This is a genomic window from Bradyrhizobium cosmicum, assembly GCF_032290525.1.
Taxonomy (GTDB): Bacteria; Pseudomonadota; Alphaproteobacteria; order Rhizobiales; family Xanthobacteraceae; genus Bradyrhizobium; species Bradyrhizobium cosmicum_A.
Genome location: NZ_JASXTA010000014.1, coordinates 1 through 113,814, shown reverse-complemented (window position 1 = coordinate 113,814; position 113,814 = coordinate 1). Strand labels below are relative to the sequence as shown.

At 61.8% G+C, this 113,814-nt stretch carries 102 protein-coding genes, 1 tRNA gene and 3 pseudogenes (1 of these 106 only partly in view); 57 read left to right on the top strand and 49 right to left on the bottom strand.

All coding sequences use genetic code 11. The features are described 5' to 3' along the window. The 7 genes from QSV46_RS24345 to QSV46_RS24315 all read left to right on the top strand — a co-directional run. Positions 1 to 33, top strand: partial view of a hypothetical protein gene (locus tag QSV46_RS24345; RefSeq protein ID WP_314957654.1) — the 3' portion only. The gene continues 168 nt to the left of window position 1, outside the view; 33 of the gene's 201 nt are visible here — the last part of the coding sequence; its start codon lies beyond the left edge, outside the window; the stop codon is at positions 31 to 33. Next, a complete protein-coding gene (locus QSV46_RS24340) occupies positions 21 to 953 on the top strand; it encodes a cytochrome c oxidase assembly protein (RefSeq protein ID WP_314957651.1) in 933 nt (310 codons plus the stop codon). Before QSV46_RS24345 ends, QSV46_RS24340 begins: the two co-directional genes overlap by 13 nt. Positions 954 to 1,020: 67 nt before the next feature. Next, positions 1,021 to 1,812 carry a heme-binding protein gene (locus tag QSV46_RS24335; protein WP_409997206.1) on the top strand — a complete coding sequence of 264 codons (792 nt, stop codon included), beginning with the start codon at positions 1,021 to 1,023 and terminating at the stop codon, positions 1,810 to 1,812. A 109-nt stretch (positions 1,813 to 1,921) separates the two neighbouring features. Further along, positions 1,922 to 3,769: a methanol/ethanol family PQQ-dependent dehydrogenase gene (locus QSV46_RS24330; protein WP_409997205.1), complete on the top strand. Its 1,848-nt coding sequence runs from the start codon at positions 1,922 to 1,924 to the stop codon at positions 3,767 to 3,769. Continuing rightward, positions 3,753 to 4,589 carry a substrate-binding domain-containing protein gene (locus QSV46_RS24325; RefSeq protein WP_314957647.1) on the top strand — a complete coding sequence of 279 codons (837 nt, stop codon included), beginning with the start codon at positions 3,753 to 3,755 and terminating at the stop codon, positions 4,587 to 4,589. The genes QSV46_RS24330 and QSV46_RS24325 overlap by 17 nt, the downstream gene beginning before the upstream one ends. After that, the gene (locus tag QSV46_RS24320; protein WP_314957646.1) at positions 4,590 to 5,219 is read left to right on the top strand and encodes a cytochrome c; all 630 of its coding nucleotides are present in this window, start codon (positions 4,590 to 4,592) and stop codon (positions 5,217 to 5,219) included. Further along, complete coding sequence (locus QSV46_RS24315; protein ID WP_314957645.1) at positions 5,216 to 5,626, top strand: c-type cytochrome; 411 nt, start codon at positions 5,216 to 5,218, stop codon at positions 5,624 to 5,626. Before QSV46_RS24320 ends, QSV46_RS24315 begins: the two co-directional genes overlap by 4 nt. 56 nt (positions 5,627 to 5,682) lie before the next feature. Here the strand turns inward: QSV46_RS24315 and QSV46_RS24310 are convergent, their stop codons facing one another. Beyond that, positions 5,683 to 6,540, bottom strand: a complete 858-nt coding sequence (locus QSV46_RS24310) for an SDR family oxidoreductase (protein WP_314957642.1) — start codon at positions 6,538 to 6,540, stop codon at positions 5,683 to 5,685. 214 nt (positions 6,541 to 6,754) lie between these two features. Here QSV46_RS24310 and QSV46_RS24305 point away from each other — a divergent pair, with 214 nt between their 5' ends. Together QSV46_RS24305 and QSV46_RS24300 are read left to right on the top strand one after the other, a co-directional pair. Beyond that, positions 6,755 to 7,486: a Crp/Fnr family transcriptional regulator gene (locus tag QSV46_RS24305; protein ID WP_314957639.1), complete on the top strand. Its 732-nt coding sequence runs from the start codon at positions 6,755 to 6,757 to the stop codon at positions 7,484 to 7,486. Between the two features lie 3 nt (positions 7,487 to 7,489). Next, positions 7,490 to 7,729, top strand: a complete 240-nt coding sequence (locus QSV46_RS24300; protein WP_314957635.1) for a DUF6894 family protein — start codon at positions 7,490 to 7,492, stop codon at positions 7,727 to 7,729. Between the two features lie 111 nt (positions 7,730 to 7,840). Here QSV46_RS24300 and QSV46_RS24295 read toward each other — a convergent pair whose 3' ends face one another. Next, the gene (locus tag QSV46_RS24295) at positions 7,841 to 8,023 is read right to left on the bottom strand and encodes a hypothetical protein (RefSeq protein WP_314957633.1); all 183 of its coding nucleotides are present in this window, start codon (positions 8,021 to 8,023) and stop codon (positions 7,841 to 7,843) included. A 179-nt stretch (positions 8,024 to 8,202) separates the two neighbouring features. Beyond that, a complete protein-coding gene (locus QSV46_RS24290) occupies positions 8,203 to 8,451 on the bottom strand; it encodes a DUF6894 family protein (RefSeq protein ID WP_314957631.1) in 249 nt (82 codons plus the stop codon). 216 nt (positions 8,452 to 8,667) lie between these two features. On the opposite strand from QSV46_RS24290, the gene QSV46_RS24285 reads away from it, so the two are divergent. Next, positions 8,668 to 9,234, top strand: a complete 567-nt coding sequence (locus QSV46_RS24285; RefSeq protein ID WP_314957629.1) for a DUF1003 domain-containing protein — start codon at positions 8,668 to 8,670, stop codon at positions 9,232 to 9,234. Between the two features lie 2 nt (positions 9,235 to 9,236). On the opposite strand, the gene QSV46_RS24280 is transcribed toward QSV46_RS24285, so the two are convergent. Then, positions 9,237 to 9,452 (bottom strand): hypothetical protein, encoded by a 216-nt coding sequence (locus QSV46_RS24280; protein WP_314957627.1) that lies wholly within the window; start codon positions 9,450 to 9,452, stop codon positions 9,237 to 9,239. Positions 9,453 to 9,622: 170 nt separating this feature from the next. Between QSV46_RS24280 and QSV46_RS24275 the strand changes: the two genes are divergently transcribed. Continuing rightward, a complete protein-coding gene (locus QSV46_RS24275) occupies positions 9,623 to 9,892 on the top strand; it encodes a hypothetical protein (protein ID WP_314957626.1) in 270 nt (89 codons plus the stop codon). Positions 9,893 to 10,048: 156 nt separating this feature from the next. On the opposite strand, the gene QSV46_RS24270 is transcribed toward QSV46_RS24275, so the two are convergent. Beyond that, on the bottom strand, positions 10,049 to 10,660 hold the full coding sequence (locus QSV46_RS24270) for a TetR/AcrR family transcriptional regulator (RefSeq protein ID WP_314957624.1): 612 nt from the start codon (positions 10,658 to 10,660) through the stop codon (positions 10,049 to 10,051). A 97-nt stretch (positions 10,661 to 10,757) separates the two neighbouring features. Here QSV46_RS24270 and QSV46_RS24265 point away from each other — a divergent pair, with 97 nt between their 5' ends. The 5 genes from QSV46_RS24265 (at position 10,758) to QSV46_RS24245 (ending at position 15,155) form a co-directional block, all read left to right on the top strand. After that, entirely contained in the window at positions 10,758 to 12,173 is a 1,416-nt protein-coding gene (locus QSV46_RS24265) for a coniferyl aldehyde dehydrogenase (protein WP_314957622.1), read from the top strand. Between the two features lie 53 nt (positions 12,174 to 12,226). Beyond that, entirely contained in the window at positions 12,227 to 12,688 is a 462-nt protein-coding gene (locus tag QSV46_RS24260; RefSeq protein ID WP_314957619.1) for a GFA family protein, read from the top strand. 337 nt (positions 12,689 to 13,025) lie between these two features. Next, complete coding sequence (locus QSV46_RS24255) at positions 13,026 to 13,910, top strand: SDR family oxidoreductase (protein WP_314957833.1); 885 nt, start codon at positions 13,026 to 13,028, stop codon at positions 13,908 to 13,910. An 86-nt stretch (positions 13,911 to 13,996) separates the two neighbouring features. Next, positions 13,997 to 14,434 carry a nuclear transport factor 2 family protein gene (locus QSV46_RS24250; protein WP_314957616.1) on the top strand — a complete coding sequence of 146 codons (438 nt, stop codon included), beginning with the start codon at positions 13,997 to 13,999 and terminating at the stop codon, positions 14,432 to 14,434. Position 14,435: 1 nt separating this feature from the next. Then, on the top strand, positions 14,436 to 15,155 hold the full coding sequence (locus QSV46_RS24245; protein ID WP_314957614.1) for an NAD(P)H-dependent oxidoreductase: 720 nt from the start codon (positions 14,436 to 14,438) through the stop codon (positions 15,153 to 15,155). A 23-nt stretch (positions 15,156 to 15,178) separates the two neighbouring features. On the opposite strand, the gene QSV46_RS24240 is transcribed toward QSV46_RS24245, so the two are convergent. From QSV46_RS24240 to QSV46_RS24215, 6 genes are all read right to left on the bottom strand, one after another. Further along, entirely contained in the window at positions 15,179 to 15,709 is a 531-nt protein-coding gene (locus QSV46_RS24240; protein WP_314957612.1) for a PadR family transcriptional regulator, read from the bottom strand. Between the two features lie 185 nt (positions 15,710 to 15,894). Then, positions 15,895 to 16,905: a nitronate monooxygenase family protein gene (locus tag QSV46_RS24235; RefSeq protein WP_314957610.1), complete on the bottom strand. Its 1,011-nt coding sequence runs from the start codon at positions 16,903 to 16,905 to the stop codon at positions 15,895 to 15,897. A gap of 21 nt (positions 16,906 to 16,926) precedes the next feature. After that, entirely contained in the window at positions 16,927 to 18,114 is a 1,188-nt protein-coding gene (locus QSV46_RS24230) for an acetyl-CoA C-acyltransferase (RefSeq protein ID WP_314957607.1), read from the bottom strand. Between the two features lie 14 nt (positions 18,115 to 18,128). Then, on the bottom strand, positions 18,129 to 19,259 hold the full coding sequence (locus QSV46_RS24225) for an acyl-CoA dehydrogenase family protein (RefSeq protein WP_314957604.1): 1,131 nt from the start codon (positions 19,257 to 19,259) through the stop codon (positions 18,129 to 18,131). 23 nt (positions 19,260 to 19,282) lie between these two features. Then, complete coding sequence (locus QSV46_RS24220) at positions 19,283 to 20,464, bottom strand: acyl-CoA dehydrogenase family protein (protein ID WP_314957601.1); 1,182 nt, start codon at positions 20,462 to 20,464, stop codon at positions 19,283 to 19,285. Positions 20,465 to 20,474: 10 nt separating this feature from the next. After that, positions 20,475 to 21,212, bottom strand: a complete 738-nt coding sequence (locus QSV46_RS24215) for an SDR family oxidoreductase (RefSeq protein WP_314957600.1) — start codon at positions 21,210 to 21,212, stop codon at positions 20,475 to 20,477. A 498-nt stretch (positions 21,213 to 21,710) separates the two neighbouring features. Between QSV46_RS24215 and QSV46_RS24210 the strand changes: the two genes are divergently transcribed. Continuing rightward, positions 21,711 to 22,454 carry an SDR family NAD(P)-dependent oxidoreductase gene (locus QSV46_RS24210; RefSeq protein ID WP_314957832.1) on the top strand — a complete coding sequence of 248 codons (744 nt, stop codon included), beginning with the start codon at positions 21,711 to 21,713 and terminating at the stop codon, positions 22,452 to 22,454. A gap of 1 nt (position 22,455) precedes the next feature. Then, positions 22,456 to 23,133, top strand: coding sequence for a glutathione S-transferase family protein (locus tag QSV46_RS24205; RefSeq protein ID WP_314957598.1), 678 nt, complete (start codon positions 22,456 to 22,458; stop codon positions 23,131 to 23,133). 26 nt (positions 23,134 to 23,159) lie between these two features. Here the strand turns inward: QSV46_RS24205 and QSV46_RS24200 are convergent, their stop codons facing one another. Both QSV46_RS24200 and QSV46_RS24195 read right to left on the bottom strand, forming a co-directional pair. Beyond that, a complete protein-coding gene (locus QSV46_RS24200; RefSeq protein ID WP_314957595.1) occupies positions 23,160 to 24,359 on the bottom strand; it encodes a CaiB/BaiF CoA-transferase family protein in 1,200 nt (399 codons plus the stop codon). Positions 24,360 to 24,458: 99 nt separating this feature from the next. After that, positions 24,459 to 25,091 (bottom strand): 2-hydroxychromene-2-carboxylate isomerase, encoded by a 633-nt coding sequence (locus QSV46_RS24195; RefSeq protein ID WP_314957592.1) that lies wholly within the window; start codon positions 25,089 to 25,091, stop codon positions 24,459 to 24,461. 239 nt (positions 25,092 to 25,330) lie between these two features. On the opposite strand from QSV46_RS24195, the gene QSV46_RS24190 reads away from it, so the two are divergent. Beyond that, the gene (locus tag QSV46_RS24190; protein ID WP_314957589.1) at positions 25,331 to 25,843 is read left to right on the top strand and encodes a helix-turn-helix domain-containing protein; all 513 of its coding nucleotides are present in this window, start codon (positions 25,331 to 25,333) and stop codon (positions 25,841 to 25,843) included. 33 nt (positions 25,844 to 25,876) lie between these two features. On the opposite strand, the gene QSV46_RS24185 is transcribed toward QSV46_RS24190, so the two are convergent. From QSV46_RS24185 to QSV46_RS24175, 3 genes are all read right to left on the bottom strand, one after another. Beyond that, positions 25,877 to 27,679 (bottom strand): AMP-binding protein, encoded by a 1,803-nt coding sequence (locus tag QSV46_RS24185; protein ID WP_314957587.1) that lies wholly within the window; start codon positions 27,677 to 27,679, stop codon positions 25,877 to 25,879. A gap of 56 nt (positions 27,680 to 27,735) precedes the next feature. Beyond that, on the bottom strand, positions 27,736 to 28,935 hold the full coding sequence (locus QSV46_RS24180; RefSeq protein ID WP_314957584.1) for an ABC transporter substrate-binding protein: 1,200 nt from the start codon (positions 28,933 to 28,935) through the stop codon (positions 27,736 to 27,738). Positions 28,936 to 29,504: 569 nt separating this feature from the next. Then, positions 29,505 to 29,963, bottom strand: a complete 459-nt coding sequence (locus QSV46_RS24175) for a nuclear transport factor 2 family protein (RefSeq protein ID WP_314957582.1) — start codon at positions 29,961 to 29,963, stop codon at positions 29,505 to 29,507. Between the two features lie 220 nt (positions 29,964 to 30,183). Here QSV46_RS24175 and QSV46_RS24170 point away from each other — a divergent pair, with 220 nt between their 5' ends. Further along, the gene (locus QSV46_RS24170; protein WP_314957579.1) at positions 30,184 to 30,762 is read left to right on the top strand and encodes a TetR/AcrR family transcriptional regulator; all 579 of its coding nucleotides are present in this window, start codon (positions 30,184 to 30,186) and stop codon (positions 30,760 to 30,762) included. Between the two features lie 34 nt (positions 30,763 to 30,796). Further along, positions 30,797 to 31,957: an iron-containing alcohol dehydrogenase gene (locus QSV46_RS24165; RefSeq protein ID WP_314957577.1), complete on the top strand. Its 1,161-nt coding sequence runs from the start codon at positions 30,797 to 30,799 to the stop codon at positions 31,955 to 31,957. 842 nt (positions 31,958 to 32,799) lie between these two features. Here the strand turns inward: QSV46_RS24165 and QSV46_RS24160 are convergent. The 3 genes and pseudogenes from QSV46_RS24160 to QSV46_RS24150 all read right to left on the bottom strand — a co-directional run. Then, positions 32,800 to 33,009, bottom strand: a pseudogene (locus QSV46_RS24160) (IS481 family transposase); the annotation flags it as partial. 280 nt (positions 33,010 to 33,289) lie between these two features. Next, positions 33,290 to 33,502, bottom strand: a pseudogene (locus QSV46_RS24155) (glutamine--fructose-6-phosphate aminotransferase); the annotation flags it as partial. Positions 33,503 to 33,589: 87 nt separating this feature from the next. Further along, a complete protein-coding gene (locus QSV46_RS24150) occupies positions 33,590 to 34,591 on the bottom strand; it encodes an aldo/keto reductase (RefSeq protein ID WP_314957574.1) in 1,002 nt (333 codons plus the stop codon). 355 nt (positions 34,592 to 34,946) lie between these two features. Between QSV46_RS24150 and QSV46_RS24145 the strand changes: the two genes are divergently transcribed. Both QSV46_RS24145 and QSV46_RS24140 read left to right on the top strand, forming a co-directional pair. Continuing rightward, positions 34,947 to 35,954: an SDR family NAD(P)-dependent oxidoreductase gene (locus tag QSV46_RS24145; RefSeq protein WP_314957572.1), complete on the top strand. Its 1,008-nt coding sequence runs from the start codon at positions 34,947 to 34,949 to the stop codon at positions 35,952 to 35,954. 405 nt (positions 35,955 to 36,359) lie between these two features. Then, positions 36,360 to 36,596, top strand: coding sequence for a DUF6894 family protein (locus tag QSV46_RS24140; RefSeq protein WP_314957570.1), 237 nt, complete (start codon positions 36,360 to 36,362; stop codon positions 36,594 to 36,596). A 105-nt stretch (positions 36,597 to 36,701) separates the two neighbouring features. On the opposite strand, the gene QSV46_RS24135 is transcribed toward QSV46_RS24140, so the two are convergent. Continuing rightward, positions 36,702 to 37,460: a response regulator transcription factor gene (locus QSV46_RS24135; RefSeq protein WP_314957831.1), complete on the bottom strand. Its 759-nt coding sequence runs from the start codon at positions 37,458 to 37,460 to the stop codon at positions 36,702 to 36,704. 499 nt (positions 37,461 to 37,959) lie between these two features. Between QSV46_RS24135 and QSV46_RS24130 the strand changes: the two genes are divergently transcribed. Next, a complete protein-coding gene (locus tag QSV46_RS24130; RefSeq protein WP_314957567.1) occupies positions 37,960 to 38,763 on the top strand; it encodes a response regulator transcription factor in 804 nt (267 codons plus the stop codon). Between the two features lie 251 nt (positions 38,764 to 39,014). Then, entirely contained in the window at positions 39,015 to 40,265 is a 1,251-nt protein-coding gene (locus tag QSV46_RS24125; protein ID WP_314957565.1) for a hypothetical protein, read from the top strand. Positions 40,266 to 40,299: 34 nt separating this feature from the next. On the opposite strand, the gene QSV46_RS24120 is transcribed toward QSV46_RS24125, so the two are convergent. Next, on the bottom strand, positions 40,300 to 41,283 hold the full coding sequence (locus QSV46_RS24120) for a glycosyltransferase family 2 protein (RefSeq protein ID WP_314957562.1): 984 nt from the start codon (positions 41,281 to 41,283) through the stop codon (positions 40,300 to 40,302). A 526-nt stretch (positions 41,284 to 41,809) separates the two neighbouring features. Between QSV46_RS24120 and QSV46_RS24115 the strand changes: the two genes are divergently transcribed. From QSV46_RS24115 to QSV46_RS24030, 18 genes are all read left to right on the top strand, one after another. Further along, complete coding sequence (locus QSV46_RS24115; protein WP_314957560.1) at positions 41,810 to 42,583, top strand: FkbM family methyltransferase; 774 nt, start codon at positions 41,810 to 41,812, stop codon at positions 42,581 to 42,583. Positions 42,584 to 42,848: 265 nt separating this feature from the next. Next, entirely contained in the window at positions 42,849 to 44,162 is a 1,314-nt protein-coding gene (locus QSV46_RS24110) for a lipopolysaccharide biosynthesis protein (protein ID WP_314957558.1), read from the top strand. 183 nt (positions 44,163 to 44,345) lie between these two features. Continuing rightward, positions 44,346 to 45,221 (top strand): thioesterase domain-containing protein, encoded by an 876-nt coding sequence (locus QSV46_RS24105; RefSeq protein ID WP_314957556.1) that lies wholly within the window; start codon positions 44,346 to 44,348, stop codon positions 45,219 to 45,221. Next, positions 45,218 to 46,228 (top strand): NAD(+) synthase, encoded by a 1,011-nt coding sequence (nadE, locus tag QSV46_RS24100; RefSeq protein WP_314957554.1) that lies wholly within the window; start codon positions 45,218 to 45,220, stop codon positions 46,226 to 46,228. Before QSV46_RS24105 ends, nadE begins: the two co-directional genes overlap by 4 nt. A gap of 5 nt (positions 46,229 to 46,233) precedes the next feature. Then, entirely contained in the window at positions 46,234 to 48,261 is a 2,028-nt protein-coding gene (gene asnB / locus QSV46_RS24095; RefSeq protein WP_314957552.1) for an asparagine synthase (glutamine-hydrolyzing), read from the top strand. Beyond that, the gene (locus QSV46_RS24090) at positions 48,261 to 49,820 is read left to right on the top strand and encodes a class I adenylate-forming enzyme family protein (protein WP_314957550.1); all 1,560 of its coding nucleotides are present in this window, start codon (positions 48,261 to 48,263) and stop codon (positions 49,818 to 49,820) included. The genes asnB (QSV46_RS24095) and QSV46_RS24090 overlap by 1 nt, the downstream gene beginning before the upstream one ends. Before the next feature lie 51 nt (positions 49,821 to 49,871). Then, on the top strand, positions 49,872 to 50,150 hold the full coding sequence (locus QSV46_RS24085) for an acyl carrier protein (protein WP_314957547.1): 279 nt from the start codon (positions 49,872 to 49,874) through the stop codon (positions 50,148 to 50,150). Between the two features lie 352 nt (positions 50,151 to 50,502). Beyond that, positions 50,503 to 51,219, top strand: coding sequence for an NDP-sugar synthase (locus QSV46_RS24080; RefSeq protein ID WP_314957544.1), 717 nt, complete (start codon positions 50,503 to 50,505; stop codon positions 51,217 to 51,219). Positions 51,220 to 51,259: 40 nt separating this feature from the next. Further along, entirely contained in the window at positions 51,260 to 52,399 is a 1,140-nt protein-coding gene (locus QSV46_RS24075) for a DegT/DnrJ/EryC1/StrS aminotransferase family protein (protein ID WP_314957542.1), read from the top strand. Beyond that, entirely contained in the window at positions 52,396 to 53,133 is a 738-nt protein-coding gene (locus QSV46_RS24070; RefSeq protein WP_314957541.1) for a sugar transferase, read from the top strand. The genes QSV46_RS24075 and QSV46_RS24070 overlap by 4 nt, the downstream gene beginning before the upstream one ends. A 12-nt stretch (positions 53,134 to 53,145) precedes the next feature. Continuing rightward, a complete protein-coding gene (locus tag QSV46_RS24065) occupies positions 53,146 to 54,186 on the top strand; it encodes an NAD(P)-dependent oxidoreductase (RefSeq protein ID WP_314957539.1) in 1,041 nt (346 codons plus the stop codon). Positions 54,187 to 54,251: 65 nt separating this feature from the next. Next, positions 54,252 to 55,526, top strand: coding sequence for a polysaccharide biosynthesis/export family protein (locus tag QSV46_RS24060; protein WP_314957537.1), 1,275 nt, complete (start codon positions 54,252 to 54,254; stop codon positions 55,524 to 55,526). Between the two features lie 200 nt (positions 55,527 to 55,726). After that, positions 55,727 to 56,383 (top strand): helix-turn-helix transcriptional regulator, encoded by a 657-nt coding sequence (locus QSV46_RS24055; protein ID WP_314957534.1) that lies wholly within the window; start codon positions 55,727 to 55,729, stop codon positions 56,381 to 56,383. A gap of 268 nt (positions 56,384 to 56,651) precedes the next feature. Next, positions 56,652 to 57,836, top strand: coding sequence for a glycosyltransferase (locus QSV46_RS24050; RefSeq protein WP_314957530.1), 1,185 nt, complete (start codon positions 56,652 to 56,654; stop codon positions 57,834 to 57,836). Further along, complete coding sequence (locus tag QSV46_RS24045; RefSeq protein WP_314957525.1) at positions 57,833 to 59,089, top strand: O-antigen ligase family protein; 1,257 nt, start codon at positions 57,833 to 57,835, stop codon at positions 59,087 to 59,089. The genes QSV46_RS24050 and QSV46_RS24045 overlap by 4 nt, the downstream gene beginning before the upstream one ends. 3 nt (positions 59,090 to 59,092) lie before the next feature. Then, positions 59,093 to 61,081: an asparagine synthase (glutamine-hydrolyzing) gene (gene asnB / locus QSV46_RS24040; RefSeq protein ID WP_314957523.1), complete on the top strand. Its 1,989-nt coding sequence runs from the start codon at positions 59,093 to 59,095 to the stop codon at positions 61,079 to 61,081. Between the two features lie 11 nt (positions 61,082 to 61,092). Beyond that, on the top strand, positions 61,093 to 62,970 hold the full coding sequence (locus QSV46_RS24035) for a hypothetical protein (protein ID WP_314957522.1): 1,878 nt from the start codon (positions 61,093 to 61,095) through the stop codon (positions 62,968 to 62,970). Positions 62,971 to 63,173: 203 nt separating this feature from the next. Continuing rightward, positions 63,174 to 65,912 carry an AMP-binding protein gene (locus QSV46_RS24030; protein ID WP_314957521.1) on the top strand — a complete coding sequence of 913 codons (2,739 nt, stop codon included), beginning with the start codon at positions 63,174 to 63,176 and terminating at the stop codon, positions 65,910 to 65,912. A gap of 130 nt (positions 65,913 to 66,042) precedes the next feature. Here the strand turns inward: QSV46_RS24030 and QSV46_RS24025 are convergent, their stop codons facing one another. Further along, positions 66,043 to 66,582 (bottom strand): DsrE family protein, encoded by a 540-nt coding sequence (locus tag QSV46_RS24025; RefSeq protein WP_314957519.1) that lies wholly within the window; start codon positions 66,580 to 66,582, stop codon positions 66,043 to 66,045. Between the two features lie 384 nt (positions 66,583 to 66,966). On the opposite strand from QSV46_RS24025, the gene QSV46_RS24020 reads away from it, so the two are divergent. The 4 genes from QSV46_RS24020 (at position 66,967) to QSV46_RS24005 (ending at position 71,155) form a co-directional block, all read left to right on the top strand. After that, positions 66,967 to 68,724, top strand: coding sequence for a hypothetical protein (locus tag QSV46_RS24020; RefSeq protein ID WP_314957517.1), 1,758 nt, complete (start codon positions 66,967 to 66,969; stop codon positions 68,722 to 68,724). 43 nt (positions 68,725 to 68,767) lie between these two features. After that, complete coding sequence (locus tag QSV46_RS24015; RefSeq protein ID WP_314957514.1) at positions 68,768 to 69,790, top strand: TAXI family TRAP transporter solute-binding subunit; 1,023 nt, start codon at positions 68,768 to 68,770, stop codon at positions 69,788 to 69,790. Continuing rightward, positions 69,787 to 70,407: a hypothetical protein gene (locus QSV46_RS24010; RefSeq protein WP_314957512.1), complete on the top strand. Its 621-nt coding sequence runs from the start codon at positions 69,787 to 69,789 to the stop codon at positions 70,405 to 70,407. The genes QSV46_RS24015 and QSV46_RS24010 overlap by 4 nt, the downstream gene beginning before the upstream one ends. A gap of 61 nt (positions 70,408 to 70,468) precedes the next feature. Further along, positions 70,469 to 71,155 carry a class I SAM-dependent methyltransferase gene (locus tag QSV46_RS24005; RefSeq protein WP_314957510.1) on the top strand — a complete coding sequence of 229 codons (687 nt, stop codon included), beginning with the start codon at positions 70,469 to 70,471 and terminating at the stop codon, positions 71,153 to 71,155. Between the two features lie 92 nt (positions 71,156 to 71,247). Here the strand turns inward: QSV46_RS24005 and QSV46_RS24000 are convergent, their stop codons facing one another. The 8 genes from QSV46_RS24000 to QSV46_RS23965 form a co-directional block, all read right to left on the bottom strand. Next, complete coding sequence (locus QSV46_RS24000; RefSeq protein WP_314957507.1) at positions 71,248 to 72,750, bottom strand: HlyD family type I secretion periplasmic adaptor subunit; 1,503 nt, start codon at positions 72,748 to 72,750, stop codon at positions 71,248 to 71,250. Further along, on the bottom strand, positions 72,750 to 74,591 hold the full coding sequence (locus tag QSV46_RS23995; RefSeq protein ID WP_314957505.1) for a type I secretion system permease/ATPase: 1,842 nt from the start codon (positions 74,589 to 74,591) through the stop codon (positions 72,750 to 72,752). Before QSV46_RS23995 ends, QSV46_RS24000 begins: the two co-directional genes overlap by 1 nt. A 206-nt stretch (positions 74,592 to 74,797) precedes the next feature. Further along, complete coding sequence (locus QSV46_RS23990; protein WP_314957502.1) at positions 74,798 to 76,099, bottom strand: calcium-binding protein; 1,302 nt, start codon at positions 76,097 to 76,099, stop codon at positions 74,798 to 74,800. 3,006 nt (positions 76,100 to 79,105) lie between these two features. Next, a tRNA-Lys gene (locus QSV46_RS23985) sits at positions 79,106 to 79,181 on the bottom strand. 169 nt (positions 79,182 to 79,350) lie between these two features. Continuing rightward, complete coding sequence (locus tag QSV46_RS23980; RefSeq protein ID WP_314957500.1) at positions 79,351 to 79,959, bottom strand: Spy/CpxP family protein refolding chaperone; 609 nt, start codon at positions 79,957 to 79,959, stop codon at positions 79,351 to 79,353. Positions 79,960 to 80,156: 197 nt separating this feature from the next. Continuing rightward, on the bottom strand, positions 80,157 to 81,173 hold the full coding sequence (locus QSV46_RS23975) for a TRAP transporter substrate-binding protein (protein ID WP_314957497.1): 1,017 nt from the start codon (positions 81,171 to 81,173) through the stop codon (positions 80,157 to 80,159). A gap of 296 nt (positions 81,174 to 81,469) precedes the next feature. Beyond that, positions 81,470 to 83,032 (bottom strand): 2-isopropylmalate synthase, encoded by a 1,563-nt coding sequence (locus QSV46_RS23970; RefSeq protein WP_314957495.1) that lies wholly within the window; start codon positions 83,030 to 83,032, stop codon positions 81,470 to 81,472. 399 nt (positions 83,033 to 83,431) lie between these two features. Beyond that, positions 83,432 to 83,737 (bottom strand): hypothetical protein, encoded by a 306-nt coding sequence (locus tag QSV46_RS23965; protein WP_314957830.1) that lies wholly within the window; start codon positions 83,735 to 83,737, stop codon positions 83,432 to 83,434. A gap of 240 nt (positions 83,738 to 83,977) precedes the next feature. On the opposite strand from QSV46_RS23965, the gene QSV46_RS23960 reads away from it, so the two are divergent. Further along, positions 83,978 to 85,210 (top strand): SMP-30/gluconolactonase/LRE family protein, encoded by a 1,233-nt coding sequence (locus tag QSV46_RS23960; protein ID WP_314957493.1) that lies wholly within the window; start codon positions 83,978 to 83,980, stop codon positions 85,208 to 85,210. A gap of 339 nt (positions 85,211 to 85,549) precedes the next feature. Beyond that, entirely contained in the window at positions 85,550 to 86,860 is a 1,311-nt protein-coding gene (locus QSV46_RS23955; RefSeq protein WP_314957490.1) for an ABC transporter substrate-binding protein, read from the top strand. 59 nt (positions 86,861 to 86,919) lie between these two features. Here QSV46_RS23955 and QSV46_RS23950 read toward each other — a convergent pair whose 3' ends face one another. From QSV46_RS23950 to QSV46_RS23910, 9 genes are all read right to left on the bottom strand, one after another. Next, a complete protein-coding gene (locus QSV46_RS23950; protein ID WP_314957488.1) occupies positions 86,920 to 88,089 on the bottom strand; it encodes a Gfo/Idh/MocA family oxidoreductase in 1,170 nt (389 codons plus the stop codon). A gap of 43 nt (positions 88,090 to 88,132) precedes the next feature. Further along, entirely contained in the window at positions 88,133 to 88,447 is a 315-nt protein-coding gene (locus QSV46_RS23945) for a septal ring lytic transglycosylase RlpA family protein (protein ID WP_314957485.1), read from the bottom strand. Between the two features lie 95 nt (positions 88,448 to 88,542). Beyond that, entirely contained in the window at positions 88,543 to 89,388 is an 846-nt protein-coding gene (locus tag QSV46_RS23940; RefSeq protein ID WP_314957482.1) for a CmcJ/NvfI family oxidoreductase, read from the bottom strand. A 327-nt stretch (positions 89,389 to 89,715) separates the two neighbouring features. Next, a complete protein-coding gene (locus tag QSV46_RS23935; protein ID WP_314957479.1) occupies positions 89,716 to 90,654 on the bottom strand; it encodes an ABC transporter substrate-binding protein in 939 nt (312 codons plus the stop codon). After that, complete coding sequence (locus tag QSV46_RS23930; protein ID WP_314957475.1) at positions 90,651 to 91,745, bottom strand: LLM class flavin-dependent oxidoreductase; 1,095 nt, start codon at positions 91,743 to 91,745, stop codon at positions 90,651 to 90,653. The genes QSV46_RS23935 and QSV46_RS23930 overlap by 4 nt, the downstream gene beginning before the upstream one ends. Positions 91,746 to 91,775: 30 nt before the next feature. Continuing rightward, positions 91,776 to 92,948, bottom strand: coding sequence for an acyl-CoA dehydrogenase family protein (locus QSV46_RS23925; RefSeq protein ID WP_314957473.1), 1,173 nt, complete (start codon positions 92,946 to 92,948; stop codon positions 91,776 to 91,778). After that, positions 92,942 to 93,742 carry an ABC transporter ATP-binding protein gene (locus QSV46_RS23920; RefSeq protein WP_314957471.1) on the bottom strand — a complete coding sequence of 267 codons (801 nt, stop codon included), beginning with the start codon at positions 93,740 to 93,742 and terminating at the stop codon, positions 92,942 to 92,944. Before QSV46_RS23920 ends, QSV46_RS23925 begins: the two co-directional genes overlap by 7 nt. Continuing rightward, positions 93,736 to 94,758 carry an ABC transporter permease gene (locus QSV46_RS23915; protein ID WP_314957468.1) on the bottom strand — a complete coding sequence of 341 codons (1,023 nt, stop codon included), beginning with the start codon at positions 94,756 to 94,758 and terminating at the stop codon, positions 93,736 to 93,738. The genes QSV46_RS23920 and QSV46_RS23915 overlap by 7 nt, the downstream gene beginning before the upstream one ends. Next, a complete protein-coding gene (locus tag QSV46_RS23910) occupies positions 94,736 to 95,839 on the bottom strand; it encodes an ABC transporter substrate-binding protein (protein WP_314957465.1) in 1,104 nt (367 codons plus the stop codon). The genes QSV46_RS23915 and QSV46_RS23910 overlap by 23 nt, the downstream gene beginning before the upstream one ends. Before the next feature lie 476 nt (positions 95,840 to 96,315). Between QSV46_RS23910 and QSV46_RS23905 the strand changes: the two genes are divergently transcribed. Further along, positions 96,316 to 97,296 (top strand): ABC transporter substrate-binding protein, encoded by a 981-nt coding sequence (locus tag QSV46_RS23905; RefSeq protein ID WP_314957463.1) that lies wholly within the window; start codon positions 96,316 to 96,318, stop codon positions 97,294 to 97,296. A 119-nt stretch (positions 97,297 to 97,415) separates the two neighbouring features. On the opposite strand, the gene QSV46_RS23900 is transcribed toward QSV46_RS23905, so the two are convergent. Further along, positions 97,416 to 97,847: a hypothetical protein gene (locus tag QSV46_RS23900; RefSeq protein WP_314957461.1), complete on the bottom strand. Its 432-nt coding sequence runs from the start codon at positions 97,845 to 97,847 to the stop codon at positions 97,416 to 97,418. A 329-nt stretch (positions 97,848 to 98,176) separates the two neighbouring features. On the opposite strand from QSV46_RS23900, the gene glgC reads away from it, so the two are divergent. Genes glgC through QSV46_RS23885 form a run of 3 tightly spaced genes read left to right on the top strand, consistent with a single transcriptional unit; the run spans position 98,177 to position 101,188 of the window. Further along, a complete protein-coding gene (gene glgC / locus QSV46_RS23895) occupies positions 98,177 to 99,439 on the top strand; it encodes a glucose-1-phosphate adenylyltransferase (RefSeq protein WP_314957458.1) in 1,263 nt (420 codons plus the stop codon). Continuing rightward, the gene (gene glgA, locus QSV46_RS23890; protein WP_314957457.1) at positions 99,436 to 100,890 is read left to right on the top strand and encodes a glycogen synthase GlgA; all 1,455 of its coding nucleotides are present in this window, start codon (positions 99,436 to 99,438) and stop codon (positions 100,888 to 100,890) included. Before glgC ends, glgA begins: the two co-directional genes overlap by 4 nt. A 37-nt stretch (positions 100,891 to 100,927) precedes the next feature. Then, complete coding sequence (locus QSV46_RS23885) at positions 100,928 to 101,188, top strand: SemiSWEET transporter (protein WP_314957455.1); 261 nt, start codon at positions 100,928 to 100,930, stop codon at positions 101,186 to 101,188. Positions 101,189 to 101,200: 12 nt separating this feature from the next. Here the strand turns inward: QSV46_RS23885 and QSV46_RS23880 are convergent, their stop codons facing one another. Next, positions 101,201 to 101,998 (bottom strand): class III extradiol ring-cleavage dioxygenase, encoded by a 798-nt coding sequence (locus tag QSV46_RS23880; RefSeq protein WP_314957453.1) that lies wholly within the window; start codon positions 101,996 to 101,998, stop codon positions 101,201 to 101,203. Between the two features lie 159 nt (positions 101,999 to 102,157). Here QSV46_RS23880 and QSV46_RS23875 point away from each other — a divergent pair, with 159 nt between their 5' ends. Further along, on the top strand, positions 102,158 to 102,337 hold the full coding sequence (locus QSV46_RS23875) for a hypothetical protein (protein WP_247500857.1): 180 nt from the start codon (positions 102,158 to 102,160) through the stop codon (positions 102,335 to 102,337). Between the two features lie 7 nt (positions 102,338 to 102,344). Here the strand turns inward: QSV46_RS23875 and QSV46_RS23870 are convergent, their stop codons facing one another. Together QSV46_RS23870 and QSV46_RS23865 are read right to left on the bottom strand one after the other, a co-directional pair. Continuing rightward, positions 102,345 to 103,817: a carboxylesterase/lipase family protein gene (locus QSV46_RS23870; RefSeq protein ID WP_314957450.1), complete on the bottom strand. Its 1,473-nt coding sequence runs from the start codon at positions 103,815 to 103,817 to the stop codon at positions 102,345 to 102,347. Positions 103,818 to 103,899: 82 nt separating this feature from the next. Next, a complete protein-coding gene (locus QSV46_RS23865) occupies positions 103,900 to 104,076 on the bottom strand; it encodes a hypothetical protein (RefSeq protein ID WP_314957447.1) in 177 nt (58 codons plus the stop codon). Positions 104,077 to 104,336: 260 nt separating this feature from the next. Here QSV46_RS23865 and QSV46_RS23860 point away from each other — a divergent pair, with 260 nt between their 5' ends. The 3 genes from QSV46_RS23860 to QSV46_RS23850 all read left to right on the top strand — a co-directional run bounded on the left by QSV46_RS23860 (position 104,337) and on the right by QSV46_RS23850 (position 107,835). Further along, positions 104,337 to 107,027, top strand: coding sequence for a flavin-containing monooxygenase (locus QSV46_RS23860; protein ID WP_314957446.1), 2,691 nt, complete (start codon positions 104,337 to 104,339; stop codon positions 107,025 to 107,027). A gap of 130 nt (positions 107,028 to 107,157) precedes the next feature. Continuing rightward, positions 107,158 to 107,430 carry a hypothetical protein gene (locus QSV46_RS23855; protein WP_314957444.1) on the top strand — a complete coding sequence of 91 codons (273 nt, stop codon included), beginning with the start codon at positions 107,158 to 107,160 and terminating at the stop codon, positions 107,428 to 107,430. Between the two features lie 99 nt (positions 107,431 to 107,529). Further along, positions 107,530 to 107,835, top strand: a complete 306-nt coding sequence (locus QSV46_RS23850; protein ID WP_314957441.1) for a hypothetical protein — start codon at positions 107,530 to 107,532, stop codon at positions 107,833 to 107,835. Here QSV46_RS23850 and QSV46_RS23845 read toward each other — a convergent pair whose 3' ends face one another. The 6 genes and pseudogenes from QSV46_RS23845 to QSV46_RS23820 form a co-directional block, all read right to left on the bottom strand. After that, the gene (locus QSV46_RS23845; RefSeq protein ID WP_314957439.1) at positions 107,836 to 107,991 is read right to left on the bottom strand and encodes a hypothetical protein; all 156 of its coding nucleotides are present in this window, start codon (positions 107,989 to 107,991) and stop codon (positions 107,836 to 107,838) included. Between the two features lie 107 nt (positions 107,992 to 108,098). After that, positions 108,099 to 108,617: a septal ring lytic transglycosylase RlpA family protein gene (locus QSV46_RS23840; RefSeq protein ID WP_314957436.1), complete on the bottom strand. Its 519-nt coding sequence runs from the start codon at positions 108,615 to 108,617 to the stop codon at positions 108,099 to 108,101. Between the two features lie 146 nt (positions 108,618 to 108,763). Then, entirely contained in the window at positions 108,764 to 110,416 is a 1,653-nt protein-coding gene (locus QSV46_RS23835) for an NAD-dependent malic enzyme (protein WP_314957435.1), read from the bottom strand. 282 nt (positions 110,417 to 110,698) lie between these two features. Then, a pseudogene (locus tag QSV46_RS23830) lies at positions 110,699 to 111,696 on the bottom strand (Bug family tripartite tricarboxylate transporter substrate binding protein). Between the two features lie 237 nt (positions 111,697 to 111,933). Next, positions 111,934 to 112,914, bottom strand: a complete 981-nt coding sequence (locus QSV46_RS23825) for an ABC transporter substrate-binding protein (protein WP_314957434.1) — start codon at positions 112,912 to 112,914, stop codon at positions 111,934 to 111,936. A gap of 240 nt (positions 112,915 to 113,154) precedes the next feature. Then, the coding region (locus QSV46_RS23820) for a methyltransferase (protein WP_314957432.1) at positions 113,155 to 113,814 on the bottom strand (660 nt) is incomplete at its 5' end.

Sequence of the window (113,814 nt, the reverse complement as noted above, 5' to 3'; positions counted from 1 at the left end):
GCCGCGTCCATGGTCAATTCATGCCTGCGCTGATTGCGCTTCTGCTGTTCGTCGCGTCGCTGCCGTCTTCTGCCGGCGCGCACGGGGTATCCGACGTCATCGATTCCTCGTCCTTATGGAGCTACGATCCTTGGTTGCTCATCCCGCTTTATGCCGTTGGCATCGCCTTTTACGTCGGGACACAACGGCTCTGGCGTAGCGCCGGCGGCGGTCGTGGGGTGAGCTACAATCGGGTTGCCGCCTTCTGGACCGGATGGCTGGTCGTTGCGCTCGCGGTCACATCGCCGCTTCACTGGATCGGCGAGCGCCTGTTCACCGCGCACATGGTCGAACATGAATTGCTGATGCTGGTCGCTGCCCCGCTGATGGCCTTGGCCAGGATTAACGGTCCGATGCTGTGGAGTCTGCCTTCAAAGCTGCGCGCCCCCGTCGGTCGCGTCCTCAGCACGGGGCCCTTGGCGACCGCCTGGAGCTTCGTCAGCCACCCCATCAGCGCGACTGCGCTACACGGGCTTGCCCTCTGGATCTGGCACGCACCGCCTCTCTACGCGTGGGCCGTGGAGAACGCCGCCGTCCATCGGCTCCAGCATGTCAGCTTCTTTGCTACGGCGCTTCTGTTCTGGTGGGTGCTTTTCTATGGCCGCGGTCCGGGACGCAGCGCGCGGCTCCGCGATGGGATCGGCATCGCCTGTCTCTTTGTAACCGTCCTGCATTCCGGCGTGCTCGGGGCTCTCTTGACGTTGTCGACACGGGTCTGGATCCCAGGCCAAGGCGTTCTGGCGGCGGATTTCGGTCTTTCAAAGCTGGAAGACCAGCAGCTTGCAGGCATCCTGATGTGGGTGCCGATGGGAGCCCTCTACACCGGCGTGGCGCTGGTCTTCGCCTATCGCTGGCTCGGCATGAACGAAAGGTCTTCTTCTCAGCCCTCCTATCGAATGCCCGGCATCGGCTAGGAACCGCCGCTTTCGCTCGGCGTTCGTCGCGCAGTGGTCAACGTCAGCACCGGTTATTGGAGGATGCATGAGCAGCCGACGCGCGATGGCAGGACTTGCGATTCTGATGATCTCGGGACTGGGTCCGACCGCAATGCAAGCGCAGGATCAGCCGAGTCCCCCAATGTCCTGTCCGGTCGATCACAATCAATTGGCCGATATCCTCAAGAAGAGCGTCAAGCCGTCGGGAGGTCCAAGCAACGGGGGATTCGACAACAATGAGTGGGCGGCTGTCGTGAACCGCCAAGGCATCGTCTGCGCCGTCGCTTACAGCGGCGACAAGGTGGACGACCAATGGCTCGGCAGCCGTGCCATCGCAGCAGAGAAGGCAAACACCGCCAACGCGTTCAGCCTGAAGGACAAGGCCATGGCAAGCGCAAACCTGTATGCGGGCTCCCAACCCGGCGGAATCCTGTTCGGTGCTGCGCTCAGCAATCCGCCATCGCCGGACGTCATCTATTCCGGCCGACCGGAAGACTTCGGCACCGCGCATGATCCGATGGTCGGCAAGCCTGTGGGCGGCGTGATCGTGTTCGGCGGCGGCCTTGCACTCTATGACGATCACGGCATCGCCGGCGCGATCGGGGTCAGCGGCGACAGCTCATGTGCGGATCACAATGTCGCCTGGCGCACGCGCCACTATCTCGGGCTCGACCACGTACCGGCAGGCGTCAGTCCCAATATGAAAGACGCCATCATCTACGATATCGGACCCGACGGCAAAAGCCCATCGGGGTTCGGGCACCCCAAATGCAACGGCCGGGAAGACCAGATCGCAATCGATCTCGGCGCGGGGATCTCGGGAAACGTGGTGAGATGAGCTTCTCAGGGTGTGTGGGTTAGGAACCAACAGCTGCGGCAACCTTTGTACGTTCGCAGTTGGCCCGCGGCACGGCGCGGACCACAGCCCGCCGTGGGGATACTTACATATGTTAGCTCGGGCCTCGAGACGTTTGCTGCTGGGAGTGCTGGGCGCCGTCTTGATCATTGCAATGTGGCTGTCCGCCGCTTCAGCTCAAACCGATCTGATCAGCCGCATGAAGGATCCCGCACAATGGCCGATGGCGGCGCGGGACTATGCAAATACCCGCTACAGCGAACTCGATCAGATCAATGCAGGCAACGTATCTCGCCTCCAGCTTGCCTGGACGTTCTCGCTTGGAGCCGATCGAGGACAGGAAGCGGCTCCAATCGTCGTCGATGGCACGATGTACGTGGTCGGCCCATATGCAGGCCCGTACCCCAACCGCGTGTTCGCGCTCGACGCGACGACGGGCGAGCTGAAATGGTCTTATGCGCCAAAGCCAGAGCCCGCTGCGGCCGGAGTCGCCTGCTGTGACGTGGTCAACCGGGGCCTCGCCTTCGACAACGGCAAGGTTTTTCTCAACACGCTCGACAACCACGCGGTTGCGATCGATGCCGGCAGCGGCAAGGAGCTCTGGCACACGAAGCTTGGAGAGATCAACAAGGGCGAAACCATCACCATGGCGCCGGTGATCGTGAACGGCAAGATCCTGGTCGGCAACAGCGGTGGCGAGATGGGCGTTCGCGGTTGGGTGACCGCGCTCGACGAAAACACCGGCGCTATTGTCTGGCGCGCCTATGCGACGGGGCCGGACAAGGACGTTCTGATTGGAGACGATTTCAAGCCTTTCTACGAGAATCTTAGGGGCCAAGACCTCGGCGTCAAGAGCTGGCCGGCCGACCGCTGGCAGGTTGGCGGCGGCACGGCGTGGGGCTGGATTTCATATGATCCGGAATTGAACCTGATCTACTACGGCACCGCGAACCCAAGTCCGTGGAACGCCAACCAGCGCAGCGGCGACAATCTCTGGAGCACCACGATCTTCGCGAGGGACCCCGACAGCGGTCGGGCCAAATGGGCTTATCAGGTCAATCCGCACGATCTGTTCGACCATGACGAGATCAACGAAAACGTTCTTGTCGAACTCGAAATCAACGGGCAGCCGCGCAAGGTCCTGATCCATCCCGGGCGCAACGGGTATATGTACGTGATGGATCGCGCGACCGGCGAGGTGATTTCGGCGGACGCCTACGAGTTCGTCAACGTTTACAAGGGCGTCGATCTCAAGACGGGGAAGATCATTCCCAACGATGAAAAGACGCCTCTGCTCGGCAAGACCATCGAAAACATCTGTCCCTCCGCGCCTGGTGCCAAGGATTGGCAGCCGAGCGCATGGTCTCCCCGGACCAAGCTGCTCTACGTCCCGCACCAGCATCTGTGCATGAACTTCAAGGCCTCTCAGGCCGGCTATATCGCCGGCACCCCGTATATCGGCGCTGACGTCGACATGTTTGCCGGCCCGGGCGGCTACCGTGGCGAGTTCATGGCGTGGGATCCGGTCGCGCGAAAAAAGGTATGGGAGCTTCACGAGAAGCTTCCGGTCTGGAGCGGTGCCCTGGTCACGGCGGGAGACGTTGCGTTCTACGGCACGATGGATCGCCTGTTCAAAGCCGTCGATGCCAAGGACGGACATCTGCTCTGGCAGTTCAGGGCGGGCTCCGGATTTATCGGCCAGCCCGTGTCGTATCGCGGCTCGGACGGCCAGCAATACGTCGCCATACTTTCAGGCGTCGGCGGTTGGCCGGGCGTGGTCGCAAATGCCGAGATCGATCCCCGCGTGCGTAATGGCGCGCTTGGATTCACAGGCGCTACCCAGGACTTGCCGTTCTATACCGCGGGCGGCAGCGAGCTGCTCGTCTTCAGGTTGGGCACGCCGGCGGCGCAGGACAACAATCATGCGCCGGCTCGGTAGCGGGGGGATTGTGGCCGTCGCAACCACGGTCGCGTTGACCAGCCATATCATGGCTGCGCCTGCTTCCGAGCTTCGGGTTTGCGCCGACCCAAACAACATGCCTTTTTCCAACAGCGCGCAGCTCGGATTTGAGAACCGGCTTGCGACCCTGATCGCGGACCATCTGGGCAAGCAGGTCTCCTACACCTGGTGGGCGCAGCGCCGGGGATTCATCCGAAACACCTTGAAGGCCGGCAAATGCGACGTCGTGATGGGCGTGTCCTCGACCTACGATCTGGTCGAGGCGACAATTCCCTATTATCGGTCGACTTACGTTTTCCTGTCGCGTCAGGATCAGCATCTTGACGTTACTTCCCTGCTCGATCCGAGGCTACGCAAGTTGAGGATCGGCGTGCACCTGATCGGCGATGACGGCAACAATACGCCACCCGCGCAGGCACTCGGCGAGCAGGGTATCGTCGACAACGTGCGTGGCTACTCGATCTATGGCGACTATCGCGAGGCAAATCCGCCGGCGCGTTTGCTCGAGGCGGTCGAAAGCCGCGAGATCGAACTTGCCGCTGCTTGGGGTCCCCTCGCCGGCTACTTCGCCAAGCTTTCGCCGGTTTCTCTGACGGTCACTCCGATCCAGGACGGAGACCGGTTTGCACCCCAGCAATTCCAGTTCTCCATCTCGATGGGCGTGCGCAAGGGCGATCACGATCTGCGCGATCAGCTCAACGCCTTCATCATCGGGCATCGGGCTGAAATCGCAACGCTCCTGCGTGACTACGGCGTTCCCGTGGTGGAGACATCGGAAACCGATTCCGGAGGACACTAGATGCTCCGACGTTCCTTCTGGATTGCCATCGCTCTGGTTATGGTCAGCGCCCGCGGACCATCGCTCGGCCAGCAAAGCCTGCCACAATCGCAGGAAGCCCAGGCACCAACGCTCGCGTCCCGCCCCGATTTTGGCGGGAGTGTAGGTAACGGCAGACCCGGCGTTTTCATGCGGGTGCCGGTCACCCACCTCTTCCCGGGCGCACAGCCCAGCAGCCCGATCATCAAGAACCCCGCTCAGGGAGACCCGAACGCACTCCAGCGAGGCATGACGTACTACATCAATTTCAATTGCGTCGGCTGTCATGCGCCGAATGGCGGCGGCGGCATGGGGCCCGCACTCAGCAATGGCCTTTTCACTTACGGCTCACAGCCGGAGAACATCTATCTCTCAATTTACCAAGGCCGCCCGAATGGTATGCCGGCTTGGGGCGCCGTGCTGCCAGATTCCGTGATCTGGGATCTCGTGACCTATATCGGCAAGATCAGCAACGAGCCAAGCCGTCAATGGGGCCGAACGTTCTCCGCGGCGCCATTGTCGCCGAATATCGAGCAGGTCCCGTCGGAGCAGGTTTCGACCAGCGATCCCTGGTCGAGTACGAAAGGGTTCAGCTCCGGCCAGCGACCATGAGCTCAATGGAGTGCCCGATGATTTGTCCATTTGCGCTCGCCAATTCTCGCCCGCCGAGCGTCCTGCTGCTCGGCTTCCTTCTCACGGCATGCGGCCAGGGCGAAGCTGCCGGCCCGGTCAATTTCGCCGGAGACGTCCGACGCGGCGCTCAGCTGATCGGGCAATACGGCTGCGGCGGTTGTCATGACATCCCCGGCATAGCGGGCGCAGATGGAAATGTCGGCCCGCCGCTGCACCGTATCGGCACGCGCACCTATATCGCAGGGTTCGTGCGAAATTCTCCGGAGAACATGACGTTCTGGCTCCGCGAGCCACAGAAGGTCTTGCCGGGTAATGCCATGCCGAGCATGGGCATTCCTCAGAACGATGCACAAGATATCACGGCCTACCTGTATACGCTGAAATAGCCGCTCCAGGCATGAGGGCGATCTTTCTCTCGATGCAGCGCCTCAGATGCAGGACCTCAGATGAACGGCTTCCCGCCGGTCACGGCGATCGTCGTGCCTGAGGTGTAGCTTGAAAGAGGGTCGGCCAGCATGACGTATGCGGTTGCGAGCTCGGCCGGCTGACCGGCGCGTTTCATTGGCACTTGTTGACCGAAATTCTTGACCGTCTCCTCCGGCATCGTGGATGGAATGAGAGGAGTCCAGATCGGACCCGGCGCAACCGCATTGGCGCGAATGCCTTTCTCCGCCAACATCTGGGCCAGTCCCCCAGTGAAGTTCTGGATCGCGCCCTTGGTCGTGGCATAGGCAAGCAAGGTAGGGTTCGGCATGTCGGAATTGACCGAAGCCGTGTTGATGATGGCGCTTCCCGGTTTCATGCAAGCCACGGCCGCCTTGGTCAAATAGAACATGGCGTGGATGTTCGTTTCGAAGGTCCGTTGCCATTCTTCGTCGCTGATGTCGCCGATGTCTTTGAAGGTGGCCTGATGCGCGGCATTGTTGACCAGGATATCGAGCCCGCCAAGCTCCTCTACAGTCCGGCGAATGATGCTGCGGCAATGTTCGGCGTTGCGAATGTCGCCCGGGATCAGAACGGCCTTGCGCCCCTCCCGCTCGACCAGAGCTTTGACCTCAGCGGCGTCCTCGTGCTCGTTCAGGTAGGCGATGACGACATCCGCCCCCTCGCGCGCATAGGCAATCGCAACCGCCCGCCCGATACCGCTGTCCCCGCCCGTGATGATGGCCTTCTTGCCGGCGAGACGGCCGGCGCCCTTGTACGTCGTCTCACCATGGTCGGGCCGAGGGTTCATCGCTTTGGTCGAACCCGGCATCGATTGCTTTTGCGGCGGGTATGGCGGCTCGGGGTAGTTGGGCATGTCAGTCTCCGACTATTCAGTCCGCTAACAGAAACGGTCCGGGAGACGTTCCTTCACTCTGACGTCGAATCTGCAGGAACGCTGGTCCGTCGCGGCTGCCGCAACAGGAAGGAGCCCCGCCTATCAGCCAATTGCCGGCAGTGAGGCGGTTGCTCGCGGCAAGTGCGCTGGAACTTTTTTCCCGAGATCTTGTTTTCGCGTTCGGGAGCGAGAGATGACCAAAGCGGATATTACCGGGTCTTTTTTAACAAGGTTAAGGGTCAGCACCGAGATCGACGAGGAGGACGAACGTGCGATTAAAAGTCTTCCGATATCGGTCAAACAGTTGGCCGGCGGCGAACCGATCGTATCCTTCGGGGACCGGCCGTCGGCATGTTGCCTGGTAATCGACGGCTTTGTTCTGCGGTCGAAGATCGTCGGGACCGGGCATCGTCAGGTGCTCGCATTTCATCAGCCAGGCGACATCCCCGATCTCCAGAGCCTGTTTCTTCACGTGATGGACCACGATGTCAGCGCGCTCGGCAATTCCGTCCTGGGCTTTATCCCCCATGCCCCGCTCCGCGAGCTCATCAAGCGCCGGCCGAGTGTTGCGCAGGCGCTTTGGCGCGATACCCTCACTGACGCTTCGGTATTTCGCGAGTGGATCTGCAACGTCGGCCAGCGGGATGCAACGAGCCGCGTGGCGCACCTCGTGCTCGAACTCTACACCAGACTGAAAGCGATCGGACGCACGGACGGCCTGTCCTTCAGCTTTCCGGCAACTCAAGCACTATTTGCCGATGCGGTGGGGACGAGCGTGGTCCATATGAACCGCGTGGTCCAGGACTTGCGCAGCAGGGGGCTGCTCGACTTTGACAGGGGGCGCATTTCCATACTGGACGAAGCCGGATTGAGAGAGATAGCCGATTTCGACGCGCTCTACCTTCATCTCGATCCCTCGCTCTGAACCATGCGCTATTATTTCGACATTCAGGATGACTTTCTTGCCGTTTCTGATGGCGAGGGAACCGAATATGCCAGCCTCGAGGCAGCGAGGAAGGAGGCCATCGTCACGGTGACCTCGGTAGCCAGGGACGTGTTCACTTCAAGAGGATCGCAGGTGACTGTGACCGTAAGAAGCGAGGACGGGCCATTATTTGAAATCACCGTAACGCTCGGCCGGAAAGAGTTTGGTCGAAGCCACCGGTGAAAAACGGAGGCCAGGTCGCTGCCGAACGAACATCAACGATGGCGCGCGCAGGGCACAACGACATGGGTGCGCCGGGGGCACCTTTCCCTGGACCAGAGAGCGAGAAGGCGATCAGGCCTCGATGGTCAGCTGCCGTTCGAAGTTCGCCGCCGTATCGGCGAAGCGGAGTCTCCTGAGGAGCTCTTCCTTCTCTTTCTCATCGGTCGCCGCATCTGCCTGTTTACGAACCTTCTCGGAAAATTCAGCGATTCGCTCTTGGAGAGAGGTCGTCTGCTTGAAGCGTCGTCGTTTCATCGCAGTTGTTCTCATGCTTACTACCACCGCAAAGCTACAACCCGATATTCTGGACGGCACCTACATAGGTTAATGCGTCAGCTATCGAGACTCTGCGGCGATGGCCTGAAGAGCTTATTCACAAAGGTTAAGCTACGGACGATCGACACAGGTCGGTCTATCCAAATGCTTGCAGCTGACTAGTGAGTCCGGGTTTCGACGTCGAAGGAAAACCTGACCTGCATCACCGGCCCGGCCTCGTCCCGGACTTCGATCGCCATGCGACGCCCGCCCCCAAGCAGAGGAGCGCCATGCACGGCGTCGCGGGCCATGTCGGCCAGGGATATCGCGGCCTCCGCTTGCACGGCACCAACGTTGGGCAATTCCAGTCCTTCTTCATCGATGGCGAGGTCGTCGCCGTCGCGCAGATCGAAATAGAAGCGCGGCATCACCGGGCATCTCCTCGCTCATCCGGTGAGCATAAGCGATGCCGGGGCATTCGTTCCTATGTCCGGTGCGAATATCGGACGCCCTGAAGGTACCAGCGCCAATTCTGAGGAGCGACGACGCTCGACAGCCGACCCCACGTCCTCCATTGGCAGGCCGGCTCAAGGCGCCCGGTCGAGTTCACAGGAACCTCTTATCAGCGCTTTCGTTGGCGCCCCATGCGAGACGACCTGACCTACAGAACGCCGCCGCCCGAAGGAATGAGCCCTGTTCTGGAGCGGAATATTCAGGCGCTTGTCGAGCGGCGCCGGCGCCAGCAGGAACAGGCAACGGCCGAGCAGAGGCTCGCCGATGCCATCACCGCCTTTGCGGGAAGCATGACGTTCGTCTATCTGCACCTGGCGGCATTCGGGTTCTGGATCGTGGCCAACCTCCGGTGGATTCCCGGGTTGACGGCATGGGATCCAAGTTTCGTGGTGCTTGCCATGGTCGCGTCCGTCGAAGCGATCTTCCTGTCGACGTTCGTGCTGATTTCTCAGAATCGAATGGCGCGCGAGGCCGACAAGAGAGCAGATCTCGATCTACAGATCAGCCTGTTGGCCGAGCACGAACTCACAAAGGTCGCGGACGTGCTCAATCAAATCGCCCACCACCTTCAAATCGAACCCAAGTCGCAGGCAGATCTCGACGAGGCGGCGCGCAGCATCGCTCCAGAGCGCGTGTTGGACAAGATCGAGGAAACGAGCAGACGTGGAAGCGGCGCAGCAACTTCGATGGCGCCCTGATACTACCGCCACATTGTCGGGGCATCCGAGAGTGCCTTTCGGGCGACGGCCTTCAGGCTTTCGACCGAGGCTTCGCCGCGGTTGGCGGATTCGAAGAGCTTCGAGGCCACATGGGCTCTGGTAGCATGGGCTCTGGTAGCGGCTTCGTTGCCGGAGATGGCTCCGCAAACCTCGTCGAGGATCGTCCGCAACAAGGCGGCCGTTTGGGCATCGAACATGGTGCACTCCCCCTATCGTCCGGCCGATTATGCACGAAACGGCAAGTTCCGGATTCGCACCCGGCCGAAAGCGGCGCCGGCTGCTCGAGCTGCTGCGAGGAACGGCCGCTATATCTGTCCGTTGCCATCGTTCAGTTGCGAAGATCGCAAAATCAGAAGGATGAGCCCACATGAGCAAGTCGACAGACGGCATCGCCGGAATCACGAAAGAGCTCGTTGGAGAAATCCTGGGCGATGGCCGCCTTGCCGCGGAAGGCGCCCACCAGAGAAACCAGCGAGCAGACCAAACGACGACTTCACCACCCGATCAGGGCATCACGCGAGCCGGACGCGGCGAGGAACAGCCGAAAGACAAGGAGCGCGCCCAATCTGCAAAGACACCGCCAGGTCACATGCCGCCCCAACCTATTCAGGAGGATGGTGAGGACGGCAAGAGGTGATGGGCAAGTTCTTTCTGGCGATCTTAGCTGGCAACGCAGCAACGACGGTCGGCGATACATGATGTTTGCCGTCTGACAGCATCCAACGAATAGATACACCGCGCGACTCGGCAGCGGCGAACTTGCCGGCTGCGGACCTGAGCGGGAGGTGACGCCTCAACGCGTGCCATTCCCCAACCCTTCCACCAGGTTGCTCAAGGCCGCATCCAACGGGGCCGATCCGACCTTCTCGGACACCAAGAGGCCATCGATCGCAAGCATGGTCATGCCGTGGATGAGCCCCCATCCGGCTGCGGCCTGACCTTCTATCGGCCGCTTGCGAATGCTCCCCGCGGCTTGGCCGCGCCGGAGGATTTCCAGGAGAACCTCGAATACCGCCAGCGCCCGCTCATTGAGATGTAGTCCCACCGCTTTCCCCTCCTCTGCGCTATACATCAGGCGGTAGAGAGCCGGGTTGTCCGTTCCGAACGCGACGTACGCACGAGCTATTGCCGTAATTTCGTCGCGCAGAGATTTGGGCGCCTTGGGCTTTGCGGCCGATAGCTGCTCCCGCAGCCGGTCGAAGCCAATCATGGCAAGTTCTGCAAGCAGCGCGGCTTTGTCGGGGAAGTGTTTGTAGGGTGCGCCGTGGCTTACGCCAGCCCGGCGAGCGACTTCCCGCAGCGTGAACTGCCAGCCCTTCTCCTCCCGAAGCATATCCAATGCCGTCTCGATCACCGCCCGACGGAGATCACCGTGATGATAGGGCCGGTTGGGTGCGTCCTGCATGGTACCTCAAAGTTTCTTATGTATACATTGTTGACAGTGACTACTTACGCGCCTATGTCAGGGGCGCAAGTTTCTCCTGTCTACATCGGAGTGAACCATGAACGCCACTGCAAAAGTCGTCGAGGCTGATCGGCTTGGCCATCTTCTCGCCCGCCAGCGTGCTGCCTTCCTGCGCGACGGAGCGCCTTCGCTGGCACAGCGACGCGCTGATCTGGCGAAGTTCAGGGCCACGATCATCGGGCACCGCAAAGCGATCGAGGATGCCATCAACGCCGATTTCGGGCATCGCTCGAAGTATGAGACGGCAATCATGGAGGTTGGCGGCGTCGCCGAAGGTATCAAATATCTGATCCGCAATCTTCGCAAATTCATGGCGCCGACCCGCCGCCACGTCGCGTTGCACATGCGGATGGGCAGCGCCCGCATCGAATACCAGCCGCTTGGCGTCGTCGGCGTCATGTCGCCGTGGAACTACCCGGTCAATCTGTCACTGATGCCGGTTGTCACGGCGATGGCCGCCGGAAACCGGGTCATGCTGAAGCCCTCAGAGTTCACGCCCGTCACCAATTCACTCCTCGCGCGGATGCTCGGCGAAGTTTTCCCCGAGGATCAGTTCGCGATGGTGACCGGTGATGCGGCAGCAGGGGCGGCGTTCTCAGCCTTGCCGTTCGACCACCTGGTCTTTACCGGCAGTACTTCGGTGGGGCGCGCCGTGATGAAAGCAGCCAGCGACAATCTCGTTCCGGTTACCCTTGAACTCGGGGGTAAGTCACCAAGCATCGTTGCCAAGGGCTATGGCCTCGACCAAGCGGCGGCCTCCATCGCTTTCGGCAAGCTGCTCAACGCGGGCCAGACCTGCATCGCTCCCGATTACGCACTCGTCCACGAAAGCGACGTCGACTCGTTCGTGGCAGCGTATGACCGGAAAGTGGCGTCCTTCTATGCGGACGGGCCAACGAGCGAACATTATACGTCCATCATCAACGAGCGGCACCACGCCCGCCTTCAGGGCCTGATCGAGGACGCCAGTGCCAAGGGAGCGCGGATCATCGAGGTCGGCAACCGGCCCGGCGATGCATTCCGACGTCCCAATACCCTTGCGCCAGCCGTGGTACTTGGCGTCACAGACACGATGCGCGTCGCTCAAGAGGAGATCTTCGGCCCGGTGCTGCCGATCTTTCCCTACCGCGACATCGTCGATGCGATTGCCTATGTGAACGCCCGGCCCCGCCCGCTCGCGCTGTACTATTTCGGTGCCGACGATGACGACCGACGCAGCGTGCTGAGCCGAACAATCTCAGGCAACGTCACCATCAACGGGACGATCATGCATATCGCCCAGGATGACTTGCCTTTCGGCGGCGTCGGTCCCAGCGGCATGGGCGCTTACCATGGCGTCGAGGGCTTCCGTACCTTCAGTCATGCCAAGGGGATCTATGAGCAGGGGCGTTGGAATCTCGCCAGCCTGCTCCACGCCCGTTCAGACAGCCGATCGATGCCATCCTCAACATGATGCTTCGGTGATCTGAATTCCGCTTCCCAATGCAACCCGAGGAGTATCAGCCTATGACCGCCGAGACATTGTTGCCACTGCGCGGCTCCTGCGACTGCGGCGCTTGCTCGTTCGAGCTGCATACGTCGCCGAAAGCCAGGTTCCGGTGCCACTGTCTGATCTGTCAGGCGTTCAACGGCAAACCGTTCGCGGATGTGGTCGCCGTTCGCGCCAAGCAAGTCGTGCTGAAGGACGCCGGCAACATCGTATTTCGGAAATACCGACCGCCGCCGAACTTCAATCGCGGGGCCTGCCGGACTTGCGGCAAGCCCGTTGTGGAGGTTGCGGGCGTTTGGCCGTTCAAGGTGATGTTCATCCCGGTCAGCACTTTCGAGCCCGAGGCCCGGCTGCCGCCGGTTCGGATGGATATATTCCATCACCGTCGTGTGCTGGACATGCCCGGCAGCTTACCCAGATACAGCGGGTATTTCCCGAGCTTGTTGGCGGTCGGGAAACTGATCATGAGCGGCCTGTGAATGGCGAGTCGACCTTCCGGCAAAGCGTAAACCGAAGATATCGATAGCGAGGAGACTCGTCCTTCAAGCTCGCGACGGCGTCGCAGGACGTAAAGGCGTATTGGTGCGGACCCTGACGTAGGGCTGACGCTTCCGTAGCGAGCCCCGTTCAGTCAGCCCATATTTATTTTGCAACTTGTTGCAAATGGCAAATTCCTGCGCTATCTTATTTTGCAACTGGTTGCGTAAAATCGCTACGGGTTTTTGGCTATCCCGAATTATCGCGCCTCTCGAATCCGGCTTCGCCGCGCCGAAACCCAGTTCTCACGTCAAACCGCAAATCGGCGAGGACTGCATCATGTTCAGAGACGGGCTTCTCACAGGGCGCAATATCCTGGTGACCGGCGGTGGCACCGGGCTTGGCAAGGCCATGGCAGCGAAATTTCTCAGCCTCGGCGCAGACATTCACATTTGCGGACGCCGCCAAGGCGTTTGCGAGGAGACCGCCGCCGAGTTGATGACACTTCATGGCGGCAAAGTGACCGCCCACAGCGTGGACATCCGCGACGCCGCGGCCGTCGAGGCCATGGTCGAATCCGCATTCAAGGACCGTCCCCTCACCGATCTCATCAACAACGCGGCCGGCAATTTCATTTCCCGCACGCAGGATGTCTCCCCGCGCGGGTTCGATGCCATCGCCAACATCGTGATGCACGGCACGTTCTACGTGACCCACGCCGTCGGCAAACGTTGGATCGCCAACGGACATCGCGGCAACGTCGTCTCCATTACCGTGACGTGGGTACGCAATGGCGGTCCGTACGTGGTGCCGTCGACCATGAGCAAATCCGCCATTCACGCCATGACCATGTCGTTGGCGACGGAATGGGGTCGGTACGGCATCCGCCTCAACACCATCGCGCCAGGAGAAATCCCGACCGAAGGCATGAGCAAGCGTATCAAGCCCGGCGACGAGGCCGGTGCGAGAACCGTCGCTGCGAATCCGATGGGCCGCCTTGGGGAAATGAGCGAGCTGCAAAATCTCGCGACGTTTCTGATCTCCGGCGGCTGCGACTGGATCAACGGCGAGACCATCGTGATGGACGGTGCCCAGGCGCTGGCGATGGGCGGTAACTTCTACGACGTGCGCGACTGGACGGATTCGGATTGGGCCGCAGCGCGCGGAGCCATCATGGCTCAGAACGAGAAGGACAAGGCGAAGCGTGGCGATCGGTCGAGTTGAACGCCGAGCGCGCCATCAAGCAGCGAACACGGCTGGCCGCATCCCCCTGAGCACGCGACCTGGAATTCCAAGGCGAGGAAATCACCATGACTGAACTCCCAAACCTTCATCCGGCCGCCGCAGCATCTCTGGAGAAGTGGCACGCCATGATCGCAGGCAAAGATCTTGGCGACCTCCCCTCGATCACGCATCCGGAAGTCGTCTTCCACATGCCGACCGCAATCAATCCCTACCATGGCATCGAACCTCTGGTTCTCACCATGAGCAACGCGGTTCAGATCTTCGAGGAATTCAGCTACCATCGTCAGGCCGCCACCGCCGATGGCAGGAATGTCGTTCTCGAATTCAGCGCCAAGGTTGGCGGCAAGATGGCCAAGGGAGTCGATTTCATTCGTTTTGACGGCGCCGGCAAGATCGTCGAGCTTGAAGTCATGATGCGGCCGCTCAGCGGCGCGCAGGCGCTTGCAACGGAAATGGCAAAGCGCATCTCCGGCGCACTCCCTGCTGAAAGCGAGGTGAAATGAGATGCGCGTTCATTTGGTCCATGCTCACCCTGAGCCGAACTCTTTTGTGAGCGCGATGCGCGATGTCGTCATCGACGAACTGAAGGCCGCAAGTGCGGTTATCACTATTTGCGATCTTTACCGCGACGATTTCAACCCTGTTCTCTCTGGAAATGATTTCATTTCACGAAGCCGACCCGATTACCTCGTATACACGCTCGAACAACGCCACGGCTACACGAACGCAACGCTGGCTTCCGATGTCGCCCGCGAAGCGGAAAATGTGCTGGCGGCGGACCTCATCGTCTTCACCTTCCCGATATTCTGGTTCAGCGTTCCGGCAATTCTCAAAGGCTGGATCGACCGCGTCTTGCTGTGCGGCCCGATGCATAGCGGCAACCGCGGATTCTACGATTTGGGCGGTCTCAGCGGCAGGAGAACATTTACGGCAATGGCTCTCGGTGGGCGCCGAAATATGTTCGGACCAGACTCCCTCCACGGAGAGCTCGAGACCGGGATGATGCGTCATTTCTTTCAGGGGACGCTGGGCTACGTCGGACTAACCGTACACAAGCCATTTGTCGCCTATCATGTTCCGTATATTACCGACCACGAGAGGCAGGAGCAGTTGCAGGATCTGCGGATCCATCTGCGTGACCTCGACCGCCAACCCACGCTCAAGTTTCCCGAGCTTGGAAATTTCGGCGATGTGCTTACACCAAAGCGCGACCGTGCTCGTTAGCAGCAAGTCCGGCCGATCGAGGCTCAGGATACTTTCAGGATCGAAATTGCCTGCTCGCAAACGGCGATACGCTGGGTCTCGAAGTCGATTCCGGCCATGAGCACAAGACGACGAAGCTTTTCATCCCGCGTCATCTTCTTGCGCGAGAAATCCCTGGCCTCGATTTCACGATAGACCTTGAGCTTGTCGCGGTGTTGTCCGGCAAGTCGCTCCAGCTCTTCGATCATGCGGGTGGGACCGATGACGGCTTCGGCCCGAAGCCGAACCATCAACTCATCGCGAATCGGAGACGGGGCCTGCCTCTCCGCAAGCCAGCGTCGCAGTTCCTTGAGTCCGGCGGGCAGCACAAGATAAGCCTTCTTGCCGCCTCGCGCGCCATCGACGAGAGAGCCTTGAACGAAGCCGGCGGCTTCGAGACGGGCAAGCTCCCGGTAAATCTGCTGATGAGTCGCCTGCCAAAAATGGCCGATGGAACGGTCGAAGCGTTCGGCCAGTTCGGATCCGGAACAGGGCCGTTCAATCAATGCGGTCAACAATGCGTGGGGCAAGGACATCGACGACAGAGTCTCAACATGGTTGTCGAGCTTGTCGCATCAGCGATGGACGAATTCAATGGCGAAGTGACCGCACTTCTCTGCAGTGATTGACCACCGCGCAGATCGATAGCTGGCCGATTGTTGACCAAGGCAGGCGACGAAAGCGGCGGGCGACTGCCGCTCTCGCCCTTAAGCGTTGTTCGTCAAGCAACAGCGCGCGCGGTCGCATTCGCGACAGCGCCGTCAAGGAATCCGGTCAACCGCTGCCGGATGATCTGCTCGGCTTCCGTCATGATGCGGTCGATCAGCTCCTTCACCGTCGGGATATCGTGGATCAGCCCGACCACCATGCCGCAACTCCAGGCGCCGGCGTCCATCTCGCCGTCGACCATCACCTTGGGATAGACGCCGGCCACCTGCTCGTGGATGTCCTCGATCTTGAGGCTCGCCCCCTTCTCGCGCTCGACTTCGAGCAGCTGATCGACACCCTTGTTCTTCAGCACGCGCTCGGTGTTTCGCAGCGCACGCATCACCAGCACGGTCTCGAGCTCGGTGGCGTGGACCAGGGCCTGCTTTACGTTGGCATGGACGGGAGCTTCCTTGGTTGCGATGAAGCGGGTGCCCATGTTCATGCCGGCAGCGCCCATCGCCAGCGCGGCGACGAGGCTGCGCGCGTCCGCCATGCCACCCGAGGCCACGAATGGAATCTTCAGCTCGTCCGCCGCGCGCGGCAGCAGGATCATGTTCGGGATGTCGTCCTCGCCGGGATGGCCGCCGCATTCGAAGCCATCGACGCTGACGGCGTCGCACCCGATCCTCTCGGCCTTCAGCGAATGCCGCACCGAGGTGCATTTGTGGATTACCTTGATGCCGGCCGCCTTCAGCGCGGGCATGTACGCTTCCGGGCTGCGGCCGGCGGTCTCCACCGCCTTGACGCCGCCTTCCCTGATGGCGGCGATATATTCCGGATAGGGCGGCGCGGTGAAGCTCGGCAGGAAGGTCAGGTTGACACCGAACGGCTTGTCGGTCATGTCGCGGCAACGCGCGATTTCCTTCGCCAGCAGCTCCGGCGTCCGCTGGGTCAGGCCGGTGATGATGCCGAGACCGCCGGCGTTCGATACCGCGGCGGCAAGCTCGGCAAAGCCGACATAATGCATGCCGCCCTGGATGATCGGATGCTGGATTCCGAACAGTTCAGTGATTGCTGTCTTCACGTGCGCTTCTCCGCTTTCCGATCAGTTGACGATTTCGAACAGGCCCGCCGCGCCCATGCCGCCGCCGATGCACATGGTCACCACGCCGTACTTTGCCTTGCGCCGCCGCCCCTCGATCAGGATGTGCCCCGCAAGCCGGCTGCCTGTCATGCCATAGGGATGGCCGATCGCGATCGAGCCGCCGTTGACGTTGAGTTTGTCCGGATCGATGCCGAGCTTGTCGCGGCAGTAGATCACCTGGACGGCATAGGCTTCATTCAGCTCCCACAGATCGATGTCATCGATCTTCAGGTCGTGCCGCTTGAGAAGGCGCGGGATCGCCGCGACCGGGCCGATGCCCATTTCGTCCGGCTCCACACCGGCGGCGACGAAGCCGCGGAAGATGCCGAGCGGCTTCAGGCCTTTCTTGGCGGCGATCTTGTCGCTCATGATCACGCAGGCCGATGCGCCGTCGGAGAGCTGGCTGGCATTGCCGGCCGTGATGGTCTTGCCCTCGAACACCGGCTTGATCTTCGCCAGTCCTTCCGCCGTGGTCTCGGGGCGCGGACCTTCATCCTTCGACAGCGTCACCTGCTGATAGGTGACCTCCTTCGTGTCCTTGTTGACGAGCGCCATCCTGGTCGTGATCGGGACGATCTCGTCATTGAAGCGTCCGGCCTGCATCGCGGCACCGATGCGGCGCTGGCATTCCAGGCTGTATTCGTCCTGCCGGTCGCGGCCGATCTTGTAACGCTCGGCGACGATTTCCGCGGTGTCGAGCATCGACATGTACATCTCCGGCTTCATCGCCATCAGCTCGTCGTCGACCGCATGGAATCTGTTCATGTGCTCGTTCTGCACCAGGCTGATCGATTCGATGCCGCCTCCGATTGCGACCTCGACGCCATCCAGAATGATCGAGCGTGCCGCGACCGCGATCGCCTGCAGGCCCGATGCGCACTGCCGATCGATCGTGGTGCCGGCGACGGTGACCGGCAGGCCGGCACGAATCGCCGCCTTGCGCGCCACGTTCATCACCATGGTGCCCTGCTGCATCGCGCAGCCCATAACCACGTCCTCGACCTCGCCCGGATCGATGCCCGCGCGCCTCACCGCTTCAGCCATCACATGGCCGGCCATGGTCGGGCCCTCGGTGTTGTTCAGCGCACCGCGATAGGCCTTGCCGACGCCGGTGCGGGCCGTGGAAACGATAACTGCCTCTGTCGTCATGCTTGCCTCTTTTGCTACGCAGCCGCGTCGAGCTGCACATAGCGCAGCAAGTGGTGAGCGGGATCGCCGAACTGGATATTGATGGAGGAGATTCGCTTGAAGTAATGGCCGACATTCAATTCGTCGGTCATGCCCATGCCGCCGTGCAGCTGCACCGCCTGGTCGGCGATGAACTTGCCGGCATAGCCGACCTTCGACTTGGCGCCGGAGGCCAGGCGCGAGATGCCGCTCTCGCCAGCGCCGAGGCTGAGATTGAGATGCTGCATCAGGGAAAGCGCCTCCTGATGGGCGATGAACATGTCGACCATCCGGTGCTGCAGCACCTGGAAGTTGCCGATGGTGACGCCGAACTGCTTTCGAGCCTTGGAGTATTCCAGCGTCGCGGAGTTCAATTCGGCCATCGCGCCGACCGCCTCGGCGCAGAGCGCGCCGATGGCCCTGTCACGGCAAGCTTCCAGCAGGGCGACGCCTTCACCCTCGCTGCCGAGCAACTCGCCGCGAACGTCGCGGAAGGTGATTTCCGCAGCGCGGCGGCCGTCGATGGTCTTGAAGCTCCGCAGGTCGAGATTGGCCGCCCGTGCGTCGACGACGAACAGGCTGACGCCGGCGCGATCGTCGCGCCCGCCGTGGGTGCGGGCAGAAACCATCAGATGGTCCGCCCATGGCGCCGCGATAACGGCAGTTTTTTCACCACTGAGCGTGTAGTCCTTGCCCTCGCGCCGCGCCGCGGTCGCGACATTGGCGAGGTCGAAGCGCGAGCCTTTTTCGGTCCAGGCCAGCGCCCAGATCTTCTGTCCGGCGATGATATCGGGAATGAAAGCCTGTTTCTGCTCTTTGGTCCCCGCCTGCTCGATCAAGCCGCCGGCCAGCACGACCGTTTCGACGTACGGCTCCACGACAAGGTGACGCCCGAACTCCTGGGCAACGATCATGGTGGACAGCGGGCCGCCACCGAGTCCGCCGCTCTCCTCGGAGAACGGCGCGGCGAGCAGGCCGAGCTCCGCAAAAGCGCCCCATTGCCTGCGGCTCCAGCCTTCTTCGCTGGCCACGATCTTGCGGCGCGCCTCGAAACTGTACTGGTCTCGTAGCATGCGCTGTACGCTGGAGCGCAACAGTTCCTGCTCTTCCGTGAACTGGATATCCATCCGATCCTCTTGTTGCGCTGTTGCTAGAGACCGAGCACCGCTTTGGCGATGATGTTGCGCTGGATTTCGTTCGATCCGCCGTAGATGCTGAGCTTGCGCGCGTTCAGGTACTTTTCCGACGCGGTGTGGCCGTAATCGGGACCTGGCATGAACTGGTTCGCGCTCAACGTTTGCTCGCGAAGCGCCAGTCCGTAACTGCCGATGGCGCGATGCGTCAGCTCGGTAATTCCCTGGAAGATCTCGGTGCCTCGGATCTTGAACAGCGAGGCCGCGGGCCCCGGATCGATGCCGCGCGCCATCTGGGCAATGACGCGCAACTCGGTGGCCTCGAGCGCAAGCACATCGAGCTCGATCCGGCCGATCTCCTTGCAAAATTCAAGATGCGCCGGATCGTCCTCAGGAATCTCCGCTTTCACGATCTTCTTCAACCGGTCGATGTAGCGCGTCGACCGGCCGATCCCGGCCATGCTGGTGCGCTCGTTGCCGAGCAGGAATTTTGCGTAGGTCCAGCCCTTGTTCTCCTCGCCGATGAGGTTCTCGACGGGGACGCGGACGTCTTCGAGGAAGACGTCATTGACCTCGTGCGAACCGTCGATCGTGATGATCGGACGCACCGTGACGCCGGGCGATTTCATGTCGATCAGGAGGAACGAGATGCCGGCCTGAGGCTTGGCCGAAGCATCCGTCCGCACCAGACAGAAGATCCAGTCGGCGTGCTGCGCCAACGTCGTCCAGGTCTTGTGGCCGTTGACGATGTAGTGGTCGCCGTCGCGCACCGCCTTGGTCCGGACCGTGGCAAGGTCCGAACCCGAGCCCGGCTCGGAATAACCTTGGCACCACCAGTCTTCTCCCGAAAGGATCCGCGGCAAGAACTTCTTTTTTTGCGCGTCGTTGCCGAACGTGTAGATGACCGGACCAACCATGGTGACGCTGAACGCCAACGGCGGCAGCGTCCCGGCCCGGCTGGTTTCCTGCTCGAAGATGAAACGCCGGGTGATCGACCAGCCGGGGCCGCCATATTCCTTGGGCCAGAGCGGCGCGATCCAGCCCTTCTTGTAGAGAATGCGGTGCCAGAGCAACGACTGCTCTTTGGTCAGGTCGGTCTCCGGATTGGGGACGCGCATTTGCTTCGGATAGTTTTCGGCGATGAAAGCGCGCACCTCATCACGGAAGGCCGCGTCTTCTGGAGATAGTGCGAGTTCCATCGGGCGCGTCCTACCACTTCTCACCGAAGGGCCGGATTTCCATCTCGAAGGTCCAGGCACTCTTCGGCTGCTGATAGAGCTGCCAATAGGACGTCGCGACCGAGGCCGGCGGCATCAGCAGATCTGGATCGTCGAGCGCATTGGGCCCGAGCGCTTCCAGGCGCCGCTGGCGGACCCACTCGGTGTCGACGCCGGAATCGATAATGAGGTGGGCGACGTGGATATTCTTCGGGCCGAGCTCGCGCGCCATCGCCTGCGCCACAGCGCGCAGTCCGAATTTGGCGCTGGCAAAGGCGGCATAGCCGCTGCCGCCGCGCAAGGAAGCAGTCGCGCCGGTGAAGAAAATGTTGCCTTGGCCGCGCGGCAGCATCAGCCGGGCCGCCTCGCGCCCGGCAAGGAAGCCGGAGTAGCAGGCCATCTCCCAGACCTTGCGGAACACGCGCTCGGTCGTGTCGAGAATCGGGAAGTTGACGTTGGCGCCGATGTTGAAGATGCAAACATCCAGCGGCGCGTGCTTGTCGGCGTCATTCAGGAAGGAGACGATCTCCTCCTCCTTGCGCGCGTCGAGTGAGCGTGCCTGGATCTCGCCGTCGGCGGCCTCGATCTCCTTGACCAGCGGCGCCAGCTTGTCGCCGTTGCGGCGGCCGGCGAAGACGGTAAAGCCCTCGGAGGCAAACTTCTTGGCGATCTCGCCGCCGATGAAATCGCCCGCGCCGATCACGGCGACGGTTGCATTTCTTTTTTTCAAGGCTCTTCTCCCGGTTAGGTTAGGCTCGCTGTGTGCGAAGCTGTTCTGTCGGTCCTGGAAGTGGACCGCAATTTCGGCCGACAATGATGCGCTGGCCCGCTCTCGCCGCGCCAGCGCGCTGACCGAAATTACGATGGTCGGAGGCGCAGTCCTCGGCCGGCGCGGCTCGATCGGGGACTTTGGTAGGTTGGCGGCGAGTAGATTGATCGATGCCGCTCGGTAATCCGATAGCGGTCTCATCAAGACCGAGCGTTTGCGACAGTTTCGCCACGACCAACCGCCTCCCGACTGCAGAACATCGACGCCCTTCTAGCGTTGCGCCTCGCCGCGAAACATGCGTTCTTTTTTAGAACCCGTCAATCGCTATTTCATCGTCCCGTCTGGATCGGAAATGGCAAGCTCACTGCCATATTGATAGATGCTCGAGGACTCGGTTTACAACGCGGCTTTCAGCCGCTACCGATAGCGTACCAAATAAGAACTTACAGGGAGGCGAGTATGGGAGAAAGTCGCGGAGTCGCGATGCTGGTCGGCGCGGGCGATGCCATCGGCGCTGCCGTTGCGCGGCGGTTTGCCAGCGGAGGCTACACTGTTTGCGTCTGCAGGCGCGATGCGGCCAAATCCCAAGCGCTTGTCGACGAGCTCAGGGCGAAAGGCCACAGCATTCACGCCTTCAGCGTCGATGCTCGCCAGGAAGCGGAGATCCAGAAACTGTTCGCGGACGTCGAGCGCGACATAGGGCCGATCGAGATCTGCCTGTTCAATGCCGGATCGAACGTCAACAAGCCCCTGCTGGACACCACCGGGAAGCTGTTCTTCAAGGCCTGGGAGCTGGCCTGCTACGCCGGCTTCCTGGTCGGGCGCGAAGCCACGCGCGTCATGCTGCCGCGCGGGCGCGGCACCATCTTTTTCACCGGCGCGACCGCAAGCATCCGCGGCAGCAAGGGGTTTGCCGCGTTCTCATCGGCAAAATTCGGCCTCCGCGCGCTGGCCCAGGCCATGGCGCGCGAGCTCGGACCCAAGAACATTCACGTCGTCCATCTCATCATCGACGCCGGCGTCGATAGCGAAGCCATTCATCAGCGCATGAAGGCGGCCAGAGGGATCGACGCCAGCGAGATCCCTCCCGACAGCCTGACCAAGACCTCCTCGATTGCCGAAGCGTATTGGTTCGCCCATCAGCAAAGCCGCGACGGCTGGACCCATGAACTCGATCTTCGCCCCGCTGTAGAGAAGTGGTGACATGAGCGACAATCCAGATCTCACTCTGTGGGGCGTCGGGACAAGCCGCACCATTCGACCACACTGGGCGATGCACGAGCTGGGCCTGGCCTACAAGACCAAGCCGATCGGCCCGCGGACCGGTGAGACCAAGACCGCCGAATATACCAGGCTCAATCCGCGCCAGAAGATCCCGCTGCTGCAGGACGGCGACTTCCGCATCGGCGAAAGTGCGGCGATCGTCGCCTATGTGTCGCGCATGTACTCCACGCCGGAGCGTGCGTTGATTCCGGAATCCACCCGCGACTATGCCGCGTGGCTGGAATGGTGCTTCTTTATCGTCACCGAGCTCGACTCCACCAGCCTGTACGTGATGCGCCGTCACCGCGCCGATGCGCTCGGCCCGATTTACGGCGTCGCGCCGGAGGTCGTAGCTCAAGCCGCGGAATACTTTCGGGCGCAGTTGCGCCATGTCGAAGTCGCGCTGGCAGACGGCCGGCATTTCCTCATGGGCGAGCGCTTCAGCAGCGCCGATATCCTGCTGACGACGTGCCTGGAATGGGCGGTCGCATACGGTGTCGGCATTTGCGACAATGCCCAGCCCTATCTCGAGCGTATGCGAAGCCGGGAGGCTTACCAGCGCGCGGTTGCGGCGAATGTTCCGGCAGCACCGATTACACCGGTGCCTAGCGAGGCTTGAGAGCCGATCGCGCGAGGCGCTTCGGCCTACACGGCCACGCGCAATGTGCGCGCGGCTACCATCTCGTCGATCGCGTCATCCTCGTAACCCAGCTCGCGCAGCACCTCGCGCGAGTGCTCGCCGACGCGTGGGGCCGGTCCGCCGATGGCAGACTGGTTGACCTCGAAGCGGGCCGCAGGATTCGGCTGGCGCACTCGGCCGACCTTCGGCTGGTCGAATTCCGCGATGATCCCGCGCGCCACCACCTGCTCATTGTGAATGATCTCGCCGCGCCGCAGGATCGGTGCGCAAGGGACATCCGCAGCGTCCAGACGCTCCAGCCATTCGGCGGTCGTGTGCTGGCCGATATACTCCGCCATCTTGTTGATGCGCGCCGTCGCGTTGACCGAACGTGCCGAGGGGGTCGCAAACCTGGGATCGTTGGCAAGCTCGGGATCGCCGGACGCCCGGCAGAAGCCCTGCCATTCGGAATCGGAGATGGTGCCGGCCGTGATGTAGCCGTCGCTGGTCTTGAACACGAGGTCCGGCCGGTCATTGGGATCGGCAGCCGCGGCTTCGGCTCCGACCACGGTGTACTGCATCATGCCTTCCGGCCAGAGATAGGAGATCATGGCATCCAGCATCGCGACCTGGATATGGTCCCCCTGCCCGGTCTTCTCACGCGCGTAGAGCGCCGCCGCCACCGCCTGCGCGGTGAACACGGCGGTGGTCTTGTCGCATACGATGGTGCGGATCATCTGCGGGCGATTGGTGACCGGCTGCGACTGGATATCGGCAAAGCCCGACAGGCCCTGAATGATCGGATCGTAGACGCGCTTCTTCACATAGGGCCCGGTCTCGCCGACGCCGCTGATCGAGACGTAGATCAGGCGCGGATGACGCCGGCGCAGCTCTTCGACGCCGAGGCCGAGGCGCTCCATGGTGCCGGGCCGGAAGTTCTGCACCAGCACATCGGCCTGCGCGACCAGTTTGGCCAGCACCTCGCGCCCGGCCGGGCTCTTGACGTCGATCGAGAGCGAACGCTTGCCGCGGTTTGACGAGATGAACAGCGCGGAGAACTCGCCGTCCTTGTCGATGGTGGCGCGGCTGCGACGGGTGATATCGCCGCCGATCGGCTCGATCTTGATCACGTCAGCGCCCTGATCCGCCAGAAACATGGTCGCAAACGGGCCCGACACCACGCCGGTCAGATCGAGGACACGAACGCCGCCAAGCGGACCAGCCATTTCACTCTCCCTGGATCTTTTTTTCTGCCAACGGGCTGAGGCAAACTCTAGCTTCCCGCTGGCCCTCTCGTCACGATCGCCCGGACCGCAAGTCGGTAGCTAGCCGGTCTTGGAGACGGGCTGCCGGGTCTGTTCGACGATCGATTCCTCGACGTCCCGGAGTTGATCCTTGCCGAAAAACATCTCCTTGCCGACGAAGAATGTCGGCGAACCGAAGGCACCGCGGCTGACGGCGTCATTGGTGAGGTCGATCAGCTTCTTCTTGACGTCATCCTGCTGCGCGCGCGCGACCAGCCTGTCGATGTCGATCCCCGAGGACGCAAATGCGCTCCGGAACACTTCGGGATCGTCCATCTTCTTGGGCTCTTCCCACATATGATGATAGGCGGCGCGGAAATAGGGTTCGAACACGCCCTCGAACTGGGCCGCGACGGCGCCGCGCATCAACATCAAGGTGTTGACCGGAAAAAAGGAGTTCTGGCGAAATTTCGTGACGTTGTGGCGCCGGATGAACCGCTGGGTCTCGAGCGCCTGGTATTCCGGCTTGTTCTTGATCCCGCGAAGCGAGTCGAACGGCGACATGTTGCCCGTGGCCTTGTAGATGCCGCCGAGCAGAACCGGGACGTACTCGAATTTCGCGCCGGTCCGCCGCTCGATCCCGGGAATGGCGACTTCCGCCAGATAGGCGTTCGGACTGCCGAAATCGAACTGGAATTCAACCTTGGGGGTCATAACCGCTTCTCCCGCAGAGCGACTTGGATGGTCAAGGACCGGCGATCCAATCGCGTTGGCTTGCTTGATCTCGTCTTTACAGTTCTAAAATTGAACTGTCAAATTCGGCCGGTTTCGTGCTGGTTTAGCCTAAGGACCGGGGTATTGTTTGGAATTCAGTACCTATCTAGAATGCAAGGAAATAGGACGGCCTCAGCGACGATTCGAGGCGCTCATGCCGGGACGACTGGAGAGTACGGATGAAGTGGAAGGAACTCGAGGAAGAGCCGTGTTCGATGGCCCGAACCATTGGCGTGATCGGCGACCGCTGGACCCTTCTGATCCTGCGCGAATGCTTTCTGCGCACCCGCCGCTTCGAAGGATTTCAGTCGGCGCTCGGAATTACCCGCCATCTGCTTGCTGAACGGCTGAAGAAGCTGGTTCGGCTGGGCATCCTGCGCCGCATTCCCTACCAGGAAGCGCCCAAACGGCACGAATATATCCTGACCCAGAAGGGCCTCGATCTTTATCCGATCATGATGGCGCTCGTGCATTGGGGCGACACTCACATGGTCGACGAGCGCGGCCGGCCGTTGCTGCACCAGCACCGCACGTGCGGAAAGGACTTCGACCCGGTCATAGTGTGCTCTGAATGCGGCGAACCGCTCCTGGCCAAGGAGGTTCATACCCATCCAGGCCCAGGCGCCCAAAGCCCGCTGACGGTAGCGGCACCTGACAAGCCGAAGGCCAAGGCGCGCCGCAGCGCCGCTTGAGCCGGCCACCGGCATCACGCACTGAACGCATCCTCAGACTCGAATCACAGTCGCGTCGGGTTCGTTGCAGTGGAGACGGTCCGCCTGTTCAGCCCGGTGTTTGAGCACAGCACGTTGATTGACGTAGGCCTTGTCGGTGATTTCTCCGGCGGCCAATGAGGGCGGATCCTTCAGCAAGGTGAATGAGCAGATTCTCTCGCTGCTCCCAACGGCCTCATTATATTCCCGCAAACGATGCCTCAGGAATTCGATCACCTGAGGATCGCAGGTCAAATCAGCAGCCGGCGCCTGCGAAATCCGCGCCACCTCGGTCGGGTTCAGCCAGCACAGCAGAGCGCAGGCTTCACGGTTTTCTCCCGCAACGACAATGTCCAGCAGTACGCCGCGCGTTGCGGCCAGGATGGCGGCACGCATCGTTCCGATCGCAACCCAGGTGCCGTTCGCGAGCTTGAAGTTCTCGGAAATTCTGCCCGTGAAACGCAGGCCGAGCTCCGGCTTCTCGGGGTCGATAAACGACACAGTGTCGCCGATGCGATAGAACCCTTCCTCGTCGAAGGCCTTCTCCGTCAGATCGGCCCTCCCGAGGTAACCGGGGGTGACGTTGGGGCCCTTCACCCTGGCCTCGTACGTGTCGGAAACAGGGATCAGTTTCAGCTGCACGCCCGGCGCGGGAAGGCCAATCTCGCCCGGCCGATCCGTTGCCCAATGCGTCGTGCTGATTGTCGGCGCCGTTTCGGTCGTCCCGTAGCCCGACATCACCGGAATCCGCCGGCCCGTGATCGACGAGGTCAGCCGATAGAGTTTCTCGAGGGTACCTTGCGAAATGGCAGCCCCCGCGTAGCTCAATCGATCCAGTCGCTTGAAGATGCTCGCGCCGAGGGCGACGTCGTTCTCGATGGCATCGCACAACAGGTTATAGCCGGCGGGAACGTTGAACATCGCCGTCGGCGAGATCTCCTTGAGGTTCGCCACCGACTTGTGAAAGAGCTGAGGCAGTGGCCGGCCGTCATCGATGTAGAGCGTGCCGCCGTTCTTGAGGATGCCGTGAAGAATGACGTTGCTGCCCATCGTATGGTGCCACGGCAGCCACTCGACCTGAACCGGCGCCTCCGGAGGCGACACGAGCAGGCTCCCCATTTGCAGGGAGCTCGCCATCATGCGGTGCGTGTTCAGCACGCCCTTTGGCAAGCCGGTCGAACCGGAGGTGAAGAGAACTTTCGCAACGGCATCGCAAGAGACCCCACCCGATGCACGCGTGAATCCTTCCCACTCTGTTCGATCCGTCAGGACGCGGAAGGGCGTCGTCTCCGGCGCGCCATCGACGCTGATCCAGGCTGCGTCTGCCAATTCGGGAATGGAACGGGCCGCGGAAAAGTCGCGTCCACTCTGAACGAAAACGAAGTTCGGACGCAGCACCTGCGCGATGTCCTTGAGGCGCGCAAGGCCGCCGGGCATCAGCGTGTAATTCGGCGATATTGGCGCCAGAATGACGCCTATCGACATCGCCGCAAAGGAGATCACCGCGTTCTCGATGGAGTTGCCCGAAAGCACGGCCAGCCTGTCAGCCGGCTTTGCGCCCATGTCGATCAGGCTCTGGCCGACCGCCTGGACCTGCGACCATACCTCGCCATAGGTGATCTCGTCCCAACCTCCTTTGGCATTGCGTTGCGCGAGGAATATTCTGTCCGGAACCGCACTTGCCCAGCGCGGCAGAAAATCGGTGACGCGCCAGTCGCATGGTCCCAATTCGAGCGGCGACCTCAAGACCAGCGTGCCGTCGGTCCGGCGCTCGACGGAGAGCTCCCTTGGCGCAAACGTCAATGGCTTCGTCGACATCGAAAACGATCTCCTGAATTACCGCGGATGGATAGAACGGGCGGGCTGCGCCAGAGTCACTCGGACCTGGCGTCCAGGACGTCTCCGAAGGCTTGCCACGTCGTACCGGTCCAGCGCTGCAGCCGCATCTGCGTCCAGATCATGTTCTCGGTCTCGCTGGTGTTGACCTTGATCCCGGGCAGCACGGTCGGAACGACGACGTCTTTCAGGTTCTTCGCCTGCGCCAGAATATTCTTCCGCGACAGATCATCACCGCATTGCTTGAGGATCTGCTCGAGCAGGACGCCTTGCTGATAACCGGTCAGATAGCTGCCGTTGGTGATGTCGGCGCCCTGCAGATACTTGTCGAAAAATGCCCGGTAGGCCTGCATGCCCGGGTCGTCTTTCCATGTCTCGTCCAGGACATCCTTGTTGGTCGTCCCGACCATGACGCCGACCGATTTGTCGAGGCCGGCCGGTGCAAGCGTGCCTCCGACCGACCCGGACGGGAAATTGATGATCACGGTCGCCTTCCAGCCGATCACGGAGGCTTGCCGGATGGCCTGCGCCGCGAACTTCGGCGTCCCGGCGATCACCAGGGCCTCGGCACCCGAGCTCTTCAGATTGGTAATCTGCGAATCAATGGTCGGTTCGGTGACCTCGTAGGACGCACTGACGACCTTGCGGTCGAAATCCTTGCCGAGAAACGCCTTGAAGGCAGCGACGTAATCTTTGCCGAGATCGTCGTTCTGATAGAGGATGGCATACTTGGCGTTCGGCAGCGTCTTCGTCAGGTATTTGGCGTAGATTCTTCCTTCGGTGTCGTAGCTGACAAGACCCGTGGTGATCAGCGGGTAATTGGCGACGTCCGTGAACTTGGACGAGCCACTGACGATGGCGACACTCGGTACCCCCTTGGCCTTCAGGTATTTTGCTGTGGCCGAGATGCCGGGCGTGCCGAGCTGGCCGAACATGAACGACACCTCGTCGCTCTCAACGAGCTTGCGGACGTGCTCCACCGCCTTGGGAGGACTATATCCGTCGTCATAGGCGATGTAGTTGATCTTGCGGCCGTTAACGCCGCCGCGGTCGTTCAAGGCCTGAATGTAGGCCATGAGCCCCTTGCCCACGAGACCGATCGATGATGCCGGTCCGCTGAAGGGAAAGACCCCGCCGATCTTGATCTCTGTGGCAGAGATTCCCGGCTCGTCGGCGGCGAATGCGGGGCCGCTCAGGAATAGAGCCAGAGCCGCGACGATCTTCCATCTCACCAACATTGCTCGTCCTCCCAAACGTGCACCCTTTTCGGGTACGTGGCTTTGTTTTGTTGCGCCGGTGGCTGCTCGTCGCGCGCGATTGCGAAGACGCATCGCGCTTAACGGGTGCAGCATCATCCGGCACGTCGCGGCCGTTGTGTCGGCCATCTTCCTTGCAGCCTACAGTTCTTTTTTTGAACCCGTCAAGCGATTAGATGATGATGTGCCGATCCGGCACGCCTGGCCTGCTCTGGTGCGCGGCAAGTTTGTGGCTTCGGATTTGCGCCAAGCTATGAGATTCTGGGCCGTCTTCGCGCAGAGGCTACGGGCGCACTTGCCCCGCTGTTTGCGATACTTTTTAAAGTTCGATTTTTGAACGAAAGATGCTCAGCTCGCGCGAGGCGACGTTAGCTCTCGCCTGACCCCAATCAAACGCCCAATATGAGGATGCAGGACATCGTCGCCGAACCGTTGGAGAAGCGGGCTCACGCGCAAAATACACCGGCGCCTGCTGCCGCCAGCAGGAGGATGAAGAACAAGGTGACGGTCCGTTCGCGAACGTCAATCGCGGAAAGATTGAGGTTCATCTGCTAACTTACAATTGGTTCGGCGACAGCTTCCTCGAGGCCAGCTGCTGCTTGCGCGGCAAGCCCACGCGCGGCTTCCTGTGAATCCTGAAATTCCTCGAGGGCATGGACTTTGCCCCATCGCAGAGTGAACACGTGAAGACCGCGGTTGACGTACGAGCCGTCGCCGTCGAGCAGCGTTGCGGTACCGTCCCACTCCACAAAGACAGTGGTGTTCCAGGGCCAGCCCGTCACCCGGACGTTGTTGACCGTCAGACGGAGCGTGGGCAGGACGCGTCCGAGCCGTTCGAACCACCGGCGCAGGGCCTCCTTGTCATGGCGCTCGCCACCAAGCGCGTGGGCACCGGAAACACGGTGATGCACATGCGGCGCGACTGCCTTCACCGCTTCGTTCCAGCGGTGGTTGTTGACATGATCGAAGGTCTTTCGGATTTCTTGCTCGACGATGTAGCTGTACAGCATGCGGCTTCTCCAACGGCCAGCGCGGAAAGATCCAGATTCTTCAGTTGCTCCGGCTTTCAGCGGCGGTCCTGACGCGGGTGCCGTCCTGCAGGACGAGCGGCCGAGCAAAACGGTCGCATCGCCGTTTTTTCATCCCTGCGCCTCAGGCCGGATAGATTGCGCTCGAGCTCTATATCGGATAATAGATGTCGAGCGCAATCTAAACTTGGAGGTCCCGACGATGCGCGTGAGTCGCATTCAGGCTGAGGAAAACCGGCAAAACGTCATCAATGTCGCAAGCCGCCTGTTTCGATCGCACGGATTTGACGGCATCGGCCTCAAGGACCTGATGGAGGCCGCCGGGCTGACCCAAGGCGCCTTCTACAAGCAGTTCGCGTCAAAGGAGGACCTGGCCGCGCAGGCGTCGGCGCGCGCGCTGGAGAGCGCCACGCTGCGATGGTCGGCCGCCATCGCCGCAGAACCCGAGGATTCGCTTGGCGCAATCATGGCGTTCTACCTGAGCACGGATCATCGCGACGAAAAGATGGACGGCTGCCCGATCGTGGCGCTCGGCTCGGATGCGGCCAGACAGAGCAGCGACGTGAAAGCGTCGTTCGAAGCCGGGATCAAAGTGCATCTCGATATTCTCGGCCGTTTGATTACCGAGACTGATGACGAGCAGATCAAGGGCAAGGCCATGGCCATTCTCTCGACGATGGTCGGTGCGGTGACGCTCTCACGCGTGGTCAACGATCCCGATCTGGCTCAGGCCTTTCTGGACACGGCTTCCCGACAGATTCGCGACGCCGTCGCCGCTTGAAGATCGGCGCTTGATAGCTCACAGGGAGAACGAAATGCGCAAAGCGGGGATACACAATTTTCCGGCAATCGATCGCGTCGTCTACGGCAAGGCCGCCTCTGACGCGGTGAACGACGAAGCGGTGCGCTTGGACGCCAAACGCGTCTTCCTGATCGTCAGTCGAACCTTGAACACCAGGACCGACGAGATCGAGAAGATCCGGCGTGCGCTCGGAGCCAGGCATGTCGCGACCTTCGATGGGATTGCAGAGCACACCACGCGCAAGCAGGCTGCCGAGGTTGCCTGTCAAGCCAACGACGCACGAGCCGATCTGGTCGTCGCGGTCGGCGGAGGCTCGGCGATCGACCTTGCCAAGATCGTCATCATGGCTATGGAACACGACATCCGCGATGAAGCCGGTTTCGATCCATTCCCCATGGGGCCTGGGGTCACCGTCTCTCCGTTCCGATCGCCCAAAGTCCGACAGATCGCGGTGCCATCCACGCTGAATGGCGGCGAATACAATGCAGCAGCACTCGTCACCGATGAACGCAGCAGGCTGAAGCAGATATTCTTCCATCCCCTGATGATGCCGGTGGCGATCATTCTCGATCCTGCCCTCACCGTTCATACGCCTTCCAAGCTCTGGATGGGATCGGGAACGCGCTCGATGGATCACGGCATCGAAGCATTGTGCTCGCCCGCCGGCACCCCGCTCGCCGACGAGGTCGTCCTGGCAGGCATCCGCGCCCTGCGCGAGGGAATGCTCCGGACCTTGCAGCACCCCGATGATCTGGAGGCGCGTCGACTGTCTCAATACGGCGCGTGGCTCGCCGCTTTCGGCCTCCAGGCGCGGGTGCCGATGGGAGCCAGTCACGGCATTGGCCATGTGCTTGGCGGGACCTTCGGCGTTCCGCACTACTATTGCACACCGGTCATCATGCCGAGCCTGCTTCGCTACAACAAGCCGTTCACCGAGGATGCGCAACAGCGCCTTGCGACGGCCCTTGGCGAGCCGGCTATGGAAGCCGCCGCCGCCTTCGCACAATTCACCAATAGACTTGGATTGCCTGGCCGTCTTGCCGACGTCGGGATTGGCGAAGACAAGTTCGATCAGATCAGCAAGATTGCGATCAATCATCGCTTCGTCCAGGCCAATCCGCGGCCTTTTAAAAGCGAAGCCGACATCGTCGATCTGTTGCGAATGGCCGCCTAGCCGGATTCGCACAGGAAATCCAGCCACGACCATCAGCTCCGTTGCCGGCGCCTCTCTACGATTTCCAACTCTGCGCCACAGTACGACAAGGTCGAAGAAGGTCTTGGGAACAACGGCTCCAGCATCCATGGCGCTTGCGGCTGCGCGGACACTGGAGCCGCTGATGATCTCGGCGCACGGGGAGCGCGCCGGGTATCGCCCGCCAGCCTAATCCTGTGAGTCGAAAACGTGCGCCTTCCCAGATGGAGTACCCCGATCGGTCGTTGTCGAGGTCTTTCATGCATCAGCAACTGTATTTCAAGGCTTGTTGTCAGCATTTGTCGTTAGTCGCGACCGCAGCGCAGGGTGTGGCGCGGAGCTACATTCGGTCATTTGCGTAAGCAACACTCCGTCGGCGAGGTGATCCCAGTACTCCGCCTCGGCGAGCAGTCTCCGGCTTTCATCAGGACGGTATGCGGCGGTCTGCCGGCAAAGCGAAGCCATCGCGCGTATACGACGTATCGTTTCCATTCCCGAACCTCCCGTTGGTCGTTCCCACTCTTCATTTCTTTTGTGTTCTGAGCAGGTTCATCCACCTATGACGTTTGTGGCGATAGCCGCCAACCTCGTGATCGCGCCCGATCGGTTAGCTCCGACCTCGAGATGCGCCTGTTATTCACAGGCAATCCAGTAAACCCGCGACCGCTGGCGTTGACAATCTAAAAAACTTACGGGCGTGAGTCGTAAACCGAACCGACATGCATCGCGTGAATGGGCACAGCTGTGCCCGGCGCGGCGTTGCGCTTTCGGGAGGGACACCGGCCGGTTTGGAAGAAGCGATAGTTTCGAGCGTCAACCCGCGCGGCGCTTTCCGTTTTCCCGTCCCGCAAAATCTGGGAGAAGGCGACGCGGGAGTGATCATCAATACAACGCGCAAGAATTCCCCAGCCGATGCCACGGCCGTTGCTCTGGCCGGTGCGGTCATCAACAATGCGATGGCTGGTTCCGTCGAAACGACCGAGCTTCTCGATGTGGATGATCTCAGTCGGTTTCTCGCGCTCGTAACGGCGCATCGCGAACTTATCGAATTGGTGGCGTGTGCTGAGCCGAGACTACCGCTCGCTTGGCAGCGGCCCCGCCAACGCGAATACAACATGGCGAGGCCGCCTACGCTACGGGCCGCGGCGCCTGAGCCTGAGCCCGTAGGCCGTCAGATTCTACGCCGAACGGATGAGAATAAGGACTGCTCGAAAGAGGCACCCAGTTCGCAGCGTTGAAGTCAGTGAGACCAGCCATCCAACTCCGGACAGCACCTCTTCTGAAGCGGATACCCTGAAGAAACCGTTCCACGTCATGACCGATTCCAATGCGCCCGGAAAGCGGCTCCGAGTCGAGCCGACTCTGCGGGTTAGCGAGCTTCCCGACTGCGCGACGCCGCGTCAAGGACCCGACCTCGAGAGTTGCAATACCCGCGGAATCATATCCGCGATATTCAAGCCGCCGTAGCGCATCCAGAAGAAGAGCAGAGGCAGGGCCCTGCCCGACGACGCCAACAATTCCGCACATGGCCTGCCTCCGCAGCATCTACCCACGCCCGCACGAATCGCAACAGCAATTGCGGGTAACTTCCCAAGAGCCGACGCCGATCAGCACCTAACGACGCGTTGAGCGTTCGGGACGCTGCTCGATCCGATCGGTTTTCCGCAGTTCATTCGAGAGCTCAGCTGCGATGCGATTCAGTTGATGAAGCGGCGGCGGACGTTGCGTTAGCCGGTGCGTATTGAACGCGAGATGATCTTTCCGAAACATCGAAAACAGTGTGATCCCCGCCGAATTTGTTGCCACTGCGTAATCCACGACAAATGCGGCGGCGACCTCGATGGGGGCTCCCCGGTATCCCATCTCGTGGAGGCCATTTAGTATGCCGTTCTTCGCATTTATGCTCGCAATAACCGAATCGAGGCTCGCAAATGATCCGTAGGTAATAAACGTCCTGCTACGCGCAGACTTACCTAATCTCTGAAGATTCGGCTCGATCGGATTATTTGCGATCTGCATCAGCCGATATGGCAGCGATTCATCGAGGCTATCAATGTCGAGGTCGATATTGCCTGCGATTGAAATCGTACGGGCCTTCCCGTCCTGAACGATGCGCTCGATCGCTCGAAGGATGTCTTCACGAACCGCCTCTTCTCGAGTGGGACGGTGGAGAGCGAGCACATCGACATAATCCGTGCGAAGGCGTCTCAGGCTGTCTTCGATGCTTGTTCTTATCAACTCGGCTGTCAACGCCACTTTGAATGGCTTTGGCCTCATGTCGGGAAAATATGGTTGAATTCCGGGAAACACCGCAAGAGAAGCGCGCGCTATCGGCTTCAAGACGCGCACGGCCGCCGAGGTATCGGGTGGAAGCATTCCCACCTTTGTGCAGACATAGATGCTGCCGCGTTTCTTGGATGCGAATTGGCCGCAAATCGATTCCGCCATCCCGTCGCCGTACGAAGGCGCAACGTCGTACCAGGTGATTCCGGCGTGGTATGCGCGCTCGAGTGCCTCGATCCCCCTGCGAGCCCCAACGCGTCCTCCGAGCGACGCACAGCCGAAACCAATGATCGAGGCGTTCGCGCCCAGAGCATCGACATACACCGTTCTCATCGCGAGCTACTTCCTATGCGGCTGCGCCCAAGTCGCTGATGTCGATCGTTCGACAGCGCGCCCACCGTTGTGCCCGCCCCCGCCGCTGAGCCACTCTGCAGGTTTCCGCAGCTTCATCCTCATGCAAATGGAGGATGACTGAGATGTTTGCACCTTCTACGCTGCGCCCTCTAGGTTTGCCGCAGTCGCGAGGGATGCGCGGAGTAATCCGTTCGGGTGTTCAGTTTCAGCCGGCTCCGCGCAATCGTCGCATGCGCCCATTTGCGTAACAGCGAAGTGGCCGGGTCGGCGGTTACTTCCTGCGATCAATCGCGTCTTGCCAGCAGCTTGAAAATCGGTCTGATTTGGATAGCGAATGTCATTGCGCACAAAGTCAGTTGCCGACGACGTTCTGGTGACGGGAGCGGCCGGCTTCATCGGTTTTCATGTTGCGCGTCGGCTGCTCGATGACGGGCGCCGAGTCGTTGGATTGGACAACATCAACTCCTACTATGATCCCGCCTTGAAGCGCGCTCGTCTCGGCATTTTGCGCGGGGATCCGCGCTTCTACTTCGAGCAGATCGACCTCGCAGACCGGTCTGCGACCGCTGACTTGTTCGCAAAGCATCGATTTTCCAGGGTGATCCATCTTGCGGCGCAAGCCGGCGTTCGGCATTCCATCGATCAGCCGCAGGCCTATGTCGACGCCAATCTCCAGGGATTTCTGAACGTCTTGGATGGCTGCAGGCATTACGGATGCGGGCATTTGGTCTACGCGTCATCGTCGTCCGTCTACGGCGCCAATACCGAGTTGCCATTCTCGACGCGGCATATAACCGACCACCCGATCAGCTTCTATGCCGCCACCAAGAAAGCCAATGAGCTAATGGCCCACTCTTACAGCCACCTTTACCGGGTTCCGGTAACCGGCTTGCGCTTTTTTACGATCTACGGTCCGTGGGGACGGCCGGATATGGCAATGTTCCTGTTCACGGATGCGATCGTAACGGGCAAGCCAATCAAGCTTTTCAACCATGGCAGGATGCGGCGCGACTTTACCTATATCGACGACGTTACTCGTATCGTGTCGCGGCTGATCGATCGCGCCCCCGAGGAGCGCGCTGATGCGACGGATGCACCGGCCAAGATCTATAACGTCGGCAACAGCTGTCCAGAAGCACTAATGCACGTCGTCGATTTGCTCGAGAAGGAGCTCGGACGAACGGCCGCCAAGACGATGCTGCCGATGCAGCCAGGAGATGTTCCGGAAACGTTTGCGGACGTCGACGATCTAATGCGGGATACCGGCTTTTTGCCGTGCACACCGATCGAAACGGGCGTGCGCAATTTCGTTCGGTGGTACCGCGACTACTACGGGATATGACGTTTCGGAGATGACGTCTCCCCGAAAGCGTCGTCATTCGCAGCTTCCTGTCGTCACCCGCCGAATCGAAGTATCGGATTGCACCACGGCGGCGGTCCGTGGCGGAGACCAGGCGAGACCTGCGAAAGGATCGCGGCCCCGGCGGGACTGGGGATTCGCAGGGCCGGGGCCGCAACACTGCACCGAAGTGGGCTCCGTCGGTGCAACCTGCACCGTAGCCCTCGAGGAACCACAATCCATTCTGAATTCCGCGATCATGAAGGTCCACGTCGAGGTACCCATCAATGATGGCGGGTTCTCCTAGAAAGTCGGCTTGCTGTGCGCCCTAGTGTGGTGCGATCACCCCATCGTGGCGCCTAGCGCTCGCCGCAGTCATCGGAATGCTCAAGTTGTCCGGAGACATCAATGCCGCGGTATTTTTTTCATATCCACCACGGCCATTCGGTCCTCGATGATGTCGGGTTGGATCTGCCCGACATTGTCGCTGCACGGACCACGGCAATTGAACTGAGCGGCGAGATCCTCAAGCACGACGTGACAGATCCGCTCCTGCGCCATATTTGCTGGCAGGTAGAAGTGAGCGACAGCCCCGAACTTGGCGGCCGCTCGCTATTCGTTCTTCAGTTCTCTGTGGTCCAATGAGCCACGGACGCGCGGGTTTGCAGGCATCTGCGAACCTGGGTATTTGTTCGGCGCGCTTTGGCGAAATGCTCGCATACTGCTTTGCAACAGCGCGAGATGATGTCTCTAGCGGTCCTCAGTTGTCCGATCCGATCCCACATGCGTCACTTTGTCTTGCGCCGAATTAGCGCGGTCATCCTGCGAGATGACGAGGGCAGCAAGCTCCGTGCGATTGCCTATTTCAAGCTTCTGAAAAATGTGGTGGAGGTGCACCTTGATGGTGCCGTCTGCTATGTTGAGCCGGCGACCAATTTCCTTGTTGGACAGACCGCCAGAGACCAGCCGCATGATCTGCCGCTCGCGCTCGGTGAGCACCGCAAGCGCATTTTCGGGATTCGTAGTCGGCTCGGGAGGCGCGGCCTGATCCGTCGGTGGTGACGGAACCACGTTTCGGCCGTCGATAATTTCTCGCAAGCATTGCACCAAAGCTTGTCCCGTCATCTCCTTCAGAAGGATGCTGTGCCCCGCGGCACCGCCCGGCAAAAGAAGATCGCAATCTTCGCCGGTTGCGAAGAACACCAAGCGCGTCGATCGATTGTCCGAACGACCGAGCAAGTTGTTCATCGGCGGGGTGAGCTCCGGTATTGATGCATCCATGATCGCAATGTCGGGTGCGAGCTTCAAAATTGCAGTGATGCAGCTCGCAGCATCGCTGCAGGACGCGACGATCTCAAAATCGGATTCTGGTCCGAGTAAATTTGCCATACCATGCAAAACTACCGGCTGTCGGTCCGCAATAACTACAGTCGCACGACGCATCGGACGCTCCCTGGCCTGCCGCTCCCAATTTCGGCGATTGAAGTCCCGCCCTTTTCGCTCCAACACTTCCAACAACTCTCAAAAGCACTCCTCGAAGGTGTCGTTCGGTGGAGCGGAATCCGAGGCAGATGCCGCTCCAGTCCGAGGGTGCAATATACAACGACCTTGCGGGGTTGAAGTGCCGTATGAATCCGGGGTCAAAGCCTGAAGTCGCTGGCGAGCAACCCATCTACTTGGCTATTGCGACACATCGACATCCACCAAGGCGTTCGCGAACAGTCCACCAGTCCAATCTCACAACCAACGTTTAGAGGTTGAATGAGCTTTTGCGCTCGCTTCTAGGTCATCCTCAAACAGCGGCAGCGCTGCTTCATTCGGCCGCCGCCTAGCCGGCTGGTGTATAACGAAAGATATATAGGAAAAACTGGAAAAAGCGATCTAACCTTTAGCAGTTATTAACGAAACGCCGGTCTTCGGGCAATCGAAAGTATCGAGACTTTGGTTTTTTTGCTTCCTACGCGTGGTTCATTCTTCATTGTGTCGTTGCGTTGGTGCGGAGGGTAGTATGAGGAGGCGGCATTCCGGCAAAGTCGTTTTGATCGGACGAAACATCTTACTCAGAGAGGGAATTTCCCGAATACTGGATGCGGCAGATTTCCATATCGCACTATCCGCGTCGAGCACCGATGAACTGCCGAACACATTCCAAGCACACCAGCTCCTGTTTGTGATCGTCCACAACACCGACGAATTCGATCTGGCCCTGAAGCACATCGGATTTGTAAGGGAGCACTATCCGGACGCCCGCCTGGCGATTGTTTCGGACCACTCCCGGCCGGACGAGCTGATTTCGGCCTACAAGGCCGGCGCCTGTGGCTATTTCGTCGACGTCAGTTCATGTGACACCTTCATCAAATCCATCGAGCTCGTGATGATGGGCGAGACCGTGTTTCCACCGGCATTTCTGTCATTCGTGCTTGACAGCGGTCCCCACTGCAGGCCTCAGCTGCAGCCAACGAGCGAGGAACGAGAAAATCTGCTCGTTGCGGCTGAGCAGCAGATTGCGCCTCACCTGTCACCGCGAGAGCGGGCGATTCTCTCCTATTTGATCGAGGGCAATTCCAACAAGAGCATTGCGCGAAAGATCGATATTGCCGAGGCTACAGTGAAGGTTCATGTCAAAGCTATCCTGCGAAAGATACGGGTCCAGAATAGGACGCAGGCCGCAATTTGGGGAATGAACAACGGATCACTGGTGCGGATCTCGAATGGACACGCGCTGGCGTTGTCAATCGATCGGGAAAATCTTCCCAGCCTCGCGCCAAGTGACCGCGGACCTCACGAAGCCAACCTCATCCGGTCGGATTAACCAGCTGACCGGTTCTGATGCGCATCAAGCCTGTCGGAAGTACCCGGCGGTCCCCGTACTCGCCCCGCAACGAACCGCGCCGAATGATCTATCGATCGAGAGGACCGGAATTTGTTCGTGGATCGCCGACGTACCGCGAGGCGTCTCCTGCATTCACATGATGCGCGCTGAAAGCATTGTCGAACAATATCCCTCGTCGCCGCAGCAGCGTGGTGGCCCGGATCCCTTGCGTGTTATGGAGCGTGATACGGATGTCTCCTCCGTCCCTCTACACTCGAGTTGGCTTGGCTGGCGCTGCGGTCGTCCTTCTCGCGTTGGCAGGCATCGCCGTCGCACAGACGCTGACAAAGGCGAACCTTGCTTTAGCCAGCAGCCTGAACTTGCCTGACTACCTCGTTCCGGTCACCGACCCGGACACCGGCGCCACGATCGTCCGGATAACGACCCCAGGGCCCCTGGGCGCCGGCTTGGCCTGTCAACGGGCCTATTGCACCCACCGATATTCGAGTGCACAGGCGTGGAACGCCGACCAAACTCTACTCCTGATCGCCAACGGCTGTAACGGATTCTGCTTTCTTGACGGGCGGACATACGCCCCATTGTTCCGCCGGCAACGCGAAGACGAGTGCGAATGGCACCCGCTGGACCCTGAGCGCATGATATGCGTGATCGGGCGCAAGATCTCGCTCTGGACGCCGCGAACCAATGCCGAAGAGATCATGTTGATGGCCGAGGGCTATCGGGGCCTTCAGTTCGGACCAGGGAAGGGGAATCCTTCTCGGGACGGCCGGCGCGTCGCCGTGCGGGGCACACGTGCAGATGGCATGATCGTCGCATTCGCGTATGATCTCGTGACCCGACAGAAGTTTCCGGACATCGAGGTGGGAAAACTGCCCGGACGAGACGGCGTTTGCGAGATATCTTCCTTGGGCAGCTACATCAGATGCAGCCGATGGGTCGACGGAAAGGATGAGGCATTCATCTTCACGGTCGCAGGAGACCTGGTGCAGAGCTGGACCGAACATCATCGGCCGAGCCATGGCGACATGACCGTGGACACTGATGGGCGCGAGATATATGTCGGGATCAGCAAATCTGATCCCGACATATACCAGGTGATCAAGCGCCGGCTGGATGACGGTATGGTTACCGCCCTTGCCCCGCGTGGAGAGGCCTCACATGCGTCCACGCGCGCAATCCACCGGCCGGGCTGGGTTATACTAAGCTATGGCGGCGATCCATCCGAGATCGCCCAGCTACCAACATTTGCACCCTTCGCTCGGGAAGTCATCGCGCTACGAGTCGACGGCAGTGGCGAATTCCGGCGCATTGCGCACACACGTAACGTCCCGCACAACTACTGGAGCGAGACCCACGCTTCGCCGTCGCCGGATGGATCGCAAGTCATATGGTCAAGCAATTGGGGCGTACCGGGCGGTCCCGTCTTCGACTTTGTAACACGTCTCGATTACGCTGATCAGACCAGCTCCTTGTCCCGATAGAGGCCAGCGGCGGCGCCCGTCAGGTCCGGCCCAATCAAACTAGCGAGCTGGTTGCCGGTGTCCGCGTTCGCGCCCGTATCGCCTTGCTTGCCGCCTTGATAACCGAGGGACGCAGGATTTGGAGCGCGTCCCTGATCGTCGTCCCCCAGGGTTGACAGCGAAACCTTCCGGGCAGTCTTGCAACCCGCAATGCACGTACCACCGCTTCGGGCTCTGGAAGTCCCTGCTTATCCTCGATAAGACTCCAGGTCAGATGTTTTAGATCAAGCGTTTCCCGGTCGATCTGAGGAAATGATCCGTCTGCGGTAATGCTCGCGTGGTCGGTCATGTCGTAATAGATCAGACCCTCGCTTATCGCCACCACGTCCCCGTGACAGGCGAGGTCGACGAAGAACAACTGGTCCACTCCCCACGCGATGGACTTGTAATTTCGCATCAGACAGCCGGCCTGTATGACGTTGCTGTTGATCAGAAGGGTCGACGGAACAATTCCAAGCGCTCTGGTCTTGCCGACCAAATAGAGATCAGCCAAGCATCGTTGGCTCGAATACAGCGTGACCTGCCCTCCCCGCCGATATTTTATTCGACCGTTCTGGACCAGATGAGACGTGGACGTCATGAACGCAGCGGTGGGATACCTCCGTGCCAATTCTGCAAAAGTCGCGAGCGATCCAGGCGCGAGCCAGTCATCATCATGCAGCACTTTGATCCACTGGCCGCGACATGTCAGCATCGCGTTGTTCGTATTCTCGACCTGGCCTTGACCTCGGTTGTTCTCGACTACTCGGATACGCGGATCGCTCCGCGCATATTCGGACAGGATATTCCAACTCACGCCTTCCGGGCCTTCGTCGTCGCTGATCACCATTTCCCAATCGGAGTACTCCTGCTGCAGCACGCTTTCGATCGTGCGTCGCACCGTGTCCGGTCGGCGAAAAGTCGGTATGGCTACCGAGATCGAGGGATGGACGTCTGACCTTCGAATGCTGCTGGATCCGTCAAGCTGTAACAAGCTCATCGCATTTCCTCAGGCTCAATTCGTCAAAGCGGCGGCTCTGAGAATCCCATGATGCCCTTTCGGCCGTGCGGAACGCCTAATCGCATCGCGTGGCACCGCCTCCGCCTTTTGCAGGCCCGGTGATCCCTTCTCAACAGCAACCGAACTGCGCTGGGCGAACGCTATGCAGCCGAGGGTCCTTGGTCATCGTTCATTCGCATGACGATGATCATCACGAGCCGCGACGTTTCGAAGCGGTCAGCTCTGGCTACAGCCTACAATCGAAGTCGCCAAGCTGAACAATCGCGGCGATCGATGATCATCATGCAAATGAAGGATGGCTCCCCGCGCCCGCCAGCCTACGATCCGCCGGAAAGCGAGCACCCGTGAAAAGCGAGCACCCGTGAAGAGCCATTTGCACAGATTGCATCATCTGCTTACCCGAATCCGGGAGGAGCCTGACAAGGCGCGGTTTCTGTTATCTCGCGCACTGTGGGTGACAGGGTTGTGCCAGCTCATCACCTTTGGGTTCCCTGCCGGATACAGAATGCGCTTTTACCCGAGCTCCGTGTCCGCGGGACTCTGGCGAAAGCGGGATTTTCGCGCCGAAGACGCCGACTTCGTCGGAGCCTACCTTCAACCTGGGGAAACCTTCGTCGATGTCGGTGCGAATGTAGGACAGCTGAGCCTCGCCGCAGCGGTGCGAGTTACCCGATCTGGACGAGTCATAGCCATCGAAGCACATCCCCGCATCTGCAGATACCTGCTGGGCAACGTTCGCCTCAACGGATTGACGATCGAGGTCCATAACACTGCGATCGGCAGCACGGATGGCGAGCTTGTCTTCACCGACTTTCGCAGTGACGACATGAACTTCGCATGCGCTACTCCCCCGCCCGGCTGTGCCGCGCTCCGAGTTCCAGTTCGAACCCTTGATTCGATCGTCGGGAGCCGGCGCCCCGATTTGCTGAAGGTCGACGTTGAAGGTTTTGAAGTCGATCTTCTCAAAGGCGCGGCGCAAGCCATTTCCAATTGCCGGTGTCTCTACATAGAGGATTCTGAGCTCAACCTGCGGCGGGCCGGCACCTCGCGTGCGGAGCTATATGATCGGCTGATCAGTCACGGGTTTGAGCTCTTCCATCTCAGGGCGGGACGACTCGAGCCGGCGTCTGCTGACATACCAGGACCGGATGATGACAACCTGATCGCCGTCAGACCATCCTCCTTGTCGGATCTGCTCGCGCGGACGGGTCTGCGACTTGCACAGCCCGCGTTCCAGTTGCCGGTAGATGGGCCTATTCCGTCTGCCCGGCCTGCCTGAGGATCCATCTCTCTCGCGCGCGAGCCAAGCTCAACATCACGGGTTTCCCGCCGGCGTCAATTACGGCGGGCTTCGCGTATGCTGACATTTCGCAAGCACAAGCTGTTCACGCGAGCTGTCTTCCGGCTCCCGCGATCGCTCAACCAGCGTCATGTGAATGAATGATGGAGTGCGCCGCGTTCCATCCTACGATCAGACAAAGTACATCGCGAAGGCGTTCGATCTTGCCTCATTCTGAATGAATTCTGGACCGAGGAAGCATCTCATGGCCGCAAAAACGGCTACCGGCGTGCTAGGGACAGGAGCCCTTGTTCGTGCGGCGGCCGGCGTCTCTGCCCTCGCACTGACCGGCCAGCTCGCGCTTGTCGCGGCCATTCCTATCCTCACCCGCCTCTATTCGCCGGAAGATTTTGGAATTTTCACGATTTATCTCTCAATCGTAAACATCCTCGGCGCGATAGCCGGGCTCCGCTTCAGCACGTCTCTGTACGTCGTTGAGGACAGGCCCCATGCGCTGGTCGCGGTTAAGCTCACGCTCCTCGCGATCTGTGTTACGACCTGCGTTGTGCTTACCGCGGGATACCTTTTGTCCGACCTGCTGCCAAAGCGGTTGCAACATCTTGCCTACCTCGTACCGATCGGGATGGCCGCGGTCGGCGTTGCCGACACAATGAACTGCTGGTGCTTGCGATTCAATCATATTGGTGACTTCGGCATGGGCCGCCTAATTCTGCCTGCGACCATGGCACTGCTCCAGGTGGGCTTCGGCCTCGCTCATTTCGGAGGCGATGCGATGGTCGGTGCTCATATCCTGAGTCAGGCTGTACTGGTCGCGTTTCTCAGCGCCCGGCTCCTGAGGTGGGAGGACATCCGCCGTATTGCGCAAGCCTCATGGGGATCCGTCGCAGCGACGGCGCGGCGAGAGTACAAGTTTCCTCTGTTTGAGCTGCCCTCGGCCTTCGCGGGATTTGCGATCATCAATCTCCCCGCAATCTTTATCGGATCGCTATTTGGCACTGCATTTGCGGGGCATTTCGGCGTCGCCGTCCGTCTCGTGGCCGGTCCGGTCACCCTCGTCGCCTTACCGCTCAGCAACGTCTTCGTCGCCGAGGCCAGCAAAGGCTTTGATCGTCGGCATCTGCTCGGCACCGCATGCGGCCTGTTGGTCGTTGCGGCCGGCCTGATCGCCTTGCCGGTACTTGGCCTTGGATTGATCTCCCCCCACGTTGTCGGTCCGCTACTGGGGCCATCTTGGATGCCTGCGGGCCAGATCATGGCTGCGCTGGCGCTCATGTGCGCCGCGCAGGCCTTGTCGACCCCCATCCAAGAAGTTCCGACTCTTTTTCGTCGTCAGGAGCTGCGGCTGCTGGTCGACCTGGTGCGGGCCCTACTTGTATTTGCTCCACTACTCATCGGTGCTCACCTCGGCCACGACCCGTTGCAGGTGATTTACATGATGGCTGCCGGAGGAGCTACCGGCTACGCCTTGGGAATTGCCGTGGCGCTGTTTCTCTTGAACGGTCCAGACGGCGAGTGGAAGTCGCGGGCGCCGACGGACCAAACTGAGCCAGAACGCTGAGCGAGCAGGCTCCATGCTTCGCGACGGGTTGAGGAGACGGACATGGATGCACTCGCTTTGACCAGATCCAAAGCAAGGCAACCAATTTCTCTCAGCGCGACCATATGCTTCATGCAAATGAATGATGAGCGGATTTTCCACGTCTTCATACTGGATCTTTGACGGTTAACCGGCTGCACTTAAATGAAACTACAGCCATTGCGCGATATGGGTTCTGACCCGGTGTTTCCGCCTCCTCGGATAACCGAGACGGCGCTACCTGTGCTTTTCCTGCTGCCCGGCTCCCTTGGTTACGGAGCCAGCCTTGCATCTCTAACCGCCTCGTTGCGCGAAATTGCACATGTCGTTCCCATCCGCTACCCGGATCTCGACTTGATGTTGCTGGGTCAAGACAGGGTTTGCGATATGGCCGTTGCTGCGCTGGAGCAGATCAATCGCGTCCAGCCGCAGGGCCACATAAGGCTTCTCGGTCATTCGCTAGGTGGGGCGGTCGCCTTCGAGGTCGCGACGCGACTGTTTGCCTCGGGACGGTCGGTGAAGTTCTTCGGAATTCTCGACACCAGCCTCATGGGCGAGCGGAGTTCTGCGTGGGAGACCTTGGGCCGTACGATCCGCCGAATCCGTAACAACCGGGTCACCGCGTCTCGGATCATCTGCCGGGCCCTCGCCAAACTGACCGCCGCGATAGGCCGGGAGGCTGCCCTTGCCCGCATGATCGATCACCGCACGAAGCGGCAGTTCGACCTTACGTCTTTCCGGCTCAAGCAGGAATTGCAGGAAGTCTTGCGCGCGAGGGCCTACTTCCGCTGGTTGGCGGAGCCGAAATCAATGCTGCCGATTTCTGCTGTTTTGTTTCGATGCAAGCGGAAGAAGATGCCGCAAACTCTCGGGTGGGACCGCGCGTTTGCCAAGGTCGACGTTGTCCCAAGCGCAGGCACCCACACTGACCTCGTCATGCAACCTTATCTGGCTGTGAACCTGCACCTCGTTCAGAAAGCGCTGTCGCAAACCTATTCACCAGGCGAATTTTCCCGAGAGACAAGTGGATTGTTCACGTGACCGAGCAAGCGGCTCAAGGCCGGATCGAACGAGCGTTCAGTCACGACGCGCTGATCCTGAACGCACCAGTGGAAGTCGCGCGCATTGTCGCCTTCTTGCGCGACCGGGTTCTTGGCGTGCTCGGCCGACGTGGGGCCATTGTCGGACTTTCCGGCGGCATCGACAGCTCCGTGGTGGCAGCACTATGTGCGCGCGCATTTGGTAGCACGAAGGTTCTCGGCCTGCTCATGCCCGAGCGGGATTCGTCCGCCGATTCACTGAGGCTCGGCCAGGCGGTCGCCGCTCAGCTGCGCCTCACAACGATAGTCGAAGAGATCACGCCGGCTCTGGAAGCATTGGGCGCATACCGCCGGCAGCGAGAGGCGATCCAAACCGTCGTACCCGGGTACGGACCCGACTGGAAATGCAAGCTAATACTTGGCTCGGTTCTGGAGCGCGAAGGCATCAATATCACCCGTTTAACCGTACAGGACCCGAACGGCAAAACCTCTACCGTACGTCTTCCGCCGGAGGTCTACCTCCAGATAGTCGCTGCAACCAACTACAAGCAACGTGTTCGCAAGATGACTGAGTACTATCACGCCGATCGTCTAAAGTACGCCGTGATAGGTACGCCAAACCGGCTCGAGCATGATCAGGGCTTCTTCGTGAAGCAGGGTGATGGTGACGCCGATGTCATGCCGATTGCGCATCTTTACAAGACCCAGGTCTACCAACTAGCCGAATACCTCGGCATCGACGAGGAAATCAGACAGCGTCCCCCGACGTCCGACACGTTCTCAATGCCTCAGGACCAGGAAGAGTTCTATTTCGCTGCCCCCTATCGACTGGTCGACGCTTGCATGTACGCGATCGGCCACGGCATCTCCGCCGACAACGTGGCCGAGGCCGTCGGTTTAGCCGCAACGCAGGTGCAAAAGGTATTCAAGGACATCACTTCCAAGCGTCGAGCGACGCGCTACCTTCACACGCGGCCTTTGCTTGTCGATGCCGCGATTGAGGACTAAGCAGCATGTGCGGCATCGCTGGCATCGTGACGCTGAGCGCAAACGCTCCGAGTCCTTCGCGGAACGCACTTTTACGGATGATCGGGGCGCTCGCGCATCGTGGTCCCGACGAGCGGGGCCTCTACCGGGACCAACGCGCTGGTCTCGCGCACACGCGGCTCTCGATCATCGACATAGCGAGCGGACAACAACCTCTTACCGATCTCAGCGGGTCCGCCTGGATTGTGTTCAATGGCGAGATCTTCAACTATGTCGAATTGCGCGAAGAGCTGATCTCGCTCGGCCATCGCTTTCGCACCCGCAGTGACACGGAGGTTGTCATTCAGGCCTATCGCACCTGGGGCGAGGCGGCGTTCGAAAGGATGAACGGGCAATGGGCCCTTGCGATATGGGACGCCCGCGCTCACCGCCTCGTCCTGTCCCGTGACCGGACCGGAATCTGCCCGCTTTTTATCTGCAATCATCGAGGTCGGCTTTACTTCGCCAGTGAGATCAAGGCCATTTTTGCAGCAGATTCGGCAATTCCTCGGGCGTTCGATCCGGCAGGCATCGCCCAGACCTTTACCTTCTGGAGTGTCGCACCGCCACAAAGCGTGTTTCACGGGATCACGGAGCTTGAACCGGGACACGTCCGCACTTATGAGCGCGGCGAGGTTCGAGACCGCGCCTTCTGGACCCCGCGCTATCCCATCCGATCGGATGAGCCGTTTATTTCCTCGGTCGCTTGCAGCGACGATGTGATCGATGCTGTGCGTAGTGCCCTGGAATCGGCTACTGCGCTTCGAATGGTGCGGTCCGACGTGCCGGTGGGAAGCTATCTCTCGGGCGGGCTCGACAGTTCGCTCGTTGCGGCACTTGGGAGCCAACTCGCAGGCGGGCGCTTCCAGACGTTTTCCGTACGCTTCGCCGACACCGAGTATGACGAGACATCCTATCAGCGCCTGATGGCGCGGGCGATCGCGAGCGAGCACCACGAGCTCATGGTCTCGCGCCAGGACATCGCCGAAGCATTTCCCAGGGTCATCTATCACACCGAGCGTCCCATCCTGAGGACCGCTCCCGTACCGCTGTTCCTGCTTTCAAAGCTCGTGCGCAAGTGCGGCATCAAGGTTGTCCTGACCGGCGAAGGGGCCGATGAAATGTTCGCCGGCTACGATCTGTTCCGCGAGGGCAAAATTCGCCGCTTTTGGGGCCGCCAGCCGGCCTCGACGCGGCGAGCCGCCCTCCTGAAGCGGCTCTACCCCTACATCTCGCGATCCCCAGTCCATATGCAGGCCGTCGCGCTCAAGTTCTTCGGACACGGCATTTCCGCGACGGATGTGCCAGGTTTTGCTCATCACCCGCGTTGGCGCAGTACAAGCGCGATCAAACGCCTGTTCTCCGAAGACATGCGTGTTGCGTCTTCGCGCGCGGACCCGGTAACCGAATTGCTAGACCGTTTGCCGCCGGCTTTTTCCCGCTGGACGCCGCTCGCGCAGGATCAGTACCTCGAGACAAAAACGCTTCTTGCCGGATATTTGCTCTCGTCCCAGGGAGACAGGATGCTGACGGCACACTCGGTCGAGGGACGCTTTCCATTCCTTGACAACGATGTCGTCGAGCTTGCGAACTCGCTTCCCGACGCCGCCAAACTTCGCATCCTGGACGAGAAGCACGTCCTTAAACGTGTGGCGCGGTCGCAAGTCCCCCCCGAGATCATCGCGCGCCAGAAGCAGCCGTACCGGGCTCCCAATGCGCTTTGCTTCGTCGGCGGGGGTGGACCTGCTTATGTCGACGAAGCGCTCTCGAATGCGAGCATTCGCGCTGCCAACATCTTCGATCCGGCGGCGGTCGAACGGCTGCGCACGAAGTGCCAGGCGCATGCGCAAGGCGGCGACGGCGACTTGTCCAATTTCGACAACATGGCGCTCGTCGGCGTGTTATCCACCCAGCTCCTGTTCCAGCAGTTCGTAGCAACACGCCCAGAGGAAGGACCCCGCCTCGAGCTCCGAGTGGACGTCGATCACCAGCATGTATCGGGAGCTTACGCCTGATGCACGGTTCTGTGCCCCTCCTGCACGATTATCTGATCCGCTCGGCGCGCTGCAAAGGCACGAAGGTCGCAGTGGTATGCGAGGGTCACCGCGTCACCTACGACCAGCTCGAGGCGTGGTCGAACGCGGTTGCACACCACCTGGTCGAAGCCGGTGTCGAGCGCGGCGACCGTGTGATGATCTTTGCCGACAACACCGTCGAGGCCGTCGTCAGCTTCTGGGCCGCGCTTAAGGCAAATGGGGTCGTGTGCCTCATCAATCCTCTCACGAAACCAGAGAAGCTCAGCTATCTCCTTAATGACTGTCAGCCGGCTGCGCTTATCACGCAAGCGCGCCTCTACGCCACGTTCCGCGAACCGGCACGATCATGCCTGTCCCTGCGCCGCGTGATCATCGCCGGCGCCATTGACGATGCCGACCTGAAGGCACTGCCACATGCCGTGCCATGGAGCACAGCCGCTGCGACCGAACACACGGCAGCGCCTGCGCGCGGCTGCATTGATATCGATCTGGCCGCCATCGTCTACACCTCGGGCTCGACCGGCGAGCCCAAAGGGGTGATGCTGACGCACAGGAACATGATGACGGCGTGTACGTCGGTTGCGTCATATCTTGCTGTCCGCGATGACGACGTCATCCTCAACGCTTTGCCGCTCGCGTTCGACTACGGCCTGTATCAGATGATCATGTCAGTGCGCGCCGGAGCGCGCCTTGTTCTCGAGCGCTCGTTTGCCTTTCCAGCTGCGGTGCTTCAGCGTATCGCGAACGAGAGGGTAACGGGCTTTCCTGGCGTGCCCACGATGTTCTCGACTTTGCTGCAGCTCGATTCGCTGAAGAGTTACGATCTTTCCAGCATCCGCTATGTGACCAGCACCGGCGCCGCACTACCGGTCCAGCACCTTCTCCAGCTGAGAAACGCGTTCGCCGGCGCACGCATTTACTCCATGTACGGCCTTACCGAGTGCAAGCGCTGCAGCTATCTCCCGCCGGAGGATCTCGATCGGAAACCGTCGAGCGTAGGGATCGCTATCCCGAACACCGAAATGTGGATCGTCGACGAGCGCGGTCGACGCGTCGGCCCCGGTGTTGCTGGACAGCTCGTTATTCGCGGCGCGACGGTCATGAAGGGCTACTGGCGCAAACCGGAAGCTACTGCGAAAAAGCTCAAGCCTGGACCGGTTCCCGGTGAGCAGGTGCTGTACACCGGCGACTATTGTCAGATGGACGCGGAAGGATATCTCTACTTCATCAGCCGGAGCGACGAGGTCATCAAGTCACGCGGCGAGAAGGTCGCGCCCAAGGAGGTGGAGAGCGCGTTGCTGGACATTCCGGGCGTACTCGAAGCGGCGGTCATTGGCGTTCCCGACGAACTGCTCGGCCACGCGGTAAAGGCATTCGTGGTGCTCGATCAGGGACAGTCCATTGATGAGCAGAAGATCCAACGCGAGTGTCAAAAGCGCCTCGAGAGTTGGATGGTCCCCAAGCATATCGTTATCGTGCCGGAGCTGGCGCGAACGGAGACGGGCAAGATCAACAAGAGAGAGCTCATTACCGGATAATACGTGGGCCAGACCGATCGACTCACCGCGTTTAACAGGGAGCACGAATGAATGACGCTCATCTTGGCACTGGACCGATGCAAGGAGCAAATCCGCTCTTTCCTGGCATCGAACTTCTATATTAGCGATACCGCAAAGCTGAACGATGATGATTCCCTGCTCGACCAGGGAATCATTGATTCGACCGGAGTGCTCGAGGTCGTCGGGTTTATCGAGGCGAACTTCGGGATCGCCGTCGACGACAGCGAAATCCTGCCGGAGAATCTTGATTCCATTCAGGGCATGGCACATTACATCGTTCGCAAGATGAGCTCGACCGCCGATGCCTGATATGTTGGGCCCGGCAAACACAGAGCCGGGCTCTCCAATGGACCGATAGAGGCTTGCGCCCGGGCTTCAATCGGAATCCTGGAGCAGCCCTTTCCGCTGTCGCGAACGGCTTGCCCTGCACGACTCCCGTAATCCAACCAGTCTGCGCAGCGTCTTCCAAAAGGGGTACGCCCGAGTTGCGCGACCCCGTGCACAATCGGCTGATATTTCTCCCGCGACCAGGCAGATTGCACGGTTCTCATGCAAACGCACGAAGACGCAGGCGCGTTTCGCTCCTAGCTTTTGCCGACGACGCGCAACTCGATTTCTTAGCGAATTATTTTTTGAGTAACTGAGTAACAGGGAGGTTCAGATGAAAGCTGTGGTTCAGTGCGGCGGCAAAGGAACTCGACTTCGTCCGCATACGTCCATTCTGCCGAAACCCCTCATGCCAATCGGCGCGCGTCCGGTACTTGAACTCGTTCTCAAATGGCTGAGGCGAAATGGGATCAGGGATGTTTTCGTCACCACCGGATATCTGGGCCACCTCATTCGCAGCGTCTGCGGTGACGGCAGCCAGTGGAATATGCGGATTACCTACACCCAGGAGCTCGAGCCCCTCGGCACGATCGGTCCATTGTCGTTGCTGCGAGAGCAGCTCAACGAACCGTTCCTGGTCCTCAACGGCGACGTTTTGACGGACCTCAACCTGAACCAGCTCATCCACAATCACCGAAACAGCGATGCCAGCGTTACCATCGCCACTTCCGTCCGCAGCACGAAGATGGACTTCGGCGTGATCGATGAAGCGAATGGACGAGTGACCGGCTTTCGCGAGAAGCCGGAGTTAACGAACCTCGTTAGCATGGGAATCTATTGCATGAATCCCACCGTCTTCGAGCGTATCCCGTCGGGTGTCCCGTTCGGATTCGACGACCTGATGTTCCAAATGCTCGAGGAGGACGTCCGCGTCAACGTCTTCAAGCACACCAGCTTGTGGCTCGACATTGGGCGGGTCGAGGACTTCCTCAAAGCCCAGGACATTGCGTGGGACGAGCAGTCGTCCGCATTCGCAATTGCCGCCGCCTGACGCAACGTCGTCCTTCGCATATGAACCGGAAGAGGAACACATGCTGCTGGTATCAGAACCGGTCCTGGGGGTTGAAGAAAAGGAAGCTCTTGCTGCCGTGATCGACAGCGGCTGGATCACAATGGGAGACCGAGTGCGGGAGTTCGAGCAAACGTTCGCACGCATGCATGGTGCCGATGAATCGATTGCCGTGGGCTCGTGCACGGCCGCACTCCACCTCATCCTACTTGGGCTCGGGATCGGTCCCGGCGATGAGGTCCTCGTTCCGTCTCTCACGTTCGTTGCCACCGCAAACGCCGTGCTCTACGTCGGAGCCCGACCAGTGTTCGTCGATATCGAGTCCGGGGCAGTTCCCTTGATGTCCGCGGCCGACGCGAAGCGAAAGTGCACTTCGCGAACGAAAGCCGTAATCGTCATGCATTTTGGGGGCTATCTCGCGGAACGCGAGGAGTGGCAGGCTTTCGCTCGCAGCAAGGGGCTGCTCCTGATCGAGGACGCCGCGCATGCGCCCGGCATCAAAGGGGTCGGCACGTTTGGCGACGCAGCCGCGTTTTCCTTCTACGGCAACAAGAACATGACGACTGCCGAAGGCGGTGCAATCATAACACGCCATCGGATTCTTAGCGATATGATCAAGCGCGCCAGGTCGCATGGCATGACCAGCAACACGCGCCAGCGTCTCGTCAGCCGCAGCCCCGAATACGACGTGACGCTTCTCGGATTCAATTACCGCATGGACGAGTTGCGCGCCGCGATCGGCGTCGTGCAGCTGCGAAAATTGCCGGGCTGGAACGATACCAGGCGGCAGCTGTCGCTGCGCTATCGCCGGCGCCTCGCCGAACGCTGCCCGTCGGTGTTGGTGCCCTTCAGTGCGTCGTGGGTCTCGGCCCATCATCTGCTGCCAGTGGTCCTCCCCACGGCAAGCGCTCGGCAGCCCCTGATCGAGCATCTCAGCAAGCGCGGCGTTCAGACGACCATTCACTATCCCCCGGTGCATCGATTGACGTTCTACCAGACTCTGTACTCGGGGATCAGCCTGCCTAACACAGAGGATTTCTGCGGACGCGAGCTCACCTTGCCGCTGCATCCCGCAATGACCCCAGCCGATGTCGATCAGGTAGCGGACAGCCTCGCGGAGGGACTTCGGGCAAGTTATCCGGCGGAGGTCGTACAAGCATGAGCGAGATGGTGAATCCGGGATGCGCGCGGGCAACAGCTCCGGCCGTGCGGCTGCGGCGCCTGGTCGATGTACTCTGTGCCGGGTCGGCAATGATCTTCTTGCTGCCCGTGCTGCTAATCATCGCGCTCGCAATCTGGATCGAAGGTGGCCGGCCAATACTATACTCGCAACTTCGTCTGGGACTGAACGGATCGGCGTTCCGCATGTACAAGTTCAGGAAATTCGGAGCCGATTGCGACGATCGCGGAAGTCCACTCACGATGGTGAATGATGGTCGCATGACCAGGATCGGCCGCATCCTTGCTGGCTTCAAGCTGGATGAGCTGCCGCAGCTCTGGAACATCCTGCGCGGCGACATGTCATTCGTCGGCCCAAGACCCGAAACGCTCGTATTTGCCGACTGTTTCCGAAATGGATTCGAAAAGCTGCTCGAATACAAGCCAGGCCTCATCGGACCATGCCAAGTTCTGTTCCGACATGAAAACACACTGTTCCCTCAGGACGGCAATGTGGCGGATTTCTATCGGGAGGTTTTGTTTCCTGCTAAGGCGAAAATCGACCTGGCATATTTCTCGAACCGAACCGTCGCATCGGATCTCTACTGGGTCGCTCATGCCGGCTGGATCGTCGTAGGGGAGCCGCTGCTCAGTCGCATGCGAAGGCGGCGACCAAGCAGCCAAAGCGGCATAGAGCTAGGGGGCGATTCAATCGCCGCGAAGATTTTTCAAAAGTAAATGGGTGCTCAAATGGCAACGAAAGAGCGAACTGTGCTGCTGGTAGGTGGTGCTGGTTACGTCGGCTCGGTGATCACGGGCCATCTCTTGAGGGCGGGTTGGCGCGTTCGTTGCCTGGATCAGCTCATCTACAAAAACGAGAGCTGTGCCTGGCCTTATCTGAGCGATCCGCATTACGAGTTTATACACGGCGACATTCGTGATCCGCGTTTCGTCAATCAAGCTTTGAAGGGCGTGGACGACGTTGTTATTCTGGCAGGCCTCGTCGGCGATCCGATCACGAGCAAGTATCCCGACGAAAGCCACGCCATCAATCGGAATGGCGTCGGATCCTTCATCGACGCCGCCCGACATCACCCCATCGAGCGGCTGATCTTTGTGTCCACCTGCTCCAACTATGGGCTTGTGGAAGAAGACAAGGCCGTCGATGAGAACTACCCGCTGTCCCCACTTTCCCTTTACGCCAAACACAAGGTGGAGATGGAGCAGAAGATCCTCGCTCTCAAAGGACAGGTCGGATTCCATCCAACGGTTCTTCGCTTTGCGACGGCTTTTGGCCTTTCCTCGAGAATGCGCTTCGATCTCACGGTGAACGAGTTTGTGCGCGAGCTCCACTTGGGAAATGAACTGCTCGTTTTTGATCCTAAGACCTGGCGTCCTTATTGCCATGTTCGTGATTTTGCCCGCGCTATCGAGGAAGTGCTTCGCGCGTCCACCAACAAGGTCGCTTTCGAAGTCTTCAACGTGGGATGCGATGAGAACAACTTCACCAAGTTGATGGTCGTTGAGGAGATCCTGAAGCACATTCCGCGATCGAAGGTGACTTATCAGGAGCGCGGCACCGATCCCCGCAATTACAGGGTAAATTTCGACAAGATCCACCGGGTGTTGAACTTCACCCCTCAAATCAGCGTTCAGCGGGGGATCAGCGAAATCCTCGCAGCGTTGAGGCAGGGCCTGTTCGATCGCGTCGAAGAGCAGAGACATTTCTTCGGAAACTACGAGGTCTTTCTTCCAGCCGCCCCCATTCCAGATTTGAAGATGGCCGTCTGAGAAGCACCGCGATCAGCATCGCCGATCGCGGATCGGGAGGTCTCGATTGCGTTGGGAGTTTGCCGATGAAGAGCAAGAAGCAAGGCGAGGCCTCTGCCGTCCTCCCGATGGGTTCCTGGGCGGCGATTCTGTTTCTCGCGACAGGTGGGCTATCCCTCGCGGCTCCATACAAGCTCGCACCGGGCGACACCATCGAAATTTCGATCGGCGGGCTCGCCGATCTACGCAACCGCACGCAGATCCAGATTGACGGAACCATTCCCCTTCCCGGAGGGGGAACGGTAGAAGTTGCAGGCCTGACTCCAGCGCAGATGCAGAGCCGCGTCGAGACACTGCTGCAAGCAAGGATCCTGCGCCAACGCCTGACCGACGGACGCGATCAGGCATTCGTGGTCAAGCCCGGCGACGTCATGGCAAGCGTCACGGAATACCGGCCGGTTTATGTTTCCGGCGATGTGCTCACGCCTGGGCAGCAGGCTTATCGGGCTTCGATGACCGTGCGCCAGGCCGTGGCAGTTGCCGGCGGTTTCAGCCTATTGCGATCGCGCGGCATGCAACCCGGCGCCACCGATCCCGCGGATCTTGTACGAGATTACCAGTCTCTCGCCACGGAATACACCAAGGAGTATTTCCATATCGTCCGAACCAGCGCGGAGCTTGATGGCCGCGACACGTTTGACGCTACGCCTCCCAGCGACATTTCGCTACCCGCGGGCGTGATCGGTTCCGTCGTTCAGGCTGAGAGGGACTCTCTCAAGACCTCGCAAAGCGACTACCGCACCGAAAAACGCTTTCTGGAGGATGCGGTCAAGCAAACGGACGCGCAATTCGCTACGCTCAAAAAGCAACAGGAAGGTGAAGAGAAGGGCGTGCAGGCCGACGAGGAGGAACTCGAGCGGGTCATGAAGGCGTTCGGATCCGGACTGCTGGCAAGCCCTCGTGTTAGCGAGAGCCGACGCGCCCTGCTGCTATCCTCGACCCGGCGTCTGCAGACGAGCGTCGAACTGATGCGGCTCCAGCGTCAGCGCGAGGACTTCCTGCGGCAAGCGGAACGCGTTACCAGCCAGCGCACGATCAATCTGCTCAGGGAGCAGAAAGACTCGAACGTTCGATTGGCGGACCTGCGCGTGAGAATGCAGGCACTTAGTCAGAAACTGCAGCCTATCGGTGGCACCGGCGCCATCCCCGTCAATTCAGGTGAGCTCAACCCCGACGTGGTCGTGGTGCGGCGGCTTGGTCAGCAGTGGGACAGATTAACCACATCCGTTGACTTCGACGTAGAGCCCGGTGACGTGATCGAAGTCACGTTACGCCCGGCGGCGGCTGGACTCTCGAACTGACCGCGAAAGGGGTACTCCCTCAAGGGGTAGCCTTCACGCGTTTCCTTACTTGATCAAGGTCACGCCGGTAGGCGCAGGACCGACTTTCGGTCGATCCCTGCCACCGGGAGTACTCCCCATTCAATGTTTACACGCTCGGGAGAAGGTTGGAATCTGCTTGGCAAGTTGGCTCCAATTGGAAATTGCGGCTGGGGAATAACATGTTGAACTTAAGCCAAGCATTGCCAAACGTTGCTTTGCAGCGTCACTCCACTGAATCGTCATTCAATATTTCAAACTCGGTTCCGACCGTTCATTCTGAAGCCAATAGCCACAAGCACGATGGCTTGCGCGGCGTGCTCGCGCGCATCGGCTGCGGACAGGTGCTTCTCAGATGCGGCCGGGTCGTCGAACTCAGCCCGGCCGGCCGCGCAATATTGGAACGCGAATCGCGCGCCAATGCGAGCCACGAAACGCTCTATGGTGCCGTTAAGGAGCTCGTTAGCCGCGCAGGCGCGCAGTTCCCGGCCGGCTCGACATCCTGGCTGGCGACATCTACCAAGGAGGGGTTCACCGCTCTGATCAACCAAGTCGCGAACGCATGGTCGGACGAGACGATCGCGTTGATCCTGCTGGATCTCGACGCCCATCCGGAGCCTTCGCCGCGAACACTACAGCGGCTGTTTGGATTCACCGCGGCAGAAACTCAGCTTGCTATCGAGCTGGCGCGAGGCAACAACCTGATCGACATTGCTCGTGCGCGACGATTAAGTCGAACGACAGTGCGCTCCCAGTTAGCTTCACTGTTTGTCAAAACACAGACACGCCGGCAGGCGGACCTGATCGCGTTGCTGGGACGCCTCGCTATCTTGCCCTAGATGGGCACGGTGTACCGTGTCGTCTTTTGGTCTCGAATAGAGTTTCTGGAGCTATTCGCGGCCCGATCGAAAGGCATGCTTGCTGCGCTGTCCCTTCCCATACGAGTTCTGCTCGAACATGTGCGCGGCCCCTTCCCAGCGCTGTCATTCGAATGAATGAAGACAGCTCTCGAACACCTCCTAAGCTATTCCTTTCCGGCTCTTCGCCGGGAAGCGGCTGCAGACTAAGAGCTTGTTGAGCTTGCGCAAAAGGCCAAGAGGACGCAACATGACGCTGCACTTGCTCTGCGTAGGAGGCGAGGATCACGCGCTGCGAATCCCGTTCCTGCTGGCGCTGCAGAACCGCGGCTTGCGAGTGAGTGCGGCGGGCACCGGTGAAGTCTCTGCGTTCGCAAAGAATGGCATTCAGTATCATCAATATCGGTTCGACAGATTTGGCATGGGCTTTTCTGATAAAGCCGCCATGGGTCAACTGACGCAGCTTGTGAAGCGCGCTCGTCCCGACGTGATCCAGACGTTTGATACCAAGCCAAACCTGTTTGCACCGTTAGCACTTCGCGGCTCCGTACCCGTTGTACGCACCATCAACGGAATGGGATGGGTATTCTCCTCGACAGAACTGAAAGCCCTGGCGTTTCGCCCCGTGTATCTGGCCATGCAACGCCTGGCTGCGCGCTGGACCGCAGCCACGGTATTCCAGAACAAGGCCGATAAAACCTTCTTCCACCGACGCCATCTTCTTGGAAAGAGCTTGTCAGTCGTTATTGGAAGCTCGGGGATCGATGTCGGCGCGTTCGAGACGGCGCAAGCGCAAGTGGCCTCGCCTGCCGAGCTACGGGCCGAACTCGGGCTGGACGATGATGAGATCGTCCTCACAGTAAGCCGATTGACCGTACAAAAGGGCATTGCCACGCTCCTTGAAGCAGCGAGGATCGTTCATCAGGTACGTCCGAAGGCACGCTTCCTGCTCGTCGGCCCGCGCGAAAGCGAAGGTCCGTTCGCTGTAGACCAGGCGCTGATCGAACGCCACGCGCCATATGTGATTGCGACCGGTGCCAGGTCGGACATTCCCGCGCTTCTGAGCATCGCCGACATCTTTGCCTTTCCAACCGAATACCGCGAAGGCATTCCGCGTGTTCTACTTGAGGCCGGATTGGCCGGCGTGCCGATTGTCGCCTCCCGCATGCCGGGGTGCGATGATGTGGTCGTCGAGGACTGGAACGGCCACCTTGTACCGCCACGCGACCCACGCGCGCTCGCGGCCGCAATTCTTGACCTCCTTCAGGATTCCGCTCGTGCAAGGACGATGGGGCAGCGCTCAATTGCGGCGGTGCGTCAGGAGTTTGACCTAAACGTCGTGGCTGATCGCTATGCGGAGCTTTACAGCCAGCTGCATTCCCACAGCCATTCGAGCGATGGGCGGGCGGCATACAGCATCAGGGCAATACAATGATCAGGAGTGCCCTTCTCGCGCTTGGCCTCGTACTTGGCACGGCTTCGCAGCTGCGCCTTCCCGGGGTCCCATTAGGGGTCGGTGAGGCCTGCCTCGTCGTCTGGCTCGGTTTGGCATCAATGCATCTGTTGGCTTGCTCAAAAATTTACAACCCCCAGGCGCTGCTCTGGCTTCTTGCATTCTGGGTCTGTTTCATCTTCATCCAGAGTTTCGGGGGGGTCCTGGCATTGCTGCGCCCGGAGATCGTCGACCCCGAGCTCGTTGTGCACGACATCTTCGCATATCTCCTCGTGGCGGCCCTCACCTGCCTCGCCGCTGCGACTCTGAAACCGGAAAGTACTCTGCGCCAATCGCTTTGGTTTCTGCTTGGATTCTGGATCATCGCCATGGCCGTGCAGCTTGCATTGGGCTGGGGCTACTTCGCCATAGCCTCGGTCAACCCATGGTATTGGGATCGATTTCGCGGATGGTCGGAGAATCCAAACCAGCTTGCAATCTACTGTGCTGTTTTGACACCACTGTCGCTTCATATGGCCCTGACGGCCAAGCGGTTTGGTCGTCTCGTCGCCGTGTTGAGCTGCATCGCAACGTTCGTTGTCGGCCGGCTGACCAAGAGCGACACCTTCCTTATTTCGATGTCGCTCTCGATTCTCTTGTTCGTTGCGTTGCGCCTGCGAAGCTGGCTGATGTCACCTGAGCACCGATTGAGTCTGCGTTTTGCAGCTGCAACAATCGTCGTTGTGGCCATAATTCCCCTTTCGCTGTCGCTGCTTCCCTATGGCGCAGCAACGGCCAATGACGTCGAGGGGCTAGCTGCCGGCATGATGAAGGATCGTGGCGGTGAGGCAACGAAGGCAACCGCTAGTCTGCGGCTCAGCCTTTGGCAGGACGCGTTGCATGTCGGACTGGAGTCCGGCTCGCTTGGCCTTGGACCCGGGCCGCATTTAGAGAAACCAACCGGCGTCACAGACAAGGGTGTACCACTTCCGCTGGAAGCTCACAGCACCCTCCTCGACGTGTTCACCCAAAGCGGGCTGCTTGGCGTGATCGCCATTTCCAGTCTGTTCGCGGGCACGCTTGCGCTCCTGCTTCGCGCGCGGCTTGACGCCCTGGCCGTCCTGATCCTTGCGCTCGCCATTTTCAGCATCAGCCATTTCATTCTGCGGCATCCGTCCGTGTGGTTTGCCGTTGCCCTTTGCCTCATCCTAGGCTCCGATCGGCGATCATCGGTGCATGCGCGCGTTGGAAGTTGAGCCATGTGTGGAATTACCGGGATACTTCAGACGCAGCATGCCTCTCGAAGCACCGACTTGGCGGCGATCGGGCCAATGACGGCTCGCCTGCACCACCGCGGTCCCGATGCGGACGGATTCTGGATTGATCGGGAGGCCGGAGTTGCGTTCGGACATCGCAGGCTCTCCGTCATCGATCTTTCTGATGCCGGCCGACAGCCAATGCTTTCGAGCGAGGGCCGCTTCGTCGTTACATTCAACGGCGAGATCTACAACTATAAGCTATTGCGGCAAGAACTCGAGCGCGAAGGCAAGCGCTTCGCCGGCAACAGCGACACGGAGGTGTTACTGGACCTGATCGATAGATGGGGGCTGGAGAAGGCCCTTCAGCGCAGCAATGGCATGTTTGCGATCGGCCTGTGGGATCGCCGGAACCGGACACTGCATCTGGCCCGCGATCGAATGGGAAAAAAGCCGCTCTACGTCGCGCGGACACCGGGTGCGGTCGTGTTCGCGTCGGAGCTGAAGGCAATCGCTGAGTTCCCTGACTTTCATCGAGAGGTCGACCCACGCGCCGTCGCGGAGTTTCTTGCTCGCGGATGGTTGCCGGAGGACCAGTGTATATGGCGCGGCGTCTTCAAGCTGGCTCCCGGTGGCATCCTGTCCCTGCGTGCCGAGGACCTATCAGTGTGCCGGGACGCCGCAACGCTGCGCGGGCGCACGCGCTCCTGGTGGTCGTTGGCCGATGTCGCGCGCGCGGGTCGCGCGGCGCTAGCCCCCGCGGACGACCAACAGCTCGTCTCCCACGCTTGCGGCCTGCTTGAGGCCTCGGTCGCCGACCGAATGGTTGCGGACGTGCCGGTCGGATTGTTCCTGTCGGGCGGAATAGACAGTTCGACCATCGCGGCCCTGATGCAGGCCCAATCGAGCCGGCCGGTGCGGACGTACACCATCGGATTTGGTGAGCGCGCCTTTGATGAGACGGCCAACGCCGCGGCCGTGGCGCGGCATCTCGGCACCAGCCACACCGAGCTACGTCTCACCTCCGCAGAAGCCAGAGAGGTCATTCCCGAACTCCCAACCATCTGGGACGAGCCGTTCGCCGATGAATCGCAGATTCCGACGTTGCTTCTATCTCGGCTCGCACGGCGGGAAGTTACCGTCGCGCTGTCGGGTGACGGTGGTGACGAGTGCTTCGCCGGTTATTCCAGGCACGTACTGTCCGCCCGTTTGGCGCCTCTGCTGAACTCCAGGCGATCATTGCGGACGATGGCCGCAACCGGCGTGGCGCTGCTCGGGCGCGGCATGCGCGAAAGCGTCGTGGACGCGCTCGGCCTCCCAGGATGGTTGCAGCGGTTGACCCACGGCGACCGGATCAACCGCCTGGCAGACCTCATTGGTAGCAATGACGTCCGCGAGATGTATCGTCGATCGACGCGGCTCTCGGAACTGCAGTTAGCGCGGGCGCAAGCGGGCGCCGGTTGCGATTCGATCTCCCCGCTCAACGATCTTCTGTCGGATTTTATCGTCCGCGATATGCTTGGATATCTTCCGAGCGATATTCTCGTGAAACTCGATCGCGCCAGCATGGCGGCGAGTCTGGAAGCTCGCTGCCCGCTTCTCGACCATCGCGTTGTCGAGTTCAGCTGGACGCTGCCGAACTCCGCGAAGGTGCGTCATGGTCAGGGGAAATGGCTCCTGCGCCAAGTCCTTGGCCGCCACCTGCCCCGTCACCTCTTCGAGCGACCCAAACAGGGCTTTGACGTACCCATCGGCAGCTGGCTCAAGGGGCCTCTTCGTTCATGGGCGTCAGACCTCATTTCCGCGTCGCGTCTTCGCAACCAGCATCTCCTGGACGCCGACCGCGTGCAGGACTGCTGGCTCCAACATCTTCGCGGCAGCCGCGATTTCTCACGGCCGCTATGGGCTGTCCTAATGCTGCAGTCTTGGCTCGACACATCAATTGCCTCCGGGACCTCCCAAGCAACGCACGTCATGGAACCGGCGCAGTAGAGGAGCACGCGATGGACGCGTTTGCGGGTAAACGGATTCTGCCGGTCACTGTTCTATCGCAGGCACGGTCGAGGGCGGATGAGCCTCCTCCCAATGACGCGGTCGTGGTATTCAAGCATGTCTTCGAGAGCATCAGGCAGTACAAGCGCTTTATCATTGGAATGATCGGCGTAGGCGCGCTGCTCGCCGCGACGGGCAGTCTTTTGATGTCCCCCTCCTATCTCGCGACGGCTCAGCTTGTGGTTAGCGCCCGGGGCGCAGGAGGAACCGACAGTGTCGGCCAACCCGGCAATTTATCGGCACCGACTGGCGGTTCGGACGATCCGACTATCGACACGCACGTGACGGTTATGTCGTCCGATGCCTATCTGCGGCGGCTCCTACCGGCGTTGAGGGTGCTCGACAGCTCGGCGCACGGGAAAGCGAACGATACGCTGTTCCGCTCCGCATGGTCGAAGATGAAGGGATTTCTCTCTTTCCGGAAAGACCAACCGAGCGATGGCGCGGCAGTGGCGGCATTGAAAGGGCGTGTGAGGGTCAGTCAGGAGCGCCGGTCCAGAGTTATCAGCGTAATTGCCAGCGATCCCAATCCGCAACGGGCAGCGGACGTTGCAAACCTGGTTGCCCGATCGTACGCTGACGAGCTAGCGCGGCAGAAGCGGACTGTGGAGCTCCAGGTTCTGGACGCCATCGCAGCACAATCTGCCAACGTTCAGCGCGACCTGTCGATGGCAAAGGCAGAATGGGAAGCCAGTCACTCGGGTCAGGCCTCGTCATCGCAAAGCGCTGCACTAGAGTGGAGAATCACCACCTTGGCGCAGCAGTATGAGACGCTGATACGTAAACGGCAGGACCTCACTACCAAGGGGGTCGTCGCTGAGCCAGACGTAACCGTAATTGCGGATGCTTCTCCACCGGACCTCCCCGGTTCCTTGAATCCGTTCCTCCTCGTCCCTCCGATCACCATTGTCTTCGCTCTCCTGGCGTGTCTCCTCGCCGTTGTCCTCAAACGTCTCGATCGAAGTCTGCACACCGAGGCCGAAGCTGCTGAGGCATTGGGGATTCCCTGTGTCGGGTTGATACGCTCAATCCCGCTGGAGTTGAGCACATCGCCGCGGCGTTTCGTAGAGGAATGGGCTATCCCGCACAACAGGGCCGTTCGCTCGACCGTAGTATCTCTCATGGCGGGGGATCCAAACTCGGCACGACCGCACCATGTTGTCCTCGTGACATCCAGCTTGCGCGGTGAAGGCAAGAGCGCGATCGCGTGGAGTTTCGGCTTTTGCGCCGCGCAGCTTGGACAACGCGTCCTTTTCCTGGATTTCGCCCCACTGCCCCGGCGCGCCGGCGGCGAGGCTGCAGATCTCTTCCGGCTTCTGACGCACGACGGAGCGCCGGCCAAGGCCGTGCAGCACATTTCGGAACTCGGAATCGACTACATATTGTCAAGATTGTCCGAGGGCAGCCGCCTGGGGCCATTAACGGGCCCGAACGTGGCTACGTTGTTCGATCATTTCAGAAACACCTACGATCTGGTCGTCATCAACGCTCCCTCGCTGGATGATGCACCGGAGGTCAGACTCCTCGCCTCCTGGGCGGATCATGTCCTGCTTGCCGTCCGCGCCGGAAGTACGAGCCGAGATATCGTCCGGAGCACGTTGAGTCGGTTCGGTCGGACATCGGATCTGGATACCGGTCTCAAGCTCTGGTGCGTTCTGACGCAGGGAATGCCGGGGGAGCTCGCGCCATCGGAAATGGAGCAGCCATCAATGTCGATCTTCAGACTCTACTGCCGTCGGCTCAAACACGCGGTGGCACGATGGTTAAACGTTGCAGTGGCCATTACTGCTCCCGACAACGACGAACCAGGTTGGAGACCGCGGAAATGACCGCGGGGCGGCTCGGGTGAATGTTGATCACTCGCCTTTTTGATTTGGCAAGAAGCTAATCGGTCAGGCGGTGGCCAGGTGTGCGAACCATCTCCTGGATCAGATGCCGCGTCGTGCTGGCGGTTCACAATCGGAAATGCAACCGCATCCTTCATTTGAAGTATGCATGCCCCGGCCGGAATAACATACGTTGGGGCAGGAAAATGACGGGTACGGTGATGCAGCTTCAGATAATTAGCGCTACACATCCGTCCGATCGCTCATGCGACGCTCTCGACGCGCCTCTGCATTCGACCGTTCAGCAACTTCCCGCGACCCTGCGCTGGCTCAGCCCTTTGGAAGTGCCGCTCGATCTGCACGGACCGATTGATGTATCATTCGATCCCTTGGGAGCCGACTTCGCGGGCGTCTCCGCGATCGAGCACTTGATTGCGATAACGAAGAAGTTTGCCAACAAGGTCGCAGTCAGCGACGGCAAGCACTGCTTCACTTACTCACAGCTGCTGTCCCGGATCTTGACCTTGGCCCACGCGATCGAGGCTTTGGTCCCGGAGGGAGAGGCCGTCGGATGGCTGTTGCGCGGCTCGGCCTGGCAACCGATCGCCATGCTGGCGTGCATGGCGGCCGGGCGAATCCTCGTCCCACTCAATCCCCGCGATCCAGTTGATCGGCTCATGTCCATCGCCACGGCCGCGCGGATTTCCGTGCTGATCGGGCAGGACGACAGCGACTCTTACGTGTGGACCAAGCAGCACGGCCTGCTCTGGCTGGACGTTGCGAGCGCCAGCAAACCTTCAGCAGCGACCTCGAAGATCGCGCATGTTTCAGTCGATGCACCTGCCGTAGTCCTCTATACCTCGGGCAGCACCGGAGCGCCAAAGGGTGTCGTCAACAGCCAGCGCAACCTGCTCCAGCGCGTCCAGCAATATGTGGACGCATGTCACATAGGCGCGGCTGACGTCTTCATGCCTCTGAGCGGCCCGACCACCATTGCCGGTTGCCGGGAGATGTTGTCGGCCGTGTTGACAGGTGCAAGACTGCACATTGTGGACGTCGAGGCGCTCGGGTTGCGCGGCGCTCTTCGCCAGATCACCACGCAACGGGTGACGATTACATACGTAGTGCCGGCGCTGCTGCGTGCATTGATCAACGCCAGCCGGCAAGGCGATCTCGATACACTTCGCATGATTCGCATCGGCGGAGAGAAGGTCCTGTGGACCGATATAGCGCTCGTTCGAAGAGCAGTGCAGCCTGAATGCTTCATCCAGGTCAGCTATCTTTCCACGGAAACAACCGGCAGCCAGTGGTTTCTTCCCAAGGAATGGCGGGAGGACGGCGTCGGCGTTCCAGTTGGCTATCTACTTCCCGGCATATCGTATGCCGTGGTCGACGAAAGTGGGAAGTCCGTCGCGTGCGGTGAAGTCGGCGAACTGGTCGTCAAGAGCAGGTACGTGATGCTCGGATATTGGCAGGACGGACAGCTTTCGCCGGCACTGCCCGCCCCGGAAGACCCGAAGTCTCGCATCTACCAGACCGGCGACCTGGTCGTTGTGGATACGCATGGACTGATGCGGATCGTGGGGCGGAAAGGACGCCAGCTCAAAGTCAATGGTCAGCGTGTCGAGCCGGCCGAGCTCGAGAGTGCGCTGCGCACACTCGCCTACGTAAAGGACGCCGTCGCCATCGTGACGGATGCGAACGAACTGGTGCTGTTTGCATCGCCGTCCAACCCGCTAAGACCGCATTTCCAGACTGATGTTCGCAATATGATCCGGCGAACTCTTCCCTCGGCGTTACATCCGACCAGGCTGCACGAGATATCGGAGATTCCGCGCCTACCGGGAGGAAAGATCGATCACGCCCAGTTGAAACTGCTCGACTTGGACAGCAAGAAGTCCTTGCCCGTGCCTATGCCGGCGGCGCAAGGAATGGCCGCGGCCAACAAAGTCGTCCAACAGGTGTGGAGCAGCATCCTCGGCACGCCGGAAGCTGTCGGACGTTGGGACGAGTCTGGCGGCGATTCCCTAAAGCTGCTTCGCTGCGTAATGGATCTCGAAGACCTGATCGACCGCGAACTTAATATGGAAGCGTTCACCGTCGATATGAGTGCTGAAGACATGGTCCAGGCTGTCGCCATGGCACCTCGGCTGGTGCGGCAGCAAGTAGACGGCCACGTCCTCCCAAGTCTCATAATACTGCCGGGCTCAATGGGGTATGGCCCGAGCATGGCAGCCTTTGGCGCTCAGCTCAGCAAGGTGGCGCGGGTGATCCCGATTCGCTATCCAGACCTGAGCTCGAGCCTCGCAGGACATGGTTCGGTCCAGGAGATGGCCGCGCTGGCAATCGAACAGATCAACGCGGCTCAACCGCGCGGCGATATCCGAATGATCGGCTATTCACTTGGCGGCGGTGTCGCCTTCGAAGTCGCAAGGCTATTGATCCAACAAGGCCGTGCAGTCAAATTCCTGGGCATCCTCGATACCAACGTTGGTATCCGCAGAGCAAATCACCGCGAAGCCTTGTCTCGCACGCTACAGCGGATTCGATCCCATCGCGTCACGATCTACCGCATGCTTTGTCGGTCCATAGCGAAGTTCGCCGCTCGCCTGGGCCAAGAGGTTCAATTCTGCAGCCTCGTCGAAACCATGACATGGAATCGTCTAGCAAACACGCGCTTCATGCTCAGGCTCGAGCTCGAGGAACTCCTCCGGATGCGTGCGTTCGGGCGCTGGGTTGCGGATACCAAACCTCGGCTGCCCATCAAGGGAACTGTCTTCGCCTGCCATCGGCCAGGCGTCACGCCGCACCTCGGATGGGACTTTCTCTTTGAAGAACTCGACGTGATTCCGATTGCCGGTGGTCATCTTGATCTGGTCATCGAGCCGCACCTCTCGATCAATCGACCCGTCATCGAGCGTGCGATCGCGGCGTCCTGCTCGTGATCCACAAATGACGCGCTTTTTGAGGTGCCGGTCCTGGCAGCCGCAGGGCGATCTCGATAACTCCTGCCGGTCGCGGCTCAGACCAAGTTCGAAGGCGCCGTTGCACTCGCAAGAGCGTGGAGTACAACCGTCACGGCCGAAGATAGCTCCAGCCCTGTTCCTGAAGCTCCATCAGGCGGACAACGCCGGATTTGGTGATCTTCGCTTGCGAGATGAGAGGAATATCTCGGCCTTCGGTCTTCGTCATGTTCTCGCGCGTATTCCCACAGGCCGAGAACGTAAGCTCGGGCGTGGCTTCGCTCATCGCCTTGATCCGCGCTTTTACGGGAGACGTATCATCCCGCAGCATGTGCAGTCCCGGCCCGTAGGTAACCAATTCTATTTCCACTTTTTGACCCAGCTCGCCGTAGTGCTGAACGATGTTGCTGACGTTGTTGAGAGCGAGATTCATGACAGCCGGATCGTTGACGTCGACATGGATGGCAAGCCGATGCGGACCCTGCGTCCGCGACGTTGCATTGGTCATCTTGGCATTTGCATTCCTGGCCAAGGCGCCCGGATGATTCCTTGTGGAGACCGTGGATTGCGCAGAACCGTGGGTTTCGATGCCGCTGACGAGCAGCAGTGCGACAGACGCCACGCCGACCAAACTGGCAAATGATCTGCTCATGCTGTGATTCCCGCGTGTGTGATGAGCGTGCAGTGACACAAGTGCACCTCTCAGGCTATTCACGCCCGCCCGTGCGGGTCAACAAAGTTCGAGTAATGGGCCGTCCCATCTACTTAATTGCCAAATCGGCGCCTGTACCCCGTTCTGACTACCACGACTGCCACATCGACATCGCGCGGATGAAAGCGGTGTCATGAACGAAATGTCATATCCCGACGTAGCATTTGGGTCGTCGCAATGGGGGTGCATAGATACGAGTTGTCGCAAGCAAGTCGTGAGGCACCGACCGCTGCGCGCTGGCCTCGGGATCGCGAACCTCCGTTCCGCGAACGTCGATCGTTCATCGCTGCCAGTCCGCGCGCTTGCGCAAGAGCCGGTACGTTCATGCTGGTTCTGGGCGCTTGTTTTTCGCCGCTTCTGACCCGAGCCGCCGACGCCACATCTCAGGACAACAGCAGTCGTGGCGCTTACTTCGCCACAAAGGCGAAGCTCGATCAGTCGGATTTTGCGCGCCAAAGAGAGCAGATCGAGGGCATCGAACGGAGGCTGATCCTGGCTCAACGTGCGGACAAGGCCCAGCCTGCCGAGCCGCGGCCGGCTGGCAAGCCACCCGCGGCCGGGTTGAAGGAGCCGATGACCGGGAATGAGCAGCAACGCCCCGCCTCCAATGTTCCTTCGCACGGAACGACCCTTTCAGTGCCCCCAGAGTCAAACGCGGCTCAAGCCGCTTCCGAGGCGGAGCGGGTCAGCCAGAGGCTCTTGCTGGATCAGGCGCGGCAACGAGGGGACAGGTTTGCGCGCGAATTGGCTGCGGCTCAAGCGGAGGTCGACGCGGCGCGGCGAACCCAGACGCATACGGTCCGCGCCATCGAGATTGGAATTCAACAGACGCAGGCGCTCGAACAGGAGCGGGAAAAGACGAGTAATCTGTCGCGTGAGATCTCCTTCCTAAGGGCGGAGCTCGAGGTCGCACGCGTCGCGGCTTCAAAAGCCATGCAGGCGTCGGAAGCCGAGCTCAAGCAGGAGCGCCCGCTCAACCCGCAGAATGGGGCCAAACGCCTTGCTCTCCAGCTCGCCTCGCTCCGCTCGGAGCTCGAGGCTGCGCGGAGCGCAGAATCCGAAGCGACGAAATCCGCTGCTGCAGAGGCTGCACAAAGGCAGGCTCTCGAGCGAGAGCTAAAGCAGGAACAGGACAAGACAGAGGCCCTGATCAGCGAGCTGGGCACGCTCCGGCTGGCGGCCTCCAAGACCGCGACGGTCAACGCTGCAGACGTCGACCGAATGCAGGCGTTGACGCGCGAGCTCGAGAAACATCGAGACAGGTCGGAGAGCGCGGCCCGTCAGTTGAACTCGGTCCAAGCCGAACTCGGTGCAGCGCAGACCGCCATCTCCGAATTGGCTGCTAACCACGCCACAAGCGACGAGCACAAACGGGCGTTGGAGCGAGAGCTCGAACAGCAGCGCGGCCGCACAGACGCTCTCGCGCGCGAGGCGGCGTCGCTGAAGAATGAGCGCGACGCGGCGCGAGCTGAAACGTCGGAGGTCGTACGAACGGCCGAGGCCGCCGCAAAGGCCGAAGCCAAGCGCGAAAAAGAGCAACCAGGCAGCGGCGAGGCGCAGCCCCCGACGTTCGCGTCCGTCCGGGATCATCTGGCTGCATGGAATGCTTCCGCCGTAGTGACGTCCCCCTCGAGCGGCGTCCCTGGCCGCGCACCGAGCCAGAGCAGTCTGGGGCCCAGCGCTTCGCCTCGGCCCTCAGCCCCGGCGCCGCCTGCTGCGCAGGTCACGACGGGCGCTGCCCTGCCCGTTCCCGCTTCGAAGCTCATTGTAGCAACAGAACGCTCCTCTGCTGCGAGCGCATTACCGCGTCCGCCTGCCGACGAGCAGAGGCTGCTCGCCCGCGCCAGTGCATTGCTGCGGCAAGCGGACATCAACGGTGCCCGCAGATTGCTGGAATACATTCTTGGATATGGCAGCGCGCAAGCCGCCTTCATGCTGGCCGAAACTTACGATCCTCACGTGCTGCAATCGTGGGACGCCCGAGGCGTCGCCAGCGACTCGGCAAAGGCACGCGACCTGTATGAGCGAGCACAGGCTGGCGGCATTCACGATGCGGAAGGACGAATCAAGGGACTCAAATAGATGCTGGAGCGAGCCTCGGCAGCCAGCCCAAGTGGAGAGACCCATGTCTTTGAGCAAACTCGCATTCGCGATCGCATTGGCGATGCTCGGCCTGCAGCCAGATGCCAACGCCCAAGCTCGCCCGCCACGCGAGGCGCCGGCACCGACTGTGACACGAAACGCCGATACGTCCGCGAAGGAACGTATCAATGCATGGACCGTCGGGCTCGCCGGAGGCCTCATCGAGGGGGCGCCGCTTCGGCTCGCCGCAGAAATCGCCCGCGTCGTCAATGAAGAGGACAGGCTTCACGTCATTCCGATCGTGACGACAGGCGCCACCGATAATGTCAACTCGCTACTCTACCTCAAGGGCGTCGATGCCGCGATCGTCAACACTGATGCCCTTGACGAGTACAAGGCCCAGGTTCCGTCGATCGAACGGCGCATCGTGTATATTCTCAATCTCTTCCCGGCCGAACTGCACGTCTTCGTCCGCCCCGAGATCAAGACGCTCGACGACCTCAAGGGAAAGAAAGTCAACTTCAACACTCAGGGTACTGCGGCCGCGTATTCTGGTCCGCTGATTTTCAGCCGGCTGGGGTTGAATGTCGAAAAGATGTTCATTCCCCACCAGGTCGCGTTGCAGCAGATGAAGAGCGGGGAAATCGCAGCGGTCGTCTTCATCACATCGAAGCCTGTCGACGCCTTCTTGAAGGGACGTTGGGAGGATGGCTTCAAGTTTCTGCCCATCGAGTACGATCGCAGATTCGAAGACTACTATCTTCCGTCATCCCTCGACTCGAAGGATTACCCGAACCTCGTGCCGACGGGAGAGCGAATCGCGACGATCGCCGTTCCTACGATTCTTGCCGCCTACAATTGGCAGCCGCAGACTGATCGCTATCGGCGCATGGCGCGCTTCGTGGAGCACCTGTTCGGGCGGCTCGACCGGCTTCAGTCCGCCGGCTTCGATGCGAAGTGGAAGGACGTGAATCTCCGCGCCAGCATCCCCACTCTTTCCCGGTTTGGTCCGGCGCAAGAATGGCTCGATCGCTCGCCGAGCGCGACGGTCGGACTATCGCGATGAAGCAATTCGGTACCCTTGCGGCCTCGGTGCTCGCGGGTATCGGTCATCTGAGCTGCGCGCAGGCCGGCGACTCGCTCGATCGCTTGACCGAATGCCCGCAATTCCAGGGAATTGAAGGCATGAAATGCATCGGCGAGCAGGTCACGGAAGCACGTGAGCTATCGGCCCACGCGCCGCCGCCAAGTCCTAACTGGATCATGAGCGAAACGACATCACCGGTGGACTACAAGCCGCAGATCGCCGCGCAGACGACTGCACGAACTGGCTCGAATGACGGCCCCTCCTCGCTCGGTATCCATTGTCGCACCAATCGAACGGAGCTAACTCTTTCCACGGCGGGCTCTTGGACTAACGCGCCGGCCGCCGAGATTAGGGTCGTATTCCAGATCAATGATCAACCGCCTGTCGACCAGCGCTGGAGCGTCGCTGATGGCGGAAGACGCCTTGCTTTTCCTGGCGACGCCGTCCGCCTCATACGGTCTATGCCCGAGGCAGGCCGATTCCTGGTCAAAGTGTATACTGGACCGGCTCCGCCCCACGAGGAAACATTTGAACTGACTGGTCTAGATGCCGTTCGCCGGCGATTTGCGAAGGTCTGCACCTGGCCGTCGCACTGAATAGCCACTTGGCTGGGCTGAACGGTTGGCGAGACTGCTTCACGCGCGAGGTCTGAATGCGATGAGCGAAACGACCAATGTAGCCGAGGCTTACGAGAGAGGGCGTACCCTGTTCATGGGAATCGAACTGCTGGTTACTCCTGGGGCGTTAGTACCCCGGCGGGAGACAGAGTTGCTTGGCAGGACCGCGGTTGAGACCCTGCGCCGAATGAGCCTTCCCGCACCGCGGATCGTCGATATGTGCTGCGGCGCTGGCAATCTGGCATGTGCGATCTCGCTCGAAATCCCCGGCGCTCGCGTCTTGGCGAGCGATGTGACTGACGGATGTGTCGAACTCGCCCGGCGCAATGCTGCCTATCATGGACTTGATTCTTGCGTCGCCGTGCTCCAGGGAGATTTGTTCGATGCTCTCTCGGGCCTGCAACTCGAGCGGACGATCGATATGATCGTCTGCAACCCACCCTACATCTCAGACTCCCGGCTCCGAGGCGATCGCGCTTCCCTGCTCATAGACGAGCCGCGCGAGGCATTCGCCGCCGGGCCTTACGGCCTGAGCATTCATATGCGCGTCGCGAAAGACGCACCTCGCTACTTGCGACCGGGAGGACTGCTGTTGTTCGAGGTGGGCCTCGGACAGGAACGGCAAGTGGCAATCCTTCTCGAACGCAACGCCGCTTACGAGAATGTACAAGTGGTCACGGACGAGTCGGGCGCCGGCCGCGTCGTTGTGGCGTACGCGAAGGGATAGCGGGTCGCCCTTCGCCCAATGGCGGTCGTCGTCATGTACCACTCCGGATGCCACAACCCTCGCGCGGCCGGCCGGTGGAGGCCAGGGTGTCCTCAGCTCTCCCGCATGCCGCGCCGGATCGCGTCCGTGATCGGCTGGGTCAGATACGCAAGAACCGTGCGTTCACCCGTTGCGATCAGGACGTCGGCCATCATGCCCGGCTTGAGCTTTTCACGGACTTTATCGGGGAACTGCGTCACCTGGACCGAGACCTTTACCTCGTAATAGGGTTGATGCGTGACATCATCGCGAGTGGCGTCCGCGGCGATCGAAAGAACCTCCCCGATAGCAATCGGCGTGGAGCGCGCCTTGAACGAGGGAAGCCGCACCTCGGTGGGCAAACCGACCTGGATGTGATTGATGTCGAGCGACGACACCTTTGCAGCCACCACGAGAACGTCGTTGTCAGGCACGATTTCCATCAACACGTCGCCGGCCTTGATCACGGCACCTATCGTGTGGACCTTGAGGTTGACGATCCGCCCCGCGCGCGGCGCGCGTACTTCCATTCGCGCCAGGACATCGACTGCGACGCGCAGCTTCTCACGCGCATCTGCAAGCTGCGCGCGCGTGTCGGCTAGTTTTCCGGTGGCCTCTTCCAAAACCTTCTGACCGACCTGGTCGATCTGTAGCCGTGACTCGTCGATGACGCGCCCGTAGCGGGCGATATCCGCCTCGTAAGCGCCGATTTTACCTTCGAGCTCGGCCTTGGAGCGCTCCAGCGTCGCAATGCGCGCGAAAGGCACGATGCCCTGGTCGGCGAGCGGCTTGAGCTTGGTGTACTCCTGGCTCATGCTATCGAACTGCGCGCGCGATGCCTTGCTTTGCGCGGCGTTCCCCTGGATCTGGCGCTGCGCTTGCCCGATGCGTTCCTCGAGAATCGAGATCTCGATCTTTCGGGCGCCGCGACGTTCATCGAAGCGCCGCTTCTGGTCACCCATCGCGCGTATCGCCGTTGGATCAGAGGCCTTCTGGAGCAATTCGGCGGGGAATGTGATGCCGTCTTTTCCTTCAGCTTCGGCCTGCAGACGCGCCTCCTCGGCGATTGCCGAATACACCGCCGAGCGGGAGATCTCCTCCTTGGCTCGCTCCTGTGTCGGATCGAGGCGCAGCAGCACCTGACCCTCCGCGACATGGGCATCGCCCGTCACCAACAGGTTCTGGACGATTCCACCCTCGAGGTGCTGCACCACCTTGCGGTCGCTCTCGACAACCACGGAGCCTGTCGCCACGACGGCACCATCAATCGATGCAAGGGCCGTCCAGCCGCCAAATACACCGAAGGTAAGGAATACGACCAGGAAACCTCGCCGCGCAGGTGTCTGCCAATCGCCCGACGGACCGTCATCGTCGCGCCCGGCCCCTCGGCCCAACAGAATTGGAAGTCTGGTCTTTGCAACGCTGAGCAGCGACCTTGCCAACGTTCCCGCCTTCGCAACCAGTCTGCTCGGAATTTGCGGCGCGCGCTCAACTTTCCCGGTCCTGTTGAACTGCATCAGAAGCCTCGCCAGTTCGTCGTTAAGAGCGTCCGGTCCCCGTCGCAACATCTCGTCCATTATTGCCTCGTCGCGTGCGCGGTACGCACCTGGTTTGAAAACTGCACATGGCCTTGAGCGCCATCAGCACGGTGGTGGCCGTCGGCACGGTTATGACCGTCGGCACGATGATGCTCCGCCGGCGCGCGCACGTCGCGCCGCATCGGCGCGACGGTCCGTCCAAGCAGCGCAGGGAGCATTTCCTCGCGCGTGCCGATTTGCCCGAGCCGCCCTTCGTGCATGAACACGATCTTGTCGACCGCAGCCAGCAGGTTCGGCCGGTGATTGATGATCACGATGGTCACCTTATGCTGCCGCAGTCGCTGGATCGCATCGGCAAGCGCTCGATCGCCATCGCCGTCGAGATTTGCATTCGGCTCGTCGAGTACGACCAGCACCGGCTTGCCGAACAGTGCGCGCGCAAGCCCGATGCGCTGGCGCTGGCCGCCGGAAAGGCCGGCGCCGTTGTCCCCGATGACGGTGTCATAGCCCTTCGGAAGGCGCTGGATCATCGCGTGCGCCGATGCCAGTTCCGCCGCCTCGATCACCGCCTCGTCAGAAGCGTCGTCGCGGAAGCGGGCAATGTTGTCGCGTACGGTACCGGCGAACAGTTCGACGTCCTGCGGAAGGTAGCCGAGGTTCTGGCCGAGGAAATTGGGATCGAAATGCCTGACGTCGTTGCCGTCGATGCGCACGCAGCCGTGCACCAGCGGCCAGGCACCGACCAGGGCCCGCGCCAACGACGATTTTCCGGAGCCGGACTGGCCAACCACGGCGACGACTTCGCCGGCGCCCAGCCGGAACGAGACGTCAGCGATGGCCGGCAATTGCGATCCGGGGACGAGCACAGTCGCGGCCTCGACGGAAATTTCGCCGACCAGGGGCGGCAGCTTTGTCGGGCGTCCCTCAGTCGCACGGGTCGCAAGCGCACGGTCCAGCCGCGCATATGACGTGCGCGCTGCAACCAGCGCCTTCCATTGCGACACCGCGGCCTCCACCGGCGCGAGCGCGCGTCCCATGATCAGCGAAGCGGCGAACAGAACGCCCCCCGAAATCTCCTGCTGGATGGCGAGATAGGCGCCCACTCCCATGATGGCCACCTGAATCGCCATGCGCAGGAATTTGGAGATGGCAAGCAACGTCCCGCCGCGTTCTCCGGCCGTTGCGCCTTCCAGCAGCGCCTGACCATGGGTTACCGCCCAGGCCGCGCGGACCGCGGGTCCCATTCCAAGCGCCCGGATGGCTTCTGCGTTGCGTAGCGATGAGGTCAGCCGGTCCAGCGCATGAAGATTCTTCGATGCGGCTGCATTCAGCGGCGCCTTCGTAAGACGCTCGTTGAGGAAGGCGAGCGTCAGGATGATAATCGCGCCAATCAAGGCGACCAAGCCGATCAGCGGATGGAGCAGGAAGCACATTGCGAGAAAGATCGGCGTCCACGGCACGTCCATCAGCGACGTAATGACGCCCCCGGACAAGACCTCACGCAAGGTGTCGACGTCTCGCAGCAGCTGAACGTGATGCGAGCTGCTCGTGCTCAGCGCCTGTCCGAGCGCGGTCTCGAATGTCTCGCCCGAGAGGAGCCGGTCGAAGCGCAATCCGGTTTGCACGAGAACACGGCTGCGAAAATGCTCCAGCGTCGCGTAGCTGATGAAGAGCACGAGCGCGATCAGCGAGAGCAGCAACAGTGTCATGCCGTTTCGGCTCGTCAGCACCCGATCATAGATCTGCATCGTGTACAGCGGCGAAACGAAGACGAGCAGATTGATGAAAATGGACAGTCCGGCGGCGGCAAGCAGGCCGGGACGTATCCGATGGAACGCGTCTGCGAGCGCAGACCGTTTGGCCGAAGCATACATGTGCATATCCGGGCCGCCCTTTGTCGGGCGGCGGTAAGCGGTTGAAAATGGCATGCGATCGAGCGTCACGACGCCCGCATTTCAACATTCCGCGTTGCGCGGAATGGCACCCCGCCTCTCGACCGCCCCTGTGGTCGCGAGGAACTCCCCAGATTAGACACACGCGCGGCGCACCGCGCGTGTGTCCTTGTTGATGTAGACGATTTACGAGCTTACGAGTGCCACGCGGAATGATCGTTGTGGTGAGTCACAAGATCAGCCAGATGCGCTGCGAACCAGCCTGTGTCCAACGTCGCCGCCTGCTCCGAATCTGCATCCGCAGTCGTGGTCGACGTCGCAGCCTGGCTCCGCCACCAGCAATGATCTCCGGACGCCGGCGACGTGCTGCCATTGGTCCACTGCGAGAAATCGAGCCCACTGCCATGGTGATTGAGCCAGCCAGTATCGGTCGTACCGCCGGTCGACGTATCCGTCGTTCCGCCCGAACCTGACTCCGGAGTGATGCTTCCGGTCGAGCCACCGACGGTCGTGCTACCGCCAGCATCGGCAACCGGCGTCGTGGTGCCGTCCGTGCCGGCGCTACCGCCAGCGTCCACAACCGGCGTCGTGGTGCCGTCCGTGCCGGTGCTACCGCCAGCGTCCGCAACCGGCGTCGTGGTGCCGTCCGTGCCGGTGCTACCGCCAGCGTCCGCAACCGGCGTGTCGATTACCGGATCGGTCACGGGAGGAACGGGCGTGCCACCCGTCGACGTGCTCTCGCTCGTATTATGTGCAAGAAACACCTGCTGCAGTTCTGGCGAACTCTCGAGCGCAGTATCGCCATTCTGCGAGCCCCACGCGTAAGCGTAGTCAAAGGCCGGATTGGGCACGAGGTCCGCCCAATGATCGATCATTGCCTGCTCTTGCGCTGCGGTCGGCATAACGACCTGGCTGCCGGTTTCGGTGGACCAGCCGCCGCCTCCGAACGCCTGATAAACCGGAACGATGGAGTCGAGCGGGATTCCAGCCTGCTCAGCAGCAGAGACGTATTTGTCGATCGTGCTGAGATCGACGTCCAGACGGTCCGACCACACCGGATACCAATCGAGACCGAAGTAGTCGATGTGGGTATTCTCGGCGTTGTAGGTGTTCATGTAGTTCGGATCGTCCGACGACCCCGTGTTCATCAGGACTGTGAACGTCTTGGCCCCGGGATCGTTCTGATGAATCCAGTCGGATTCGGCCATTAGATCCGCGGCGCTGGCCTGCGGTCCCCACTCTCCGGTCAGATCGGGCTCATCTACAAGGTAGAAGCCGAACACTTTCGGGTTGTTGAGGAACGGCGTCACCTGGTCGATGAACTCCTGAGTCACGCCTTGGTACTGATCGAGCCAGACCAGACCCTGCACGCCATCTGGCAGTGCGTTCACCTGATCGACGTACTGGACATCCGCGAGATTGAAGCCTGCTTCCGCTGGCGCGAAGTTACCTTGCGAGTCCAGTCCACCGCCCGCCGCGTAGTGTAAAGTTGCCAATGCTATTCCCCTGCTGTGTTGAAAACCCCCAGTGACCTGTAGGTCTGAGCGCTCGACAACCGATCGTGCGTCCCACCGCGGCTAACGTATGTTTACATTTGAGGCAGGAATCTCCGTTCCATCAGGCGGAACCAAGGGATTATTGTGCCCAAATCTTGGACCCCAACTCACGGGCGCTGTCTTCGCCAAATTTCAACGAAGCAGGCGATTTCAATCGCTTGCGGCTGATTTGGGCTAGAGGTGCATTGGTAGCCAGCGGCAAAAGGCGGGCGGAATCGCTCAATGTGGCAAGCGTACGATCGGCTGAGGTGGACAACCTTGATCCGAATCTCGCGGGGTACCTCTGACGGAGGATGTTTTCATCGAAGCCTTTCCGGTACTCAGTGAGGGACGCCTTTTGGCGGACGGGAAGAATTTTGTGATAAGAGCGCGCTGATCGGGGCTCTCTCGCGTCCCCTCCGACTTCTTTTTTCACCGGAAGCGATGCGAGGTATTTTTCCCGAATGTGCGCTATTGAATTGCCGCCTAACTGCGCACCTATCCTTGGCTCAACGAGCCGCTAGAGAACTCCTCGCTTAGAGTTGGCTTACTCGCCGTCGGGGAAACGATGTCAGGATCGGCCCAAACCAACATCAACTTCCCGCCGGGCTCACGCATTCAGGTGAAACCCACAGCCGGCCCTCGCTTGGCCGGAAGGACAGGGACTGTGATCGGGGCCGGACAATATTCGAAGAGTCTCCGCGTGATTTTGGACGGATCGAAGAGACCAATCACTCTTCACATGGACTACGTGGCCATGATCGACAGCTGAAGCGGGCGCCCCCCACTGTTGCACGCAAAGGCATTCCTCAACCGATCGGCGCGTTGCGAGTTACCCCTGAAGGATAGTCGGCCTCGAATCCAGGATTCGGCCGCCCTTTAAACCCATTTCAGCCAAGTGTGGCCGGTTGTTCTGTGGCCCGGGGCGGATCATCAAATCCGGAGTCCTGCGGTGTTAAAACAATCCTTTTGTGCGTGTTGCTTCGTTGTAATCACTTCAGCCTCTTCGGAGGCACGAACGTATCGTATGGATCACGCCACCGAATGCAATGTCACGATGCCATGCGACTTCTCGTCCTACTCGCGAGCGCCGACCCAGCGAAACTTGCAACGTTCGTTGAGAACGCACCAGTCAACTCAAGTCGTCGCTGCCGCAAGAGGAGCGCCGCTTGATGTTGCTGCCAGCGCAAAGGTCGTTGGCGGCCGACCGGCGGGTTGCCCTTCCTCGTTCTGCGGTTGTGCCGCGGCGTTGCACGTGTTCGGTCGCATCGTGCCCGAATTAAATCTCGCGGCCAATTGGCTACGCTTTCCCCGGACGCCGCCAGGCCCGGGAATGGTCGCGGCAAGACGCGGGCACGTTTTTGTTCTTGAACACCATATCGGAGGCGACGTCTGGATGACGTATGATGGCAACTCCGGCGGGCGCGCAACGAGAATACACGCGCGTTCATTGAGGGGGTACACAATTGTCAACCCGCGCGGTGCGTTGATTTGAAAATTCACCTTCATCGAACCGGCGCCGAGCACCTGCGAGCGTCACCGGGACGAAGCGCAAGAATCGTAAGTCGCGTCTTGCAGCCCCAAGCAGTTATCACAGCGGCCCTGTGAAATGCTCAGAAGCCGTCGGGAAGCTTGGTCAAAAGATGCTGATCGACGGCAGCCAGTTCGGCCAATGCGCGGGCGGAGTTTGGAGGTTGGCGACCGCCACGTTACGATCGGACAGAGTTGATATCTGGGGTCGCGCCGCCGATCGTGCGGGACGACGGAGGTAGGCCGCAGGTGTCGCAAATTGCGATTCCTTGGCACCGTTCATACCCCACTCCGCGCAGGAACGTTTCGGTCCAGGGCGCGTCCTAGAACAGACCCTGTTGCTGGTGGGGCCGCCGATGGACAAAGCAATCGCCTATGCGATCTCGGCATTCATCGTCGTTTTCGGAGTCGGAATTCTTGTTGCCGGCCTCAGCTCGAGTTCGCCTGTTACATGGATTTGCGTTGCGATCATCTTCATTACGATCGGGATCGTGAGCGCTTTTGGCCCTGTTTAGGATGGGGAAAACGGCCGGTAGGTCAGCAAATCTGCATTTTCCGAATCGACTCTCCGTGCTCCCTCTGGGCTGCAAATCCACGTTGTGCGGTTCACCAGTGAGCCATTTCGTCGCTATTCTTCTGCTTGCCCTGGCCCTGACCCTAACCTTGTGCTTCGGGGTGGCTGCCTGGCGCCTGTCGGCTGAGAAAGACGTCGACATCACCGCAAGGACTTCCCATCAGGAATACGGCTGGATAGCGAAGCCTACCAACTGAAGGTTTGCGACCGTGGTGACGAGGCTAGGAGCATGTCCATGAGTGCGATCGGCAACGCACGACTATGATCGCACGGCCATCGGTGCGGCTCTGCTCGCGATCGCATTCGCGGGGTGTTCGACGATCATCTCGGCCTCCCCTTCTGCAGCTCGAGATGGCAAAGCAGCGACGCTTTCTGGACGATTTGCGCCTGCGCTCACGTCTGCTTCCAGCAGTTGGCACCGCGGGCCAACCGCAATCAGAAGCTTCGAACAGAGCTGCGCGGTCGCGCCTCGTGGCGAAAGCCGTGCCATTTGGGCACCGCGACTTCAAGGACGGGTGACTTGCCTCCAGGCGCTCGCGGCACGTCGTTTGCTCGGTCCTTGGACGCGGCTGCAGTTCGGTCGGACAACGATAAAGGTGCGGACGGAGAATTGCCAGCGACGGCTCGGGACGGGCGCTCGGTTCAGCAGGCGGTGTGGCGCCCGCGCAAGAAGAACGACATCTCTGCGAACCTTAAGGGTCGTCACGCGCGGAGAATTGTCATGCGGGTACAGATATACGCCTGCGATTACAGCAATGACCGTCGGTGGAGCGACACGGCGAAGTTCACCGACGATGGCCGAACAGCCGCTGACCACTTGTCGCAATGGCTCTCTTGCGAGGTCGCCAAGCTATTCAAAAGCTTGGTGGGCGCACCAGGGCTCGAACCTGGGACCCGCTGATTAAGAGTCAGCTGCTCTACCAACTGAGCTATGCGCCCGAAAGGCGGTCAATGCCTTGCGAGGCCGGTCGTTTAGCAAAGCGATCCGGGTATGGCAAGCGATGCAATGAAGGTTTTTCAGCAGTCCCCAAAAAGCGAAAAGCCGCTGGATTCCAGCGGCTTCGCCAAGGTTAATCCAAGGGTGAATCCCCGCAGAACCCCCGATGGCTCAGAGCCGGCCCTCGCGGTCCGGGTCCGGGCCGCCGTCGCGGTCGAAACGGTCGCGGTGGAAGTGCTCCATGCCGCGCTCCATCATGCGGTCCATGCCCCGTTCCATGAAGTGGCGGGGCGGGCCGTCCTCACCGCCGCCGAACGGGCCGCGGTGGCGGGTCAGCACGGCAAGGCGCCGCTTCTGGCCGTCGTCGAGCGTCTTGTAGAGCGGATCGGCGGCATCGGCGATCTTCTTCAGGGCGGCGGAGGTCGCGCCCATGTCCTCGGCGCGCTGGCGCAGCCGGGCGACCGGATCCTCCGGCTTGTCGGCGTCCTTGTTGGCATCGCCCGGGCCGGCGTTCATACGCGCATTGGCGCGGTCGATCCGCAGCTTGGCGAACTCGCGCACGGCGGCCTCGACCGGCGGCCACAGCTTCTCCTGGTCGGCGTTGAGCTTCAGCCCGGCATGGACGGCGGCGATCCGCGCGTCGAGGAAGGCGGCGCGGTCTTCCGGGTTCATGCGAACGTGGCGGAAGTGCTCCATCCACGGGCGATGATATTGGGCATAGACCGCACCCGAGCCGGCGATGCTGAGCACGGCGATGGCGGCGATGGTGAACTTCCTCATGACGAGCCTCCTCTGGAAGGATGCGCTGAAGATGAGGGGCGCAAGGCTGACGCGCAACTTACAACTTGGACAGGAAGAGCGTTCTTGCCAGGATGTCACCCGCCTGAATGTGTGTTCAGGTTCATTCGGAAATCATTCGCAACAAAGCGGCTTCCGTGCAGCCTGCACGGAAGCGCTCCATTCATGCGTCGTCGAGACTAGTTCGTCGTGCTCTTCGCTTCCTTCTGGAACTCGTCGATCAGCGGCTGCCCGACGCGGCTTGCGGCGTCCTTGTAGACCGGCTCCATCGCCTTGCGCATCGCCTCGTCCTGCTCCGCCGTGAGCTTGATGATCTCGCTCTTGCCGCTCTTCCGGATCTCGGCCAGCGCGTCGTCGTTCTCCTTCTGCGACTGCGCGTTGGTGAAGTCGGTCGCTTCCTTCATCGCCTTCGACAGCTGGTCGCGGATGTCGGCCGGCAGATCGTCCCAGAACTTCTTGTTCACGATCACGACGTAGCCGATATAGCCGTGATTGGTCTCGGTGATGTACTTCTGCACCTCGTGCATCTTCTGGGTATAGATGTTCGACCAGGTGTTCTCCTGCCCGTCCACGACGCCGGTCTGGAGCGCCTGGTAGACTTCCGAGAACGCCATCACCTGCGGCAGCGAGCTGAGCGCCTTGAACTGGGCCTGCAGCACGCGCGAGGACTGGATGCGGAATTTGACGCCCTGATAGTCCGCCGGCGTCACCAGCTTCTTGTTGGCGCTCATCTGCTTGAAGCCGTTGTCCCAATAGGCAAGGCCGGTGATGCCCTTGGAGTCCAGCAGCTTGAGCAGGCGGAGGCCGAGCGGGCCTTCCGTCACCCTTCGCAGCGTCTTCAGGTCGGGAAGGATGTAGGGCAGATCGAACACCTCGAACTCGCGGATACCGAGCGGGCCGAACTTGGAGTTTGACGGCGCCAGCATCTGCACGCTGCCGAGCTGGAGCGCCTCGAGCTCTTCCTTGTCCTTGTAGAGCGTCGAGTTCGGATAGATCTCGACCTTGACCTTGCCGCCGGCGTACTTCTCGGCGAGTTCCTTGAATTTCTCGGCCCCCTTGCCCTTCGGCGTATCGGTGGCCACCACGTGGCTGAACTTGATGATGATCGGCGATTGGGCCGATGCCGGACCGGTCAAGCCAAAGTTCAAGCCAAGTGCCAGGACCGCGATGGACGCGGCGATCGCGAAGGTGCGCATAATCTCTCCCTGTTGTTATTTGGGCCGCCCGACCTCGCGGGTGGCCGATCCTTATGCCGGCTGCATCAATAGCGGCTGGGAGGCAGAGCCGCTATTGGCCCTTAGCAGGGCAGCTATTCATCATGAATGCCGCTGCGCTCCCTCGCCCGCTTGCGGGAGAGGGTTGGGGAGAGGTGTCTCCGCATCGGGACATTCCCGGTGTGGAGACAGCCCTCACCGCCACGCCCAGGACGATGCTTCGCATCGCCAACGGCGCGTCGGCCTCTCCCGCGAGCGGGAGAGGCGAAATCATCGCGTCAGCTTGCCGCCGCCGTCGTCACCGTGTCGCGCTGGCGCTTCATGACGATCTTGTTGAGCGCGCCGAGATAGGCCTTGGCCGAGGCCACCAGCGTATCCGGATCCGCCGCGCGCGCGGTCATCGCACGTCCCTCTTGCGACAGCCGCACCGAGACTTCGGCCTGCGCGTCGGTGCCCTGGGTCACCGCGTGGACCTGGTACAGCTCGAGCTTGGCCTCGTGCGGCACCAGGCGCTTGATGCAGTTGAACACCGCGTCCACCGGACCATTGCCCTCGGCCTCCTCGATCTTGATCTGGCCGTCGACGTCGAGCTTCATGGTCGCGCGCTGCGGACCATGGGTGCCGGCGATCACGGTCAGCGACGTCAGCTTGATGCGGTCGTGCGACGCCGCCATCTCTTCGTCGACCAGTGCCTCGATGTCCTCGTCGTAGATGTCCTTCTTGCGGTCGGCCAGCGCCTTCATCCGCGTGAACGCATCTTCGAGCTGGTTCGGACCGAGCTTGTAGCCCATCTCTTCCAGCTTGTGCACGAAAGCATGGCGGCCGGAGTGCTTGCCCAGCACCAGCGAGGACTGCTTCAGGCCGACCATCTCGGGCCGCATGATCTCGTAGGTGGAGGCATCCTTCAGCACGCCGTCCTGATGGATGCCGCTCTCATGCGCGAAGGCATTCCGGCCGACGATCGCCTTGTTGTACTGCACCGGGAACGAGGTCGCCGCCGAAACCACCTTCGAGGCACGGGTGAGCTGCGTCGTGTCGATCTTGTTCCAGAACGGGAATTTGTCGTTACGGACGTTGATCGCCATCACGATCTCTTCGAGCGCGGCGTTGCCGGCGCGCTCGCCGATGCCGTTGATGGTGCATTCGACCTGGCGCGCGCCGCCGACGACGCCGGCCAGCGAGTTCGCCACGGCCATGCCGAGGTCGTTATGGCAGTGCACGGAGAACACGGCCTTGTCGGAGTTCGGCACGCGCTCGATCAGCGTCTTCATGAAGTGGGTGTATTCGTCGGGCGTGGTGTAGCCGACGGTGTCCGGAATGTTCACCGTGGTGGCACCGGCCTTGATGACGGCCTCGACGATGCGGCAGAGATACTCCATCTCGCTGCGGGTGCCGTCCTCGGCCGACCATTCGACGTCGTCGATCTGGTTGCGGGCGCGGGCGACCATGGCGACCGAGGTCTCGATCACCTGCTCCGGGGTCTTGTTCAGCTTCACCCGCATGTGCAGCGGCGAGGTCGCGATCACGGTGTGGACGCGGCCGCGTTTTGCAAACTTCACCGCCTCGGCGCAGCGGTCGATGTCGGCCGGATGCGCACGGGACAGGCCGGCAATCACGGCGTTCTTGGAGCGGCGGGCGATCTCGCTCACCGCCTGGAAGTCGCCTTCGGAGGTGATCGGGAAGCCGGCTTCGATGACGTCCACGCCCATATCGTCCAGCATCTCGGCGACCTCGAGCTTCTCCTCGAAGGTCATGGTGGCGCCGGGGCACTGCTCGCCGTCGCGCAGCGTGGTGTCGAATATGATGACGCGGTCCTTGTCGGACTTGTTCACGGGGGCCATTTCAAATTTCCTTTTGAGCTTTCGCGCCGGTCATTCCTGAGGCGCTGTCGGGGTCCGCTGATCTCGTACATCCCCTGAGCGCCCAGGCGCATGGCGCCCAGCCGGCCCTCAGGGGCAGGTAAGAAGAAGCCCGCCAATAAGGAGGGTGGGCAGCAGCGCGGCCGGGATCGCGGCGGCGGCCAGAGCCACCTCCCCCGAAATCCCATCGTTTTGGCCGCGAATCAGCATTGCCAGACCCTGTTGAGCCCTCAAATCCTCGGTCAAAACCGTTGACGGTTGGTTGCCGGGAGGCTCGATGCGTCCGTTTCTAGACGAGAAACGGCGTCAACTGCAACGCCAAAAGATGGTCAGGGCAGCTGACCTGATTGAGGCTCCCGCCTCGATTTCCCATACGTGGAGCTATACCGCGCGGCGGGCGCGGGCCCGGTTTTCCCAGCGGTCCAGCATCTGGCCGAGTTCGCCAGTGGCCGGCGCAATCCCGTCGGTGCGCGCGATTTCATTGGTGTTGGCCGGTGCGTTGGCATTGAGCCAAGCCGGATCAGTGTACCCCCGCCAGCGGCGCGCCGCCTCCCGCCTTTTGCGAGAGGCGTAGTCCCGGGTGAAATAGCCGGCCGCAAATGCAATCCCGAGAAGCAAAACCAGTACAGCTACAGCGACTGCCACAATGAACTCCGACTTACGCCCCGAGCAAGGTTCTGCCAGCATCGCGCGGGAGGTCAAGGCTTGACACGCTCCACAGCTTGGCAATGCCCCAAATCCAGTTCCGGTCAAGCCGTCGCGCGCGGGACGAATTTGTCGTTTCCATGTTCGATATTCCAGCGCTTTTGCCACCCCGCCATCACGCGGAGGATGCGTGTCTCCCCCTCGCAACTATCATCGGACCGGACTAACCTTCGCCCGCTCGGCCGGATCAACCGGCCAGCCGAACAAGACCGGGAGGACGCGATGACACGCCAGGAGGCTCGTGACCACGAGCCGCGTGACCAGGATGCTGCGCTTTCACGACGAACACTTGTCCGGGGGCTCGCGCTCGGCGCTGCCGCCACAATGGCCGGCCCCGCGCTGGCCCAGACCGGACCTGTCGCGCCGCCGACGACGATCACCATGCCGCCGCGCGATTTCGGCCCCAACGGCGCGCCGACGACTTATTTCTGGGACCCCGACATCATCGCGGTCGATCCGTCCTTCAACGACCTCGCGCAGCCCAACACCGCGATCAAGCGTCTCTACACGGGTCTGCTGTGGGCCGAAGGTCCGGCCTGGAGCGCGCAGGGCCGCTACCTCTTGTGGAGCGACATTCCGAACAACCGGCAGATGCGATGGAGCGAGGACGACGGCCGCGTCAGCGTGTTTCGCTCGCCCTCCAACAACTCGAACGGCAACTCGTTCGATTTCCAGGGCCGCCAGCTCTCCTGCGAGCACCTGACGCGGCGGGTGACGCGCTACGAGCACGACGGCACCGCCACGGTGCTGGCCGACTCCTATCAGGGCAAGCGGCTGAATTCGCCAAACGATATCGCCGCGCACCCCGACGGCAGCTACTGGTTCACCGATCCGCCCTATGGCGGCCAGCTCTATGAAGGCGAACCCGACGTCGCGGGCGGCCCGAGCAATGCGCCCGGCAAGCTCAATCCGCGGATCGGACAACCGGCGGGCTTCGTGCCGGGCAAGCGCGAGCTGCCGACCAACTGCTACCGCATCGATCCTAGCGGCCGCATTGACCTCGTCGTCACCGAGGAGCAGGTGCCCGATCCGAACGGCCTGTGCTTCTCGCCCGACTACAAGAAGCTCTACGTCGCCTCGACCGGCAAGGGACCGGGCGATACCGGCCCCGGCGGCAAGGGCGAGATCTTCGTGTTCGATGTTGGGACCGACAACAAGCTCTCCAACCCCAAAAGGTTCAGCGATTGCGTGATCGATGGCGTCAAGTGCGGGCCCGACGGCGTGCGCTGCGACGTCAACGGCAATGTCTGGGCTTCCAGCAATGCCGGGCGCGCGGTCGGCTATAGCGGAGTGACGGTGTGGTCGCCGGAAAGCAAGCTGCTCGGCCGCATCCGCCTGCCGGAAGTCTGCGGCAACGTCTGCTTCGGCGGCCCCAAGCGCAACCGCCTGTTCATGGCCGCGAGCCAATCGCTCTATGCCGTGTACACGGCGACGCAAGGCGCAGGACCGGGCTGACGGGGCAGACACGAAATTGCAACACGGCGCCGGCGAGGAACGCCGGCGCCGTGTTCTCTTGAGGAGCTTCTCGCTGGGTGAGATCTGGCAACAAGGGTAGCTCCCGCGCAGAGCGCGTGACAGTTGAGCCATGGCAGACAGAATTCGCGTCGTTGTTCTCTATGGTGACAATCTGGTGAGCCGCAGCGAGCGGTGAGTTTCTTCTTTTTCCTTCGCAGATGCGTCGTGTGGCGCGGCCGTCGCGGTTCGACCTTGGGCGATGTTGACTTTCCGCCGTCCCGCTCCCCATACTTCTCAAAAATCGACCAATCATAAGACGCTTCAGAGGGAGGACACGTGATGCCGACTTCACGCAGGCAGCTGCTGAAGAGCTCGGCGGCTGCCGCCGCCGCACTCAGCCTCGATTGGACCCGAGCCCAGGCGCAAACCGAGAATTTGCGGATCGGGCTGATCTACGACCTCACCGGACCATTCGCCGCCGGCGGCTCCGTCGCCTCCTCGGTCGGCGCGCAGATCGCCATCGACCTCGTCAACGAGAAGGGCGGTATCGGCGGCAAGACCAAGATCGTGCCGGTTGCGGCGGACTCCCAGAGCAAGCCCGATGTCGCGATCAACGAGGCCGAACGCCTGATCAACCAGGAGAAGATCGACATCCTCAATGGCGTCTATGCGAGCTCGCACGCCGTGCCGCTCGCCGCCAGGGTGGAGCAGCAGAAGAAGATCCTCTGGATCACGACCGCGGTCTCGACCGCCGTGTTCAAGGACAAGAACCTGCAATACGTGTTTCGCGCGCAGATCCATTCCGACCAATACGGCCAGGCCTTTGCAAGCTTCATCAACGAGCATGCGAATGCCAAGCTCGGCATGGAGCCGAAGGACGTCAAGGTCGCGCTGATCCATGAGGACGGCCCCTATGGCGTCGGCGTTGCCGCCGCCGACGAGGCCTATGCCAAGCAGGCGGGCATCCAGGTGGTGCTGCGCGAGGGCTATTCGGCCTCCGCGCCGGACCTCTCGGTGCTGGTCACCAAGCTCAAGCGCGCCAAGGCCGACGTGATCTCGCATGCCGGCTACAACCCGGATATCACCCTGTTCCTGCGCCAGGCCCGCGAGAGCGGCCTGCGCTTCAAGATGCTGTTCGGCGCCGGCGCCGGCTACAGCCAGCTCGACAAGCTGCGTGCCACCTTCGGGCCCGACATCGACAATTTCTGCAACATCGACCCGGTGCCGGCGCAACTGCTCGATCCCGCCAAGCTCGCGCCGGGGATGGGCGAGCTGATCAAGACCATGGTCTCGCGCTACCAGGCCAAGACCGGCGCTACCGACGTGCCGCCGCACTGCTCGATGGGTTTCAACCAGACCTGGGTGCTGCTTAACAACGTGCTGCCGGTCGCCAGGGAGAAGTACGGCAGCTTCGAGCCCGAGGCCATTCGCAAGGCCGCGCTCGACGTCGACATCCCCGCCGGCGGCACCATCCAGGGCTACGGCGTCAAGTTCTTCCCGCCGGGCACGCCGCTCTCCGGTCAGAACGAACGCTCGACCCCGGTCGTGATGCAGAACGCCGGCGAGCACGTCTCGGTTGTGTGGCCGACGAACATTCGCACCCAGGACCCGGTATTTCCGTTGCCCAAGGGATCGACATACGGGGCGTGAGCTGCGCGCTGCGGCGATTCGCTTCTTACCCTCCCCCTCCAGGGCAGGGTACGCCACGCCTACAACACCACCCTTCGTCCCTCCTCCGCGGCCCAGTATCCGGCGTAGTTCACCTTGATCGTCTCGTAGGCCAGCGCCAGGTCCGACAGCGGCTGGCGTCCCGTCGCCGCGCATTCCATGAAATCCTGGATCTCCTGCAAATAGCCGCGCGTCCATTCTTCCTCGAGGCAGACATACTGCCAGCCGGTTTTGCGATCGACCTTTTCGGTGATGTAGACGCTCGCGAGCTTTTCTTCGCTGGTCTGGTAGCTCATCAGATGCGTGTTCGGCGTGATGTTGGCGAACAGCGAACCGGCGGACGTATACGTCTCGATCAGGTTGCGCACGCCGCCCATGATCATGTCGCCGGAGAATACCGTCGCCTTGGTGCCGTCGGAGAAGGTCGCGGTCAGCGTGCCCCAGTCCTCGACGTCGACCGGATTCGCCTTGATGTAGGTGCGCTCCTCCGGCTTCAGGCCGGCGGTGACATTGCCGACATCACCGGTGACACTGGCGACACGGATGGTCTCGCCGCGCGCCTTCGCCTCGACCTGTTTCAGATAAAGCACGGCCGAAAGCGGGTGACAGCCCATGCGGATCAGCGCGCCGCCGCCGGTCATCGCCCATTGCGCGGCATGCGCTGCGTGCGAACCGGAATGGCTCTCCTCGCCTTTCATGAACAGGATCTTGTCCTTTGTCGCCTTGAGGATCTCCGCGGTCTTGGTCACCGCCGGCGCGTAGATCCAGTCCTCGGCATACATGAACAGTTTTCCGGTGCGCTCGATCGCGGCCCGCGTCGCGTCCATCTCCGCCAGCACGCGTTCGTACATCAGCGCCTTCGGCACGTGCTTGCCGATCGGCTGCGCGTCGCCCTCCCGGCCGAAATAGCCGGCGAACGGCTTTTCGCAGATCACGTGCTTGCCGGCCTGCATCGCCGTGACAATCATCTCGGCGTGAAGGTTGGGCGGCGTGCAGATGTCGACGACATCGATATGCGCGTCCGCGATCAGCTCGGCGAAGCTGCGATAGACCCGCGATATCCCGTGGCGCCGCGCGAACTCGACGACATGGTCGCCGCGCGCGGCCACCGCCGCGACCTCGACATCGACGCCGTAGACGCGCCGGAACGCATACATGTGCAGCTCCGACACGAAGCCGCAGCCGACTAATCCCACCCTGATTTTGGCCATAGCGCCCCCCTGCTGTGGGCGGCACTATAGCGCCCCGGCAGGCCTATTCCACCGAGACACGCACCACGCCTGCGCTCATCATGCCGAGCGCTTTGGCAGCCGGCACCGAGAGATCGACGATCCGGCCGCGGATGAAGGGGCCGCGATCATTGACGCGGCATTGGATCGAGCGGCTGCCATAAGACACCCTCAGCACGCTGCCGAAGGGCCGCGTGCGGTGAGCGCAGGTCAGCTCGCCGCCTTTGCCGGCCTTTCCGTATCCGTAATAGGAGGCAAGCCCGCTTTCAGCATGCGCGACAGAAACAGCAGAAAGCGAAAAAGTGGCAAGGCAAGAGACTAGCGTGGTCTGCGCTCGCACGGCACCGCTCCGGGTTGCCCTGCCCGCGGCGCAAACGTTTGTTGGTTCCCGTAAGTTCCAGCCACTGCCGGGCCATGCCCGGCCATCACACTTTGTTACTGTTTGTGGAACACGAGTGTGCGGACCTCGATGCTCTCGCGCGGCGCAGCATCGGCCGGCGTGGTCGGATCGATGAACGCCGTGTGCGGCCCGAAGCGGGTACGGCCGTCGGTTGCCGAATCATAGCATTTGAGCAGCAGCGCTTCATCCGGGGTCATCTCGGGGAAATAGAACCAGCGGTGGTCCGGATTGTATTTCACCGAATAGGTCTCGCCGCGGCGATTGGGATAGATCAGATCGGATGGGACGAGATCGTCGGACGCCACGGTCGTGCCGTCGGCCATCGCCAGCGGTGAATCACGCAGGAGACCGCGGATCGGCCGCCACAGATTGATCACCTGCACGCGGCCTTTGAGCAACTCGTCGGCCTCGTCAGGCAGATGCTCGCGCACGCGGTTGGCGCCGGAGGTCGCGGTCTGGTCGACATGGACGCGCGTCGCAGGCTGGCGCGGGCCACCGCCGCGAATGTCGGCGGCACCATCGACGCGCTTGCGCACGGTGTGATCGAAGATGACGACGCGGTCGGCCTTGAGCGTCGCACGCAGGAACGCCTCGACCGCCGGATAATAGACCGCCCTCACCTCGTCGTCGTTGTAGAAGTCCTTTACCCGCGTCGGATGGCGCACCAGCGCAAAGCCCTCGCGATCGAGCGAGATGCTATTTGCGATCAGCCGCGCATCGAAGATCGGAACCTGGTGCGGCTCGGGCAGCGATGTGCTCTTGGGCTCGCCCGGCGGCGGATCAAAGGCGTAAGTGCGCGGCTTGCCCGAAACGGGCGCGAGATAGTTGAGTTCGGCAGTGACGAAGGGAAGCGATTCGATTTTTGTTTCTTGCAGGCCCATGGCCGGTCTCCCGATGTGGTCGTCTGGTTGATTTTTGCGGGAGTGCACCGTGCCGCAAGAGGCGCGATGCAAATAGCAATGAGGGTGTCGTCGTCAGCGCGAAATGCAGAAGGAATGTTTCGAGCAAGGCGATTGCGCGAAAAGCGTCGTTCTCGTTTCACGGATGCTTGAGGTGCGCGTGAATTCTCGTGCCCCGGACGCGGCGCATCACGCAGTGGTGCGCCGCAGAGCCGGGGCCCATCTCACCGAGAGCGATCGTGCGTGGCATGGGTCCCGGTTCAGCGCAGCAGCGTTGCACGCTGCAGCGCGTCCGGGACACCCGGCTCGCTACAATCCCGCCTTCGCAATCGCGTCCGAGAACGAGCGATCGACGATCTCGGCGGCATCGAGCTTCTGCTTGATCAGGCCCCAGCGGAAATAGAGATCGATCGTGCTCTGCTCGTCGGCGACCACACCGTCGTCGATCGGCGCGATGCGGATTTTTGCGCGCGAGAGCCAGTTCTGCGGCACGGCGGTCGGGATGTTCATCAGCCTGCCCCAGGTCGCCGCATAGCTATCGATGTTGTGCAGCGACCACGCCCGCGCCGCTGTGAGGCGCCGGACGAAGTCGGTCAGCTCGGTGCGTTTGTCGCGAATGGCGTCGGGACGCGCGACCTGAAAGCTCAGGCCCGGCGTCAGGCCTTCGGAGGTGATGACGCGGCGCGACTTGAACAGCACCTCCTCCTGGCTCACATACGGCTCCCAGGTCGACCAGGCATCGACCGAGCCTTGCGTGTAGGCGATCTTGGCATCGGACGGCGCGAGGAACGCGATCTGTACGTCGCTCGCACTCCAGCCGTTCTTCTCCAACGCGGCAAGGATCAATTGATGCCCGATCGAGCCGCGGCCGGTCGCGATCTTCTTGCCGTGCAGATCGGCGAAGCTCTTGATCGGCGAAGTCTCGGGCACGAGGATGGCGAGCCCCTCGCGCGTCTGCCGGATCGCGGCGATCGCCTTCACCGGCGCGCCGGAGGCGGCAGCGAACGTGAACGGCGCATCCCCAACGAGCCCGGTCTCGATCGCGCCGGCGCTGAGTGCCTCCAGCAGCGGTGCTGCCGCCGGAAATTCCTTCCATTCGATCCTGTAGGGCACATCCTTGAGAACGCCGGCCGCTTCCATCACGGCCTGCGAATTGCCCTTCTGGTCGCCGACGCGCAAGGTGGTTTGGGCGCTGGCGAGATCAGCGCCCGCAAAAGCGAGCGCCGCAGCAACGATGAACCGGATCATTCCGCCGCGATCCCCCGTTGCTGGTCGCGCTCGGCGATCAGCCTGCGCGTCAGCGGGATCAGCTCGCGGCCATAGTCGATGGCATCGGGAAGCGGATCGAAGCCGCGGATCAGAAAGTGGCTGACGCCGAGGTCGTAATAATCGGCAAAAACCTCGGCGACCTGCTCGGGCGTGCCGACCAGCGCGGTGGTGTTGCTGTTGGCCCCAGTGAGCTTTGCGATCTCGGTCCACAGTCGCTTATCGATCCGGCTGCCCTGGTCGGCCAGCGCCAGCAACCGCTTGGCGCCATCGGTCGCATGATTGGGCCGGCGATAGCCGGTCTGGTCTTGCAGTGCTGTGGCACGTTCTAGGATCCCGTCGGCCTTCTGCCAGGCCTTCTCCTCGGTATCCGCGAGGATCGGCCGCACCGACAGGCTGAAGCGCGGGCTTGGCCGGCCGTAGCGCGCTGCCGCCGCGCGCACGCGCGCGGTGACGTCACGCACCTGCGCATAGGATTCGCCCCACAGGGCAAAGGTGTCGGCATGCTTGCCGGACACCTCGATCGCGGCATCTGAGCCGCCGCCGACGAAGGTGTAGATGCCGCCCTGCTGCAGCGGCTTCACCTGCGAAAAGCCGTTCTCGACGGTGTAGTACTTGCCGCTGTAGTTGAACGGCTTCTCGCTGGTCCATTCCAGCCGAACGATGTCGAGAAACTCGCTGGTGCGGGCGTAGCGCTCGTCCTTGTCGTCCAGCGTGTTGCCGTCCTGGCGCAGCTCGATCGCGTTGCCGCCGGTGATGACGTGCAGCGAGACGCGGCCGTCATAGAGCTGGTCGAGCGTCGCGAGCTGGCGCGCCAAGAGCGTCGGCGCCGTAAAGCCCGGCCGTTGCGCGATCATCACCTTGAGCTTTTTGGTGATGGTCAGCACATGCTGCGCGATCTGCAGCGCATCCGGCGTGGTCGAATGGAACGCGAGCAGCGCACGGTCGAAACCCGCGAGCTCGTGCGCCTTCGCGACCGTCTCGATATAGGCGGGATCGAGCACCGGCCCCTGGCGGACGATGGTCTCCGAAGCATTGCTGTTTGCGATAAAGCCGATGAACTCGATCGACATGACCGGTCTCCCTGATTGTTTTGCGGAAAGCTAAAGGCCCAATGCGGCACGGCCGAGGCCGCTGCGCGTCGAATCGTCCTGCGGCGTGTGCACGCGTCCGCACAGGACGTCGCGATAATGCCGCTCCAGCGGGTTCGTGCGGGACAGGCCGTGATTGCCGGTGAGCGACAAGGCATCCTCGACCACGGCGACGGCATTGTTGGTCACCGTCAGCTTGATGACATTGGATTCGCCGGGCGAAAGATCGACACCGTCGTCGAAGTCGCGGGCGAACGTCTCGATCAGCCGCGCATTGACCGCGAGCCGCGCCTCGATGGCCCCGAGGATCTCCTGCGCGCGCGGCAAGGTCGCGAGCGGCGCGCCGAGGCTGGCGGGAACGCGCTGCTTCAGGAACGAGATCAACCAGTCGCGCGCCGCGCGGCCGACGCCATCATAGATCGCGGCGACGAACACCGTGTGGACGGTCGCTTGCGCGATGTCGGGCCTGCGCCACTCCGAAGGCTTGCGGACGTCGACCTCGGCATCGAGCGGGATTACGACGTCGTCGAATATGACGTCGTGGCTGCCGCTCGCCCGCAGGCCGTGATGATCCCAGGTCTCGACGATGCGCGTGCCCGGCAGGCCCGCCGGCACCAGGAATTGTCCGACGCGCGGCTCTGGCTCGTCAGTCCGCGCCCAGACCAGATACCATTTCAGGATCGGCGAGCCCGTCGAGTAGATCTTGTGGCCGGTCAGGCGCCAGCCGGTCTCGGTGCGGCGCGCGATTGTCGCCGGCAGCCCGCCGCGCGCGGGCGAGCCGAGCTCCGGCTCGACGCGCAGCGCGTTGACCAGCGCAGGGCCCTCGACGCTCTCGCGGGCGAGCTTGCGCGACAATCGCGCCGGCCAGGTCGGGCTCCGCGCTATCACCAGATGATTGATGTAGTGCATCGACAGCACCAGCGCGGTCGACGGATCGGCTTTGCCGATGATTCCGACGACCCGCGCGCTGTAGCGTGCGCCGGCGCCGCCGCCGTCATGGACGGCCGGCACCGTCAGCGACAGCAGGCCCGCCTCGGACAGTTCGCGAAAGTTCTCGAAGGGGAAACTGCCGGTGCGATCGTGCTCGGCCGCGCGCGCCGCAAAACCTTCGGCCAGCGCCTCGGCACGCGCGATGTAATCGGGCTCGCTATGGACCGCCCGACCCTGGGCTGCTGATATCACCATGTGGCATCCAACCCCAACAGGCCGAGGATCTGGCGGCGCAGATCGGCCAGATACGGATCGCCGCGATGGCGCGGATAGGGCCGGTCGACGCGGATGTCGGCCTTCACGCGCGCGGGACGGTCGCTGAAGACGATGACGCGGTTGGCGAGCACCAACGCCTCCTCGGCGTCATGCGTCACCAGCAACGTGGTAAAGCCCTTGCGCTGCCAGAGCGAGACGAGCTCGGCTTGCATGGTGATACGGGTCAGCGAGTCCAGTTTGCCGAGCGGCTCATCGAGAACCAGGATCTTGGGATCGTTGACCAGCGCCCGCGCCAGCGCGACGCGCTGCGCCATGCCGCCGGAGAGCTGGTGCGGATAGGCGGTGCGGAAGTCCGACAGTCCGACGAGATCGAGCGCGTTGTCGACGCGGTGACGCTGGCTTTTCAAAATGCCCTGGGCTTCCAGCCCCAACGCGACGTTGTCCCAGACCGTGCGCCACGGAAACAGCGTCGGATCCTGGAATACGACCACGCGGGATGGATGCGGCCGCGTGATGCGCGCCTCGTCCTCACGCAGCGTTCTGGACCTCGGCTTGTCGAGGCCGGCGACCAGCCGCAGCAAGGTCGACTTGCCGCAGCCGGAAGGGCCGAGCAGCGCGACGAACTCGCCTGATACGACGGAGATGCTGACATCGCTCAGCACCGGCAGTTCAGTGCCGTCGATGTCGAAGGCGTGGCTGACCTGCTCGATGTCGAGCGCGGCGCCGGCGGCCGTATGAGCGGGGATTTCGGCCAGTGCGGCTGCGGCTACCATTTCACGGTCCCTTTCTGCCAGACCAGCAGGCGGTCGCGGATCGAAAACAGCAGGGTGATTGCGCCGGAGCAGAGCAGCGACATCACGATCAGCGCAGCATACATGTTGGCGTAGGCGGCCCAGCCCTGCGCCCATTGCAGGTACCAGCCGAGGCCGGCCTTGACGCCGATCATCTCGGCCACGACCAGCACGGCAAAGGACGAGCCGAGCCCCATGAACAGCCCGACGAAGACGTGCGGCAACGCCGCGGGGATCGCGACCTTCAGCACCAGAAAGGACGGCTTTGCGCCCAGCGTGCGCGCGACGTCGTAATAGGCGTTGCTGACGCTTGCGACACCCGACCAGGTCAGCACCGTGACCGGGAATCCGGTCGCCAGCGCGATCAGGAAGGTCGAGGCGCTCCAGCTCGATGGGAAGGTGAAGAAGGCGATCGGCAGCCACGCCGTCGCCGGCAGCGGACCGATGAAGCGCAGCACCGGATGCACCCAATAGCCGACCGCACGCGACCAGCCGATCGAGACGCCGGTGAGGAAGCCAACCGTGGCGCCGATCAGATAGCCGCCGAGCTGCAGCTTGACCGAGGCGAACACGCTGTCGAGCAGTTTTGGCAGATCGTCGGTATAGACTTCGATGATCGACTGCGGCGGCGGAAAGAACGGCAGCGGCAACCAGGCGAATTTCGCAGTGGCAACTTCCCACAGCGTCAGGAACGCCGCCAGCGCGACGAGCCAGGGCGCGCGCTGGCGCAAGGCCCTTCCCGCCGATCCCAGATAATCGGCGCCGACGGTGCCGAACAGGGCGATTGCGGCAACGATGAAGGCGGCAATGCCAAGCGAGTGCGTCCGCGACCAGTCGCCGACATCCTGCCACCACAGGCAGGACAGGCCGAAGGCGATCCAGGCGACGCTGGCGAGAACGCCGCCGCCGGAGTCCCGCACCCAGCTCGCAAGGACCGGCGCGCGCGAGAGGCGCGGCGCGCCCGAGGCGAGGCCGTCAGACAGCGAATACGTCGACATAGATGCGCTCCGCGAATTTGGCCGTGTCGGTGCTCTGCTTGAAGACCTGCACGCTCTTGAGATCGTCGGCATAGGCCTTGAGCTCGCGCTTCAGGATCTCGCCGACGGGGTGATGATGGTGGGTGTGGTAGCGCACCATGCCTTCGATATCGGCGAGCGACGCCGTCTTCGGCGCGTAAGGCTGGAACGATTTTGCCGTGACGGACGGGTTCTGCGCGGTGAACATCGCGGCATCGAGCAGCGCCTGCGCGAGAGCGCGCGCGACCTGCGGCTCCTCCCGCACCAGGCTGCCGCGCAGGCCGAGGATGCAGCAGCTCTTGTCGCGATATTCGCCGTCGAGATTGGAAGCGACTTCCTTATACTGGCTGTCCTTGAGCCAGAGATAGCCCAGCGGGTCGGACGACAGGAACGCCTGCACCTCGCCCTTCTCGACGGCGACGTTGAGAAGGTTGCCGGGATAGGCGCGCCAGTCGACGTCCTTGTTGGGATCGATCCCGAGCTTGGCGAGCTGGATCGAGAAGAAGTTCTTGTCCGGGCCGCCGAGGTCGCCGACCGCGACGATTTTGCCCTTGAGGTCGGCGAGCTTGCTCACATTGGAGTCGGCACGGGTCAGCACGCGCATGCAGCCGCCATGGGTGCCGGCGGCGATCTTGACGTCAAAGCCCTGCTCCAGCGGCTTCAGCCAGCGCAGCGCCATGCCGAGCCCGGCATCGCTCTTGCCGGTCGCGATCGCTTCAAGCAGCTGGTCGGTCGAGCCGGAATAGTTGATGAGCTCGATGTCGAGATTGTGCTTCTGGAAGAAGCCGTGCTCGATGGCGACCGGCACCGGCGCAAGGCACACCGCGCCGGCGTTCCAGGACAGCTTTAGCTTGCGCGGGGCACCGGCGAGCGCGGGCGCATCGGATGCCGTCCGGCACAGCGGAAACTCCGAGAGATCGACGCCGGGCGCGATCCCGCGCGGCGCAAACGCCTGTGCCGCACCGAGAGCACCGAGCGGCGCGGCGAACGCCGCAGCTAACCCCGCCTGGAGCAGATGGCGCCGGTCGAGGCCCGAACCGCCGCGTTTGTTGTCGTTGTCCATCGGTCCCCGCTCCTGCGCTGGCACGGCTCCGCCATCTGCGCAACGGTTCGCGTTGCGCATGTTCCGTGCGGAGCTGCGTTGAGAGAAAATTCTTCGCTGGCGCTTCCTGCGCCGCGTTGATGCGATGCGCAAATCATGCGGCGCGTTCGCGGTATCGTCAATGAAATGGAATTTCGAATGTTGCGCGACGCAAGGTCATTCTCTCCATCGGCATGCGCATGCGCGATGAAACGATTTCCGCCGATGCAGCGGCCCGCACTGGGTATCACGACTCCGGCATCTGCATCATTGCTGCGCAGTTTTACGCGATCGGCGCGTCGCTTTCTCCAAAGCACTCGTTGCTTGAAACGTCCTTGTCTTGCGCGACCGCAATACGGACGGCCATTTCATTGACTGCGCATCGCGTACTCATAGACTTGATCACCTCGCTGCATCGCTGGCTCACGCGTCGTGAGCCAAGCAACAAGACAGGCCACATGAGCATCAACTCCGACGATCATTCCATCACCCGCCGGCTCGCCGCATCGCTGCTCGCCGCCGCCATCACGTTATCGACCGCCGCCGCCTCGTTTGCGGCCGACACCGTCGTGCTGCGTGTCGGCGACCAGAAGGGCGGCAACCGCTCGCTGCTCGAGATCTCCGGCTATGCCAAGGACCTGCCCTACAAGATCGAATGGTCGGAATTCCCGGCGGCAGCGCCGATCCTGGAGGCGCTCAACGCCGGCGCGCTCGACGTCGGCTACACGGGCGATCTCTCCTTCCTCTCGGTCTATGCGGCCGGCGCGCCGATCAAGGCGATCGGCGGCACCAGGTCGGACGCGAAAACGCAAGCGATCCTCGTGCGCCAGGATTCGCCAATCAAGTCGGCCGCTGATCTCAAGGGCAAGCGTCTCGCCGGCACCCGCGGCGGCTGGGGCCAGTTCCTGATCGACGCGACGCTGGAGAAGGCGCAGATCAGGCTGGAGGATGCGACCTTCGCACCGCTCGGCCCGGTCGATGCCAAGATCGCGCTCCTCGCCGGCTCGATCGATGCCTGGGCGGTGTGGGAGCCCTACGTTTCGTTCGCGATGTTGAAGGACAAGGCCCGCGTGATCGCCGACGGCGAAGGCCTGACGCCGACCATCACCTTCATCGTGGCCTCCGACAACGCCATCGCCAGCAAGCGCGCGGCGGTGCAGGACCTCGTGCAGCGGCTGAACAAAGCGCGGCTGTGGTCGCTGGATCACTTACCCGAGTACGCGAAGAACACAGCCGAGCTGACCAGGCTGCCGGAGGACGTGCTGCTCTCGGCCTACACCGCGCAGCGCACCAGCCCGATCGTGATCGACGAAGACGTGGTGAAGGAGGTGCAGGAAGCGTCGGACCGCTCGAGGCGCTACGCCATCCTGCCGAAGAAGCTCGACGTCAGCAAAGCCGTCGACCGCAGCTTCACCGCTGCGGCCGCCGGATCGAACTAGGCCGGGTCGGCGGGATGCGCGGGCTTCGCCTCAGCGCCGGCCCGCTGCATCTTGCCGCGATCGTGCTCGCGCATTTCGCCTGCATGAGCCTGATCGTCTGGCTCTCGCTCTAGACGCGATCACCAATAGCCGCGGTAATAGGACCGGTAATACGGCCGGTAGTAGCCGTAGCGAGGGCCGTAATACGCACGGTACGGCCGATAATACCGCGGATAGGCGTAGGCCGGCCCATAGCCGTAATAGGCCGGCGCGTACCCGTAACCATAGCCCGGATATCCGTAACCGCCGTAATACGGGCCGCCGCCGTAATAGCCGTAGCCATAAGGAGCGCTGCTGGCGATCGCGCCCCCGATGATCGCGCCGGCAAGGAGGCCGCCTGCGCCCCATCCCCAGCCGCCGCCGCGCCAATGCACCTGCGCGATATCGTCACCAACAGCAGCCTTCATGGTGGCAACATTGGTCGGCAGCGGGGCTGCCGCCGCCTGCTCGATTTGGCCGGCCATCACCGCAGCCGCCAGCGAACAGGCAATTGCCGCTTTCCAGATACTCATCGACTTGCTCCCTGTCTGACGTTTCGTTTGGAAAGGATCGCATGGCCATGATCGGACTTCCGTGCGCGAATTCAAAGCCTCGATTTTTGCGTGCGGCGCACAAGAGAGCCGGCGCATGCCTCGATTCTGAACAAGCCCGCACGGCACGCCGCGCGATATGACGCCGATACGACGGCGCTGGAGGCCGCGAACCGCGGCAAAGCATTAAGCTTCCGGCGCATTCGCAACCAACAACCACCTTCCCGATTTACTATTCGTACCATTAGTATCGGTTCCAATGTGCGCGGCCGGGAGGCTCTCGCCGAGCGCCGGAGTTGTGGGAGGATGACATGAGTGCCGCGAGACCCGAGCCGCTCGCCCGTCAGGCGCTGGCCTTCGTCCTGGCCGGCGGCCGCGGCAGCCGGCTTCTGGAGCTGACCGACCGGCGCGCCAAGCCGGCCGTCTATTTCGGCGGCAAGTCCCGCATCATCGATTTCGCACTGTCGAACGCCGTCAACTCCGGCATTCGCCGCATCGCGGTCGCGACCCAGTACAAGGCGCACAGCCTGATCCGGCATCTGCAGATGGGCTGGAACTTCTTCCGCCCCGAGCGCAACGAGAGCTTTGATATTCTTCCCGCCAGCCAGCGCGTGTCGGAGACCATGTGGTATGTCGGCACGGCGGATGCCGTCTACCAGAACATCGACATCATCGAGTCCCACGCCTGCCGCTTCATTGTCGTGCTCGCCGGCGATCACATCTACAAGATGGATTACGAGGTGATGCTGCGCCAGCATGTCGACAGCGGCGCCGACGTCACCGTCGGCTGCCTCGAAATGCCGCGGACCGAATCCTTGGGCTTCGGCATCATGCACATCGACGAGAACGGCTGGATCAAGGAGTTCCTGGAGAAACCCGCCGATCCGCCGCCGATGCCGGGCAAGCCGGACGTCTCGCTCGCCAGCATGGGCATCTATGTGTTCAACGCCAAATTCCTGTTCGACGAGCTCAAGCGCGACGCCGAGGATCCTCACTCGAACCACGATTTCGGCAAGGACATCATTCCCTACCTCGTCAAGAACGGCCGTGCCATGGCGCACCAGTACTCCACCTCCTGCGTCCGGTCCGGCAGCGACCCCCGCGCCTATTGGCGCGACGTCGGCACGGTCGACGCCTATTGGGCCGCCAATATCGATCTCACCGACGTGGTGCCCGAGCTCGATCTGTTCGACAGCGCCTGGCCGATCTGGACCTATTCGGAAATCACGCCGCCCGCGAAGTTCGTCCATGACGAGGAGAACCGGCGCGGCCAGGCCGTGAGCTCACTTGTCTCGGGCGGCTGCATCATCTCCGGCGCGGCGCTGCGCCGCTCGCTGCTGTTCACCGGCGTTCGCATCAACTCTTATGCCAATGTCGAGAACGCCGTGATCATGCCCTATGTGAACGTCGGGCGCGGCGCGCGTTTGAAGAACGTCGTGATCGACCGCGGCGTCGAGATCCCCGAAGGCCTCGTCATCGGAGAGGACCCCGAATTCGACGCGAAGCGCTTCCGCACCACCGAGCAGGGCATTTCGCTCATCACCCAGCCGATGATCGACAGGCTCAATACATGACGCCTGTTCGCGTCCTCGCGGTCGCCTCTGAAGTCTACCCTATCGTCAAGACCGGCGGCCTCGCGGATGTCGCCGGCGCGCTGCCGCTTGCATTGAAGGCGCACGGGGTCGAGATGCGCACGCTGATGCCGGGCTATCCCGACGTGATGCGGCTGCTCCCCGGCGCCGACGAAATCCGGCGCTGGCCGGACTATTTCGGCGGCCCCGGACGCCTGCTCGCGGGCTCGCATGACGGGCTCGATCTGTTCGTGCTCGACGTGCCGCATCTCTACGCGCGGCCGGGTAACCCGTACGTCACCGCCGAGGGCGTCGACTGGCCCGACAACGGCGTCCGCTTCGCCGCGCTGTCGCGCATCGCCGCCGATATCGGCCACGGCCTCGTTCCGGCGTTCGTTCCCGATGTCGTGCACGCCCACGATTGGCAGGCCGGTCTCGCGCCGGCCTATCTGCACTATGACAACCGCCCACGGCCCGGCACCGTGATGACCATCCACAACATGGCCTATCAGGGCAGATTCGCTCCCGAGCTGATCGGATCGATCGGTCTGCCCTGGAGCTCTTTCAACGTCAACGATCTCGAATATTTCGGCGGCATCAGTTTTCTGAAGGCGGGCCTGCAATTCGCCGATCGCATCACCACGGTGTCGCCGACCTATGCGCAGGAGATCCAGAGCGACGAAGGCGGCATGGGGTTTGGCGGCTTGCTGCGCGCCCGCGCGAATGTGCTGAGCGGCATCCTCAACGGCATCGACATCGACGTGTGGAATCCGAAAACCGATCCGCACATCGCCTACCGCTTCGGCGCAGAGGACCTCACGTTCCGGGCCGCCAACAAGGCCGTGCTTCAGCAGCAATTCAATCTCGATTCCTCGGACGAAGCCCCCCTGCTCGGCGTCATCAGCCGCCTGTCCTGGCAGAAGGGGCTCGATCTCCTGCTCGAGACCATTCCGACCATTTTGCGCGAAGGCATGCAGCTCGCGCTGCTCGGCAGCGGCGACCGCGATCTCCAGGATCGCTTTCAGGCCGTCGCGCGCGCGAACCCCGGCCGGATCGGGGTCCTGGTCGGCTATGACGAGGTTGTGGCGCATCTGATTCAGGCCGGCTCGGATGCGCTGATCGTGCCGTCGCGCTTCGAGCCGTGCGGCCTGACGCAGCTCTGCGCGCTGCGCTACGGCGCCGTCCCGATCGTGTCGCGCGTCGGCGGCCTCGAAGATACCATCGTCGATATCGGCGAGGCCGACGCCTCGGACCGCGACGCCACCGGATTCAAGTTTGCACCCGTCACCGCGGATGCTCTCGTCGGCACGCTGCGCAAGGCCAACACCGCCTTCCATGACAAAGTGACCTGGCGCCGGCTGCAAAGAAGCGGCCTTGCGACCGACGTCTCCTGGCGCAACCGCGCCGGCGACTATGCCGCGCTCTATCGCGATCTCATGGCACGACGCACCTGAGGCGGGACCATCGTCGAATCCATGCTATAGAGCCGGCATGGAACCTCTCGCGATCAAGCTGATCGGCTTTGCCGCCGCAACGTGCACCACCGTCGCCTACGCGCCGCAGTTCATCAAGGTCTGGAAGACCCGCTCGGCCCGCGACATCTCGCTCGGCATGTTTCTGGTCATGGTGCTGGGCCTTGCGCTCTGGCTGCTCTACGGCCTGCTCAGCGGCGACGCCCCACTGGTCGCCGCCAACGCCATCACCATGGTGCTCGCCGGCGGCATCCTGGTGATGAAGCTGCGATACGGCTGAGCCCGAGTCTCTTCACCCGCCGAACACATACGACGCCATCGCAACGCTTGCGACCTCATCGACGAAGACGCGCTTGCCGACATCGCTGCCGGCAGCTCCTGCCGCGACCATCAACGGCAGCAGATGGTCCTCGCGGGGATGCGCGAGGCGTGCGCCAGGCGCATTCTCCCAATCCACCAGCATCGCGTCGCGGCGCGCCGCATCCGGATGGCTGATCGCCTCGTTCAGATAGGCTTCGAAATCATACGAGACAGGCTTCGACTCCGGCCGGTTGAAGCCGCGCATGTTGTGATAGGTCAGCCCGCTGCCGACGATCAGGATGCCCTCATCGCGCAGCGACGCGATCGCCTCCCCCGCCTTGATGTGCTCGGCTGCGTCGTAACTCGACTTCAACGACAGCAGCACGATCGGCATGTCGGCGTTCGGATACATCAGGCCGAGCGGCACGAACGTGCCGTGATCGAAACCCTGATTGGGATCCTCCCGGCAATCGAGGCCCGCGCGCGTGAGCAGCGTCTTCACCTCCGCTGCGAGCTCGGGCTTTCCCGGCGCCGGATATTTCAGCTGGTAGGTGTGCTCGGGGAAACCGTAATAGTCGTATACCATCGGCGGATGCGCCGAGGTCGAGACTGTGAAGGCGTCGGCCTCCCAATGACCGGTGATGACGAGCACGGCCCTGGGCTTCTCGGGAAGAAGCTGCGGCAGCCGGCCGAACTCCTCGGCGGTCCTGGCATATTGCACCCGGCGGTCCTCCATGAACGGCCAGGGCCCGCCGCCGTGCGACAAGAAGAGGGTTGGAAGTCGCGTCATGGCTGCGAGCTCGTCTCGTTGGCAACATGCGCGTGCAACAGCCGCGCGAACGGCCGCGAGCATAGGCAAACCGGTATGGTTAGCAAGCCGTTAACGATTTGCCGCCCACAATCCCGGCCGTGGCCGAAGGACTCGGCTTGAAGACAAGCGAGACGTGAGATGAAGAAGTTTGCGCTGGGGGATGTCGTCAACAGTGACAAGGGCCGCCGCGGCGTCGTGCGTGCCGCCTACCGGTCGAAGGAAGGCCAGCAGTTCTACGCCGTCGAGAAGGACGGCGCGATGGACTATCTCGAGGAACATCGGCTGAGCCCAGCCCCGCGCGTCGAGCTCGCGGCCTAACTCCAACTCATTTTTTGCTGTCGCCTGCGAGCCGGTCGAGACGCTCCGTCCAGGGGTCGTCTCCGCTCGCGATGCGGTCGTTCGTGATCAGCAGCAGGCGATCGCGGTCTGCGGCCGCGTCCCATCGTGGCAGGTCAGGCCCGTTGGGATCGCCGCTCCTTGCAAAGTTGATCCAGTAACTGCGGATGCGGCTCGCGACCTCGCGATCCCCTCGCGAGAATATTCCCGCACCGGGCACGCCTTCCGCACCGAAGATGAACTGCAACTCGCGCCCGTGCCCTTCGTCGGGATTTGTGCGCCGCGCCTCGGACACGTAGCCGAAGCGATAGCGGAACGTGGGCGCGCCGGTTGCCGCATGGAGGCGGGCGAGCAGTCTGACCGGCTCGGAGAAGACCTTGTCGGTATAGAATCTGGCTGCGCGCTCGGATGGCCCGGCGACGTCAGGATAGAGCTTGCGCAGCGCATCGCCGCTCTCGCCCGATGACGCCAGCACCTCCTTGATTTCCGCCTCGCCGTCGAAGCGCGTCTCGTCATCGTTTGAGCCGATGATGAGGGGGATGCGGTTTTCATGTCCCGCCGCAAATCCCGTGGCCACGTCTTCGCTCACCAGGATTCCGTCTATCGCAGGCGCGAAGCTGCGCCCGCCGCTTGCGAGCAGGTCTTGTTCGGCAGCAAGCAGCCGCGCCGGCGCGACGACGCGCAAATCCGCAGTCTTGCCAAGCGCCGCCACGAATTGCCGGCCCAGCGCCTCCGCCTCCTGCGCCGAGCGCAGATGCGCGCGGCCGGGTAGCGATTGCAGAATGGCTTTCTGGAACAGATCGCGCGATTGCGCACACAGCATCAGAAGCGCGATCGACGTCGCGCCTGCACCGCTGCCGAACAGGGTTACATTATTGGGATCCCCGCCGAAGGCCGCGATGTTGTCATGCACCCAATGCAGCGCCGCGATCTGGTCCATCAGGCCGTAATTGCCGGAGCCGTCCTCCGACAGCGCCGGATGGCTCAACCAGCCGAGCACGCCGAGGCGATAGTTGACGGTGACCGCGATGAGGCCCGCCTGCGCGAGCTTTGCACCGTCGAACAGCAGATCGTTCGCGGTGCCGCTGACGAAGTCGCCGCTATGGATGAACACCATCACCGGCAGCGGACCGTCGACCCCGAAGGGGCGGAACACGTTGAGCGTGAGGCAATCCTCGCGCGCGCCCGGCAGCGACGGCTGAAGGCAGGGTGCGCCGTACTCGTAGGCGGTGCGCATCTCGGAGTTCTCGGCCGTTGCCTGCGGCGGGCGCCAGCGCAGCGGGCCGACCGGCGCCGCGGCGTAGGCCAGCGCCTTGAATGACGCCACCTCGCCCTCGACGGCGCCGAGCAGCTGCCCCTCACGCGTCAGCGCGAACGGGAACTGTCCCACCGCCTGGGCGACGGCCGCACTGTCGCAGCGGAGCAGCGAGCAGGCCACGGCAAGAGCAAACAGGGGTCGCATCTTGGAAGGATCTCGATGCGCGACAAGGTTCCCGACAGGTTACGTCTGCGGCCTGCGGCGAGGCAAGCTCCGTGGCGCCAGGCTAATTGCCCTTGGCGATGATGTCCGCCAGCGCGCGGCGGGCGACGATGCCGAGCTCGCCAAGCGTGGAATGGCCCGACTGCGCCGCCTCGATCAGGCGCTCGGCGATAAACCTGCGGCTGTCGTGATCGCCGCCATGCGGCAATTGCCGGCACGTCTCCTCCAGCACGACGTCCATGTTCGCTTTCGTTCGCTCACTCAACTCTGTCATGACGCCCGGGTCGGTCCGCGTGGCTTGTAACCGCAAGCATACACAGAAGGATGCGGCATGATTACCCCGGAGAATCCCGGCGATTGTGCATCGCGATGCGTGTATCGCCGCGACCTTCGCGCGGCCAATGAGCCGCAAGCGACTACCGAAGATTGCACTTGTTCTGATGACAAGCCGAGCCCGCGGCGATAGCCTGCCGGCAAAACAAGATACACGGGAGGAATGCCATGCCTGACGCAATGGTTGCCGCACGTGAGTTCAAGGCGGCGAGTGGAACAGCCCACCAGGTCGACGTCGCCGTGGTCGGTGCCGGATTTGCCGGCCTCTATCTGCTTCATCGCCTGCGCAAGGCCGGCCTTACAGCAGTCGCTCTCGACGAGGCCGGCGATGTCGGCGGCACCTGGTACTGGAACCGCTATCCCGGCGCGCGATGCGACATCCAGACCATCGACTACAGCTACACCTTCGATCCGGAGCTCGACAAAGCCTGGACCTGGTCGGAGAAATACGCGACCCAGCCCGAGATCCTGCGCTATCTCGGCTTCGTCGCGGATCGCTATGATCTGCGCCGCGACATCCGCTTCAGGACCAAAGTCACCGAAGCGAGGTGGGATGACACGGCCGAGTGCTGGCAGCTCACCACCGACAACGGAGCGCCGGTCTCCTGCCGCCATTACATCATGGCGACCGGCTGCCTCTCCGCGCCAAAGCCGCCGGAGATCGACGGCGTCAAGGATTTTGAGGGTAAAGTCTATTTCACCGGCCGCTGGCCGCATGACGGTGTTGATCTCGCCGGCAAGCGCGTCGCCGTGATCGGCACAGGCTCATCGGCGATCCAGTCGATCCCGCTGATCGCCGAGCAGGCTGCGCATCTGACCGTATTCCAGCGTACGCCGAATTTCGCATTGCCAGCGCATAACGGCCCCGCGCCGTCCGATCGCATGGACCTGTTCCAGAGCGACCGCGCCGCCTATCGCGAGCAGGCGCGCCAGTCGATGGCCGGCGTGCCCTATCCGCAGCAGACCGTCGTGAGCTGGCAATTGAGCGATGCCGAGCGTCGCGAGCGGTTCGAACGTGCCTGGGCAGCCGGCGACCTTGTCCACATCCTGACGCAGCTCTGGGCCGACCAGGCCGTCGACCTCGACGGCAACAAGATCGTCCAGGACCTGATCCGCGAGAAGATCCGTGCCGCCGTCAAGGATCCCGAGACCGCTGCGGCGCTCACGCCGCACGACCATCCCTTCGGCGCCAAGCGTCCCTGCCTCGATACCAATTATTATGCGACCTACAACCGGCCGAACGTCACGCTGGTCAATCTGCGCCAGGAGCCGATCAAGGCGATCACCGCTGGCGGCATCACCACGGCCAAGCGCAGCATCGACGTCGATGTCATCGTGTTCGCGACCGGCTTCGACGCCATGACCGGCGCGATCCGGGCCGTGCACCCGATCACGGGCCGCAGCGGCAAGTCGCTCACCGATGTCTGGGCGCAGGGACCGCAGAGCTATCTCGGGCTCACGGTCGAAGGCTTCCCGAACTTCTTCATGATCACCGGTCCGGGCAGCCCGTCCGTGCTGTCGAACATGGCGGTGTCGATCGAGCAGCATGTCGACTGGGTCGTCGACCGTCTTGCCGCCCTGCGCGACGCCGGCTTCACCACGATCGAGCCGACCGAGACGGCGCAGGCCGGCTGGAACAGGCACATGGCCGACTGCGCGACGCTGACGCTGCACCGGCTCGCCAACACCTGGTACACCGGCGCCAACGTGCCCGGCAAGGTGCAGGGCCTGATGCCTTACACGGGCGGCGTCGGCCCCTATCGCAGCATTTGCGACGAGGTCACGAGCCGCGGCATGCTCGGCTTCAAGCTGACCGGCCCCAATGGCGCCGCGCAATGCAATGACGGCGAGGTGGTGCGGCTGCAACCCGATGTGCGGCTGGTGCTCAACCTGCTCGCGTCACTGAATCTGCCGCCGATCGAATCGATGGGCGCGATCGGCGCGCGCGCCTTCGTCAACGAGTTCAACAGGGGCCGTCCCGCCGGACGGCCGATCGGCGACATCGTCGACGGCACCCTGCCCGGCACCGACGGCCCGCTGCCCTATCGCGTCTACAAGCCGGCGACATCAGGTCCGCATCCGGTCGTGGTCTATTTCCACGGCGGCGGCTGGGTGCTCGGCGACGAGCAATCGGACGAGCCGTTCTGCCGCGACATGGTGCGGCGGACCGGCATGATGTTCGTCAGTGTCGGCTATCGTCACGCGCCGGAGCATCGCTTCCCGACCGCGGCCGAGGACGGCTATGCGGCGACGCGCTGGATCGCCGACCACGTGGCCGAGCTCGGCGGCAAGCCGGGCCCGGTCCTGGTTGCCGGCTGGAGCGCCGGCGGCAACATCGCCGCCGTCACCTGCCAGCTCGCGCGCGACCGCGGCGGGCCAGAGATCGCCGGCCAGCTTCTGGTGTGCCCGGTCACCGACTGCAGCTTCGATCGTCCCTCCTATAATGACAACGCGGCCGGTTATTTCCTGACGCGCTCGCTGATGTACTGGTTCTGGGACCTCTACTGCTCGCCGGCCGACCGCACCGATCCGCGGGTCTCGCCGCTGCGCGGCAAGGTCGCCGGTCTGCCGCCGGCCTTCGTCGTCACCTGCGAGTTCGACCCGTTGCGCGACGAGGGCGTCGCCTATGCGGAGGCGCTTGCCGCCGCCGGCGTCCCGGTCGAGCAGCTCAAGGCGCGCGGCCATTTCCACTCGTCCTTTGCAATGGTGGACGTGGTGATCACTGGCGGCGCCGGGCGGATGCAGATGGCCGAAGCCTTGCGGCGCTTTGCCGGGCTTCCGCCCGAGGTCAGCCGCGGCGACGAGACCAGCCACGGTGATGCCAACCCGGGGCACAGAATCGCGGCGGCCGCGAGCTGACGGCGACAGGCGGCCGGGAACCTTTTGCCGGCGGCCACGTTGAGTGCGCGTGGCATTGAGATGCAGCGACAGGTGTAAGCCCCGGCATGCAGATCCGCGTGCTGGGGCAATTTTTGCGTGAGGCGCGGCGATGGGGGACGTGGTTGCGGAGTCAAAGGTCGATTTCAGTGCGCTTGCGGCCCTGCATAAATGGCCGTCGCTTGCCAACCAGCGCCGACCGGACCGGGATGCCTACCAGATAAGCCAGGGCACTCTCGACGAGTGCATCTCGGCGTTCATGGAGAAGCCGGCGGCAACCAGGCACCTCTATGAAATCCGCACAGCGGCGCAACCCCCGCTGGTCACGGACATCCTCTCGCCCGAGCACATCATCGAGCTATCGCGCCTGAGAGAATTTCTCTAACGGCGCATCACCAGCACTCGCGCAGGAACCTTCTTCCGGTTTTTCCCGTTGACGGAGATCGGAAGCCAAGAACTGGAAGCCAAGACGTGAGTGCATCACATGCTTGAATCCGGCCTACAATCCCCCGTCGTGCCCTATGGCGCAGACCAGACCCTGTTCGTGGTGATCGACCGCCGCGCCAACGCGACCGAAATCCCCATTGAGCGGAGCGATCTCGAAGCCACGATCGGCGAGCTCGTCGCCGGCTGCTTCAACGATCCCATCAAGGTGATTTCGTTCAACACGCTCGAACATTGGATGAAGGACATCTCGACCGAAATCGCCGGCGAGATCCGGGCGCGCTGCGATATCGACGGCGTGGAATTGCCCGACTATCTCAGCGACTTCGTCGAGAGCCACACCTGATCATGCGCGCCGGTACTTGCCGGCAATGACCTCGACCTCGCGGCGCCGCTCGCCGGCGAAGGTCAGGAGCTTTTCGATCGTCAGCGTATCCGTGATCCGTTTGGCGAGGCGCTCGGCGCGTGCGGCCTGGTCTTCGAGATACTGGATCGTGTTCAAACGCCGCCTCCCCCAAAAAGCCCCGAATTGTTTGGGCAGCCATGGTGCGTGAGAAGCGGCTAACAGCCGGTTAAGCGGCGGCGTTCGCGCTCGATGAATCGCGAGGTCTATCGCACCACGTCGAGCCGGACATTGGTGATGCCCTTGTCGACCATGCCGAGGGCCTCGGCCGCGGAAGGCGAAATGTCGACGACGCGTCCGCGAACATAGGGTCCGCGATCGTTGACCCTGACCGTTACGAAGCGGCCGGAGGAGACCTCGGTGACGCGCAAGCGTGTGCCGAACGGCAGGCTGGGATGAGCTGCCGTCAATTCGTTCTTGTCGAACTTCTCGCCGCTGGCGGTCTCCGTATCGGAATAGAAGCTGGCGACGCCGTGCAAGGCGGCTTGCTTCGCATCGCCGTCGGGGACACGTGCCCGGCTGATCGGCCGCGGATGCAACGCGGCCACCCTGTGCGGCCGTTCCACTGCAGCCTGCCGAGTGGTTCCGGCAAGATCCGCTTTCTGGCGGCCGACCGGCGATTGCGCGCACGCCGCAAGCGACGCGGCACCGACGATGGCGAGCAGCAACCGGCCCGAGGCTGCCAGCGAGATCCGGTCAGTTTCGGCATTTGCAAAGCGAGACATGATGCGCCCTCCGAACGACCCCAAGTTTCGGTGGGCAATCAGGGCAGAACCTTGGCTGAAGCAAAGCGGGGTTGGGGCCACAGCCGTTTCGCGCCGGCTGTGACGATTCCACCACAGTGCAATGCGCCGAAAAGGGACAGGCTACCTCAGTACTGCGGCTCGTACATCTGGGACCGGACCAGCCCATTCACGTCGTTGGGCGCCGGTCCGTCCGCGAGGCCACGCTGATAGGCAACGTCGGCGACGGCGGCAGCGATCCGGGCCGAGACCTCGCGAATACGAGGGAGAGCCGGATAGAGGCTGCCCTGCGCAAGATCGTCCTTGCCGACGCAATCGGCGAGCGTATGGGCCGCCGCCATGAACATCTCGTCGGTGACGAGGCGCGAACGGCTGGCGATGACGCCGAGACCGACGCCGGGGAAGATGTAGGAGTTGTTGCCCTGGCGCGGCACGAAGGTGCGGCCGTTGAGCGTGACCGGGTCATACGGGCTGCCGCAGGCGAACAGCGCGCGGCCCTCGGTATAGCGGTAGGCGTCCTCCGCCGAGCACTCGGCCTTCGAGGTCGGATTGGAGAGCGCGAACACGATCGGCTGCTTGTTGAGCTCGGCCATCGCCTTGAGCACGTCAGGCGTGAAGGCACCTCCGACCGCGGCGACGCCGATGATCGCCGTCGGCTTCAGCGTCTTGATTGCGGTGAGGAAGTCGGCAATCGGCGCCTGGCCCGTATGGGCATAGCGCAGCTTGTGGCCGGAGAGGCCGTCACGGCTGCCGACGACGAGGCCGCGGGAATCCACCAGCCAGTTGCGCCGGAGTGCTTCCGCCTCCGAGGCGCCCTCCGCCATCATGGCGGAGACGACGAGATCGGCGATGCCGGTCGCCGCCTCGCCGGCCCCCAGGAACAGAATGCGCTGATCCCTCAGCTTGCCGCCATTGACGCGCAAGGCCGAGAACAGGCCGGCGAGCGCGACCGCCGCGGTGCCCTGGATGTCGTCGTTGAAGACGCAGGCTTCATCGCGATATTTGTGCAGCAGCTTGAACGCCGAATGATTGGCGAAATCCTCGAACTGGATCAGCACGTCCGGGAAGGTTTTTCGCGCAGCAGTCATGAATTCGTCGACGAAGCTGTCATAGGCCTCGCCGGTGAGCCGGCGCTCGCGCAGGCCGAGATAATAGGGATCGCCCAGAAGTTCTTCGTTGTTGGTGCCGACGTCGAGCACAACAGGCAGGCAGTGCTCGGGATGCACGCCCGCGCAGGCCGAATAGAGCGAGAGCTTGCCGACCGGAATGCCCATGCCGTTGGCGCCGAGATCGCCGAGACCAAGGATGCGCTCGCCGTCGGTCACGACGATGAGTTTTGCGGGGTTGGGCCAATTCTTCAGAATGTCCGCGATCTGGCCGCGATCGTGCGAGGAGATGAACATCCCGCGTGGTCGCTGATAGATCAGGCCAAACTTCTGGCAGGCGAGCCCGACGGTCGGCGTGTAGATGATCGGCTGGATCTCGTCGATATTGTCGACGACGACGCGGAAGAACAGCGCCTCGTTGCGGTCATGCAGCGCGTTCAGCGCGACATATTTTTCCAGATCCGTCGGCAGGGTGCGCAGATTGACGAGCACGCGCTCGGCCTGGGTCTCCATCGTCAGCACGCAGGGCGGCAGCAGGCCGCGCAGGCCGAGCGCTTCGCGCTCCGCTTCCGTGAAGGCGGTGCCCTTGTTGAGCAAGGGATCGCGCAGCAGCGTCATGCCATGCGCAGAATCGGACGATGTCGGCTGGGCAACGACCCGGGCAGGTCTATTCACGAATTCCCCCAAGGATTTTCTTATTGAACCAAAGGCATTGTCGGCCACCGCTCCCCCGATATCAAGGACGCAGCGACCCGCGCATCGATTGTGATCTCGCACCGCAGCGAGATTTGCGCGCACGACAAAGGTTAACGTCGCGAGGTTCTCGATCCTCATGGTGAGGAGCGCGTCTTCGCGCGTCTCGAACCATGAAGGCCCTGCTCTCACCCGCGGCAGATCCTTCGAGACGCCCGCTTTCGCGGGCTCCTCAGGATGCGGGCGTGTTATGAGGAGGCAGCGTTATTCCGGCTTGATGTCGGCGGCCTTCACGATCGGCCACCATTTGTCGGTCTCGGCCTTCTGAAAGGCTGCCAGCGCCGCAGGCGTCTGCTGCGCCAGCGGTGGAATCTCCTGCCCCAATTCGCCAAAGCGCTGCTTCACGGACGCGTCGGCCAGCACGGCGACGATGGCCGCATTGAGCTTCGTGACGATATCCTGGGGCGTGTTCTTCGGTGCCCAGATGCCGTGCCAGTAGGAATATAGAGGCCGGGCAGGCCCGCTTCGTCGACGGTCGGAATGTCGGGCACCGATGCTAGTCGTGTCGGCGAAGTCACCGCAAACGCCTTGATCGCGCCGTTCTTGTATTGCGGCAGCGAGTTCGCGGCCTGGTCGAACATGATATCGATCTGGCCTGCGACGAGATCGATCATGGCGGGGCCGGCGCCGCGATAGGGCACGAACTGAAAGTCGGTTCCGGTCCTTTCCTTGAAGAAGACGCCGGCGACATGGGCGCCCGTACCCGCACCGGACGTGCCGGCAGTCGCCTTGCCCGGGTTGGCCTTCAGCCACCCGATCATTTCCTTCAGATTGTTCGCCTCGAGCGACTTCCGGCCGACGATGAGCTGCGTCCCCATCGCGATCGTCGCCACCGGCTCGAAATCGGCGAGCACGTCGTAAGGCAGCTTGAGAACCGCGCCGTTCAGTACATGCGTGCCCCAATGGCCGATCGTGATCGTCGTGCCGTCAGGGGCTGCGCGCGCGACGCGGGCGCCGGCGATGCTGCCGGAGGCGCCGGCGACGTTCTCGACCACGATCGTGGTGCGCAGCTCGGCGGCGATCCGCTCGGACAGGATCCGCGCCAGCGTGTCGGTCGGGCCGCCCGCCGCGAACGGCACGATGAGCGTGATCGGGCGCGATGGAAACGGCTGCGCGCTCGCCGGCGCAGTCCACACCGCACATCCAATCAACGCACACCCGATAATCAGATGACCGCGCAAACCGGCCCACAGCCCCCGCATCGTTCTCTCCCACCCATTTTGCCGCCCGCATGTCGTCCGCGGGCTGGAGCCGAAGTGAACGCTGCCGGGCCGGCAGAGGCAAGCTGGAAATGATGCCGGATCGCTTGGGATATGTATTCATAAGCTCGCGCTGCACTTCGTGTGAGGTCCGCTCTGCCTCCGATACCGGCCGTGTTGGCGCACCTCACCCTAGGTCCGAGTTGGGCCAACACCAGACTCATGCAGCGCAGCGGAGCCTTACTCGATCACTTCGTCGGCCCGCATCAGCAACGAGGTTGGCACGGTGAGACCCAGCGCTTTGGCCGTCTTCACGTTGATTATGAGGACGAATTTCGTTGGCCTTTGTACCGGGAGGTCCACAGGTTTGGCACCCCTGAGGATTTTGTCTACATAGTCGCCCGCATGACGGAATAGATCGGCAGTGTCAGCCCCGTATACCGATAATCCCCCATCGGCATAATGTCGGAATAAGTAGTTTGCTGGTAGGTGATACTTAGCCGCGAGCGCGATAATCCGCTGCGCCTGGGCATAAGTGAGCGCATCTCCGAAATCAATGATCGCATCGGCGTGTTGGGCGGCGGCCGAGGCAAAGGCGATGTCGAGTTCTTCTGGCTTGGTCGCCGGAACGAGAGGCAAAGCCACGCCGAGTTGCCGGGCTATGCGGGGGATCTCTTCCGCAAAGTACAGCCTTTGCAGGGGATTGTCTGGATTGGTCAAAACTGCAATCTTAGATGCGCCGGGAACAAGTTCTCGAAGAATTTCTAGACGTTTTGCGAAGAAGTCGTCGGGGACGTTGGTCGTCACGCCCGTCATGTTACCACCGGGTCGCGACAAGCTTTGTACCAGGCCGAGGTGCACGGGATCAGCGACACCCACGAATACGATGGGAATAGTACCGGTCGCGGATTTGAGCGCTATGGCTGCTTGCGGTCCCGGAGCGATCAGGATGTCGGGGCCGAGGGCTATCAGCTCGGCGACGGAATCGGTTAGTCGATCTGCGGGTTGAGAAAACCGGTACTCTATGGCGAGGCTTTTTCCCTCTACCCAGCCTAGGCTTCGCAGCGCATCAAAGAACGCAAGCTCGGCTTGATTAAGGGCCTTCCCGCTTCCATCGCCTATGGCGAGAAAGCCGAGCCGACGACGCTTACCCTGCCCGTGCGAAGGGCGTGGCGAAATGAGCAGCGCCGTAGCTCCCGCAATGAACTCTCGTCGCTTCATTGCATCCTCGTAGTAGCCTGAGGACAAGGACCAAACACATGATACCACGTCTCAACGATCAGTGCGGGTCACTTTCTGACCTCGACCACAAACGTCATCACGGCTGCTATGGGTCACAAGCAGCCCTCGACCGGATGCGCACGGCAGGTCGGGTACGGGCCATAACCAGACCTCAGGTTACGAAAGCGCATCTGATGCGGGCCCCTGCGGCCGTGAAGCAAGGTCCCACACCAGTTCGGTCTAAGTGGGAACTGCCTCAATGACTTGGAAGTGCGAGCCCGCGCGAGCTGTGCCGCGCATCTCAAATCCGGCCGTTCGGCATAGCGCAGAATACTCTTCGTAGCTCCGTTCCAGCGCGCCGAGCATGACGAGCATATTCAGGTCACTGAATTTCGAGATTAGTCCCTCGTTCGGCGGCTCCACCACACGTTCAACAAGGAGCAATCTGGCATCAGGAGTCATAGCGCGGCGGCAGGTCTTCAGGATAGAAATCGCTTCCTTATCGTCCCAATCGTGGATAATCGCCCGCATCACATAGGCGTCCGCCCCCTCCGGGATGGTTTCAAAGAAACTGCCTCCAACGATTTCGCATCTGTCTGCGACACCATGTTGGTTCAGAACTTCAGCCGCCTTGCCAACCACGTGCGGCTGATCAAACAGCGTTCCGCGCAGGCCCTTGTTTGCGGCGAGAATTCCCGCCAGCAGTTGACCTTGGCCACCCCCGATATCCGCGACGTGACGAAAACGGCTGAAATCGTAGGCGGCGATTGTGGCCTCGATGGCGCCACGAGAATTGGCCGTCATGGCTCGGTTGAAGATCGCATTCTCATCTGGACGGGTGCTGCGATACTCCCATACGCCCTGACCATTGAGATGCCGAAAGGCATTCTCGCCGGTGCG

What these genes read in the sequence shown, in the direction of transcription:
- QSV46_RS23955 (WP_314957490.1), top strand. Translation starts at nt 85,550, where the DNA reads ATGCCGACTTCACGCAGGCAGCTGCTGAAGAGCTCGGCGGCTGCCGCC.
- QSV46_RS24090 (WP_314957550.1), top strand. Translation starts at nt 48,261, where the DNA reads ATGCACGGTTCTGTGCCCCTCCTGCACGATTATCTGATCCGCTCGGCG.
- QSV46_RS24290 (WP_314957631.1), bottom strand. Translation starts at nt 8,451, where the DNA reads ATGCCGCGCTTCTATTTCGATCTGCGCGACGGCGACGACCTCGCCATC.
- QSV46_RS23930 (WP_314957475.1), bottom strand. Translation starts at nt 91,745, where the DNA reads ATGTCGATCGAGTTCATCGGCTTTATCGCAAACAGCAATGCTTCGGAG.
- QSV46_RS24120 (WP_314957562.1), bottom strand. Translation starts at nt 41,283, where the DNA reads ATGAGCTTGTTACAGCTTGACGGATCCAGCAGCATTCGAAGGTCAGAC.
- QSV46_RS24230 (WP_314957607.1), bottom strand. Translation starts at nt 18,114, where the DNA reads ATGACGACAGAGGCAGTTATCGTTTCCACGGCCCGCACCGGCGTCGGC.
- QSV46_RS24195 (WP_314957592.1), bottom strand. Translation starts at nt 25,091, where the DNA reads ATGACCCCCAAGGTTGAATTCCAGTTCGATTTCGGCAGTCCGAACGCC.
- QSV46_RS23880 (WP_314957453.1), bottom strand. Translation starts at nt 101,998, where the DNA reads ATGACGCGACTTCCAACCCTCTTCTTGTCGCACGGCGGCGGGCCCTGG.
- QSV46_RS23960 (WP_314957493.1), top strand. Translation starts at nt 83,978, where the DNA reads ATGACACGCCAGGAGGCTCGTGACCACGAGCCGCGTGACCAGGATGCT.
- QSV46_RS24310 (WP_314957642.1), bottom strand. Translation starts at nt 6,540, where the DNA reads ATGCCCAACTACCCCGAGCCGCCATACCCGCCGCAAAAGCAATCGATG.
- QSV46_RS23825 (WP_314957434.1), bottom strand. Translation starts at nt 112,914, where the DNA reads ATGAAGCGACGAGAGTTCATTGCGGGAGCTACGGCGCTGCTCATTTCG.
- QSV46_RS24010 (WP_314957512.1), top strand. Translation starts at nt 69,787, where the DNA reads ATGAAGCAATTCGGTACCCTTGCGGCCTCGGTGCTCGCGGGTATCGGT.
- QSV46_RS23915 (WP_314957468.1), bottom strand. Translation starts at nt 94,758, where the DNA reads ATGTCGACGTATTCGCTGTCTGACGGCCTCGCCTCGGGCGCGCCGCGC.
- QSV46_RS24250 (WP_314957616.1), top strand. Translation starts at nt 13,997, where the DNA reads ATGACTGAACTCCCAAACCTTCATCCGGCCGCCGCAGCATCTCTGGAG.
- QSV46_RS24305 (WP_314957639.1), top strand. Translation starts at nt 6,755, where the DNA reads ATGACCAAAGCGGATATTACCGGGTCTTTTTTAACAAGGTTAAGGGTC.
- QSV46_RS23850 (WP_314957441.1), top strand. Translation starts at nt 107,530, where the DNA reads ATGCTTGAATCCGGCCTACAATCCCCCGTCGTGCCCTATGGCGCAGAC.
- QSV46_RS24145 (WP_314957572.1), top strand. Translation starts at nt 34,947, where the DNA reads ATGTCATTGCGCACAAAGTCAGTTGCCGACGACGTTCTGGTGACGGGA.
- QSV46_RS24005 (WP_314957510.1), top strand. Translation starts at nt 70,469, where the DNA reads ATGAGCGAAACGACCAATGTAGCCGAGGCTTACGAGAGAGGGCGTACC.
- QSV46_RS24200 (WP_314957595.1), bottom strand. Translation starts at nt 24,359, where the DNA reads ATGGCTGGTCCGCTTGGCGGCGTTCGTGTCCTCGATCTGACCGGCGTG.
- QSV46_RS23935 (WP_314957479.1), bottom strand. Translation starts at nt 90,654, where the DNA reads ATGATCCGGTTCATCGTTGCTGCGGCGCTCGCTTTTGCGGGCGCTGAT.
- QSV46_RS24015 (WP_314957514.1), top strand. Translation starts at nt 68,768, where the DNA reads ATGTCTTTGAGCAAACTCGCATTCGCGATCGCATTGGCGATGCTCGGC.
- QSV46_RS24070 (WP_314957541.1), top strand. Translation starts at nt 52,396, where the DNA reads ATGAGCGAGATGGTGAATCCGGGATGCGCGCGGGCAACAGCTCCGGCC.
- QSV46_RS24030 (WP_314957521.1), top strand. Translation starts at nt 63,174, where the DNA reads ATGACGGGTACGGTGATGCAGCTTCAGATAATTAGCGCTACACATCCG.
- QSV46_RS24065 (WP_314957539.1), top strand. Translation starts at nt 53,146, where the DNA reads ATGGCAACGAAAGAGCGAACTGTGCTGCTGGTAGGTGGTGCTGGTTAC.
- QSV46_RS24225 (WP_314957604.1), bottom strand. Translation starts at nt 19,259, where the DNA reads ATGGATATCCAGTTCACGGAAGAGCAGGAACTGTTGCGCTCCAGCGTA.
- QSV46_RS23950 (WP_314957488.1), bottom strand. Translation starts at nt 88,089, where the DNA reads ATGGCCAAAATCAGGGTGGGATTAGTCGGCTGCGGCTTCGTGTCGGAG.
- QSV46_RS24275 (WP_314957626.1), top strand. Translation starts at nt 9,623, where the DNA reads ATGAGCAAGTCGACAGACGGCATCGCCGGAATCACGAAAGAGCTCGTT.
- QSV46_RS24330 (WP_409997205.1), top strand. Translation starts at nt 1,922, where the DNA reads ATGTTAGCTCGGGCCTCGAGACGTTTGCTGCTGGGAGTGCTGGGCGCC.
- QSV46_RS24050 (WP_314957530.1), top strand. Translation starts at nt 56,652, where the DNA reads ATGACGCTGCACTTGCTCTGCGTAGGAGGCGAGGATCACGCGCTGCGA.
- asnB (WP_314957523.1), top strand. Translation starts at nt 59,093, where the DNA reads ATGTGTGGAATTACCGGGATACTTCAGACGCAGCATGCCTCTCGAAGC.
- QSV46_RS24270 (WP_314957624.1), bottom strand. Translation starts at nt 10,660, where the DNA reads ATGCAGGACGCACCCAACCGGCCCTATCATCACGGTGATCTCCGTCGG.
- QSV46_RS24335 (WP_409997206.1), top strand. Translation starts at nt 1,021, where the DNA reads ATGAGCAGCCGACGCGCGATGGCAGGACTTGCGATTCTGATGATCTCG.
- QSV46_RS24060 (WP_314957537.1), top strand. Translation starts at nt 54,252, where the DNA reads ATGAAGAGCAAGAAGCAAGGCGAGGCCTCTGCCGTCCTCCCGATGGGT.
- QSV46_RS24175 (WP_314957582.1), bottom strand. Translation starts at nt 29,963, where the DNA reads ATGCTGTACAGCTACATCGTCGAGCAAGAAATCCGAAAGACCTTCGAT.
- QSV46_RS24245 (WP_314957614.1), top strand. Translation starts at nt 14,436, where the DNA reads ATGCGCGTTCATTTGGTCCATGCTCACCCTGAGCCGAACTCTTTTGTG.
- QSV46_RS23905 (WP_314957463.1), top strand. Translation starts at nt 96,316, where the DNA reads ATGAGCATCAACTCCGACGATCATTCCATCACCCGCCGGCTCGCCGCA.
- QSV46_RS24220 (WP_314957601.1), bottom strand. Translation starts at nt 20,464, where the DNA reads ATGGAACTCGCACTATCTCCAGAAGACGCGGCCTTCCGTGATGAGGTG.
- QSV46_RS24125 (WP_314957565.1), top strand. Translation starts at nt 39,015, where the DNA reads ATGTCTCCTCCGTCCCTCTACACTCGAGTTGGCTTGGCTGGCGCTGCG.
- QSV46_RS23910 (WP_314957465.1), bottom strand. Translation starts at nt 95,839, where the DNA reads ATGGACAACGACAACAAACGCGGCGGTTCGGGCCTCGACCGGCGCCAT.
- QSV46_RS24045 (WP_314957525.1), top strand. Translation starts at nt 57,833, where the DNA reads ATGATCAGGAGTGCCCTTCTCGCGCTTGGCCTCGTACTTGGCACGGCT.
- glgC (WP_314957458.1), top strand. Translation starts at nt 98,177, where the DNA reads ATGAGTGCCGCGAGACCCGAGCCGCTCGCCCGTCAGGCGCTGGCCTTC.
- QSV46_RS24280 (WP_314957627.1), bottom strand. Translation starts at nt 9,452, where the DNA reads ATGTTCGATGCCCAAACGGCCGCCTTGTTGCGGACGATCCTCGACGAG.
- QSV46_RS24170 (WP_314957579.1), top strand. Translation starts at nt 30,184, where the DNA reads ATGCGCGTGAGTCGCATTCAGGCTGAGGAAAACCGGCAAAACGTCATC.
- QSV46_RS24190 (WP_314957589.1), top strand. Translation starts at nt 25,331, where the DNA reads ATGAAGTGGAAGGAACTCGAGGAAGAGCCGTGTTCGATGGCCCGAACC.
- QSV46_RS23870 (WP_314957450.1), bottom strand. Translation starts at nt 103,817, where the DNA reads ATGCGACCCCTGTTTGCTCTTGCCGTGGCCTGCTCGCTGCTCCGCTGC.
- QSV46_RS24000 (WP_314957507.1), bottom strand. Translation starts at nt 72,750, where the DNA reads ATGGACGAGATGTTGCGACGGGGACCGGACGCTCTTAACGACGAACTG.
- QSV46_RS24020 (WP_314957517.1), top strand. Translation starts at nt 66,967, where the DNA reads ATGCTGGTTCTGGGCGCTTGTTTTTCGCCGCTTCTGACCCGAGCCGCC.
- QSV46_RS23840 (WP_314957436.1), bottom strand. Translation starts at nt 108,617, where the DNA reads ATGTCTCGCTTTGCAAATGCCGAAACTGACCGGATCTCGCTGGCAGCC.
- QSV46_RS23860 (WP_314957446.1), top strand. Translation starts at nt 104,337, where the DNA reads ATGCCTGACGCAATGGTTGCCGCACGTGAGTTCAAGGCGGCGAGTGGA.
- QSV46_RS24295 (WP_314957633.1), bottom strand. Translation starts at nt 8,023, where the DNA reads ATGAAACGACGACGCTTCAAGCAGACGACCTCTCTCCAAGAGCGAATC.
- QSV46_RS24205 (WP_314957598.1), top strand. Translation starts at nt 22,456, where the DNA reads ATGAGCGACAATCCAGATCTCACTCTGTGGGGCGTCGGGACAAGCCGC.
- QSV46_RS23925 (WP_314957473.1), bottom strand. Translation starts at nt 92,948, where the DNA reads ATGGTGATATCAGCAGCCCAGGGTCGGGCGGTCCATAGCGAGCCCGAT.
- QSV46_RS23900 (WP_314957461.1), bottom strand. Translation starts at nt 97,847, where the DNA reads ATGAGTATCTGGAAAGCGGCAATTGCCTGTTCGCTGGCGGCTGCGGTG.
- QSV46_RS24180 (WP_314957584.1), bottom strand. Translation starts at nt 28,935, where the DNA reads ATGTTGGTGAGATGGAAGATCGTCGCGGCTCTGGCTCTATTCCTGAGC.
- QSV46_RS23995 (WP_314957505.1), bottom strand. Translation starts at nt 74,591, where the DNA reads ATGCACATGTATGCTTCGGCCAAACGGTCTGCGCTCGCAGACGCGTTC.
- QSV46_RS24320 (WP_314957646.1), top strand. Translation starts at nt 4,590, where the DNA reads ATGCTCCGACGTTCCTTCTGGATTGCCATCGCTCTGGTTATGGTCAGC.
- QSV46_RS24105 (WP_314957556.1), top strand. Translation starts at nt 44,346, where the DNA reads ATGAAACTACAGCCATTGCGCGATATGGGTTCTGACCCGGTGTTTCCG.
- QSV46_RS24325 (WP_314957647.1), top strand. Translation starts at nt 3,753, where the DNA reads ATGCGCCGGCTCGGTAGCGGGGGGATTGTGGCCGTCGCAACCACGGTC.
- QSV46_RS24240 (WP_314957612.1), bottom strand. Translation starts at nt 15,709, where the DNA reads ATGTCCTTGCCCCACGCATTGTTGACCGCATTGATTGAACGGCCCTGT.
- QSV46_RS24315 (WP_314957645.1), top strand. Translation starts at nt 5,216, where the DNA reads ATGAGCTCAATGGAGTGCCCGATGATTTGTCCATTTGCGCTCGCCAAT.
- QSV46_RS24080 (WP_314957544.1), top strand. Translation starts at nt 50,503, where the DNA reads ATGAAAGCTGTGGTTCAGTGCGGCGGCAAAGGAACTCGACTTCGTCCG.
- QSV46_RS24150 (WP_314957574.1), bottom strand. Translation starts at nt 34,591, where the DNA reads ATGAGAACGGTGTATGTCGATGCTCTGGGCGCGAACGCCTCGATCATT.
- QSV46_RS24130 (WP_314957567.1), top strand. Translation starts at nt 37,960, where the DNA reads ATGAGGAGGCGGCATTCCGGCAAAGTCGTTTTGATCGGACGAAACATC.
- QSV46_RS23885 (WP_314957455.1), top strand. Translation starts at nt 100,928, where the DNA reads ATGGAACCTCTCGCGATCAAGCTGATCGGCTTTGCCGCCGCAACGTGC.
- QSV46_RS24115 (WP_314957560.1), top strand. Translation starts at nt 41,810, where the DNA reads ATGCGCTTTTACCCGAGCTCCGTGTCCGCGGGACTCTGGCGAAAGCGG.
- QSV46_RS23980 (WP_314957500.1), bottom strand. Translation starts at nt 79,959, where the DNA reads ATGAGGAAGTTCACCATCGCCGCCATCGCCGTGCTCAGCATCGCCGGC.
- QSV46_RS23940 (WP_314957482.1), bottom strand. Translation starts at nt 89,388, where the DNA reads ATGGGCCTGCAAGAAACAAAAATCGAATCGCTTCCCTTCGTCACTGCC.
- QSV46_RS23875 (WP_247500857.1), top strand. Translation starts at nt 102,158, where the DNA reads ATGAAGAAGTTTGCGCTGGGGGATGTCGTCAACAGTGACAAGGGCCGC.
- QSV46_RS24210 (WP_314957832.1), top strand. Translation starts at nt 21,711, where the DNA reads ATGGGAGAAAGTCGCGGAGTCGCGATGCTGGTCGGCGCGGGCGATGCC.
- glgA (WP_314957457.1), top strand. Translation starts at nt 99,436, where the DNA reads ATGACGCCTGTTCGCGTCCTCGCGGTCGCCTCTGAAGTCTACCCTATC.
- QSV46_RS23920 (WP_314957471.1), bottom strand. Translation starts at nt 93,742, where the DNA reads ATGGTAGCCGCAGCCGCACTGGCCGAAATCCCCGCTCATACGGCCGCC.
- QSV46_RS23865 (WP_314957447.1), bottom strand. Translation starts at nt 104,076, where the DNA reads ATGGACGTCGTGCTGGAGGAGACGTGCCGGCAATTGCCGCATGGCGGC.
- asnB (WP_314957552.1), top strand. Translation starts at nt 46,234, where the DNA reads ATGTGCGGCATCGCTGGCATCGTGACGCTGAGCGCAAACGCTCCGAGT.
- QSV46_RS24075 (WP_314957542.1), top strand. Translation starts at nt 51,260, where the DNA reads ATGCTGCTGGTATCAGAACCGGTCCTGGGGGTTGAAGAAAAGGAAGCT.
- QSV46_RS24260 (WP_314957619.1), top strand. Translation starts at nt 12,227, where the DNA reads ATGACCGCCGAGACATTGTTGCCACTGCGCGGCTCCTGCGACTGCGGC.
- QSV46_RS23975 (WP_314957497.1), bottom strand. Translation starts at nt 81,173, where the DNA reads ATGCGCACCTTCGCGATCGCCGCGTCCATCGCGGTCCTGGCACTTGGC.
- QSV46_RS24285 (WP_314957629.1), top strand. Translation starts at nt 8,668, where the DNA reads ATGCGAGACGACCTGACCTACAGAACGCCGCCGCCCGAAGGAATGAGC.
- QSV46_RS23970 (WP_314957495.1), bottom strand. Translation starts at nt 83,032, where the DNA reads ATGGCCCCCGTGAACAAGTCCGACAAGGACCGCGTCATCATATTCGAC.
- QSV46_RS24025 (WP_314957519.1), bottom strand. Translation starts at nt 66,582, where the DNA reads ATGAGCAGATCATTTGCCAGTTTGGTCGGCGTGGCGTCTGTCGCACTG.
- QSV46_RS24085 (WP_314957547.1), top strand. Translation starts at nt 49,872, where the DNA reads ATGACGCTCATCTTGGCACTGGACCGATGCAAGGAGCAAATCCGCTCT.
- QSV46_RS24185 (WP_314957587.1), bottom strand. Translation starts at nt 27,679, where the DNA reads ATGTCGACGAAGCCATTGACGTTTGCGCCAAGGGAGCTCTCCGTCGAG.
- QSV46_RS24165 (WP_314957577.1), top strand. Translation starts at nt 30,797, where the DNA reads ATGCGCAAAGCGGGGATACACAATTTTCCGGCAATCGATCGCGTCGTC.
- QSV46_RS24265 (WP_314957622.1), top strand. Translation starts at nt 10,758, where the DNA reads ATGAACGCCACTGCAAAAGTCGTCGAGGCTGATCGGCTTGGCCATCTT.
- QSV46_RS23965 (WP_314957830.1), bottom strand. Translation starts at nt 83,737, where the DNA reads ATGCTGGCAGAACCTTGCTCGGGGCGTAAGTCGGAGTTCATTGTGGCA.
- QSV46_RS24140 (WP_314957570.1), top strand. Translation starts at nt 36,360, where the DNA reads ATGCCGCGGTATTTTTTTCATATCCACCACGGCCATTCGGTCCTCGAT.
- QSV46_RS24035 (WP_314957522.1), top strand. Translation starts at nt 61,093, where the DNA reads ATGGACGCGTTTGCGGGTAAACGGATTCTGCCGGTCACTGTTCTATCG.
- QSV46_RS24255 (WP_314957833.1), top strand. Translation starts at nt 13,026, where the DNA reads ATGTTCAGAGACGGGCTTCTCACAGGGCGCAATATCCTGGTGACCGGC.
- QSV46_RS24300 (WP_314957635.1), top strand. Translation starts at nt 7,490, where the DNA reads ATGCGCTATTATTTCGACATTCAGGATGACTTTCTTGCCGTTTCTGAT.
- QSV46_RS24340 (WP_314957651.1), top strand. Translation starts at nt 21, where the DNA reads ATGCCTGCGCTGATTGCGCTTCTGCTGTTCGTCGCGTCGCTGCCGTCT.
- QSV46_RS24110 (WP_314957558.1), top strand. Translation starts at nt 42,849, where the DNA reads ATGGCCGCAAAAACGGCTACCGGCGTGCTAGGGACAGGAGCCCTTGTT.
- QSV46_RS24055 (WP_314957534.1), top strand. Translation starts at nt 55,727, where the DNA reads ATGTTGAACTTAAGCCAAGCATTGCCAAACGTTGCTTTGCAGCGTCAC.
- QSV46_RS23855 (WP_314957444.1), top strand. Translation starts at nt 107,158, where the DNA reads ATGGGGGACGTGGTTGCGGAGTCAAAGGTCGATTTCAGTGCGCTTGCG.